Below are 110,032 nucleotides of genomic sequence, written 5' to 3' on the forward strand. Positions count from 1 at the left end.
CATCATCGCGATCAAGCTGCGCGAGGAGGACGAACTCGTCTCCGCGCTGCTGGTGGAAGAGGACTCGGACCTGCTGCTCGTCTCCCGCAAGGGCATGTCGATCAGGTTCACCGCGTCCGACGAGGCGCTGCGCCCGATGGGCCGCTCCACCTCCGGCGTGATCGGGATGCACTTCCGCGACGACGACAAGCTGCTCGACGCATCCGTGGTCTCTGACGACGGTTACGTGTTCGTCGTGACAGAGGGCGGGTACGCCAAGCGCACCGCTGCCGACCAGTATCGCCTGCAGAACCGCGGTGGCCTGGGCATCAAGGTGGCGAAACTGAGCGACGACCGGGGTGACCTGGTGGGCGCGCTGATCGTGGACGACGACGACGAGGTCCTTGTGGTTCTTGCCAGCGGCAAGGTGGTACGCTCCTCCGTGGCCGAGGTACCCGCCAAGGGCCGAGACACCATGGGTGTCGTCTTTGCACGTTTCGCCGAGTCCGACAAGATCATCGCTCTGGCCAAGAACACCGAACGCAACCTTGATTCTCAGGAAGATGACGAAGAATCTGGGGACGTCGGGAAGGAAGAAACCGTAGATGAGCAGTAGTGTCGCCGAAAAGCTCGCCAAGAAATCGTCCCGGAGACCTGTGTCCGCCAAGCAGGTACGTCTCAAACTGGTGTACATCGACTTCTGGTCGACCGTGAAGCTGTCGTTCCTCGCCGGGATCTGCCTGGCGATCATCGCGATCGTCGGAACGTTCCTGGTGTGGACCGTGCTGGACCGCACGGGCATCTTCGACCAGGTCAACAGCCTGTTCAAGGACATCTCCGGCGCGGGGGGAAGCGACCTCAAGTCGATTCTCGGCCTCGGTCAGGTGATGGGCTTCTCGCTCGTCGTCGGCATCCTCGACATCATCGTGATCACTGCGCTCGGCGCCGTCTTCGCCCTCCTGTACAACCTTTCCGTGAAGATCACCGGCGGCCTGCTCGTCGGCTTCACCAACAACTAGAACGACCATCCCGTGCGGTTCGGCACCCCGCCGATTTCGCATTGGACGGGCAGATCAGGTAGTCTCTAATCTGCCCAATCGGGGATATAGCTCAGGCGGTTAGAGCGCTTCGCTGATAACGAAGAGGTCCGAGGTTCAAGTCCTCGTATCCCCACCACTGTGTTTTGAGAGTCAGGTTTCTTCTCGGATCACAGCCCCTCCGGGGCCTTAGCTCAGTTGGTAGAGCGCCTGCTTTGCAAGCAGGATGTCAGGAGTTCGAATCTCCTAGGCTCCACAGTTCTTCTCACGTCGGCATTCTTCGAGCCGGCACCTCTCACGCGGCTACCTCTCCGGCGGCACGATCGCCCTCGTCGGGAACGGGCTCGAATACGACACGCTCGTCGTGACGCTGCCCAGGGTTCCGATCGTGCCACTGACCTGCTCCAGGTGACGCATCGACGTCGCCACCACCTTCAGGATGAAGCAGTCGTCTCCGGTGACGTGGTGCGCCTCCACCACCTCCGGCGTCTCCGCCAGCAGCTCGTGCAGCGGCGTGTAGACACTGCTCGGGTAGCGCAGGCGCAGGAACGCGAGGATCCCGTAGCCGAGGCGCTCAGGGTCCACCACGGCCCGGTAGCCGCCGATCACGCCCGCCTCTTCCAGACGGCGCACGCGCTCGGCGACCGCGGAGTTCGACATGTGGACGCGTCTGGCGAGTTCGGCGATCGACTGGCGGCCGTCCCGCTGCAGCTCGGCGAGCAGGGCGTCGTCGACCGAATCGGTCATGTATGGCGGATTTGCGGTCATGCGCCGATTCTGCCATCGGATCGACGGCGTTTGGTGTCGAATGCCGGTGAACGTCTCTTCAAACCGACCGCGCGCATCCCTAATCTGTGGTCATGACCATCACAGCCGCAGAAGCAGCCCGCCACTTCGCCAGCAAGCTCGAGTTCGAGACCGACCCTTCCGACGTCCGGGCGGCTCGGGAGGCGGGGGAGCCGTTCGTGCTGGTGGACTCGCGCGGGGATGCGGCCTGGGCTCAGGCGCGTATCCCCGGTGCCATCCACCTGCCCACCGCGCAGATCGGAGAGCGGGCCGCAGCGCTCATCCCGGAGGGGATGCCCGTGGTCGTCTACTGCTGGGGTCCCGGCTGCAACGGCTCCACGCGGGCGGCGCTGCAGTTCAGCCTGCTCGGTTACCCGGTCAAGGAGATGATCGGCGGCTTCGAGTACTGGGCACGCGAGGGCCTCGGCATCGAGAACGACAACGGGCCTGTCGAACGCGGCACGGACGAGCTGACCGCGCCCGTGCACGTGGATGCGATCACCTGCGACTGCTGACTGCCCGCGCTACTTGAGCAGCCGAGACAGCACGCGGTCGGCGAGCGGCTTGCCTCCGGTCTGGCAGGTGGGGCAGTACTGCAGCGTCGAGTCGGCGAAGATCACCTGACGCACGGTGTCGCCGCAGACCGGGCACGGCTGCCCCGTGCGGCCGTGCACCTGCATCCCGAGCTTCTTTTCGCCCTTGAGCTCGGAGGCGGCCAGTCCGTCGGCGCGGGCGAGCGCGTCCCGGAGCGTCGATTGCATGGCCGCGTAGAGTCTGGCGACCTCCTCCGGCGTCATCGACGCCGGCTTGAACGGAGACATCTTGGCCGTGTGCAGGATCTCGTCCGAGTACGCGTTGCCGATGCCGGCGATGATCGACTGGTTGCGCAGCACGCCCTTGATCTGCGCGCGGCCCGCGTCACCGAGGATGCGGGCGAACGCCTCCTCGGTGAAAGCGGGGGAGAGAGGGTCCGGCCCGAGTCTGGCGACGCCGGGGACATCCGATGCGGCGTGCACCACGGAGATGGACAGGCTCTTCTTCGTCCCTGCCTCCGTGATGTCGAGCCCGGAGCCGTCGTCGAGGACGAGGCGCGCGGCGAGGGGCCCCTTGCCGGGCCGTCCGGTGGGCGGAGGGGGAGGAGCGTCGCGCCAGCGGATCCACCCGGCCCGCGCCAGGTGGATGACGATGTGCAGGTCGCCTGCTGCGATGTCGAGGAATTTGCCGTGCCGCGTCACCCCGGCGATGGTCGTGCCGGAGACCGCGGACACTGGGGGATCGAAGGTCTTGAGCGCGGCGAAGGCGACGATGCTGAGCGTGTCGATGACCCGGCCGCGCAGGCGCGCGTCGAGGTCGGCCGCAAGAGCCGTGACTTCCGGAAGTTCAGGCACCCCTCCAGTCTGCCGCGTGCGACCGACAACCGCAGTATGGTGGCGGCATGGACATTCGGGTCGCCGCCTACGGGGTCATCGTCGACAATGACCGGATACTGCTCGCGCACTGGAACGAGGGCGGCCGCTCCGGATGGACGCTGCCAGGCGGCGGCATCGACCCAGGCGAAGATCCTGTGGATGCGGTGATCCGCGAGATCGCGGAGGAGACCGGCTACGAGGCGGTCGCCGGAGACCTGCTCGGCATCGACTCGCACATCGTGCCGGCCGAGGCGCGCTTCGTCGAGGACGCCGGGCCGCTGCACGCGCTCCGGATCGTGTACCGCGCATCCGTGGTGGGCGGCACGCTCACGAACGAGCTCGACGGAACGACGGACGAGGCGCGCTGGTTCCCGCTGCACAGCATCCCGTCGCGCAGGGTCGAGCTGGTCAACGTGGCGCTCGGGATGGCCGGGCTGGCGTAATCAGGCGCGCCGCGGCTCCTCGGACGGAACGATGATCCACATCGCGACGTACGCGATGAACTGAGGGCCTGGCAGCAGGCAGGACAGCAGGAACAGGACCCGCACGGTCGTCGCGCTCCAGCCGAACCGCTGGGCGAGACCCGCGCAGACTCCGCCGAGCACGCGGCCGGAGGTGGGACGGTAGAGAGTGTTCATGCTTCGAGTCTGGTCGTGTGGTCGTGCGCCCGGTATCGGGGAATCCCCCCAATCGACCCTGAGGCAGGCACGAGGGGTGCGGGCGAGCGGGGCACCTGGGCACGCGAAAGGGGTGGTGCCCTCCGGCACCACCCCTTTCGAAGTCGCTGCTACTCGGCGGCGGGAGCCGTCGGCTCCTCGTCTGCCACCCAGAGCTCGTCGTCTGCGCGGAAGGTCTGCCAGACCGCGTAGAGCAGTCCGACGGCCGCGATGGCTCCGAGCACGACCGCGATCACCGTTCCCGCACCGGGGCCGGACGAGTCCGTTGCGGCCTTGGCCTTCTTCGACACGTCCTTGCCCGCCTTCTTGACCTCGCCGATGAAGGCGCGCGCACGCGCATCCCGAGCGTGGTCGACGACGGACATCGCCGTGCCGACGGCGGTGCCGACCGCGGGGATGACATCGCTCACCAGCCGCTCGCGCGCCGCACCGGCCACACGGCCAGCGGTCTGCGTGGCGGGGCGCACGTAGTGCTCGTACCCGTCGCGCACTTTCGGAGCGATCTCTTCGCGCGTGTAGTAGGCAGCCTGCTTGCGAGCCTCCGCCGCGATGGCGTTGGCATTCGCCAGCACATCCTGCTGCTGACCCCAAAGCTCTTCGGCGCTACTGCGCAGGCGCTTGAGTTCCTTCTTCCGCTTCCGTGTCAGGTTCATCTGGACCTCCATTGCGTCGTGTAGCGAACTCACTCCATCTTGCCACCTAAAGGCCTGTGGATGGCCCGAGAGCCCAGAACCCCTGTGCAAGAATTGGTGCCATGTCTAAGCACACCGCTGTCGCCACCCTCCACACTAACTACGGGGACATCAAGGTCAACCTCTTCGGCAATCACGCACCGAAGACGGTCAGGAACTTCGTCGGCCTGGCGACCGGTGAGATCGAGTGGACGCACCCCTCGACGGGCGCCAAGAGCACCGACCCGCTGTACGACGGCGTGGTCTTCCACCGCATCATCCCCGGCTTCATGATCCAGGGCGGAGACCCGCTCGGTCAGGGCATCGGCGGACCGGGCTACCAGTTCGACGACGAGATCAACCCGGAGCTCGACTTCACCGAGCCGTACATCCTCGCGATGGCCAACGCAGGCATCCAGGGCGGTCACGGCACCAACGGTTCGCAGTTCTTCATCACGGTCGCACCCACCACGTGGCTGCAGGGCAAGCACTCCATCTTCGGCGCTGTCGAAGACGAGGCGTCCCGCAAGGTCGTCGACAAGCTCGCCGAGCTGCCGACGGATGCGCGCGACCGGCCGCTCGACGACGTGGTCATCGAGTCGGTCACCGTCGAGCAGGTCTAGCAGCGGCGGGGGCGGGTCGAACGATGTCTCAGCCCGTCGACGCGAGGGCGACCTATTGCTACCGTCACCCGGACAGGCAGAGCTACGTGCTCTGCCAGCGGTGCGGGCGCACGATCTGCCCTGAGTGCCAGACCCCGGCCGCCGTCGGCGTGATCTGCCCTGAGTGCATGGCGCAGCAGCGCGCAGAGGCTCCCCGCACCAAGCCGGCCTGGGTAACCAGGGCGACGGGCCGCGGCTCGCCTGTGGTGACCTATGCGATCATCGCGCTGTGCGTGTTCGTCTTCGTGCTGCAGCAGCTCCCTGGGATCGGCCTCGCGGTCACCCAGGCCATCCAGTACGCCGGGGTGTACTCGACCCCGGTGGCGTTCGAGCCGTGGCGGATGCTGACGACCGTGTTCGCGCACGCGAGCATCCTGCATATCGCGCTCAACATGTACACGCTGTGGATCTTCGGCATGATGCTGGAGCCGATGCTCGGCCGTGCCAGGTTCGCAGCACTCTTCCTGATCAGCGGGTTCGCCGGGTCGGTGGGCGTGCTGCTGATCGCCAATCCGCTTCAGCCGGTGGTGGGCGCATCCGGTGCCATCTTCGGGATGCTCGGGGCGTTCTTCATCATCCAGCGACGGCTGGGCGGCAACGCGACCCAGTTGCTCGTCCTCGTGGCGATCAACCTCGTGATCGGCTTCATCCCCGGCTTCGGGATCGCCTGGCAGGCCCACGTCGGCGGGCTCGTCGGCGGAGCGCTCGTCGGGCTGGTCTACGTCGAGACGCGGAGCCTCTCGCGTCGGCGCTGGCAGCTTCCGCTGTTGATCCTGCTCTCTGTGCTGCTCATCGCCCTGAGCCTCATCCGCTTCCTGTAATTCCTCCCCAGTTCGTGGATAAGTTATCCACAGGCTTATTAACAATGGGGATAATTACACCGGTGTAACTCTCCACAGGCTTATTAACACTGGGGAGAACCACATCCGTGTGATTGTCCTCACTGTGGAGGACACCTGTGAATAACTCTGCGGGCATGACCGGACGGGCATGAAAAAACCCGGGACCGGCCGTAGCCGATCCCGGGCGGAGTATATGAAGCCGGCTAGCGCCAGCGGGTGGTCATGAGGAAGCCGATGAAGGCGATGCCGAAGCCGACGAGGATGTTCCAGGCGCCGAGTGCAGGGATCGGGTACATGTTCTGGCTCACGTAGAAGACGATGATCCACACCAGCCCGAGAAGCATGAAGCCGAACATCACCGGCTTGAACCAGACAGGGTTGGGGGCGTCCTCGCCCGACTGGGCGACGGTGCGCTCGGGCTTGGTCTTCGACTTGGTGCGTGCCATAGCTCCATAGTGTAGCGGGACAGGCTGTGGGAGTCCGAGGGATGCCCGGGGCCATTACTCAGCCAACATCTCCTAGAATCACACATATGACAGCCCCGATCGACCCGCAGCAGCCCGCTGCGCCCACCGGCCGGGTCTGTCGACGCCACCGGGTCACCTTCTTCGGGCTTCTCGGGGAGCTCCTGATCACCGCGGGCGTCCTCGTCCTGCTGTTCCTCGGCTGGCAGATCTGGTGGAACAGTCTGGTCCTCGCCGGCTCGCAGACCAGCGCGGCGCAGGAGCAGAGCCAGAAGTGGCTGGACGAAGCGACCAAGTCGCCGTCTCCGACGCCGGCACCGGATGCGGACCCGACGCAGCCCGCGTCTCCTCCCGTGCTCTCCGAGCCAGCCGACTATCAGCCGTTCGCGGTCATCTACATCCCGCGGCTCGGCGCAGACTGGAAGCGGACGATCCGCGAGACGGTCGACACCGAGCGGGTGCTGAACAGCTACGACGCCGGCGTCGGCCACTACAAGGGCACGGCGATGCCGGGCCAGGTCGGCAACTTCGCCGTGGCGGGCCACGACAGCGGATGGGGGAACACCTTCATCGACCTGTCCAAGCTGCACATCGGCGACCGCATCTACGTTCAGACCAAAGACGGCTGGTACACGTACACGTTCCGCAACTTCGAGTACGTCCAGCCGAGCGCCGTCGGGGTGATCCTCCCTGTTCCGCGGCAGCCGGACGCGACGCCGATCGACAAACTCATGACGATCACCACCTGCAACCCGCCGTTCCACGCGGGAGAGCGGCTGATCGCATACAACGTGTTCCAGAGCTACGCACCGACCAGCGAGGTGCCGAGCGAGATCGCGGCCGCCGTAGCGGCCAACGGAGGGTGACGATGTACGGCGCACTGTGGCGCATCCTGCCCGGACCGTGGTGGGTGCGCGTCCTGATCCTGATCGTCCTCGTGGTGGCGGTGCTCGCCGCCCTGGTAACCTGGGTCTTCCCGTGGGTGGATTCGCTCTTGGGGCCGCAGGAAGGTACCGTGGGGCCGTGACCCGCGTACTCGTCATCGACAACTACGACAGCTTCGTCTACACCCTGAACGGCTACCTCCAGGAACTGGGTGCGGAGACCGACGTCGTGCGCAACGACGACATCGCCGAGGCCGACCTGGGCGCGCGCCTCGCGGAGTACGACGCCGTGCTGGTGTCGCCAGGGCCGGGCAAGCCGGCCGATGCCGGGGTGTCGATCCCCACGGTGAAGCTGGCGCTGCAGACAGGGATGCCGTTGCTCGGCGTCTGCCTGGGACACCAGGCCATCGCCGAGGCGTTCGGTGGCGTCGTCACCAACGCCGAAGAGCTGATGCACGGCAAGACGTCCGAGGTCACCCACGACGACAGCCCGTTCTTCGACGGAGTCGGTCAGCCGTTCACGGCCACGCGCTACCACTCGCTCGCCGTCGTCGACGGCACGGTGCCGGACGAGCTCGTGATCACGGCTCGCACGCCAGGCGGCGTCATCATGGCGCTGCGCCACAGGGATGCGCCGATCTACGGCGTGCAGTTCCACCCGGAGTCCGTGCTCACCGAGGGCGGATACCGGATGCTCGGCAACTGGCTCGAAGTGGCGGGACTGCACGGCGCCGCCGCGGCAGCGCGCGAGCTGAACCCGCTGGTCAAGCTGGTCTAAGCTGCTCGCCGGCGCTAGCCCGAGCAGTACGTCAGGTCGACCGTCGAGCCCTGCGGGACGTCGCCCACCTGCGACTGCGTGTGCACCAGCGGCGCGCCCTTGTCCTGCGGGCAGGTCGCATCCGGTTTGGGGTTCACGACGAGGCCGAGGTCGGAGAGGATGCCGGTGGCCGCCTGCAGCGACTGGCCGGTCAGGTCGGTGACCGTGACCTTGCCGCTGGAGACGGTGAGCGCGATGGCGTCGCCCTCGTGGGCGTTGGCGTTCGGCGCTGGATCGGTGGTGATCACCACATTGGCAGGAACCGTCGATGAGTTCGTCGTCGTCACGGGGCCGACGGAGAGGCCGGCAGCGGCCAGGGCCGCTTTCGCCGCGTCCGTCGTCATGTTGTGCACGTCGGGGACGCTGACCGTCTTCTTGCCCGTCGACACGTAGACCGTGATCGTGTCGCCGGTGGCGACCACGATTCCCGCGCCGGGGTCGGTGCGGGTCACCTGGCCCTCCGGATACGTGGAGCTCGCCTCGGACACCTGGGTCCACTTGAGCTTCATGTCCTGCAACTCGGCCGTTGCCTTGTCGAGCGTCTGTCCCGACAGGTTCGGCACCTCGCGCGAGGTCTCCGGCAGCGTGGTGCTCGGTGCGAGGCGGAGCACCCACGCGAGCACGGCGACGATGACCACAGCCATGATCGCGACACCCGCCCAGATCCAGATGACGGGTGGGCGCCGCTGCGTGCGGACCATCGTCTGGTCCTCCGCGAGCTGGCGGAACGCGGCCTCCGGGCCGGACACGACGCTGGGCGGGGCTCCGAAGAGCGTCTCGCCCACCGCATCCGGTGCCTTGTGGATGGGGACCTTGCCAGAGGCGGCCAGCTCGAGGTCGTCACGGAACTCGGTGACCGTCTGGTAGCGCTCGAAACGATCCTTGGTGAGCGCCCGCGCGACGACGATGTCCATCGCCGGGGAGATCTTGTGGTTGATGGAGCTCGGTTTGACCGGCGCTTCGCTGACGTGCTGGTACGCGACGGCGACCGGAGTGTCTCCGCGGAACGGGGGACGGCCGGTGAGCATCTCGAAGAGCACGACGCCGGTGGAGTACAGGTCGGTGCGCGCATCCACCGACTCGCCCTTGGCCTGCTCCGGCGAGAAGTAGCTCGCCGTGCCCAGGATCGCCGTGGTCTGCGCCACGGTGGCCGAGGAGTCGCTGATCGCCCTGGCGATGCCGAAGTCCATGACCTTGACCTGGCCGGACTTGGTGATCATCACGTTGCCGGGCTTGATGTCGCGGTGGACGACGCCGGCGCGGTGCGAGTATTCGAGCGCGGTGAGGATCCCCTCGGTGATGCGCACGGCCTCCGTGACCTCGAGCGGCCCCTTCTTGATGAGGTCTTTGAGGAGCACGCCGTCGACGTACTCCATGACGATGAAGGGGAGCTGCGCCTCGTGGCCGCTCGGCTCGCGGACGGTCTCCTCGCCGGCGTCGAACACGCGAACGATGGTGGGATGCGCCATGCGGGCCGCCGCCTGCGCCTCCTGACGGAAACGCGTGCGGAAGGCGGGATCGGTCGCGAGCGACGGCTTGAGCAGCTTGATCGCCACGGTGCGGCCGAGACGCGTGTCCTTGCCGCGGTGAACGTCCGACATGCCACCACGTCCGATGAGTTCGCCCACCTGATATCGGCCTGCGAGCAGGCGGCTATCTGGGCTCAATGCGGACTCCTTCCGGGTGGTGGCTCCGGCTAGTGTAGCGGTCTCTGTCTGGGTAACTCCCCCTGAAGCGGGGGCCAGAACATCAGCCGTTCGTCCCTGTTCCCGTTCCTCCATTGTTGTTCCCCCCCGTGGTCGTGCTGCTCTTCACCACATACGGGACAGCAGGCGACTGTGCCGACTCGATCGACTCCCCACAGAAGATCGTGTAAGACAGCTGGTATGTGCCGACCGCGTTCGGCGACCAGGTCGTCGTGGTGGCGTTCACCGGTGTCTGCTGCGTCCCGTTCACATACAGTGCGCGGCCCTTCAGGTCCTGTCCGGCCGGGCAGGTGGCCGAGCCGAACGTGACCGTGATCTTGGGCATGTTGTTCGGGTCGAAGTTGTCGACCTCGCTCGGGTTGGCCGTGACCGTGTCCGTCGGCGTCGGGATGGGCGTCACCGGTCCGAAGACCTTGACCGTGATCGTCGCGCCCTTCTGCACGGGGCCGGTGGGGTTCACCGAGTAGACGGTGTTCACCTGGGCCTGCGCGGTGGCGGCGTTCCCGGTCTGGACGTCGGCGACCATCCCGAGCCCCTGCAGCTTGGCGCGGGCGGCGTCGGCGGTCAGTCCGTCGAAGTCGGCCTCGGTGATCTGCACGGTGTTGCTCGTGGGCGTCGGGCTGGGTGTCGACGGCTTGGTCGTCGGCGTCTGGCTCGCGGTGGTGCTCGGCGTCGTGGGCGGCGGCGTGTTCGGCTGCGCGACGAGCGCGATGATCGTGCCGATCAGCACCAGGGCCAGCAGGGCGATCAGAGCGATCAGCGGCCAGGTCCACGGGCTGCGCTTCTTGGTCGTGGTGGACGGCTCGGCGTCCTGCAGCTCGGTCTGCGTCGTCTGCGCGGACGCAGAGGGCAGGATCGTGGTCGCCTCGGTGGCGCCCGCGTTGGCGGACGGCATCAGCATCGTGGTCGCTCCGCCGAGCACCGCTCCGCCGAGAACGGCGGGCACGGACGCCGCGGCGGCCTGCACATCCCCGCGGCGCAGCGCCTGGGCGGCACGCGCGAGATGCGCGGCGGATGCCGGACGGTCGGCCGGGTTCTTGGCGATGCAGGCGAAGACCAGGTTGCGCACCGGCTCTGCGACGGTCGCGGGGAGCTCTGGCGGCGCCTCGTTGATCTGCGCCATCGCGATGGCGACCTGCGACTCGCCCGTGAACGGGCGGCGGCCGGCGAGGCACTCGTACGCGACGATGCCGAGCGAGTAGATGTCGGTGGTCGGCGAAGCGGGGTGGCCGGAGGCCTGCTCAGGCGACAGGTACTGGACGGTGCCCATGACCTGGCCGGTGGCGGTCAGCGGAACCTGGTCGGCGATGCGCGCGATGCCGAAGTCGGTGATCTTGACGCGGCCGTCCGGCGTGATGAGCAGGTTGCCCGGCTTGATGTCACGGTGCACGAGACCTGCTGCGTGGGCGGCGTGCAGCGCGGCGGCGGTCTGCGCGACGATGTCGAGGGTCTTGTCCGTGCTGAGCACGTGCTCGCGCTCGAGGATGGTCGACAGGGCCTCGCCGGGGACGAGCTCCATCACGAGGAAGGCGCTGCCCTCCTCCTCGCCGTAGTCGAAGACGTTCGCGATGCCCTCGTGGTTCACCAGGGCGGCGTGGCGGGCCTCGGCGCGGAAGCGCTCGAGGAAACCGGGGTCGCCAAGGTATTCGTCCTTGAGGATCTTGATGGCGACGGTGCGTCCGATCACGAGGTCTGTCGCTTGCCAGACCTCGCCCATGCCGCCGATCGCGATCCGCGACTGCAGCTCGTAACGTCCCCCGAAGGTGAGCCCTGCTGTGGGTCTCATTTATTCAGCACCGCCTCTAGTACTTTCTTCGCGATCGGAGCGGCGATGGAGTTACCCGTGCCGTTCTGACCTTGTCCACCGCCATTTTCAACAACAACCGCCACAGCGAACTGAGGATCGTTCGCCGGCGCGAAACCCGTGAACCAGAGCGTGTAGGGGTCGTTGTCCCCGTTCTGCGCCGTTCCGGTCTTACCGCCGACCTCGACCCCGTCTATTCTTGCATTGCTCGCCACGCCGTGATCGACGCCGTCGACCATCATCTGCTTGATCGTGTCGGCGTTCTCCTGGCTGAGCGCCTGGCTGAACTCTTTCGCCTGGAAGCTTTCGAGCGTCTGAAGGTCCGCCGAGCGGATCGAGTCGACCAGGTTCGGGTACATCAGCTTGCCGCCGTTCGCGATCGCGGCCGAGACCATCGCCATCTGCAACGGGGTCGCCTTGTCGTTGTACTGGCCGAACGAGCCGAGCGCGCGCTCCGCGTCGTCGGTGTAGAGCGGGTACACGCTCTTCTCCACCGGGATCGGGATGCTGAGCGACTGGTTGAACCCGAACTTCTCGGCCTGCGAGTGGATCGTCTGCGGGTCCAGCTGCATCCCGAGCTCGGCGAACGGGATGTTGCAGCTCAGGATCTGCGCGGTCGCGATCGACACGGTGGCGCCAGGGCCGCAGGTGGTGAGGCTGTCGTTCTTGACCACGGTGGGCGAGCCGGGCAGCGGGAGGGACGCGACGTTGGGGAGCTGGCTGTCCTTGGTGTACTTGCCTGAGCCGAACGCCGCAGCGCTCATCACCGGCTTGAAGGTGGAGCCTGGCGGGTTGAGGTTGCCGCCGATGGTGCGGTTCGTCAGAGGGCTGCCCTGTGCATCCAGGAGGGCCTGGTAGTTGGCGTTGACCGTTTTGCCGTCGTGACCGGCGAGCGTGTTCGGGTCGAAGTCCGGCTTCGAGACCATCGCCAGGATGCGGCCGGTCTTCGGCTCCATCAGGACGACGGCGCCCTGGTAGCTGCCGAGCGCGTCGTACGCTGCCTGCTGCGCGACGGGGTCGATCGTGGTCTCGACCGAGGCCCCCTGCGGGTTCTTACCGGTGAGGATCGCGTTGACGCGGTCGAAGAACTGCGAGTTCGACGAGCCGCTGAGCTTGTCGTCGAGCGCACCCTCGAGGCCGGTCGGCTCCCCGTTGACGGGGAAGAACCCGGTGACGGACGAGTAGAGCGGGCCGTTGCTGTACACCCGCTGGAACTTGTAGACGTCGTTCGACGGCACGGACTGGGCGATCGGCTGACCGGCGACCAGGATCGCGCCGCGCTGCTGCGAGTAGCTGTCGTTCCTGGCACGGCTGTTGCGCGCATCCGCCGTCAGCGCATCCGCCTGGAACACCGTGAGGATCGAGGTGGACACCAGCAGCGCCACGAACATCAGCAGCACGATCGTGCTGATCCGCTTGATCTCGCGATTCACTCAGCTCACCACCAGACGGGGTTGGTTGCGGACGGTGTCCGACAATCGCAGCAGCAGAGCGACGATGATCCAGTTGGCGACGAGCGACGAACCGCCCGCCGCGAGGAACGGCGTCGTCAGGCCGGTCAGCGGGATGACCCTGGTGACGCCGCCGATCACGATGAAGCACTGCAACGCAACCGTGAACGACAGGCCGACAGCGAGCAGCTTGCCGAAATCGTCCTGACCGGCGAAGCCGATGCGGAGGCCGCGAGCGACGAACAGCAGGTACAGGGCGAAGATCGCGAACAGGCCGGCAAGGCCGAGCTCTTCGCCGATGCTCGCGATGATGTAGTCGCTCTGCGACACGGGGGTGACCCACGGCTGCCCCTGGCCGAGGCCGGTGCCGATCAAGCCGCCGTGCGCGAGGCCGAACAGACCCTGCACGAGCTGGAAGCTGCCGCCGTCCGCGTCGTACACCTTCTGCGCGAAAGGGTTCAGCCAGTTCTCGAAGCGGTCGTGCACGTACACGAGCACCTGGCTGGCGACGACGGCGCCCCCGACGATCAGCAGCAGGCCGAGGAGCACCCAGCTGATGCGGGCGGTGGCGACGTACAGCATCACCAGGAAGAGTCCGAAGATGAGGAGACCGGTGCCGAGGTCGCGCTGGAACACGATGACGGCCATCGACATCAGCCAGACGATCAGGATGGGGCCGAGATCGCGGGCGCGGGGGAACCGTATCCCGAGGAACTTCTTGCCCACCATCGAGAGCGAGTCGCGGTGCTGCACGAGATATCCGGCGAAGAACACGGCCAGGCACAGCTTCGCGATCTCACCGGGCTGGAAGCTGAACGGCCCGATGCCGATCCAGACCCGCGCACCGGAGATCTCCCTGCCGATGCCCGGCAGCATCGGCAGAAGCAGGAGAACCAGGGCGGCGAACCCGAAGATGTACGTGTAGCGCTGCAGCATGCGGTGGTTGCGGAGCACGATGATGACGGCCAGCGCGCAGATGATCGCGATGGCGCTCCACACGATCTGGCGCACGCCGGCGCTGTCCCAGCCGAAGTCCTGGAAGTGGATGTCGATGCGGTAGATCTCTGCGATGCCGATGCCGTTCAGCACGGTCGCGATCGGCAGAAGGAACGGGTCGGCCTGGGGCGCGACGTAGCGGAGGGCGATGTGCATCCCGAACACCAGGACCGACAGGCCGACGCCGAGATACAGCAGGGTGAGGTCCACGTGACCGAGCGCGCCGAGCTGCACGAGCACGACGGCGACGGCATTGATGGCGCAGGCGACGATGAGGAGCGCCAGCTCCAGGTTGCGGAGCTTGGCGGGAAGGCGCAGACGTTTGACCCTGCCGGTGGCCGGCGCGGCCTGGTCGAGCGTCGCAGCGTTACTGTTTGACGGCATCGGCCAACTGATCCACGATCGCTTGCGCCGAAGACAGGCTGTCGGCGTTGATGGTCTGCTGCACGAGCTGTTTGTCGTAGGCGGGGAGCTCATCCACGCTCACGCTCGACTCCTCGTACACGTGGGACAGCGTGATGGGCCCCAGGTTCTGCTGGACACCCTGGAAGATGGCGACATTGCCGGACGGGGATGCGCCGACGAAATACCGGGACTGCGTCCACTGATAGCCGAACAGTGCGGCGAGGGCGATCGCCAGCACGAGGACGATGACGCCGACGAGCCAGGTGATGCGTCTGCGGCGGACGCGGCGCTGATCCTCCTCGATGAGCTCGTCGAGATAGTCCTCCGACTGCGGCTCGAAGTGCGTCGGGCCCGTCGCCGGCCGGATGGGGTGCAGGCGCAGCGACGGGAGGCGGGTGGTGCGCGTGGTCGGCTTGGCCTCGGTGTCGAACGACAGCGGTGCAGCGGCCGAACCGACCGTGACAGGGTCCTTCATCGTCTCGCCGCGGGCGGTGTCCGCGATATCGAGGATGACGACCGTGACGTTGTCGGGGGCTCCGGCGTCGAGGCTCTGCCTGACGAGCTTCTCGGCGACCTGCTTCGGCGCATCCCTGGACGACAGCGCGGCGACCATGTCGTCGTGCTTGACGACGCCGCTGAGGCCGTCGGAGCAGATCAGCCAGCGGTCGCCGGGCTGGGTGTCGAGGGTCCAGGTGTCGATCTCGGGGGACGCATCCACATCGCCGAGCACGCGCATCAGCACGGAGCGGCGGGGGTGGACCATCGCCTCCTCCTCGGTGATGCGTCCGCTGTCGACGAGGCGCTGCACGAAGGTGTGGTCGATCGAGACCTGCTTGAGCTCGCCGTCGCGGAACAGATAGATGCGCGAGTCGCCGATGTGGGCGAGTGCGAGCTGGTCGCCGACGCGCACGATGGCGCTCACGGTGGTGCCCATGCCGGTGAGCTCCGGATGCTCGAACACCGTCTCCGCGAGCAGCGAATTCGCGGCGATCAGCGCAGACTGCAGGGCGAACTCGGCCTCGGAGGCCGTCGCGTACTCCTTGTCGGCCTCGCGGATGCGGTTCACGGCGATGGCGGAGGCGACGTCGCCTCCCGCGTGGCCGCCCATCCCGTCGGCGACGACGAACAGGTCGTGGCCCGCATAGCCGGAGTCCTGGTTGTTGGAGCGGATCTTCCCGACGTGTGAGACGGCCGCTGCCCGGTTCGGTGCCACGTCTACCGTCGCAGCTCGAACGTCGTCGTGCCGATCTTGATCGGGGTGTCGAGCGGGATCTGGGTCGGGACGGTGACGCGTCGGCCGTCGAGGAAGGTGCCGTTGGTGGAGTCGAGGTCCTGGACCATCCACTCGTCGTTCCACAGCAGCAGCCTGGCGTGATGCGTGGAGGTGTAGTCGTCGCGGATCACCAGACCGGACTCGCTCGACCTGCCGATGGTGATCGGGTCGCGGCCGAGCGGCAGCTCCGTGCCCTGGCGGGGGCCGGAGGTGATCACGAGGCGGGTGGCGGACTGGGTGGTGGCCTTGGGCCGGCCGGTTGCGGTGTTCGCGCCGGACGGGAGGTTGGAGACGGGAGCGCTCTGCATGGGCCTCCCCGCTGCCGCGCCGGTCGCGGCCTGGCCCGCCCCACCAGGGGCGGCGACGAACGGGGATGCGGCGGCCGGCGCCGCCTGCGCATCCGGAAGTTTTCGCACGCGCTGACCGAACAGGTCGGTGCGCAGCGCGTAGACGATGCCGAAGACGAACAGCCAGAGCAGCAGGAGGAACCCGAACCGGAGCACGAGGAGCGTCAGCTCACTGGGGTTCACGATTCGCTCCAGAAATTTCCGATGTCGTTGCGCCGCGTCACGTCCTCGGCGAAGCCCTGACCGGCGGACGGGGCGGGCGCCGCCTGCGGCAGCACTCGGAACACGATACGGGTTCGACCGATGGTGATGACGGATTCGGGCTCGAGGATCGCCTTCCGAACGGGCTGGCCGTTGAGCTGCGAGCCGTTCGTGGAGCCGAGATCCTGCACCTGCGCGCGCTGCCCGTCCCAGATGATCTGCACGTGCTTGCGGGAGATGCCGGTGTCGTCGACGGTGATGTCGGCGTCGCTGCCGCGCCCGATGACGGTGGTGGAGTGGGTGATCGGGTAACGCTTGCCGCCGATGTCGAGCACGGGCGTCCACGCGACCGCGCCCTTCACGTTCTCGGAGTCGACCTGCAGCATCCCCTCGGTGATGGACGAGTCCTCCACGAGGTCGATGGAGATGCCGCCGGCGAACTGGTAGTGCTGGGTGGTGGCGTGCTGCTGCACGAACGAGACCAGCTCGTCGGTGAGGGCGGCGCCCATCCCGCGCATCCGCTTGTAGTCGGCGGGCGACATGCGCAGCGCGAACCGGTTGGGCGCCAGGATGCGATCCCGCGTGACGACGGCCGCTTTGGTGTCCAGCTCCCGCCTCAGCGCGCTGGTGAGCTCGACCGGTTGCAGCCCCGACCGAAAGGTCTTCGCGAACGCGCCATTGACAGCACGTTCGAGACCTCTCTCGAAGTTGTCCAGTATGCCCACAGGTCTCCCGCTCCCGGCTCGCCGACTATGAGCATGTTAGTCGGAACGGGTGGGAAGGCACCGAAGGTGGCTGATTCGAAATGAATGCGACGGTCGTGTTAGTCTCTCCTAGTTCGCGCGAGTGGCGGAATTGGCAGACGCGCTGGCTTCAGGTGCCAGTGCTCGAAAGGGCGTGGGGGTTCAAGTCCCCCCTCGCGCACGACGGGTCGATTTCAGAATCCTGCAGAAGGCTTCTCAGAATCGGTCCGAGCGAACGAAGAAGGGCCGGATCGACGGACATGTCGATCCGGCCCTTCGTGTTTTGCCGTTTGCTGTCCACAGCGGACCCTAGCTCTAGGCGGCTCGCGCGCTGCGCGGTAGCTTGTGGCCAGAGACCGCCACTGCGGTGTGGCGGTTCCGGCGAGGGGAATCGGCCATGTTCGATGAGTCTGCGTATGTGATCACGGGTGGCTTCCCGAATGGGGACACGGCGGCGCTCGCGTTCGACGAGGCCGATCTGGTGCGGGCGTTGCACGCGTACCGGTTCTTCTATCCGACCGTCTCGTTCGAAGCGACCTGGCGGGGCAACCTGGATGGCGGCGTCGTGCCGAATCAGGTCTTCCCCGCCTTGAAGGGAACACCGAAGCAGTTCGTCTTCACGCCGAACTCGGACACCCCGTACGGTGCCGTCGCCCTCGACCTGTCGGACGGCCCGATCGTCCTCGAAGTCCCGCCTGGGCCGATCATGGGAACCTTCAACGACCTCAATCAGCTCTGGGTGATGGACTACGGCCTCCCCGGACCCGCGAAGGCCGCGGGAGGCACGCACGTGGTGCTGCCGCCCGGCTGGACCGGCGAGGTCCCGGACGGGATGTATGCCGGGCGGTCGACGACCAACCGGGTTCTCGGGCTCATCCGCGCGATGCCGATCGGTGGAGACATGGAGGCCGCGGACCGGCTGATGCAGTCGGTGAAGGTGTACCCGCTGGAGCCGCGAGACGATTGGCCCGAGACCACCTGGGTCGATCTCTCCCTACTGGACGGCGCCGACTTCACCCCCGTGCGCTGGGAGACCGGGCTGGACTATTGGCGCGTACTGCACGACACCCTGCAGGAGGAGCCGCCCAACCCCGCATACCGGTATGAATACGGAGAGCTGGCGCAGCTCGGCATCGCGCGCGGCGTGCCGTTCGAGCCGGATGCACGGCTGACCGCGATCCTCGAGAAGGCCGCCGCGATCGGCCACGCTCACCTGCTCGCGCAGTCGTTCGCCGACCGCAGCCCGGCCAAGCAGGTCTGGCCGGGCACCCAGTGGGAATGGGCCGTCCTGCGGTCGGACAACGGGACCTTCGACACGCCGGACTATACCGACCTCTACGCCCGCGAGAAGTGGTTCTACCAGGCGCAGGTCGAGTCGCCGGCGATGTTCGCTCGCGCACCGGGAGCAGGCTCCCTGTACTGGCTCGGGCTCCGGTACGCCGACGGGGACTATCTGTACGGAGAGAACTCGTACGTCCTCGATGTTCCCCTCCCCGTGCCGGCGACGCTGTTCTGGTCGATCACCGTCTACGACGCCGAAACGCGGAGCGAGATCCTCACCGACCAGAACTCCGCCGCTCTCCGCTCCATGTACGAGCTCCAGGACCTCACCGGAGACACGGTGCGTCTGCACTTCGCACCGGAGGCGCCGACCGACCCGAGCGACGCGACCAGGTGGATCAAGACCAAGCCAGGCGTCGGATGGTTCGTCTACTTCCGCATCTACGGCCCGGAACCCGCGGCGTTCGACGGATCGTGGCGGCTCCCGGACTTCACGCGGGGTCGCGCGGAAAGACGATGAGCGCCTGCAGCCGGCGCACCACATCCAGGTAGTCGGCGGTCCAGACGAGGCGAACGACGGTGGCCGCCCCGATGGATGCGTCCTCGCCGTCGCGCGAGACCGCATCCGTCAGGCGCTGGTCGAGTCCCGGGTCAGCGTCGAGCGGTGCCGGTGGGTCCGCGCGGGTGAGGAGGTCGCGGCCGAGGTCGTCGTACCAGCGGGTGAGGCGGTCCGCCTGTCGTTGCAGGGACTCGCGGGCACCGTCGAGGTCGCCATGCGCGGGATGCTGCCCGCGCCAGACGTCGATCAGCGAGTCGCCGGCGAGGCGGACACCTGCCACGCCGGTGACCAGTGCCGTCACCTGGGCGAGGGGATGGCGCTTGGTGCCGCGCTCGGACAGGTAGGTGCGGAAGGTGTCGTCGAGGCGCCGGGAGGAGGCGGCGGCGCGGAGGGACTGCGCGGTGGGGCGGGGGACCTCGGACGCCGCGGATTCGCACCTGGTCAAGCCGTAGGAGACCGCAGCGGTGAGGTAGCGCAGGCCGTCTGCGTACGCCTCCGCCAGCGCCTGGCGCAGGGCGGCCGAGGCGCCGCGTGGCCAGAAGAGCACGCCGACGAGCAGGCTGACGCCGCAGCCGATGGCGATGTCCTCGATGCGGAGGAGGCCGACCGTCCAGCCGGTCGGCACGATGATGTTGAACAGAAGCACCAGCGTGATCGTGAACGCCGCCTGGCCGGCGGCGAACGAGATCGCGGCAGGGGCGATGCCCGCCAGCAGGATCGCGAACGGCAGAAGGATCCACAGGGCCACCGTGTTCGTACCGATCGCGAAGACCAACAGGGCGCCGACGATCACGCCGAGCGACGTGCCGAGCACTCCGCGCAGCGCCGTCTGACCCGTGCTGAGGGCGTTGGAGCGGAGCACCGACAGTGTGCCGAGCACCACCCAGAACGAGTGCTGGACGCCCGTGACATCCGCCAGCAGCACCGCGATCCCGAGGGCGGCAGCACCCCGGATGCTGTTCCTCAGCCACACCGAATGCCAGGTGAAGTAGCCGCTCGCCCTCTCCTCGGCGGCCGAGAGCGGGCCCGGAACATCCCCCGGCTGCCTTCCGAGGACGCGCTGCCACCAGGTGCGGCGCTCCCCCCTCGCGGTCAGGGCGATGTTCCTCGCGGCCTGATCGACGGCGCGGCTGAGCTCCTGCGCGCGGAAACCGGGGTCGAGCGCGGAGACCAGTCGGTCGCTTCCGTCGGCGCTCCCCGGCAGCGTCGGCACGGACATCGCCGCCGCGTACACCGCAGCGCGTGCCTGCGCGAGGCGCTGCAGAGCAGCTTCGAGCGGCCCGGGGTCTCCGCCGGTCTGCCGCAGGAGCTCGGCGCCCGCATCCAGTGCTTCGGCAGCGGCGAGCTTCGTCTGCAGAGCAGCCTCGCGAATCGGCGACGGCCGCGACGATCCGATTGGAGGGGACAGCACCGACTGGGAGATCTGCAGGTTCAGCCAGGTGAGCTCGTCGACCAGCCTGACCACCGTGCGTGCCGGTGTGCTCAAGCCGGTCGGGCGGTATGGGGAGGCGAGGAAGACGGACTGCAGTCCGGCGATTGCCGCGTCCGCGACCGCCGTCGCCTGCGTGCGCGCCGTCGCCGGCGCGGGGTCGCCGTCGCCGTGCAGGTAGGCGACATCGGCGCGCAGACGAGTCGCGAGCGCGCGGGCAGCGGCGGCAGCAGGCGCTCGCAGCGGCTCGCGCGCAGGGGCCGGCCACAACACCGCGATGGCGACGAACCCGACGACGGCCGCCAGGCCCCATCCCAGCAGCCGCGGCGGGATGGAGTCGACCGTGCCGGGCAGGGTCACCGGCAGGATGAACGCCAGCAGCAGGGACGTGCTCGCCGACGCCAGCACCGAGCTGACGGTCCCGGCGAACAGCACGGCGAACGCGACCACGGCCATCCCAGCCACGGCCAGCCACACCGGGCGGGATGCGAGCGTCCCGAGGCATACGAACACGGCGCCGGTGACCGCCAATCCGAGCTGCGCCTGGAGCCGTTCGCGCATCGGCCCGGCGAAGTCCACCAGCATCAGCATGGCGAACGACCCGAACGCGGCGAACGTCGCCACCTGCGGGTCGCGGAGGACGATGCTGCAGAACGCGAACAGCAGCGGCATGACGATCGCCGTGCGCGTCGCCCGGCGGAGGGCGGCGTAGCCGGGGTCGTGGCGGGCGAACCAGGCGGAGACGCGCGCGCGCGAGCCCTGTCCGGCCGTCACGCGTGCATCCGATCGTGGTCGGCGGGGCGCCCGGCCGGGTCGACCAGAAGCCCCGGGGTGTCCCTGTCGTCCGCGAACACCTCGGCGCGCACGATCCTGCCGCCGGCCGCGTCCGTCACCTCGTCGAGCAGGCGGGACTTGCCGATCCCCGCCTCGCCACCGAACAGCAGCATCCCCCCTGTGCCGCTCGCCGCTTCGTCGCGTCGGTGCAGGGCGAACGCCATCGCGTCTTCCCGCCCGACGAACAGCGGACAGACTCTGGCCGTGCCGCCGGGAGGCGGCGACCCACCGCGCATGGCGGCAGTGTATCCCCGAACCGTACCGGAGCGGACCGGGATCGGCAGAATGACCGATGCCGTGGCTGCGGCGGGCGGCGAGACTCGCTGCATGGCGCGCGTCCACCCAGGTCTACGAGGTGAGTGTGGAGGTGTGAACGTCGGTCCAGCCTCGGCCCGGCCCCTCGCTCCGGTTCGCTAGATCGGCTAGCTTTGTCAGGTTGGAGCCGCCGTGGCTCCGCGCGGTCGAGAGCGGGGACATGACGAACGAGCAGGCGAGCACATCCAGATGGCGGGCGTTCTGGGAACGCGGCGGCTGGCGGAAGGCCGTGCTCGTCGCCGCCGTCTACATGGCTCTCTATCTCGGCGTCGGCTGGCTGATCGGAAAGCTGTGGGGCGGCGCGATCACCGAGGGCGGCCCGCTGGGAAGCGCGATCAACGTGCTGCTGTACCTGGTGCTGCCGATCGGGATCGGGGCCGTGATCATCGTGGTGTTCCTCCTGCTCTCCGGGCTGGCGCGCCGCGTGTTCGCCGTCCAGCCTGTGCGCGGCCGCTGGTGGATGTGGATCGCCGTCGCGGTCGTCGCATACCCGATCGTGCTCAGGCTGATCGGAATCGACTACGCGTCGTTCGCTCCCGGTGTCGTGCCGCTGACGCTGCTCGCCGGAGTGTTCATCGGTGTTGCGGAGGAACTGGTGACCCGCGGCGCCGCCGTGACGCTGCTGCGCAACGCCGGTCACAGTGAGCTGGTCGTCGCCGTGCTGTCATCGACGATCTTCGCCCTCATGCACACCGCGAACGCGATCGGCGCCGGGTTCACCCTCACCGTGCTCATCACCATCCCGTACACCTTCTGCTTCGGCATCTGCATGTACCTCGTGATGCGCGCGACAGGCAGCATCGTCTGGGCGATCGTCGCGCACGCACTCACCGACCCGACGCTCTTCCTCTCCACGGGCGGCATCGACACAGCGGCGGCCGGGCAGCAGAACGGCTTCCTCATCATCGCGTCGACGGGCAACTGGACCGTGATCCTGATGGGGATCGTCGCCCTGTTCTTCATCCGCGGCCGCGCAGACTACGGAGTCACGGCGACCAGGTCGTCCACCGCCATGACCACGGGAGCGTTTGCGACGCCGCCGGACAAGTAGCCGGTGATCGCTAGCCCGCCTGGCGCCTGCATCCCGGAAGTCGTATCGGTGATCGAGCGCTGCCAGGTGGTCGGCTCCGTCGTGCCGTCCGGCCACGCTCTGGCCTGGATGAGGGTGGGGCTGGTGCCCGTCACGCGCAGGCGCACCGCCAGTTTCGTTCCTGCCACGTAGGTTCCGGTCAGCGCGACGGACGACTGCAGCACCACTTCCGCCCCGCCGTTCGGGTCGACGCGGACAAGCTGCATGGTCACCTTCCCGACCGAGGACACGATGACCTTCGCTTGATACGAGCCGGTGGTGACGACGCGCCTGCCCGACAGGGAGATGTAGACGTTGCCGGAGGACGGCAGCTTGTCGACCGAGATATTGAGGCGGAGATCGGTGTTGGCCGAGTTCACCCCGGCGAGCCTGGTCGTGCCTCCCGAACCGGCCGGCAACTGGATGAAGCCTGCACTGGATCCGACGGAGTAGAGGGATGCGCTCCCCGCGACCGTCCACGGGCCGCCTGTCGGAGCCGTCCCCCAGCCGTTCGCGATGACACGGTCGAAGCCGTCCGTTGCGAGCGAGCCCGCTGGAGGCGGGGGAGCTGTCACGGCGAACGTCTTCGTCGTCGTCCCGCTCGCTCCGCCGTTGTCTGTCACGGTGAGTCTCGCGGTGTACGTTCCGGCTGCCGGGTACGTGTGGCTGGCCGTGCCGCCTGTGCCGGTGGCGCCATCGCCGAAGTCCCAGGCGAACGTGCTGATCGTGCCGTCCGGATCGCTCGACGCGGCACCGTTGAACGAGCACGCCAGGTCGGTGCACGTGTTCGTGAAGCTCGCGGTCGGCGGCTGGTTGCCCCCGCCGCCGCTCGGCGCGATGGTGAACGAGTCGGCGAAGTTCCCCCCGGCCGCCCTCACGAACGACGCACTGAGCTGGGTCGCCGTCGCTGTGACGTCGAGCGAGCCGTACGTCGGCGTGAGGTTCGCGCCGGACTCCGCGGCGAAGTAGTTGGCTTCCGGGTCTGCGGCGTTGATGTTGTAGAGCCCGTTGCCCCCTGTGCCCACCGTCGCGAAAACGGTGCCGGCTCCCTTGACCATCGACGCGTCGGAGTCGGAGACGCAGCTCGCGGAGTATGCGCCTGGCACGATGGCGCTGCACGCCCCTCCGATGGCGAGCTGGTTGGTGCGCTGGTACAGGTGCTCGTGGCCGGTGACGACCAGGTCGACGCGCTTGCCCACGAGGAGATTCATCAGGTCGGCGCCCGCCTCGCAGGCGTACTGGCCCATCGAGAGGCAGGGTTTGTGCATCCCGACCACCACCCACGGGATGTTCGCGGCGCGCGCGCCGTCGATGGCGGCCGCCGTCCAGGCGTAGTGGGAGGTGCCCGCGTTGTATGTCCAGGTGCCGTCGGCGAACGGCAGGCCGGGGGAGATCATCAGGAAGCGCACGAGCGGAGCGCCCTGCGGCACATCCACGTAGTACTGCCGACCGTAGGTGCCGACGGCGCCGGGGAGCTGGTTGGGCAGGCAGGCGCCGAAGTCGTTGATGTTGCCGTTCTGGCCACTGCTCTCGTGGTTGCCGGAGACGAGCTCGAACGGGAAGCCGGCACCGACGGCCTGTGTCACGCTGTCGCACCACGACTGCTCATCGCCGACGGCTCCGTACGACAGGTCGCCCACGGCGAGGTGGAGGTCGGGATGCAACGCGCCGATGCCGGCGAGCACGGCGGTCGCATTGGCCGAGGTGCCGTAGTCGCCGGACGCGGTGAAGTGCACACTCGTCGCGTTGGGGGCGATGCCGGCGGCGCCTCCCGGCGCGGCGAGGACGAGTGCGGCGAGAGTGAGGCCGACGATCGCGGCCGTGGTGGTTCGTCGAGCAGGCATTGGAGCGCTCCTTCGCAGCTCACGACTGTGCTCTGCTGCCACGGAGGCGCGTGCCCCCGTAGAGGCAGTGGCCCTGTGCGGGCCTGGCACTCAGGGTAGCCCCGCGCACGGGTAGAGCGGAAGGAAAACTGAGAAATGCTCGCGAGAATCGCCGCCTGGACTCGTGCTGCGCCAGGCTGGCCGAGAACCCCGGCCTCGGCGAAGGGCCCGGCCCGCTCGTGCTCACTGCGCCGGTCAGCGGCTGGGTGATCCTGCTGGGCGCGAGCGAGACCGTCGCAACACGGCTACGACCCGTTCTTCTACCCGCTGGCGATCCTCGCGGAGCAGGGCGTGACGCTGGAGGTGCTGGCAGAGGCGCTGCAGCGGCCGAGCGTGACGCTCGCGCTGGGGTGAGCCGCGCGCCGCGTGTCAGCTCGGCGTGACCCGGTAGTTCAGGAACACCGTCCCGTTCGCGAACCGGCGCTCGTCCTGCAGCTCCAGCCCGAGGTTGAGCCCGCGCGGCAGCGCCGGGGTTCCGCCGCCGACCGCGACAGGCACCAGGATCAGCCGCACCTCGTCCACGAGCCCGGCCCGCAGTGCGGCCGCCGCGATGGTCGGGCCGCCGATGCCCACGTCGCCGGGAGCTGCGGCGACGAGAGCGCGCACCGCATCCGGATCGAACGTGCGCTCGAGGCTGGTGCGCGGGGTCGACACGGCGTCGAGCGTGGCCGAGTACACGACCTTGTCCGCACCGCGCCAGATACCCGCGAAGTCGACGACCACCGGCGACTCGTCCGGATCGTCGCCGAAGGTCTGCCAGACCTGCATGGTCTCGTACATGCGTCTGCCGTAGAGATACGTGGAGGTGCTGCGCTCCATGTCGTTGACGAAGGCGTGCACCTCCTCGTCCGGAGCGGCCCAGTCGAAGTTGCCCGACGTATCGGCCGTGTAGCCGTCGACGGACGCGATGGCGGAATAGAGGAGACGTGGCATCGGTGGTACCTCCCGCACCGACTCTAAGCAGTCGGAGGAGGATGCGCCAGGCCTCGTGCCTCTCAGCCGACCTGCGGGAACAGCGCGCCCAGCGCGTGGAGCTCGCCTCCGAAGAACACCGGCACGACGAGGTCGAGCACGAATGCGATTCCGAAGGCGAGCGCCACCGCACCGGCCGCGATGACGACGAGCACGGAGAACAAACGCAGATAGGCGTTCTCCGCGATCGAAGCGAGCACCCCTCGAGCCCGCTTGACCTGTGGCACCGCGCCCGTGAACGGGAGATGGTGGTTCAGTGTCGTCATCGTGGTTCCCCCTTGTTGGCCGATGTATCCAGTCAATCGGGGAGCGAGAGAGACGGCATCAGCCGAGGGTCGTGGATGGGTCATCCGCCGGTATGATTCCCGGGCGGGGACGATCGGCCGGAACGGCGGCCAGGGGGAGAGGTTTCGGTGACCCAGGAGACGACGGCGCGGTCGCGCGGATCGCTGTGGATCGTGGTGGTGTCGATCGTGACGGCGCTCGCCCTCGGGGTGGGGATCACGGCGCTGGTGCTCGTGATCGGGGCGCGTGACGCATCCACCCCTCAGGCGTTGGTGTCCGCGTACCTCACCGACGTGAAGCGCGGAGACGTGGAGGCGGCGACGAAGCTCGAGGGGCGCACGCACCGCGCAGTGGATGTGCTGCTCACAAACAAGGCTTACAAGAACGCGACGGACAGGGTGACCGCGTTCCGCATCGTGACCGTCCGGCCGCACGGGCGTGATGCGACGGTCACGGCGGAGGTCACAGGCGGAGGCACGAAGAGCACGCGCGACTTCGCGGTCAGCAGGGGAGCGTGGTCACCGGCCTCGCTGGTCGGCGTCGACAGCTGGAAGCTGGCGCCCGTCACGCTCGGCACCGTCACCGTGACCATCGGTGCCCCTGGCCGGGTGGATGCGACGCTCGCCGGGGTGCCGCTCGGCTGGAAGGGAGCGCCCCTGCGCCTCAATGCGTTCCCCGGAACGTACACGCTGGCGGCGTCCACCGGAAACGACTGGTTCACCCTCGCGGGCGCCACCGCTTCCGTGGCCGGGTTCGCGGACGACGTGCAGCTGCAGGATGCGGCCGTCCTCACCCAGAAGGGTCTCGACTCGGCGCAGGCGTCGGCGCAGGCGTGGCTCGACACGTGCGCGGCGTCGCCGGAGGCCCAGCCCGCCGGATGCTCGTTCGGGCTCAGCAGCGGAGCGGAGCCAGGCGAGATCTGGACCAACGCCGCGTGGACGGTGCAGAGCCGCCCGACGGTCACCGTCGGGCCGTGGGACTTCGGCTGCCACCTGCCGGACCAGGCCGCGGTGAGCACGGGAGGCTGCTGGCCGGTGAAGACCACGACGCCTGGCACTGTGACCTTCCAGGCCGACTTCTCGATGCCGGCGACCGGCGACTCCGGCACGGTGACGTCGACCGCGCCGATCGAGGCCGACGTGGAAGGCTCCATCTCCTCCTTCGGAGACGCGGGGGCGGTGTTCCAGTCGGTGACGTGGGGACCGGGCACGCCGGCGGAGGGCAGCTAGGCGCCGGCGGTCAGCCGAGGTGCGGGGTCGCGCCGTCCCAGGTGAGCGGGCGCACGAGCATCCCGCGATAGGCGTACGAGTCGTCCCAGCTGTGGAAGACGAGCCAGTCCTTCCCGCGGAAGCTGACGACGTTCTGGCCGCCTGGACCGTGGAAGGTTCCAGCGTGCGACGCTGACGTGAGGAACGGCCTCTCCTGGGAGGTGAACGGCTGAGTCAGCGACGAGCCCGTCGCTGTGCCGATGGCGTAGTCGTCGCCGCCGTAGTCGTTCGCGGAGAAGAACAGTACGTAGACGCCGTCGCGCTTCACCAGGTCGGGCGCCTCGACCAGAGCACCCTCCCACGCCCTGTCCTGCTTGAGGAGCTTGACGGGCGCACCCGTGAGACGGAGACCGTCTGGCGCCAGCGGGGCGGTCTCGATCCAGGTGTCGAGGCCGCAGCAGTTCCCGTCCGTCTTCCAGAGCAGGTGCAGACTGCCGTCGTCGTCGCGGAAGGTGGCGGCGTCGATCGCACCGCCCGCATCCACCGGGCAGACGAGCGCGGTCTCGGACGCGGGGACGAACGGGCCGCCTGGCGTGGTCGACGTCGCCGTGCCGATGCACTGGCGGCCGGAAGCGGCATCCTGAGCGGTCAGGTACATGACGAAGGAGCCTGGGGACACCTCGGCCACGTCTGGCGCCCAGGTGCGGCCGGGCTGCGCCCAGCCGGGCAGCACGGTGAGCGCGTCCGTCTCCGACACCGTCCAGTGGCGCAGGTCGGTCGAGGTCGCCGAGCGCACCAGGAAACCGGGGGTGTTCGTGGCGAACGCGTACGCCGTTTCGTCGTGGACGATGACGTCGGGGTCGGCGAAGTCCTGATCGATCGCGAACGTCGGACCGGCAGCGGGGGAGGACGCGGAGCCGGACGTAGGCGCGGGTGCGCTGCCCGAGCAGCCGGTCAGCGCGGTCAGCGCGGCCAGCGCGACGGCCGCCGCTGCCGCGACGCCGGCCGCCGCCGACCTCATCCCTTCACGCCGGAGCTGGCGACGCTGTCCACGATGTGGCGCTGAGCGATCGAGAACAGGATCAGCACGGGAATCGAGGCGATCACCGCCCCGGCCATCACGATCGCGAAGTGCGTCGAGTACGCGCCCTGGAGCTGGGCGAGACCGGGCTGCAGCGTGAGGTTCTCCGGACTGAGCAGCACGTACACCGGCCAGAGGAAGTCGTTCCAGTTGGCGAGGAAGCTCAGCACGGCGAGCGTCGCGAGGGCGGGGCGGGCGAGCGGCACGACGATCTGCAAGAAGATCCTGATGTCGCCTGCGCCGTCGATCCTGGCCGCCTCCTCGATCTCCACCGGCAGGCCGATGAAGAACTGGCGGAGGAAGAACACGCCGAACGCGCTCGCGGCGCCGGGGATGGAGATGGCCCAGATGGTGTCGAGCCAGCCCAGGTTCTGCACGATCAGGTAGTTCGGGATGAGGAAGATGACCGGAGGGACGAGCAGCGTGGCGATGATGGCGCCGAACACGATCTTCTTGCCCCAGAACTCCAGCCTGGCGAGGGCGTATGCCGCAGCGGAGGCCGTCACCAGGATGATCGCCGTCTGCAGAGTGGCGGCGAGCAGGCTGTTGAGGAACCAGCGGAAGATCGGCTGCTGCCCGCTCGACAGCGTGATGTACGCGTCGACCGACCACGGAGTCGGGAAGACCGAGAACGGGTTCTGGATGGCGTCGCTGTCCGTCTTGAACGACGTGAGCACGATCCACAGCAGCGGCAGCACGATCAGCAGGGTGAGCAGGCAGAGCACGACGTAGAGGACGATCTGACCGGCCGTACGGCGCGGTGACCTGCGCCGCTCCTGCCGGACGGGGCGCTGCTCCTCTCCGCTCGCGACAGGCTGCTGGGAGGTGACGGCCGTCATCTGGGTGCCCTTTCCGTGCGCTCCCGCTGCAGGCGGAAGTTGACGATGCTGATGATCGCGAGGAACACGAACAGCACGTAGCTCATGGCCGACGCTGCTGCCATGTTGTTCTGCGAGAGCCCCTGGTCGGAGATGTACATGATCGCGGTCCTGGTCTGGTTGCCAGGGCCGCCCTTGGTCACGATGTACGACTGACCGAACATGTTGGCGGAGGCGAGGATGGTCACCGTCACGACGAACGTCATGACCTGGCGCAGGCCGGGGAGCGTGACGCTGAAGAACTTCCGGAAGGGACCTGCGCCGTCCAGCGCTGCCGCCTCGTACAGGTCGTTGTTGATGCCCTTGAGGCCGGCGAGGATGATGACGGTGTTGAACCCGAGGGTCCACCACACCGTGATGCCGACCAGGGAGACCCAGACCCATGGCACGTTGACGGTCCAGGGGATGTCGGAGGGGAGGCCGAACATCCCGAGCACGTGGTTGACGATGCCGGACTGGGTGTCGAGCAGGTACTTCCAGATCACGCCGATCACCGCGACGCCGAGGACGTAGGGCGCGAAGAACACGGCCCGGAAGACCGTGCCGCCGCGGATCTTGCGGTTGAGGAGCTGCGCGATCAGCAGCGGGATGACGAGAAGGAACGGCACGCTGGCGACGGTGAAGATGCCGGTGGCGCCCATCGACTGCCAGAAGTCGCCGGAGGTGGCCGAGTTCGGCGTGAAGAGGTCGAGGTAGTTCTTCAGCCCGATGAACTGCTGGGTGTCGCGGAACGGGCTCCAGTTGGTGAGGCTGATCCACAGGCCGAACACGGCCGGACCGGCCACGAAGACGAGGAACAGGACGAGGAACGGCGCCAGGAAGAGGTAGGCCGTCTTCGTACGGCGCGGCGCAGCCAGCGTGCTGCTGCGCCGGGCGCGCCGAGGCGGCACCCCGGCGCCAGGCCGGGATGCCGCCTCTACAGCGAGCTCATTCGCCATAGGTCTGCTTGTTCTGGGTGAGCAGGGTGTTCGCCTTCTCGACGGCGTCGTCGAGGGCCTGCTTCGGCGACTTCTTGCCGGTGACAGCCTCGTTGACGGCCGTGGTGACCGTGGCGGTGACGCTGGTGATGCCGGGAGCCGACGTCTCGTAGTGGGCGTACGGGAGTTCGTCGAGGAACGGCTTCAGGTTCGGGTACTTCTTCACCAGGGCCGGGTCGTTGCGCACGCTGTTGCTCGCGGGCAGCTCGCCGGTGTCGGGCCAGCTCGCCGAGTTGTCGTTCATCCACTTGACGAACGTGGCGGCGGCGGCCGTCTTGTTCTTGTCCTGGCCCTTGTTGTTCATGAACATCCAGTGGGTGGATGAGGACCAGACCGCCTTCTCGGTGCCGATCTGGGGCACGGCGACCGCCGTCCAGTCGAGCTTGTCGAACGCGGTGTTGGTGGTCTGCCACACGCCGTTCCAGTTGAATGCCGTCTTGCCTGCGATCAGGGCGTTGATGTTGCCGTCCTGAGCGACGTTGGCCGGGCTGTATCCCTGCTTGATGAGGTCGACCATGTGGGTCAGCGCCTGCACGCCTGCGTCCGAGTTGAAGGTGGCCTTCGTGACGTCGTCGTTGAACAGGTCGCCGCCGAACTGCCAGAGCAGCGACTGGAACTCGAACGTTCCGGTGAACACGTAGCCGTCGACCCATTCGCCCTGGACGCCCGCCGTCTTGAGCTTCGCCAGTGCATCCATGTACGAGGCCTTGTCGGCGGGGATCGTGGTCGGGTCGATGCCCGCCTGCTTGAGGACGTCCTTGTTCACGTAGAGACCGAGCGGCGTGACGCTCCACGGGATGCCGTACTGGGCGCCTTTGTACTCGCCCGCCTTCATGAGACCTTCCGGGAAGTCGTCGGCGCTGTAACCGAGGGACTTGACGATGGAATCGCTCTTGAGCAGCAGGCCCTGCGCGGCGTATGTGGCGACATCGTCGCCGTGCGCGACCGCGACGTCCGGACCCTTTCCGGCCTTGACGGCGAGCGGCATCTTCTTCGCCAGGTCCGCCCATTCCATCGGGACGTTCTTGACGACGATGTTCTTGTGCTCCGAGTTGAACTTGTCGACGAGCTTCGGAACCAGCACGGGTGCTGCGCCGCCCGTCCAGCCGTTCCAGAAGGTGACGGTGACCTTGGGTCCGGAGTAGTCGCCGGACGCCACCTCTCCACCAGAGCCGCCTGAGCTGCCGCAGGCTGTGAGTGCGAGGCCGAGGCCCACGGCCACCGCGGCGGCCAGGACCCGCACGGCAGATCGCTTCTTCATGTGATTTCTCTCCCTTGAGTGACAGGCACGAGTCGCGGGCGGAGCCGCGCTGCTCTCGAAATTACAGCGCTAGAAATTTGCTGTCAAGCGGTGGACAATTGGTGACTCGGGGTAATCGGCCCGCAAAGTAGAGTTCTCATGACGAGAGGAGACGCGCGTGGCGGGTGTGCGCTTGCAGGACGTGGCGGAGCTCGCCGGGGTGTCGATGAAGACAGTCTCGAACGTCGTCCACGAATACCCGCACGTCAGCGACAGGATGCGCGAACGGGTCCAGAAGGCGATCGACGAGCTCGGCTACCGGCCCAATCTCCTCGGCCGCAGGCTGGCGACCGGACGCACAGGCCTGTTGGCGCTGGCGTTCGCCGACGTGACCCTCCCGTACTTCGCCGAGTTGGCCCGCCGGGTGTCCGACGTGGCGGAGGAGCAGGGATACCGTGTGTTGCTCGAGCAGACGGACGCCACCCTGGACGGGGAGCGCGCAGCGGTCTCCGGCATCGAGGCCGGCATGGTCGACGGCATCGTCTTCCAGCCGAGCGTGATGAGCTCCGCCGAGCTCGCGCAGACCAGGAGCTCTCTGCCTATGGTCATCCTGGGCGAGGGGGCCGCGCCGCTCAGCATCGACCGCGTCATGATCGACAACGTCGCTGCCGCGCGGGAGGCGACAACGCACCTCCTCCGCCTCGGCCGCCGCAGGATCGCTTTCGCCGGCCACGAGCCGGACCGCCTCTCGCGCACGTCGGAGCTCCGCATCGCCGGATATCAGGCGGCGCTAGAAGACGCGGGCATCGTCCCCGACCCGGCCATGCTCATTCCGAGCAACGCCATCTCTCCTGTGGAGGGAGCCGTGGCGATCGGGGCGGCCCTGGACGGCGGCCTGCAGCTCGACGCGATCATGTGCCGAGACGACCTGGCCGCCATCGGCGCGCTGCGTGCGCTCCAGGAGCGCGGCCTCCGCGTTCCGGAAGATGTGGCGATCACGGGATGGGACAACACGCTCATGACCTCGGTGACCTTCCCCAGCATCACGACCATCGCACCCGACCTCACGGCGCTCGCGACCAGGGCGGTCGCGATGCTCTGCGAGCGGATCGACGGCCTGGCCACGATGGGCAGGCACGAGCTGGTCGGCTACGAGCTGGTGACGCGGGAGAGCGCCCCGCTGGTCTGAGTGGATTCGCACGGGTGCCCGGCCGCCCTGCGCAATTCCGGCGCGACAGCATCCACTGTTTTACAGCGCTGCATTTCTAGGGCACGATAGTGTCCATGACTTTCCCCGCTGCAAGCGCACTCGACGGAACATACCCACGCCCGCAACTCGTGCGTGAGCAGTGGTGCGACCTGGGCGGCGAGTGGGCGTTCGCATACGACGACGCGGACGACGGTGTCGCGCAGTCCTGGTTCGCCGACGGTGCCGCAGACCGCTTCGACCGCACGATCGTGGTCCCCTTCCCTCCCGAGTCTCCGATGTCCGGGATCGGCGACACCGGGTTCCATCCCGTTGTCTGGTACCGGCGGACGATCGGCGCGGCCGAGCTTGGGACGATCGGGACCGGTGACGGCGCACCGCGCGTGATCCTGCACTTCGGCGCCGTCGACTACCGCGCCAGCGTCTGGGTCGGCGGCCGGTTCGTCGGTGAGCACGAGGGCGGCGGATCGCCGTTCTCCTTCGACGTGACGGCAATGCTCGCCGCGGAAGGCGACCGCCAGGAAGACGTCTCCGTCGTGGTCCGCGCCGAGGATGACCCGGCCGACCTCTCCCAGCCGCGGGGAAAGCAGGACTGGCACCGCGAGCCGCACTCGATCTGGTACCACCGCACCACCGGCATCTGGCAGCCGGTGTGGCTCGAGGCCGTCGCCGAGGTGGCGATCGAGCGCATCCACTGGACCCCCGACCTCGTGGCAGGCACAGTGGATGCGCGCATCCGGCTGAACCGCCCTGCCGGCGACGCCGCGCAGCTCACGATCGCGCTGACCTTCGACGGCCGTCCGCTCGGGGCGGTGACCGTGCCGGCGGTCGGACGGACGATCGAGGCGACGGTCCCCCTGCCGCAGCAGCGCAACGGCCAGGCGTACGAGGAGTTGCTCTGGTCGCCGGAGCATCCACGGCTGGTCGATGCAGTGGTGTCCGTCGGCGCCGACAGTGTGCGCTCCTACCTCGGGCTGCGCTCTGCGGCGGTGGCCGGCGGGCGGTTCCTGCTCAACGACCGCCCGTACTACGTGCGGTCCGTGCTCAACCAGGGCTACTGGCCGCAGTCGCACCTCGCGGCCCCGTCGGTGGACGGCCTGCGCGCTGAGGCGCAACTCATCAAGGACCTCGGGTTCAATGCGGCGCGACTGCACCAGAAGTACGAGGACCCGCGCTTCCTGTTCTTCGCAGACACCCTCGGCCTGCTGATCTGGGGCGAGTCGCCCGCCGCGTACGAGTTCACGCCCACAGCTGTCACCCGCACCACGCGCGAGTGGGCGGACATCGTCGACCGCGACTACTCGCATCCCTCGATCGTCACCTGGGTGCCGACCAACGAGAGTTGGGGCGTGCAGCACCTCGCCCACGACCGCCGGATGCGCGACTACGCCGCCGCGCTCGTCTCACTGACCAAGGCGCTCGACCCCACCCGTCCCGTCATCTCGAACGACGGCTGGGAGCACGTCGGTTCGGACATCCTGTCCATCCACGACTACGAGGCGTCCGGCGAGGTCGTCGCCGCGCGCTACGGCTCGGCTTCCTCGGTCGAGCAGCTCTTCGACGGTCTCGGGCCTGCCGGTCGCCGGATGCTCGTCCGCGGCGAGCGGGACAGGAACGCGCCCGTGATGCTGACCGAGTTCGGCGGCGTCTCGTTCGTCGACCGCGCGCACGAGGTCGACGGCGCATGGGGGTACTCGGCCGCGTCGAGCCAGGAAGACTTCGCCGACCGCGTCGGCGCGCTGCTGGCGGCGACGCTGGCGAGCCCGGTGCTCGCCGGGTTCTGCTACACCCAGCTCGCGGACACGGGGCAGGAGACCAACGGCCTGGTGACCGACGATCGCCGCCCGAAGGTCGCGATCGAGCGCATCCGTGAAATGGTGCAGGGTCCGCACGCCTGACGGGCGGGGCAGGGCGGGGCGGGGCGCTGCAGCGTTGAGCCGGCGGCTCAGTCCTCCGGTGAGGTCGCGCGGGAGGCGCCGGTGTCGAGGCGGCGGGCGAGGGTCTCGCGGCGGCGGGTGAGCACGGCGATGGTCTGGTCGAGGTCGGCGATGCTGTCGCGGTATGCGGCGAGGGATGCGGAGCACTCGTCGCTGAACCGGTGGCCGGTGCCGAGGCATTCGATGAACGGCGTGGCCTTGCTGGGGGAGATGCCCGAGTTCGCCAGCTCGCGGATCTCGGTGACGGCGCGCACCTGCTCGTCGGTGTAGTCGCGGTAGCCGTTGGGGAGCCGGTCCGGCAGCACGAGGCCGAGACTCTCGTAGTAGCGCACAGCCTTCACCGTGACGCCTGCCCGTTGGGCGAGTTCGCTGATCTGCATGGCTTCCTCCGCCCACAGCGTAAACCCTGACCCGCGGGTCAAGGTCAATCGGGCGTACACTAGTTAGTGCACTAACGAATTGAGGAGATCATGTCCGGAAGCTTCATGCGCTGGTACACCCGGATGAACGAGAAGCTGATCAGCGTCGCCGGTCCCGCCCAGCTCGGCGCAGGCCACCCGGAAGGCCCGGACCACCGCTCCGCCGCATCCCCGTGCCCGATCTGTGGACGGCCGATGACGGAACACACCGTGCTCCGGCCGGAAGGCCAGCGCGACGCCACCCGTCTCGTGTGCCCGTGACGGAGCTGTGACCGGCTCGACGGAGCTGTAACCGGCTCAGGGGGTTCGCGACGCGGCCGCGATGATCGCGTGCAATCCCTCGCGCAGGTGCTCAAGCTCGCTGACCGGCAGCCCGAGCCTGGCGACGATCTGGCCGGGGATCTTCTCCGCCTCGCTCCGCAGCTCCCTGCCGCTCTGCGTGAGCGTGACCTCGAGCGTGCGCTCGTCACTCGTGCTCCGCTTCCGCTCGACGTACCCGGTGGCTTCGAGGCGCTTCAGCAGGGGGGACAGCGTCGCGGGCTCCAACTGCAGAGCTTCGCTGAGCTCCTTCACCGACCGCGGGTCGCGCTCCCACAGCGCGAGCATCACCAGATACTGCGGATGCGTCAGCGACAGCGGCTCCAGCACGGGGCGATACAGCGCGATCACGCTGCGAGCGGCGACGGCGAGGCCGAAGCAGACCTGGTTCTCCAGGGCGAGCAGGTCATCGGGCACCCCCCGATTCTACGTCCGACGCCGACGGGCAAGCCTGCCGACACTGATCGCAGCGCCAGCGACGAGCAGCGCGGCCCCCACGATCAGCGCCGGCGTCGCATCCACGACGGACCCGGTCGCTGCCAGTCCGCCTGTTCCCGACCCTGACCCTCCAGACCCAGCCGGCCCCGTCCCAGGGTCGGGGGTCGCCGGTGGCGTCACGGGCGGTGTGGTCGGCGGCACCACCACGGGCGCGACCACAGTGTAGTTCTCCGCCCCGAACGTCTCCCCGGCGGCCGTGATCGTCACGGTCTTCGTAAGCGGGTCCGTCGTCGTGTATCCGTCCGGCAGCGTGAGGTCGATCGTGTATGTCCCCGGCACAAGGCCTGTCGCCCCGTATGCGCCGCTCTGGTCCGTGGTCACGGTGGCGGTGCCCGCCGGCCCGTCGATCGTGACCGTCGCGCCTGCGACGCCCGCCCCTGTCGTGTCGAGCACCGTTCCTGCGATGTCTCCGGTCTTCGCCAGGGCGAAGTCCACGCCTGTGACGTCGACCGCCGCGACCGTGACGGGGAGGCTCGCCGCACCGTCGACCACCAGGCCGTCAGGCGGCGTGACGGTCACCGTGTACGGCCCCGCCGGAACGCGCGGGAAGCTGTAGCTGCCGTCCGCGGCGGTGACCGTGCTGACCGTTCCGCCAGGGCCTGTGGCGCTCACCGTCACCCCGCCGACCCCGTTGCCGGAGGCCGTCACCGTTCCGCTGATGGTCGGGTTGGCCGCCACGACGAAGTCCTGGCCGGTGATCGGCGTCGTCGAGCCGGACACGATGGTGAACGGCGCTGGTCCGCTGGTCTGCGTGTAGCCGTCCGGCTGCGTCAGCAGCGCCTGGTGCGTTCCGACCGGCACCGTGTCGAAGAGGTAGCTGCCGTCCGGGTTCGTGGTCACGGAGACGCCGCCGATGGAGACCGTCGCGCCGGCGATGGGGTGGCCGTTCGTGTCCTTCACCGTCCCGCTGACCGCGACAGGGATGATGTCGCGCACCGCGAAGTCGACCACAGCATCCGCTGTCGTCAGGTCGGCGGGTGCGGTGGACGCGGTCACCGCGATCTTGCCGAGCGGCGGCGTGATCGACACCGTGTATCCACTGGTCGCGAGGAAGCCGGGGAACGCGTAGTGGCCGCCTCCGCTGGTCGTCGCGGTCCCCACCACGGTGCCGTTCGCATCCGTGAGCGTCACGGGCACGCCGTCGAGGGCGCCGGTGTTGGCGTCGGTGACCGTTCCGGAGATGTCACGGGCGAGCGAGGCGAACCAGGTCTGGAAGACCGGGAAGCCGGTGACTCTGGTGTACACGAACGTCAGGGATGCGATGGGCGCGTTCGGCTCGAACCACGCCGATGCGCCTGCCGTGTCGAGGGACTTCGGGTTGACGACAGGGTCGCCGCTCAGGGTCCTGGTGGCCGGGTCCCAGGCGGGTACGTCGGCCGGGGTCTGCGTCGGCGTGCAGACGCCGGGAACGCAATAGTTGAAGCTGCTGCGGTAGCCGAGCTGCGCCGTCGTCAGCGGCACGCCGTCCGGGCCGACCGCGCGGATCTGCACCTTGTCCGCGTCGATGTCGCCGAGCACGAACGTCCAGCCGGAGGTCGGCGTCGGCGTGCGGAAGGTGTACGTCGTCGTCGACGGCGATGTCGCGTTGTCCGCTCGCGGACGCAGGTTGAGGTATGGCTTGCCCTGGCTCGACCCGTACTTCGCCCCGACCGGTGTGGCGGCGGCGAGCCAGGTGGATGCGCCGGAGATGACGCCGACGGAGCCCGAGCGCGAGTCGCTGGTCACGTCCGCGATCAGCGGCGGGTTGTTCGCCACAGTCACGGTGGTCGTGTAGTTGTTGCTCGTGCCGGTCAGTGGCGCCCACCCGGCCCACTGCGAGGTGGTCGCGGCCGATGCCGATGAGGTGAGGAAGAGCGGCGCGACAAGCGCTGCGAGGAGGACCGGGGCGGCAACGCGGAGCTTGAGGCGCATGTCCGCCAGGCTAACCCCGCACCGCCTCAAAGTGAATGGTCGGTTCCCGACGGCGCCAGAAGCCCTCGTCGACCCACACCGCCACATGCAACCCGGTGAAGAATCCGTTATATTTGTTGAAAGATTGCACCTATTACATTGAGTGCTTTATCGAAGACGGCATCCGCTGCGGACGGATTGGAACACTTCTCCCGAGGAAGGTCCGTGCGGCAGGCCGCTCCTGGTGTCACTACCCGTCTCGCCCATCGATTCACGAGGAACCATGCCCAACCACCCGGAACCTACGGATCCGACACCCGAAGAACCTCTCGAGAACGCTGACGCTTCCGACAGTGAGCTCGTCGCGCGATCGCGTGCCGGCGATGCATCCGCCTACGGCGAACTCTGGGTTCGCCACGCCAACGCGGGCAGAGCGGCAGCGCGCGCGATCACGTCGTCAATCGATCCAGACGAGCTCGTCAGTGAAGCGTTCACGAGGATCTTGCACACGATCAAACGCGGCGGCGGCCCCACGAGCGGGTTCAGGATGTACTTACTGGTCACCATCCGCAATCTGGCCGCTCGGATCGGCTCTCGCAACAGGGAGGTGCCGATCGACTGGGCCGACGACATTGTGGACGAATCCAGCACAGACCAGGAAACGCTGCGGGCTCTGGATCGCGGCATGACGGCGGAGGCGTTCGCGACACTTCCTCCACGATGGCAGGAGGCGCTCTGGTATTCGGAAGTCGAAGGTCACAGCCCAGCCGAGGTGGGCAAGTTTCTCGGGATCAGCCCAGCGGCCGCATCCATGCTCTCGTTCCGAGCGCGGGAGGGCCTGAGGCAGGCTTGGATCCAAGCACACATCACATCGGAGGGGGAGGACGACACTCACGCATGGGTGATCGAGCGGCTCGGCGCCTACAGCAGGAACGCGCTTCGCGCGCGCGATCGAGGTCGGATCGAGGGCCACCTTCGCGGTTGCCCGAAGTGCGCAACACTCGCCGGAGAGGCATCGAATGCGAGCTCGAGGCTGACGTTCGTACTGATTCCGCTAGCCGTGGGAGTGGCGGCCAGTATCGGCTATCGCGCCGCAGTCGACGAGGGCGCCACGCGGTTGGCGGCTCAGGGATTCGAACCGACCGTGGCCGATGTCGGCCCCTCTTCGCACCAGGCCTCCGTTCAGGGTCCGGCTGGGGAACATGATGCCGTACTCGGCGGCACCCGAGCCCAGCCGCCTCAACTTCATCTGCCGCCGGTCCGACCTCCACTTGCACTCCTGGCGAGCGCTGCCGCCGGCACGATACTCACCGCGACCCTCGCGAGTCTCTCCATCATCAATCCTCCTAACACTCAGCCGATGGATGAGGCCCGCCCCCCGTCCGCGGGCGCGTCAGGCGCGTCGGGTGCGTCGGGTGCGCCAGTCACCCCAAGCACTTCAGATCCGACGCTCCCGCCGGAGGACCCCCCGCGCGCGGAGCGCAGCACTCCGAGACCGACAGAGACTCCGGGAGCCGGAACACACCCGCTGTCCAACCCCAGTGCGATCCGAACCTCGCTCGGCGAGCTTGCGGTCGCTGTGGATCGGGGCCCGAATGACGTGTACTTCCCCGTGATGCGCGGAATCGCTCCGGCACACAGAGAGGTCGTGATCTACCACGACGCTGTGGAAGTCGGCAGGGCACGTGCCAGCGCCGAGGGCACGTGGCGAACTGAGCAGATCGAGGTTCTCTCAGACCACCTGATTGTTCAGCTCGAAGACGATCCCGACACTTCTCTTGCGGTCGAGATCTCGACCGAGTCGCCACAACTCACGGCCGACCGCTCCGAACAAGGCTGGAGGCTGGCGGTCCACGGCAGAGCAGGAGCTCACTTCGAACTTCAGACAGATGCCGGTTCAGCGCTCGTTGCAGCACGGCTTGACGCCGACGGCGCGTGGAGCGGGACCTATCCGCCACACGTTCTCGACTTCCGTCTGAGCGGCCGATATGCCGCAGGCGACCGATCCGGTCCGTGGATCTCCGTCAGCACCCGACTACGAACACTGTGAGGAACCAGTGACGACCATCAGAATCGGCCGATCCGCATTAGCCAAAATGGGGGGAGGCCTCCTCGCAATAGTCACGACTTTCGGAGCCGCACACCCGACGGTGCCACCGTGGGGACAAACCCCCGCCACGATCGCCCTCGAACTGACAACCGGCGCAAGAATCGCAAACGGATCCGACACTCACACGGCAACGGCCACAGTGAGAAACGCGCGAGGGGAGCCGTTGTCGGGTGTTGCGATCACCTTCGCGCTCGAGAACGCCCGACAGGATGTGCTGAGCACACGGACGAACGACATGGGAGTGGCGAGCGCACCACTCCGAACGACAAAGGCAGGAATCGTCGGCATCGTCGCGGCCGTATCAGGGTCAGACGTCAGGCAGCGAAGCGAGGCCCTCTTCGTCGCTGGCGTGCCAAGCCTCGAGCGGTCCATCGTGGAGTGCTCATCTGACGCTCGCGTGGCAGACGGAACAGATACGCACTGGTTACGGATGCAATTGCTCGATCGCTTCGACAATCCCGTTTCAGGGATCACGGTGCACATCTCAGCAGATCCGGCAGTGAGGCTCGTCGGCTCACAAACGACGGGAGACGATGGTGTCCTCCGCTCGGGCTTCACGTCCGTGCAGGCCGGTGCGCACCGCATCCACGTCACGTGGAAGGGCATCGAGCTCTGGGAAGAGGTGGCTCGCTTTCGGCCGGGCGTGCCAGACGGTTCGCGTTCCACGCTCACAATCTCTCCGGACGTGCTTCGATACGAAGAGCAGGGTTTCTATCTGGTACAGGCGAAGGTCACCGACGCGAACGGCAATCCGGTCGCCGGAGCGCACGTTCACTTCACACCCAGCCCCAGGTTCCTCCTGACGACTGGTCAGGCAATCACGGACGCGGACGGAAGCGCGACCACCACGGCGGTTGCCGCACTGTCACATACGCATGACGTGTCTGCAGTTGTCGACGAATCGACGATCGGGTCCGTGACCATTCAGGTCGTCGACCCTCATGACATGTAAGTCACTCCAGAAAATCACGTGCGTCACGAAATCTCATTCGAATCGTAAGTCAGGCTCCCGCAACCCGAATGTCTTCCTCAGCGCAACTTTAGCCGCGTTCCACCCACACAAGCCGTGGACCCCCGGGCCGGGCGATGTGGAGGAGGAGCACAAGTAGACGCCGTCGATCGGCGTGGTCCACGGCGAGCCCACGAGCCTCGGCCGGCCGGCGATCTGCCACATGGTGACGGCACCGGCGCCGATGTCACCACCGACATAGTTCGGATTGTGAGCGGCAAGGTCTGCAGCCGTGGCGCTGTTCGTTCCAATGATGAGATCGCGAAAACCGGGGGCGTAGCGCTCGACCGAGCGGGTGACGGTGTCCAGCTGGTCACGCGTCGATCCTGCTGGCACGTGCGCGTACGCATACAGCACGTGCCCTCCGCTGGGGGCTCGGGAAGGGTCGAAGCGCGTCGGCTGCGAAAGGAGGAGGTACGGATCTTCGGCGTGACGCCCGCGCGCGATCTCCCGCTCCGTACGTCCCACGTGAGTCGCCGTGCCGCCGACGTGTATCGTTCCTGCATCCGACAGTTCCGCGTTGGACCAGGGAACAGGACCGGCAAGCGCGAAGTCGACCTTTGCGACGCCTGGACCGTAGTGAAAGTTCGAAAGTCGGCGTTGATAGCCGGAGGGCAAGCGGTTGCGTGCCATGTTCAGGAATCCGCGGGCGCTCACATCCAGCATGACGCATCGTGCGGGTGGCAGGGCTTCAAGGGTGTCCACCTGATGGTCGAGCACAAGTTCCCCGCCGTGGCGCACAAGGTCGTCGATGAGGGCGTTGACGATCGACTTGCTCCCACCCACCGGGATGGGCCAGCCCCTCGCGTGCGCGTGTGCGCCGAGGACGAGCCCGACGGCTGCAGCTCCGAATGTCGGCATCGGCTGCACCGTGTGCGCGCCGAGTCCAGCGAGAAGTGCCGGGGCGATGTCCTCACGGAACCGCAATGTTCCCAGCGGTGAACCGTGTTCGACGACGGATGCGACGAGTCGCACGGCTGCGGAAAGCGAGGTAGGAAACCGAAGGGGTGCGCCAGAGGACAGGTCCACCAGGCCGCTGATCTGCCTGGTGAGGGGACCCATCACGGACTTCCATGCTCGACCGTCTGCGCCGAGACCGTCGGCCGTGCGATCGAGATCCCGGTAGGACAGTCCCACGAACGTGGGAGCAAGATGTGCATAGGAAAGGTCGGGCGTGAGGAACTCGACCCGCTTCGCGAGCTCGAATCGTTCGAAGAACGGTGAAGCCAAGGCCATCGGGTGCACAGCGGAGCACACGTCGTGCAGGTAGCCGGGGATCGTGAGCTCCTCCGTGCGAGCGCCACCACCAGCTTCAGAGGCCCGTTCGTATACCGTGACGCTCAGTCCCGCTCTGGCCATCGTCACTGCGGCGGCGAGTCCGTTCGGTCCGCTCCCCACGATCACGACGTCGGGAGCCGCACTCATGAGCCCGCCTGACTGGTCGACCGAACTGCGTTCTGCCGGGACGATGCGCTCTGACCGGACTCGCAGCGTGGCTTGGCGTGGCGCTTCGCTGGAGATTGGAGACGAGCCGTCACCCTGTACTTCCTTCCGGCTCCCGAGCTGCAGTCGGCCCGGATCGAGGCCCGCACGACCATGCGAGCTCAGGTAATCAGACACGCGGGTGGGCGGCAGATAACGCGGCAGAGGCGAGTCGAGACGAGCAGACTTCCGACATCCCGCGCGTGTGATCTCGCGCTATATTTTCGGTCGGCCAGGGGGGAGTGGTGCATCGTCTACCGGGTCATACGGGTCACCGCGGTTGTGGGCTCCCTCACGTCGCTCCACCTCCGCCAGGAGTGCCTTCTGCAACATCCCGGACCAGCTGGGGTCGCCTTCCAGACCACCTGTGGCTCGGTACGCGGCGCGAGCGCGTGCTCTCAACTCCGCGGACACGTAGAAGGCCAGAGTGATGCGCTTCGTGCTGTTCTCCATGTGCTCCCGCTACTCCGCGCCGACGGATAGGTCCGCGCACGCTCGAATCGTGTGGCATCTCACCTGTTTCAGAGCGCATCGAGTGCCGCTCATAACGGGGTGACCGCTGTTTCCCCTGGACCTCGTCGCAACCAGCCCTGATCCACCGCGTGATCAAACGGCGAAGAGCGGGTCTCTCCATGTATGGAATTGAACGATGGAGGAAGAATTGAGCTTCACCGCGAAGGCGCCCAGGCGACGAAACGGCAGCGGCGGATTGCCGGGCAGATCGTAGCGGGCGCGGTCGCGCTGCTGCTGCTCGCGGGGTGCACCCCTGCTCCTGCGAAGTCGCCGTCTACGACGGCCGCCAGCGCCAGCGCGCTGGGTCTTCCCATCATCGACGGCAGCGTGACGGACGAGGGCACGACGGGCGACTCGAAAGGGCGCCGTGTGATCGTGAAGTCGGATTCTTCCGGACTGCTCGAACGGGCCGCGAAGAAACTGGAATCTGCTGGCTTCAAGGTCTTTCCAGCCTCTGATGATGCGCTCGGTGCAACGAGCAAGAAGTATTTCGTGTCCGTCTCGGTTGCGGCAGGCAAGGTCACCTACGTCTTTACTCCGAGATAGGAGCGACCCTCCCGCGCGCGTTAGAAAGTGCGAAGTCGGGAGTCTAAGGAGTGGCGGGTTATTCGGGTTTCCCGCCCAGTAGCGTGCCGATGGGTTTACTCGGTGCGCTGCCGCCGGCCCGCTCGCGACCGCGGGCCGGCGGCCTTCCTTTGTTTGGCGCCGGTTCGGCTGACAACGTGGCCGTGTAGCCGATGGAACGCTCATCGCTGCCATCGTGCTGAGGCCGCAGTCAACACTCTATTGACGCGAACTCCTAGCTTGACCGGATGGCGTGGAGAAGCCAAAGGAACCATGCCGTTCGGCTAGGAGCCGTGGTCATCCGACCGGCCCGTCGGGGACGACCAGCCGGATGGGTGCGCTTTCTATGCATTGGGTCCGTAGGCGCGAACGGGTGAATGAGGCTCAGTCACTGCGCTGCAGCGTGCGCCTTCGGTGCTTGGTAACGGCGACGAACGAAACGTGAACGAGGCCGTACACCAGCAAGAGCCATCCGATCATCGAGATGATCGCACCCCCGACGATCGTGCTCCGGAAGGTGGATACCCAACCGAGATAGGGGATCGCGTACCAGACCCTCCCCTTGATCTGCTCCGCTCGCACAGGTTTTGCGTCGGCGACGGCGTTGTTGTCGCCCCGGGTGGTGAAGGCCCGCGAACCCGCTGAGTCGACGGACACCGCGGTGATCCGATGCGTCACGACCGCAGGCTTGCCGGAGACGAGCTGGTACGTGACGATGTCTCCCACGCGGAGGGCGTCTGCCGGTGTCGGTTGCACGACCACGAACGTTCCGGGGGGAAGGCTGGGCTTCATCGACGAAGTGAGGATGGCGTAGGAAAGCGATCCAGTGAACGCCGGAACGCACAGGGCGAAGAATCCGATGACCAGAACGACGACGAGCAGGCCGGACACCGCAGAAACGCCGATCGCCGCGAAGATCTTCCGGGGCCGCAGACGCGCCTTTGTCGCCTGATGCCGGGGGGAGACGGCGAGCTCAGGCATGCGGACCACGACCAGACGGGGACGTCGAGTGGCGCCGACGCCTCCACAGGGCAAGAGCACTGCCGAGAGCGAGCGCTGCTGCAGCGACCATGGTCACGGTCCCAGCGTGTGCGAGCCCTGTTGCTGCAAGTGCTCCGGGAGGTGCGGGGTGCGCATCGGCAATCGGTCCAGGGGATGGTCTGTCTCCCGGACACGTGTCGTCGTTCTGAGCCGGACTCTCAGAGAGGAGAACTTCCAAGCTGAATTCGATGGCACCGTTCTGGCCGTGAGTTCCCGAGAGATCGTTCAAGGCCAGCACCGACCTCACCTGCACGCTCTGCCCCGCTGGTAGCGATGCGCCTTCAAGCAGCGTGAGGCACGGCCTCGCAGTGGAGACAGGCAGCGGCCGCCCAGGCTGTTCTGTCGTGCCCGCCGATATCGTCAATGCGTCAAGGACGTCGAGATTCGGTATCTCGACGGAGGTGAGAACGATACGGAGGTACCCACGCGTTGTGCCGTTGTTCTTGACGAGAAACGAGTCGGTCGCCGTGCCGTGCGGCACAAGGATGTTCCCGTCGAAGAGGCCGCTGTATGAGCGGGTATACGTCATGCCATCCGGGGAGACTTCGGCGATGTGCGGAGCAGGCTCGGCACCGTTGTCAGCCAGAGCGGGACCGCCGGTGCCGATGAGCAGGCCCGTCGTCAGGACAAGCAGGCAGCCGTGGGCCACCGCGCGCATCACGTTCCGTCTCCCGTGTCCGTCGGCGCAGCGACCGGCAGCTGGGTGGCGCTGAACGACTGCAGCGCTGATCCATTGCATTCCTGTGTGGAGAGGGGCGACGACGAGACACCCGCCGTGAGACACAGTCCGGATGCGTCGTTCACAAATTGGAAGAGGCCAGGCGCAACAAGCTGGGGCTCCCAGCCTTGCGCGGGTTCGGCAGTGTCTCGAAGCTGCATCGCGACGCCGCCCGTCGTGTTCGGTTGAGCGAATCGATTGGCAGGGCCGGCTGAGCGAATGCCCACGATCGAGCCGCCGAACGGGGTGAGCGTGAACCATTGATTGGAGAAGCTCGGGTCCAGATCTCCGTGGCAGGGAAAGGTTCCTAGCAGTGCACCGGGAGCAGTGTTGACCCCGCCGGTCACGTCGAAGCACCCTGACTGGCCGGACGGATTGATGTTGTACCAGAAGTTGCCGAGCGTTGCGAAGGGGTAGATCTGCGACGTGCTGATCGCGGAAGCGGTCTCGGCTGTAGCAGCGAAGGCGTGGAGGGACAGCCGTGCTTCAACGCTGACGTCCGCTGTCCGTGCGCCGGAGACCGCGGCGGCGTCTTGGCGGGAGTCGATGCTGCTACGAATGCAGATGACCTGGGAGTCGCCAGGGGCGAGCGCGGCGGTGTTCACCGTGACGCCGCCCGCCCACGTGCCCTGAACCGCATCCCCGTTCGGGATGGCAGTGTTTGTGCACTCCGTCGCGGCCGACACGGGCCACGCGAGTGCACGGGTGGATGAGACGAGCTGGTCGGTGCTGGAAGTCGTGAACTCTGTTTCGACAGCGGCCGGAAAAGGGCTGACGCCTGTGGTCGTGTTCGAGACGGTGACCGCCGCGGTAGCGGTCATCGACGAGTTCGTGAATGCGATCGGCGGGAGCGCTCCCACCGAGACGGACACGCTGCCGGCACCGACAACACCGGTGGCGGTCAGTCGAGCACTCCACGATGCCTCCGCGACCATACCGCCGCCCAGTCCAGAGAGAACGAGTGCTAGAGAGAGGAGGGAGCACATGGCCACCGCTGTACGACGGCCGCGATCGACTCGTTTCATGGCGTCTCCTGATCTGCCGAGAGAAGCAACGTGAACGCGGCGATGCTCGAGCCTTGGGAACTCGCCGGAACGTCTGGCAGCAGCGTCACCGCCAGGCAATAGGTGAGAGCTTGTGATGCCGCTTGCACTGGGCCGATGCGAACCGCGGTTTCCGTGAGTGTTTCGAGGCCTGCGCCGTCATCCGGGCACGGGGCAGGGCCGGCGGCGAAACGTACGTCCCCGTTGCTCGCCGTGGCATCGTCGAGCGAGGCAGCGAGGGTGAATGGCGTGTTGCCGGTGTTCGCGACGGTGAAGTCGGCCAGCCGTGTCTCTCCGGGCAGCATGCCTGCCCAGGTCGCCGGCCCGAATTCCGCTGTCGTGCTCGTCGGCGAGGCCGTAGTGCCGACAGCGATGGTGGCGGTCAACGTGCCGGACACGATCGTTGTGGAGGCGATCGGGGCCGTCGCGTTCCAGAGCGCGTAGCTTCCGCGCGTGATCGTCAGCGCCGCCACGGCGAGGATCACGACGATGAAGGCCGTGGTCGAGAGTGATCCGCCGCGGGGCCGCGCAGACGTGACGTCTCCTCGGCCCCGCGGCCGGCACGGCCTTTCGTATCGTGCCACTGACCGGCCTCGTTAGGGAGCGACCTGTTGCAGAACGAAGTTCATTCCGCTGAGCTCTACGGTCTGCCCCTGGGCCACAGTGTCCGTGACGGAGTCGGCGGGGAAGGTGACGGTCACCGTCACGGGAGCTGTGATCGGAGTGGTCGATGTCGGATCGTCCGGCACGACGTCGAAGACGTTGTTTTCACCGGCGACGGGCGTGAAAGTTCCCCCGGTGGGTGTGCCGAAGGTGAGGGACACATCGAGTGCGTCGAGGAGCTCGGGATCGCCCGTGATAGATGCTGGGTCGATCGAGATCTGCGAGGTGAGGTTGTCGCCCTGCGCGACGACGGACACGTTCGCGGTGTATGTTTCGGAATCGCCCGGAACCCAGTGGTCGAGGTCATCCGACCAGGACCCTCCGGTCGCGGCGACCGTGAGCACACCGGACGAGACGCTGCCGGCGTCCACGTTCGCGGCGTCGTTCCACAAGGCGAGCGATCCGGAGGTGCCGAGGAGGAGAACGAGCCCTCCGCCCGCTGCCACGAGTCCTGTGGTCAACTTTTTCATGTGAATCTCCTGTCTACTTCGTTGTAATAACCGCGTGCGCGACCCCGTGCCTGCGTGAGCGGGCTCGTGTTCGCGTCGGGTCGACACTGATTCATGCTGAGATACAGCTGACCCACCCTTGAAGACCCGATGGGGAGCTGTCGATAACGCGGATTCTTCGCGTCCGCCCCCGGAAGGCGGCAACGGCGCCGAGTGGGCGATCCGAGTTTCCGTTCGAGGCACGATTCCGGGCTGTCGTGGGACAGCCGAAAGCTCCCGGTGGCGTGGCGTGGCGGTCCGGCCGGCTGGGTGGCCGGAGGTCGGTGCGCGACGGCGCTACCGAAGGCGTATGGGTGTCCCCATCCGCCGGCTCAGCGGGAGAGTTTTCCGATCTCGGTGCCGGAAGAGTTGAGGACGTGCATGGTGGTGCCGGAAACGGTCGCCGTGGCCAGGTCGGTCAGCCAGGTGTCCACCCCCGGGCACGCCATCCGCGTGGACGCCACTTCCCCGAACGTCACCGTTCTTCCCGATGTGCTCCAGGTTCCGCTGAGACGGTTGCATCCGTCTGTGCCGGACAGGGAGCCGTTCGCTTGCAGGACGAGCTGGGGCTCGCCCTCCGTGGATGAACCCCAGGTGCCGGCAGGAGGCGCCGCAGCGGGAGCGCATCCCGTCAGTATCAGTGTCGTGGCGAGTGCCGTGATCGAGAACAGCGCCATCCGGTGTGAACGCGTCATGCTGCGTCCTTCTTGGCGAACGTGCGGGCGGTCTCGAGCAGAATCCGTGCCCCGAATCCGGTCGCGCCGACGGTCCGCCAGGAGTCGTCCTGGTCCACGTGCATGGTGCCCGCGATATCGAGGTGCGCCCACGGGGTTCCGCCCACGAAGTGCTGGAGGAACAACGCGGCGGTGGTGGCACCGGCGTATGGGCCGCCGAGGTTGGCGATGTCGGCGATGGTGGAGTCCAACTGCCGGCGGTACTTCTGCTCCAGCGGCAGCTGCCACACCGGTTCGTCGGCGGCAGCGGATGCCGCGCGGACCAACTCGACCGTGCGAGAGTCATTGCCGAAGATCGGGGCGGTGGATGCGCCGAGCGATACCAGGGCCGCACCGGTCAGCGTCGCGATGTCGACGATGGCATCCACGGCTGCCTCGTTCGCGAGCACGAGTGCGTCCATCATCACCAAGCGCCCTTCGGCGTCGGTGTTCTTCACCTCGACAGTGGTTCCATCGCGCGCGGTGAGCACATCGCCGAGTTTGTACGCCGTGCCGGAGGGCATGTTGTCGGTGCACATCAGCCAGCCGGTCACTCTGGTGCGCACTCCGCTGTCGCGCAGCCCCGTGAACGCGCCGAGCACGGCAGCGGCGCCGCTCATGTCCATCTTCATGAGCAGATGCATCGGGTCGCTCGGCTTCAGGCTGATGCCGCCGGAATCGAACATGATGCCCTTGCCGACGAGACCCAGATGACCCGTCGCATCCTGGGGCGTGTACTCGAGCTTGATCATCCGAGGCTCCTCCGTCGAGCCCTGGTTCACGCCCAGAAGACCTCCGCAGCCGAGCTCGACGAGCGCCTGCTTGTCGAACAGCTCCACCCCGAACCCGAATCGCGTGCCGAGCTCGACGGCGATCTCGCCCAGCTTCGTCGCGGTCAGGTGACCGGGAGGGGTGTTCGCCAGATCGCGGGCGACGATGGTGGCGCGGGCCGATACGAAGGCGGCAGCGATGGCGAGGTCCGCGCCGTCCGTGTCCGGAACATCCAGCGTGAACGAGATCAACGGAACGTGCGTCGAGGTCTTCTTCAGCGCCGTGTAGCGGTAGCCGGCCAGGAGGGCGCCCTCGGTGGCTGCACGGATCGCGGAGAGCGGGTCGACGCCGGCCAGGTCGTCGACGCGAAGGCTCAGCCTGGCCCTGCGGGATGCGGTCCGGACGAGGGATGCGGCGGCGTCGCGGAAGCCCGCTGCGTCGACATCGGCCAGGGGTCCGAGACCGACCGCGACCAGATCCGGCCCTGATGCCTGCGGCAGCAGCAGGGCAGAGCCCGCCTTCCCCTCGAATCCCGCGTCCGCGAGGTCTGCACGATCGAACCCGAGGGACCGTGGCACGTCGGCGTCGGAGTACACGCCGATGCCGATCGCCTCGGCATCGGTCTGCGAGCCGACGATCACCGACACCGCATCCAGGGCGTCGAGCCCCGGAACGGCGGCGATATCGGCCTGGGTCACCGTGTTCTGCCTGCTGGTCATGTTCTGTGCTCCTCTGATGACGAATGGCGGGGTGACGAATGGCGGGGGCGACGATCGACTCCGGGCGGCCCTAGCCGCCGGTTTGCACCGGAGAGCCAGGGCCCCACGGGATCCCCAGCAGGAACCAGGCGATGAACAGCAGCGTCCAGCTCACCAGGATCGCGACCGTGTACGGAATCATCAGCGCGATGATGGTGCCGATACCGGCGTCCTTCTTGTACCGCTGCGCGACGGTGACCATGAACGGCAAGTACACCATCAGCGGGGTCAGGACATTGATGGGTGAGTCGCCGACTCGATAAGCGGCCAGCAGCGTCTGCGGGGCCACGTGGAGCGAGGCGAAGATCGGGATGAATACGGGCGCGAAGATCACCCACTTGGGCACCAGCCCGGGGAGGATGAAGTCCAGAATCACGATCACCAGGATGAACGCGACCAGCAGCACGATCGCCGGAACGCTCGCCGACTTCAGAAATTCGGCCGCCGAGATCGCGGCGACCGTCGGCAGGTTCGACCAGTTGAAGAGCGCGATGAACTGCGCGATCATCAGGAACATCAAGAGCAGGCCGCCGAGGCTCCCGAAAGTCTTGGCGATCGCCGCTACGGCGGCGTTCCCGCCGACGAGCGTCTTCGCCCCCGCTCCGTATGCGACGCCGCAGACCAGGAACGCGAGCGTGATGATGAAGACGAGGCTGGCCATGAATGGCGTGGTGCCGATGATCGCGCCGGTCTCCGGGTCGCGCAGCGGCGCGCCTGGGGGAGCGGTGAGGAGCACGATGACCGCGATGAAGCCGATCAGCGCCCAGAACGAGAACCTCAGCCCTCGCGCTTCCGCCTTCTCGTCGACCTTCTCGTCCGCGCCGTCGCCCGCCGTGTAGTCCGCCGGATTGAACGGGCCGAGTCGTTTCTCGGTGATGAAGACCGTCACGAGCAGCACCACCACTGCCATCAGAATCGACGAGGCGACGGAGAAGTAGTAGTTCTGGGTGACCTCGAGGGTCTTCATCCCTGCGGCCGAGAGTACCTCATTTGTGACCTCGGTGAGCATGCTGTCGCTCGGAGTAATCAGCAGGTTCACCCCGAACACGGCGCCGACGGCGGCGAACGCCGCTGCAAGCCCTGCGAGTGGATGTCTGCCGACGGTGAAGAACGCGGCGGCGGCGAGCGGCACCAGGATGAGGTAACCGGCGTCCGTCGCCACCGAAGAGAGCACGCCGACGAAGATGAGAATGAACGCCAGCCACCGCTTGGGAGCGACCTTCACCGTTCGCCGGATGAGCGCCCCCATGAGGCCGGCGTGCTCAGCGACGCCGACACCGGCCATCGCGATCAGGACGACGGCGACGACCCCGAAGCCGGCGAAGTTGTTGACGAACGACGAGAAGAAGAAGCGGATGCCTTCGATGGAGATCAGGTTCTGCACTTCGACGGTGCGCGTCTCGACCGTGTAGTCGGGCACATCCGCCGGCTGACCGGTCGTGGTGTCGAAGATCTGCCAGTTCCCGCCGAACTGTTCGTTGACCTGCGCGAACTGATCGTGCGGAAGAGGGGTGACGACCTCGTCGGTGACGGACACTCCCACCCAGGACAGGATTGCGGAGAGCACCGCGATGAAGGCGATCAGGTAGAGGAACATGATCGTCGGGTTCGGCACCTTGTTGCCGGCCTTCTCGATCCAGTTCAGAAAGCCCTTGTTCGGGGCTTTCGTCAGCGCGGCCGCGTCACTGCTCACGATGCACGCGCCGGTCGCCGGACGGACTGCGGACGACTTCGGTGCAAGGCCACGGATGACGCCCTTTCAGTACGGTGCACGGATCGGTGGCGAGGACATCCGCCGCCGTTTCCATGATTCCGAGTGGCGCGTCCGACCTGCAAGATAACCCCCCAGACATGGGGGTGGGACAGGGGTGACGGCCGCCCTAGTGTCAGGGCAATGGATCCGATCGTCACCACCCTCGTCATCCTTTCCGTCGCGGTGGTGGCCTTCGTCTCGAACCGGATTCCACTCGGCGCGGTCGCGATCGGCGTCTCGCTCGCGCTCTATCTCACCGGCATCCTGGACCTTCAGCAGGCGCTGGCCGGGTTCGGCGATCCCACGGTGCTGTTCATCGCTTCCCTGTTCGTGGTGAGCGAAGCGCTCGAATCGACCGGGATCGTGGCCTGGGCGGGGCAGGAGGTGATCAGCCGCGCCGGCGTGCGACGCGTGCCACTGCTCCTGACGATCGGCATCCTCGTCGCGGTGGTGACCGCGGTGATCAGCGTGAACGGCTCCGTCGCCGCCCTGCTGCCCCTCGTGGTCGTCGTGGCGGCACGAGCGAAGATCGCCCCCTCTCAGATGCTGATCCCTCTCGCGTTCTCTGCGCACGCGGGATCCATGCTCGCCCTCACCGGCACTCCGGTGAACATCATCGTGTCCGATCTCTCCGCCGACTCCGGCGGACGGCAGTTCGGTTTCTTCGAATTCGCACTGGCCGGCCTGCCGCTGCTGGTCGGCACGTTGGCGATCATCCTCCTGTTCGGATCGCGCCTCCTGCCGCACCGCACAGCCGCTTCCGCGCCGATCGACGTGGAACAGCTCGCCGCGACCCTGCGGGCAGACTACGAGGTCGCATCCGATCGCGCGATGATGACGGCAGGACGGGGGATCGCCGAAGTCGTCGTGCCGCCGCGGTCCAGCCTGATCGGCCTGCACGTTTTCGCCGGAATGTGCACCCCGAGCGGAGACCTGATGATCCTCGGCGTGAACCGCGCGGGGGAGCCGCTCGCCGAGAGGGGAGCGGTCCTGCGAGCCGGCGACGCACTGTTGCTCGACGGAAGCTGGGACGACCTCCACAAGCACACCAGCGGGAGCGGCGAAGTGCTCGTCGTCGACGATCCCGCCACGCTCCGCCGCGCGGTGCCGCTCGGCGCGGGGGCCAAGCGAGCCGCCGTGATCCTGTTCGTGATGATCGTGCTCCTCGCCACGGGGATCGTCCCCGCCGCCGTCGCGGGAATGCTGGCCGCCGTGGCGCTCGTGCTCACCAAGGTGGTGTCCGTCACGCGCGCGTACCGGTCGATCTCGTGGACGACGGTCATTCTGGTGGCAGGGATGATCCCGATGGCCACGGCATTCCAGACGACCGGTGCGGCGACGGCGATCGCGGATGCGCTGAGCTCGCTGCTCGGCGACGCCGGCCCATATGCTGCTCTGGCGGTCATCGTGCTGATCACTCTGGTTCTCGGCCAATTGATCAGCAACACGGCGACGGTGCTGATCGTCGCGCCGGTCGCTGTCGCCCTGGCCGATGCCACACACCAATCCGTGTTGCCGTTCCTGATGGGGCTCACCGTCGCGGGTGCCGCAGCGTTCCTCACCCCTGTCGCGACACCGGCGAATCTGATGGTGATGGAGCCGGGAGCCTATCGGTTCGGCGACTACGCCAGACTCGGCCTGCCGATGATGGCGCTGTACTTCCTGGTGGCGGTGTTCTACGTGCCGCTCGTCTGGCCGTTCACGGGTTGACCTTCCGCGTCGAGGAGCACCCGCACGGCCGGGCCTCCCTCCGGACGCATGAGTACAGAGACGACACCCCTTCCTCGTGCCTGGATGGTGATGTCGACCGTCTGTGCCACCAGCTCGGCGAGGGCCCCGGCGAGGGTGTCGGAGATCACCGCTCCCGACGGGTCCTCTCCGCCGAGCATCAGGACGCGTGCGCCGCCGCGCCGCGCCGCGTCCACAGCCTCCGCCAGCGCTGGATGCGCGAGCCCCGCAGCCCGGATGCGGTCCCGAATCCCACCCTCGGCGACAGTGAGCTGCCGGAGGAACCCGTCGTCGATCGTCCGACCTGCGGCGAGATCGTTCAGTGATGGTCGGGCGATCCGCAGGATCTCTGCGAGCTCTGCGCGGGATGCTCGCGTCGCGTCTTCCGCGGCACGGGCTTCGGCATCGGCCAGTGCCGCTCGTTCGCGGGCGGAATGCTCGCGACGGACCACCGCGGCGAGGACGAAGCGCCAGGTCGCGCCCACGATTGCAGCGCTGACGGCGGGGAGGACCAGCTCGGCGAGATCCACGCCCAGACGCCCGCTGTACACCCCCCACGCCAGTGCGAACGCGACGACGGCGACGGTTCCGATGCCGCCGATCACGACATTGCCGCGCATGATCAGGAGCGCCGCCAGATACGAGTTCACGTTGAACAGCCAGACCTCGCCGGCGCTGGGGTCTGCCAGCTCGAGGAACAGGAGCACGGACACCGCCACCACGAGCAGACCGGCGAGCACGATCAGCGCCCGCCGCCGCGGCAGCGGCCCGGGCGCGGGCGAGGTGACCAGCACCGCTCCGGCTAAGGGCAGCAGGAAGCCGACGACCCCGATCGCGCCACCCGAGTCGCGGAACCACCCACCGAGCACAGCCTGCGCGACGCCCGTCAGCCAGACCACGATCAGTGCCACCCTGGCGCCCGTGGTCGCGAGCCCGGCGCTGGCCGTCCTCGCGGGTGCTGGGCTCATCGGAGCCACTCCAGCTCGACGCGGGTGCCGGACACATCAGAGCGGATCGTCGCAGACCCACCTGGCAGCTTTCGCATCCGCCCGAGAATGCTGCCCCTCACGCCCACCCGTTCCGCGGGCACGGTATCGACATCGAAGCCGGGGCCATCGTCGGTGACGACCAAGCGGAGCGCGTCCGGGCCGATCACTCCGGTCACCCGGCGAGTCGTCGCTCCATCGGCGTGCAGAGCAGAGTTGCGCAGCGCCTCCGCCATCGCTCGTCCCGCCTCGGACACCACAAGCGTGGGGAGGCGCCCGATCGCGGCGTCGATGCGGGCGTCAGCCGGCTGAATCCACCGCGACGCGATCGTGACGAGCCGCTGACGGGCTTTGCACACGTCCTCCTCTGCTCCGTCCTCGGCGTCCGGCGCAGCAGCGGCACCCAGCACACGCAACGCGACCTCCGCGGCCGCCCGCAACTCGGGGATGGGTTTCCCCGGCAGCCGTGTGGCCGCGACCAGTGTCGAGAGGACCTCGTCGTGCACCAGGCGGGAGAGCTCTTCCTGCCGCTCGGCTCGCGCCTGAGACAGTGCCCCGCGCTCGACGCTGCGACGGTCCTCCTGCTCGATCCGTTCCCTGTCGCGAAGCCGGGACCGGATTCCGATCAGGATCGCGACGAAGGCTGCATTGCCCAGATGGATCGGAGTCTGCAGCAGCACCTCGTGCGGCACGCGTCCGAGGAAGAGGAGTCCGGAAAGCGCCGGAGCGAGCGTACTGAGGACGACGTATCCGATCGTGATCGGCAACGGGGTGATCAGCGCCACAAAACACATCATGATCGGCTCCAGCGCCCAGATCCACGGCCGGAGCAGGTCGGGATGCGCGCCGTTGTACCCGAGGAAAACGGTCGCCTGGGCGAGGATCGTGACGACGATGGCCGAGACGCCGAGCGCGTGCACGATCCGCAGAGGAAGCACGCGACCCCCCGCGGCGATCGCTGCGATGAGGCCGACTGCCGCGAACGCGAGCGCCGACCACCACAGCACGAACTCGTCCGTCGTCCGGAGGACGCGGTCGCCGGCGGCGAGCGTCAGCACCAGCCCGCCGAGCGCAAGTACCCACCCGAGCATGCGCTCGATCGCCCACGGGGCGGCGGGTCGCGGACTGTTCACAGCGAGTCGACCAAGCCGTCCTCGACTGCGCGGCGGAACAGGTCGACCTTGGTCGGTGCTGACCGGTCCACCGCCAGGTACTTCTTGCGGATGTTGCTGATGTGCTCTGTCACGGTGTCGCGGGACAGGTACAGCAGCTCCGCAACATGGTCCGCCGTTGCGCCTGAGGCATACAGCGCCAATACCTCGGACTCGCGGGGGGTGAGCCTGGCATCGGTGAGAAGGCGATCGCCCTCCAGCGCCGCCGCCCAATCCGCGCCGGCGACCACCCCGCCCCGAGCCGCCGTCCTGACAGCGTCGACGATGGCGCTGGTCTGCTCCGTCTTGCGGATCATCCCCACTGCCCCGGCTCGCGCGGCATCGCGGACCAGCTCGGGACGGTCACCCGACGTGTACGCCAGCACGCGCGCGCCGCCCGCGGCCAAAAGCTGTGTGTTCGCGAACGGGCTCGAGTCGTCGCTCAGCGAGAGGTCGAGCAGCACCACGTCGGGGAACTCTCGCAGCGCCAGCACCTGACGGATGCTGTTCGCCGCCGCAACGACGCGCAAGTCTGGCTGGGCGTTCACGATCGCTATCGTCCCGAGCATCATGGCGGGATGATCCTCCACGATTCCAACCCGAATGGTCATCGTTGCTAACTCGCCGTCTGTCGTTCCTCCCGCGCGTGAGGTCAGCATATCGGGCACCCAGAGGCCCGGTCGACGACGCCGGTAGGTGGCGGATTCGGCGCTGGCGTGATGGATTCGGCGGTGGTGTGTCTTACTCAGTGGAGGCGCATCTTCTCTGTGCTTGCCTCCCGTTTCGCGTCTGAAGGCGCGGAACCGGCGCCGCCAGCTCTATCCCCCCCATACTGGAGCTGGCGGCGTCCTCGATCCGAGGAATCCGACCTGGGTGCCGGCGGGCCAGCCGACGACCCCCGCCCCACCACGGGGCGATGCGTGTGTCCTGTCTTTGGTGGCTCCGGCGTCTCGTGTGCGAAGCTAGCAACGTTGTAAATCCGTCGAAGGAGGCGCCGCGTGGTCGCGACACTGAAGGATGTGGCCGCTGCGGCCGGGGTCTCCGTGAAGACCGCCTCCAACGTCGTGAACGGCTACGAATTCGTCAAGGCGTCGACGCGGGAGAGGGTGCTGTCCGCCATCCAAGAGCTCGGCTATCAGCCGAATCTCGCCGCGCGGAACCTGCGCGCGGGACGCACGGGCGTGATCGGGCTCGCCGTCCCATCGTTGAGCTTCAGCTATTTCGCCGAGCTGGCGGACGCTGTGCTCGAGGCATCGAGGAAGCTCGGCTTCGTCACGCTGATCGAGCAGACCGGCGGTGATCGGGACGTCGAGCTCGAGCTCCTGCGCGGCTCGCGGCTGTCCATGCTCGACGGTCTGCTGTTCTCCCCGCTCGGCATGTCGAACGACGACGCGGAGTACCTGAACGTGGACTATCCGCTGGTGCTGCTCGGTGAGCGCATCTTCGAAGGACCGACCGATCACGTCCTCATGCAGAACGTGAACGGCGGGTACGCGGCCACCGCGCACCTGCTGAACTCGGGACGACGCCGGATCGCCGTGTTGGGTGCGCATCGGGGGGAGCTGGTGGGGTCGGCGTCTCTGCGGCTGGAGGGCTATCGGCGCGCCCTCACAGACTTCGGGGTGGACACCGGCGACGAGCTCGTCGTCTTCCGCGAGGGCTGGCACCGGGCGGACGGTGCCGCCGCCACACAGGAACTGCTGTCCTCGGGCACGTCATTCGACGCGATCTTCGCCCTGAACGACGAACTCGCTCTCGGCGCTCTGCGCATCCTGCATCAGGAGAACATCCGCGTGCCGGAGGATGTCGCGGTGATCGGCTTCGACAACCTCGTCGACGGGCAGTTCGCCATGCCGAGCCTGAGCACCATCGATCCGGGTCGCGCCGACATCGCCGACCGTGCGGTCACGGCGCTCATCGAGCGCATCGGGGACCGCGCCGCGACCAAGCGACCCCCGCGGGTCATCGAGGTGCCGTTCACCACGGTCGCCCGCGAGTCGACCGTGTCGATGGCGTCGTCGGTGCGTCTGAGCTGATGGCGGTGACGATCCCATCGTCCCTCTGGGCACTCGGCGTCGGTCGAGAGCGCCGTCATGTTCTTCAATGACGGCTGGTGGTACCTCGACCCGGAGGGCGACGTGAGGGGCGGAACCGTCCTCGACAATCTCGCTGCGTCCGGTGGACTCCCTCCACTGGTCGGCGTAACGGCGGTGTGCTCTTGCCCGACGCTCTTCGCTGGCTCTGGAGCGACGCCGCACACTCGACGCCATGAGATCCATCGCCGGGCCTGACGTGCGTGCGAGGATGTTCGCGTGAGCGCAGGTGAGCTGGACATCGTGAGCGGACCGGAGTTGAGCTTCCGCCCGGCGGTCGCGACCCTCGGCATCCGCGAGACCGTCCCTTTCCGGACGATGCTCTCCAATCGAGACCGTTTACTCGCAGAACTGATCGGCTGGCTCGATGAACACGGTGTCGAACCGGCGGGGCCCTTCTTCCTTCGTCTCCACGTGGTGAACATGGCCGATCTGATGCAGATCGAGGTCGGCGTGGCGGGAGAGTCCGACGCCACGGACGAGCGGGTCCAGGCCGGCGTCATCCCCTCCGGCAACTACGCCGTGCTGGCCTATCGCGCGAAATCAATGGCGGCGAACAAACTCCTGCACGGTTGGATCCGCGAGCACGACCTCCAACTGGATACACAGCCACGCCCGGATGGCGAAGCCTTCGCGTCGCGCTGCGAGATCTACCTGACGGACCCTCGGACGGAGCCGAAGAAGACCCGCTGGATCGTCGAACTCGCGTTCCTCACCAGAGCGTGACGCGACCGTGGCGATCGGACTGGACCCGCTTCGGGAGGCTGCCAACAGTTCGCATGTCGTGGTGCGGGAATCGGCCTAGACCATCCGCGCCACAAAGAGAATGGTCGGATTCGGACGGCGTCAGAAGTCGTCGGAGCGCGTGCGCTTCTCCTGGACGCGCTCACCGGTCGCCGGGTCGATGCCGCCGCGGCTCACGGTCGTCGTCCTGCGCCTGCGCAGCATGAAGATCAACGACAGCACGAACACCACCACGCCGGCGCCCATCAGGATGTAGCCCACGAGCGCCACGTCGATCCACGACACCTGCACGTTCAGCGCGAACGCGAGGATCGCGCCGACCACCACCAAGAAGATCCCACTGCCGACGCCCATCTGGTTTCCCTTCGGTCACGTGCGGCACACGTTACTCCGGTCGTGCCGTCCAGGCGACGTTCATTCGGCGCGGGAGAACTCCGATGCCCGCGCCACCTGGTCGGCGGTGAGCGCGACGCCCGTGTACCGCTCGAACTGGCGAGCAGCCTGCAGGGCGATCACCTCGGCGCCGGTGATGACGGCGGCTCCTGCCGCGCGGCCCGCCACGATCAGCGGCGTCTCCGACGGGAACGCCACCACATCGAACACCGTGGATGCCGCGGCGATGTGCTCCTCGGCGAACGCCGTCACGTGCTCGCTCTCCCCGCGCATCCCGAGCGGGGTGACGTTGACGATCACGTCGAAGCCGGGCTCCGGGTCGGCGGCCACCCAGGTGTATCCGTATTTCTCCGCGAGCGAAGCGCCGGCCGTCTCGTTGCGGGCGACGATGGTGAGGTCGTCGAACCCGGCGCCGCGGAAGGCGGCGACGACCGCCTTCGCCATGCCCCCGGAGCCGCGCAGCAGGACGCGCTGCGCAGGGTCCACCCTGTGTTCGGCGAGCAACGCGGCCACGGCCTCGTAGTCGGTGTTTGATGCGGTCAGCACGCCGTCGTCGTTGACCACCGTGTTCACCGACTCGATCGCGAGAGCAGACGGTTCCATCACGTCGACCAGCGGGATGATCGCCTCCTTGAACGGCATCGACACCGAGCAGCCGCGGATGCCGAGAGCCCGGATGCCGCGCACAGCACCCTCGAGGTCGGTCGTGGTGAACGCCTTATAGATGAAGTTCAGGCCGAGTTCGTCGTAGAGGTAGTTGTGGAACCGGGTGCCGATGTTGCTCGGCCGGGCGGCGAGCGACATGCAGACCTGCATGTCCTTGTTCAGGATGGGCATGCGCCCATTCTCGCATCGCTCAGCGCACCAGCATCCGCTCGAACTCCTTGGTGCGGTGCCCCACAGCGAACCACGCGATGGTGCCGCCGAGCGGCAGCATCAGGATGGTGACCAGCCAGATCGCCTGCGCCTGCCAGGCCAACGAGCGGTCGCGGACGATCTGCACGAAGGCGACCACCACGAACGTCAGATTTGCGATCGCCGCTGCTGCCCCCAGCACGACGAGGATGAGCCCCCCGAAATCCATGGGGCTCAGCTTAGGTGGTACGCCCTGTCTGCCGCACGTCCGAAAACGTCGGCTCTCTCGTCGGCGCTCAGACCCGCGACGAGTTCGCGGGAGACGCGCAACGTCTCCGCGTACGGTCCGGCGAGGGTGGAGACCGGCCAGTCGCCGCCGAACAGCACCCTGCCGGGACCGAACGCGTCGAGCACGTGCTCGACGTACGGCCGCAGGTCGTCGGCGGTCCCCCGCCCGGCGGCGCCGAGCGTGGTGAGCCCGGAGAGTTTGACGAAGACACTTGGATGCGCGGCGAGCCGGGTGATCAGGGACGCCCACGGCTCGGCTCCCTGGTCGCCTGCTCCGACGGGCGGTGTGCCCAGGTGGTCGATCACGAGCCGGAGCCCGGGCAGCGATTCGGCGAGCGAGAGCGCGTGCTCCAGGTGGCGGGGAAGCACGCCGATCACGTCGAACGCGAGATCCCTGTCGGCGAGGAGCGCGAGAGAGTGCTGGACCGCATCCCGTGCCAGCCAGTCGGCGTCCGGCTCGTCGTGGATGAGGTGGCGCACCCCCACGAATCCGGGATGTGCCGACCATGCGTCGAGCTGGGTGGCCGCCGTGGCCGGGTCGAGCAGGTCGACCCAGGCCACGACGCCGGCGATGAGAGAGGACGAGGCCGCGACGGCGAACATCGCCTCCGAGTCCTCCAGCGAGTTCGCCGCCTGGACGAGCACGGCGCCGTCGACGCCCTCCTGACGCAGCTGCGGTTCGATCTCCGGGAGGGCGAACGTGCGGTTGATCGGTGCGAGCGCATCGGTCAGCCAGGGGTACGCGACCCGATCCAGATCCCAGAGGTGCAGGTGGGCGTCGACGGTCATGCTCAGGCCGCCAGGGCGAAGCGGATGAGGGTGGGGCCGGCGACGGCGGGCTCGGGCAGAGACACCGTGATGGTGTCTCCGTCGCGCGTCACGGCGATCGGCGTTCCGTCAGCGAGGCGCGCAGACGCCGCGTCGACCGCGGAGGAGACGCCGGAGAGCGAGACAGCTCCCGTCGCGTCCACGAACGCGTTCGCGACGTCCCCGCTGCGCGTCCAGCGCACCCACGGCTCTGCGCCCTGATCCCCTGCGGACGGCCCGGCGATCGCCGCATCCAGGGTCGAGGACCCGAACACCGCCTCTCCGTTGACCGCGTTCCACGCCGCCAGGTGCTCCAGCGTCCTGCGCTGCAGCTCAGGCACGGTGCCGCTGGCGGTGAGGCCGACGTTGAGCAGCAGGTTGCCGCCGCGCGACACGATGTCGACGAACGTCTTCACCGCATCCGGCCCGCTCAGCAGGTGTGTCTCGTCTTCGAGGGTGTTGTGGCCGAAGGAGTATCCGATGCCGCGGCAGTTCTCCCAGCCGCCTTCTCCCTCCACGCTGAGGCCCTGCTGGTACTCGCTGGTGCGGAAGTCCCAGTGCGTCGTGCCCCAGCGGTCGTTGGCGACGCCGTCCGGGGTCGCAGCGTAGAACTTCTCGAACAGGTTCTCCATCGAGAACGGGCCGGACGGCTTGCCAGCGTCCGGCCACTCGATGTCGCCCCAGAGCACGTCGGGCGAGTATCGCTCGATCAGGTCCTCGACGTGCTTGTATGCGTACTCCGCGTAGGCGGCGTCGACGGGACGGCCGAACTCCTGGCCATCGTCGGTGATCGGGGGGAGCCGGGAGAAGTGCCAGTCGAGTCCGCCGGAGTAGTACACGCCGAAGCGGAGGCCGGCATCCCTGGTGGCCTTCTCGAATGCGCCGATCAGGTCGCGCTTCGGGCCGCGGGCCACCGTGTTGCGCCCGTCGGTGCCAGGAGCGTCCCAGAGCGTGACGCCGTCGTGGTGCTTGGTGGTCGGCACGAAATAGCCGGCACCCGTGCTCTTCACCAGGGCGATGAACGCATCGGGATCGAACTCGTCCGGGTGCCAGGCGTCGATGAAGTCGTCGTACGGGGCGCCCCCGTACGCGTCGCGCTGGTGCTGGGCCGCCGGGCTGTCCTCGATGCGGATGGTGTTGTAGTACCACTCTGCGTAAGGATTGTGTGCGAACCAGTACTGCTTCTCGATAGTGCCGAGCTCGCCGATCGGCTCTGCCCAGGCAGGAACGGAGTACGGACCCCAGTGCACGAAGATGCCGAGCTTCGCGTCGCTGAACCAGGACGGGAGATCGCGCTCGAACCGCTGGTAGTTCTCGGGGCGGACGGGGTCGTCAGTGAACATTGCCACGCTGAGATTCTCCTTCTTCGCTGAATGGATTGTGGGACGCATCCCGATTCCATATCCTATAGGCAATAGCATCCCTACTCAAAGGAGAGTTCTCCCCGTGGATTCGACCCTCACCGCTCTACCCGACTCCTTCGTGCGTCCGAACGACTTCCAGCTCCCGGGAGGGGAGTGGTTCATCGGCGCAGGATTCGGTCTGTTCGTGCACTGGGATCACGCCAGCCAGCAAGGCATCGAGATCTCCTGGCCGCTCGTCGGCCGGTCCATCATCCCCGGCTCAGACGCGGTGGAGGACACCGTCAGCGTCGAGCAGTACCAGTCGACGGCGCCCACCTTCAATCCCGTCGAATGGGATGCGGTCGCCCTCGCACGCCTCGCCAAGCGCGCAGGTGCGCGCTATGTCGTGTTCACCGCCCGGCACCACGCCGGGTACTCGATGTTCCACACCGAGCACTCCGACTTCGGCATCGAGCACTCGCCGTTCGGCCGCGACATCACCCGCGAGTTCGTCGACGCGATCCGCGCCGAGGGCATCCGGGTGGGCATCTACTACAGCCTCCCGGACTGGAACCACCCGGACTACCCCGCCTTCCAGGACAGCGACCGGCCGTACCCGCTCGAGCACTGGCCGGCGGCGGGAGACCCGGCGAACGCGGGCACACCGGTCGCCGATGACAAGCACCGCCGCCCGTCCCCGGAGGCCTGGGCGCGCTACCAGGACTACCTGCGCGGCCAGCTCACCGAGCTGCTGACGAACTACGGCACCATCGACCTGCTCTGGTTCGACGGTGAGTGGGAGCGCTCAGAGCCCGAGTGGGACAGCGCGGGCCTGCGCGCGCTCATCAAATCCCTGCAGCCGGATGTGGTCATCAACGACCGCCTGCTCGGCCAGGGCGACTACAAGACGCCGGAGCAGGGCTTCCCCGTCACGGCGCCGACCGGGCCGTGGGAGCTCTGCCTCACGATCGGTCAGATGTGGGCCTGGCGCCCTGGCGACACCAAGAGCAAGTCGACCACGTCGCTGGTGACCACTCTGATCGAGGTGGCGAGCCGCGGAGGCAACCTGCTTCTCAACATCGGCCCGAAGGGCGACGGCAGCCTCAATGAGTCGCAGGTGCAGACGCTGGACGAGATCCGCGGCTGGATGGATGCTCACGCCGAGAGCGTCGTCGGCGTCTCGCCGACCGTCGGGGTCGACTACTACGGTCCGTCGACCGCGCGTCCAGGCACGATCTATCTGCACCTGGTGATGCGGCCGATCGAGCAGGTGATCGTGCGCGGCATCCCTGTCGGCAGGGTGACGGGCATCCGGTTGCTGGCGACGGGCGAGCAGCTGCCGTACGAGGTCAATTACGAGGTGCACGAGCAGGCGTCGCGGGATGTGGAGCCGCTCGGCGAGCTCCTGATCCCGGCGCCGAGCGCATCCGGGGCCGTCGTCGATGTGATCGCGATCGACTTCGCCTGAAGGCAGACCCGGTCGACTACTTGACCTGCCGGGGCGCATCCGCTTATGCTCCCCATAACCTATATCAAAGACCCTATAGGATCGTGGATCTGGAGCCCGGGAGGGCACCTCCGCGAAACAGCAGGCTCAGTAGGCGATCACATTTTGATGAATCCAATGGAGGAGGCACAGCAAGTGACACCACGAAGCAAGCGCGCGGCGAGCAGGATCGGAACCGCAATCGTACTGGCAGGAGCGCTCACCGCACTCGCGGGATGCGCGGGCGGCGGAGGCGGGAACGCATCCGGTGGCCCCATCTCGATGTACACCTGGGTGAGCAGTCAGAGCGACCGCGACCAGTGGCAGGGCTTCATCGACCTCGGCAAGAAGGTCGACCCGAAGCTCGACGTGACCATCGACGGACCGAGCTTCAACGACTACTGGACGAAGGTCAAGACCCGTCTCAGCGGCTCCAACCCGCCCTGCCTGCTCACCACGCAGGCCGCGCGTGCACAAGAACTCGGCGGGCTGCTCATGCCGCTGAACGACCTGATCAAGAAGTACAAGCTCGACACCTCGGCGTTCGACTCGTCCATGCTCAAGGGCATGACGGTCGACGGCACCATCCGCGCCATCCCGTACGACGCAGAACCGATCGTCCTCTACTACAACGTGGATGCGTTCAAGAAGGCCGGTCTGGAGCTCCCGAGCACCACGTACACGCGTGAGCAGTTCCTCTCCGACGCGAAGAAGCTCACCACGGCCGACCACAAGGCGCTCGCCATCGAGCCCGGCTTCTTCATCCCGAACGCCTGGGCCATCGCCGACGGCGCTGAGGCGGTCAAGAACGGCAAGCTCGACCTGACCAACTCCAAGCTGGTCGACCAGGTGCAGTCGTACTTCGACCTGGTCAACAAGGAGGGCATCGCAGCGGCGCCGAACGCGGCGGACGGCTCCGACGTCGCCCAGGCGGCGTTCACCGGCGGCACGGCCGACATGCTGATCGAGGGGCCGTGGATGTACGGCACCTTCGCCAGCGCCGCCAAGTTCCAGATGGGCGTGACGATCGTCCCGTCCACCTCCGGCAAGGCGCACGGTATGACGGCGGGCTCCGGCTTCGGCATCGCGAAGAACTGCAAGGACCCGGACGGCGCGTTCAAGGCCATCCAGGCGATGACGGACACCAGCGTGCTCAAGGGCCAGGCGGAGAAGCGCGGCATCGTGCCCTCCCGTGCAGACGCCCAGTCGGCGTGGGCGGAGGGCAAGACGCCTGAGGCGGCCGCGGCCGTGCAGGCACTGCTCGGCAACGCAACGGCGCAGCTCACCACCCCCACCTGGAATCAGGTGGAGACCCTGTTCACCCAGTACGGCGTCGAAGGGTACCGCGGTGACAAGACGGCAAAGGACGTGATGAACACGATCCAGAACTCGGTGGGGCAGTAGCCGCATGGCTTCCCCGCTGATCACGGGCGCCGTCGTCTCGAAGGAGACGGCGGCGTCCGCCGCGCCCGAAACGAGGCCCTTCGGGGTCCCGCACCCCACCCCGCCTCGCGCGAACAAGAAGCGCAAGGGCGACGGTCTCGTCGCGCTCGCCTACCTGTGGCCGGGGCTTGCCGGATTCACCTTCTTCATCCTGGTCCCGCTGCTCGGCTCGCTGGTCATCAGCCTGTTCGAGTGGCCGCTGTTCGGCACCCCGACCTTCGTCGGCTTCGCCAACTACCAGAAACTGTTCTCCGACCCGACGTTCTACACGGTCCTGATCAACACGGTGATCTTCGCGTTCGTCTACACAGCGCTCAACCTGGTGCTCGCGCTGGCTGTCTCGCTGTGGCTGAACACGAGGATCAAGTTCTCCGGCTTCTGGAGGGTGATCTTCTTCCTCCCGGCCATCACGCCGATGGTCGCAAACGCTCTGGTGTGGCGACTGCTGCTCAGCGACAACGGCCTGGTGAACTCGGCTCTCGCGTCCGTCGGCATCCAGGGCCCCAGCTGGCTGTCCGATGCGTCGTTCGCCCTGTTCTCGGTGATCGCGATGTCGGTGTGGCAGTCGTTCGGCTACAACGTGATCGTGCTCTCCGCCGGTCTCGGCAGCATCCCCAAGGAGATCCTCGAGGCGTCCAGGATGGACGGCACCAGCGCCTGGCAGCGGTTGCGGTCGATCATCCTTCCGATGATCTCGCCCTCGCTGTTCTTCACCATGACGATGACCATGATCGGCGCGTTCCAGGTGTTCGTGCAGCCGCAGATCCTGACCCAGGGCGGCCCTGGCGAGTCGACGAACACGTTCGTGCTCTACCTGTACCGCAACGGCTTCGTGTTCGACAGGCTCGGCTACGCATCGGCGCTCGCCTGGATCCTGTTCATCGTCGTGATGCTCATCACCGCCCTGCAGTTCGCCGGGCAGAAGAAGTGGGTGAACTATGACAAGTGAGACGCTCGCACGCGACACCGTGACCCGGCGCAAGCCCAGGATGCGCCGCGCCCAGAAGGTCACAGCCACCAAGACCTGGCTCAACACCCTGGTGATGGCGATCGTGGCACTGGTGTTCACCTTCCCGTTCATCTGGATGTTCTTCTCGGCTCTCAAGCCTGAGTCCGAGGTGTTCTCGGCGAAGCCGTCGTTCATCGGCTCCGAGGTCAAGTGGTCGAACTTCGTGGACGCGTGGACCTTGGTGCCGTTCGGGCGCTTCATCTTCAACGGCTTCTTCGTCGCGATCATGGGCGCGCTGCTGTCGGTGATCGTCGCCGTGCTGTCCGCGTACGCGTTCTCCCGGCTTCGGTTCAAGTACCGCGACCGCATCTTCCTGCTCTACGTGCTGACGCTCGTTCTCCCGCAGGAAGTGCTGGTCGTGCCGCTGTTCATCATGATGAACCAGCTCGGTCTGGTCGACACGTACACGGCGCTGATCATCCCGTTCGCCTTCACAGCGTTCGGCACGTTCCTGCTGCGGCAGTTCTTCCTGACCATCCCGATCGAGTTTGAGGAGGCGGCGCTGATCGACGGCGCATCCCGGTTCAGGACCCTGTGGTCGGTGCTGCTCCCGCAGCTCACGGCCCCGCTGTCCGTGCTCGGGGTGTTCTCTTTCGTCGGCTACTACAACTCGTATCTCTGGCCGCTGATCATCATCAACAGCCAGGAGCTCGCGACCGTCCCGCTCGGCCTCTCGATGTTCACCGGGGAGCACGGCACCCAGTGGAGTCTGATGATGGCCGCGTCGACTCTCGCGATCATCCCGTCGCTCGTCATCGTGGCCGTGCTGCAGCGCCAGCTCATCAAGGGCGTCGCCCTCGGCGGCTTCGGCGGCCGGTGACCCGCGCGGAAACGCCAACGCGCAGCCGACCCGACCCACAATCCAGGAAAGCAGATCAGATGACCCTCGCACCGCCCATCGACCGCATCGCCGTGGACGGCACCATCGTCTTCGCCGAGGCGTGGCTGAGCGACCTCGAAGTGGAGACCGTCCGCACGGATGCTGTGCAGTCGTTCGTGAAGCAGGAGACGATCTTCGTGCGCATCCGGACCGCGGGGGGCGTGGAGGGCGTCGGCTACAGCTACACGATCGGCACCGGTGGCGGCGCGGTGCTCAGCCTGCTGCGCACCGGCCTGCTGGATGTGCTGCTCGGGATGGACGCGAACCGTCCGGAGGCCGTGTGGCGTGCGCTCTTCTCGTCGACCCGCGCCACCACGGTCGGGCTCATCACGTCGCTCGCGCTCGCGGCGGTGGACACGGCGGTGTGGGACGCGCGCTGCAAGGCCGCCGGTCTGCCGCTGTGGGTGGCGGCAGGCGGTGCGCGGCCGAGCATCCCGTTGTACGACACGGAGGGCGGCTGGCTGCACTTCACGACGGAAGAGCTGGTCGCGCAGGCCACGGAGTCGAAGGCGCTGGGGATGAACGGCGTGAAGATCAAGGTCGGCAAGCCGCGCGGGCACGAGGACTTCGACAGGCTCGCCGCCGTTCGGGATGCTGTCGGGCCTGGCATGGACATCATGGTCGACGCCAACCAGTCCATGACGGCGGCGGAGGCGATCCGGCGCGCCGCCCTGTTCGAGAAGCTGGACATCTTCTGGTTCGAGGAGCCGCTGCCGGCAGAGGATGTCGCAGGGCATCGCCGGCTCGCGGAGGCCACCAGCCTGCCGGTCGCGGTGGGGGAGTCGATCTACTCCGTCGGGCACTTCCGCGAGTATCTGCAGGCAGGCGCAGCCTCGATCGTGCAGGTGGATGTGGCGCGGGTCGGCGGCATCACGCCGTGGCTGAAGGTGGCGCACCTGGCGGAGGCGTTCAACGTGTCCGTGGCGCCTCACTTCCTGATGGAGCTGCACGTCTCGCTGTGCTGCGCCATCCCGAACGCGCTCTACCTGGAGCACATCCCGCAGCTCCGCGCCGTGACGCGCAGCGAGATGATCGTGAGCGACGGCGCCGGCGTCGCCCCGACCACGCCCGGCCTCGGCATCGAATGGGACTTCGACGCCATCGACGACCTGAGGGTCGGCTGAGCAGAATGGACATCGTGAACACCCTCACCGCATCCCGTGCATACGGCCGCAGCGGACTGACAGTCGGACCGATCGGCTACGGCGTCGCCGCCCTCGGCAACCTCTACCGCCCGCTCGCCGACGACGTCTGGCCCGGAATCGTGCCCGCGGCGTGGGAGGCGGGCATCCGGTACTTCGACACGGCCCCGCACTACGGTCTCGGCCTGGCGGAGCAGCGCCTCGGCCTCGGGCTGCAGCAGTACGACCGGGATGCGTTCGTGCTGTCGACCAAGGTCGGCCGCGTGCTCGAACCCAACCCCGACTACCGCGACGGGGACACCGACATCGGCAACCTGTTCGCCGTGCCGTCGACCACGCGGCGGCGGATGGACTACTCGCGCGACGGCGTCCTCCGCTCGATCGAGGACTCGCTGACCAGGCTCGGCCTCGACCGCATCGACGTGGTGTTCGTCCACGATCCAGACGAGCACGAACGTGAGGCGCTCGATGGGGCGTTCCCCGCGCTCGACGAGCTGCGGTCGCAGGGTGTCATCCGGTCGTACGGCGCGGGAATGAACCAGTCGGCGATGCTCACCAGGTTCGTGCGGGAGACCGACCTCGACATCGTGATGTGCGCCGGCAGGTACACGCTGCTCGACCAGGCGGCCGAGCACGACCTGCTTCCCGCCGCCGCAGAGCGCGGCGTGTCCGTGGCGGTCGCAGCGGTGTTCAACTCGGGCATCCTCGCGACCGACCGGCCGATCCAGGGAGCGACGTACAACTACGGCACGGCACCGGATGCGCTGGTCGAGCGCGCCTCGAGGATCGCGGACATCGCGGCTCCGTACGGCGTGACCGTGCCCCAGCTGGCCGTGCAGTTCCCGCTGCGTCACCCGGCCGTCGCCACCGTCGTGCTCGGTGCTGACTCGGCCGACCAGATCACCCGCAACGCCGGGCTCGCGGCCGTTCCCGTGCCGGACGCGCTCTGGGCGGAACTCGCGGAGGCGGGGCTGCTGCCGTGAGAATCCTGCATCCTCTATCCTCTCTTTCGCTCCGACGAACCCCTACGATGTCTGCATGACCACCGAACCAGCACCTGGCGCGCACTTCCTCCCCGCGAGGAGGGCGCTCGCCGACGACGTGTACGACGCGGTTCTCGGACTGCTCATGGACCAGGTCATCGAGCCGGGCAGCCGGGCCAGCATCGACGGCATCGCCCGTCAGCTCAACGTCTCGCCTACTCCGGTGCGTGAGGCGCTCGCCAGGCTCGAGTCGGAGGGCCTGGTGGTCAAGCAGGCGCTCAAGGGCTACACCGCCGCACCGCTGCTCGACAGCGAGGGCCTGCGCCAGCTCTTCGAGATGCGCCGCCTGATGGAGCCGTACGCCACCCGCAACGCGGTCGGCGAGCTCACGCCGGAGACGCTGGTCGAGCTCGAAGAGCTCTGCGATGCGATGCACGCCAGCGGCCAGGCGGCGCAGAGCGGCGACGACCGGTTCCGCGACTACAAGGACTTCGCCGACCAGGATGCGGCCTTCCACCGCATCATCGCCGAGCACTCCGGCAACGCGCTGCTCTCCGACGCCATCGCGCGGTTGCGCTCGCACATGCACCAGTACCGCATCTACTTCAAGCACGGCGTGGTCGACGAGACCTCCGGCGAGCACGAAGCTGTGCTCGAGGCGCTGCGCGCCGGGGACGCCGTCGCCGCAGAGAACGCGATGCTCGACCACATCACCAAGTCCTACCTGCGCATCTCGACGAGCCTGGAGCAGGCGGAGAAGGCGAGCTAGCTCAGAAGGGCTCGGAACGGATCGGGCTCGGGATCGGGCTCGGAACAGCCCTGGCTCAGAACAGCCCGGCCAACGCGTCGGCGAACCGGTCGATCGCGGCAGGGTCGCCAGCGGCACGGGTGGGGTTGAGCTCTCCGACCGAGAGGGCGCGGAAGCGGGGGTCGTGCGTGGCGACGCGGAGCGCATCCATTGCCTCGGCGAGGGTCGGGCCGGTGTTGCGGCCGCCGGTGTCCTCGGCGATAGGCGCGTCGGTGAAGTCGAGCAGGTCCACGTCGAGGTGCACGGCGAGCGGGCCGTCTGGGAGTGTCGAGACGGCGGCGCGTGCGGCCGCCGCTGGATCGTCGCGGAGCTGATCGGCGGTGGTCATCGTCAGCCCGAGCCCATCCCGGATGCGGCGCTCGCCGGGGGTCGCTGCGTCCGGGTCGATGCCGAAGAGGTGCAGCGAGGACGGCGCGAGGAACGGAGATCGGCCGAGCGCATCCAGCAGTTCCGACGTCGCGCCTTCGACGCCGAGCAGGTGCGCGACGCCCATCCAGTCGAGCGCGCCGTCCGTGGTGGTGGCCGGGGTGTTGAGGTCGGAGTGGCGGTCGGCGTAGAGCAGGCCGGGTGCAGGGTCGTGCTCCGTGAGTGCCCGCATCACGCCGAGGGTGACCAGGCAGTTCCCGCCGAGCACGAGCACCGCGTCCGTCTGGGCGAGCGCGCGCTTCGTCGCCTCCGAGACGGCGAGGACCGACTCCGCCACCTGCCCGACATTCTGGGCCAGTGGATGCGCGCGGTCGGGCGCCCACACCTGCAGCGGGCCGTCCCCGCTGTCCAGTACGGCGATGCCGCGCGCGCGCAACCGCTCAAGGAGCCCGTGCTCGCGCAGCACGCGCGGCGCCTGCTCCTGGCCGGCCGCGTAGCTTCCGGCGCTCGAGGGAGCCCCGATGACGGTGAGTGTCTTCGCTGTCATGCGCTCCATCCTGCTCTCGCCGCGGCGTGGCTCGCCGACGGATTTGGGCAACGACTGGCGCACGTCTACCTATATCCAATAGGATGTTGGTTGGAAGCCCGACGTGATGGTGCGCTCGGCGACGGATGGGAAGGGATGCGCGTGAGCATCGTCACTGGATTCGAAACTCGAGACGTCCGGTTCGAGACGTCGGCCATGCTGGACGGCTCGGACGCGATGAATCCGGACCCGGACTATTCGGCTGCGTATCTCCGGATCACGACGGATGCTGTGGATGGCCATGACGGTCACGCGTTCGTGTTCACGATCGGCCGCGGCAACGATGTGCAGGTCGCCGCGATCGATGCTGTGGCGCACCGCGTGCTCGGTCGCGATGTCGAGGAGATCCTGGACGACCTCGGCGGGTTCTGGCGCGAGTTCGTCTACGACTCGCAGCTGCGCTGGCTCGGCCCGGAGAAGGGCGTGATGCACATGGCCATCGGTGCCGTGGTCAACGCGTTCTGGGACCTCAAGGCCAAGCGCGCAGGACTCCCGCTCTGGCAGCTGCTGGCCAGGATGACTCCGGAGCAGCTCGTCGACCTGGTCGACTTCCGTTACCTCAGCGATGCGCTCACCCGCGAGGAAGCGCTGGAGCTGCTCCGTGCCGCCGTCCCCGGTCGGGAAGAGCGGGAGGCGACGCTGCTCGCGCTCGGCTACCCGGGATACACGACCACGCCCGGCTGGCTCGGCTACTCCGACGACAAGCTGCGCAGGCTCGCCCGCGAGGCCGTGGAGGAGGGCTTCCAGCAGATCAAGCTCAAGGTCGGCGACAACCTTGCCGACGACGTGCGCCGGCTCGGCATCGCCAGGGAGACCGTCGGTCCGGACATCCGGATCGCGATCGACGCGAACCAGCGCTGGGACCGTGACCAGGCCATCGACTGGATCCGCGCTCTTGAGCCGTTCGACCTGGCCTGGGTGGAGGAGCCGACCAGCCCGGACGACATCCTCGCCCACGCGGCGATCGCCCGCGCTGTCGCCCCTGTCCCGATCGCGACGGGGGAGCACGGGATGAGCAGGGTGCTGTTCAAGCAGCTCCTGCAGGCGCAGGCGGCCGCGATCGTGCAGATCGACTCCACCCGCGTCGCCGGGGTCAACGAGAACATCGCGATCCTGCTGCTGGCAGCGAAGTTCGGGGTTCCCGTCTGCCCGCACGCGGGAGGTGTCGGCCTGTGCGAGGCGGTGCAGCACTTCTCGATGTTCGACTTCGTCGCCGTCTCCGGCAGCCAGGAGAACCGGATGATCGAGTACACGAAGCACCTCCACGAGCACTTCGTCGCCCCGGTCGAGGTCACCGGAGGCCGCTACCGCGCCCCGCTCACCCCCGGCACCGGCATGCAGATGCTCGACGCCTCCCTCGCCGTCCACACCTTCGCCGTCCCCGCCCCCCTCTGACCCCCCTCAGCCCCGTCCCAAGCAATCGAGCCGGGACTTATGCATACGCTCGACCGGCGTGTCGTGTGCATAAGTCCCGGCTCGATGCTTCGGGGCGGGGGGGTCAGCGACGGGGGCGCAGGGAGTACATGCCGCCGTCGACGGCGAGGATGACGCCGTTGGTGGATGCGGAGCCCGGCGCGGCGAGGTAGGCGACCGCCTCCGCAACCTCCTGCGGCTGCACCAGGCGCCCGCTCGGCTGGCGTGCTGCGAGGGCGGCGCGCTCCGCATCCGGGTCGGTGGCCGAGTCGAGCAGACGCCCCACCCACGGGGTGTCGGCCGTGCCGGGCGCGACCGCGTTCACGCGGATGCCGAGCGGCAGGCAGTCAGCGGCGATCGCCAGGGTCATCGCCGAAACGGCGCCCTTGGACGCCGAGTACAGGACGCGCTGGGGGAGGCCGGCCCACGCCGCGATCGAGCTCGTCAGCACCACGGCGGGCGACGGAGACTCCTGCAGGTGCGGGAGGGCGTGGCGGATGGTGCGGGCGGAGCCGATCACGTTCACGTTGAGCACGCGCATCCACTCGGCGTCGTCGTTGGCGAGCACGTCGCCCTGCGCGCCGATGCCAGCATTGGCGACCACCACATCCAGTCGGCCGGCGTCGGCGATCACAGCCGCGATCGCGTCGCGCACGGAGTCGTCGTCGCCGATGTCGCACCGGATGCCGGTGAGCGGCGCGGAGACCGCTGCGGCGTCGAGGTCGAGGGCGAACACCCTGGCGCCCCTGGAGGCGAGCTCGTCCGCGATGGCCCTGCCGAGCCCGGATGCGCCGCCCGTTACGGCCGCCACGAGTCCTTCGAAGTTCTGCGACACCGTTGTCTCTCCTTGTCTCAGTCGGCGGAGCGCACGGTGGTGCGCTGCTCGCCGAGTCCGTCGATGCCGAGTTCGACCACGTCGCCCGGCGCGAGGTACGGGAACCGGCCGGACAGGCCGACGCCCTCCGGGGTTCCCGTGTTGATCAGGTCGCCTGGTTCGAGCACCGTGAACCGGCTGAGCCGGTAGACGATCTCTGCGACGCCGAAGATGAGGTCGGAGGTGCTGGACCGTTGGCGCTGCTCGCCGTTGACCGTCGACCAGATGCCGAGGCCGGAGCCGTCGCCCACCGCGGCGGTCGGCACCAGCCACGGACCGAGCGGGTTGAAGGTCTCGAAGCTCTTGCCCTTGCTCCACTGGCCGAGCGAGCGCCCCAGTTGGTATTCGCGCTCCGACACGTCGTTCGCGACGGCGAACCCGGCGATGCACTCCAGTGCTTCCTCCGGCGACGACAGGTAGCGCGCGCGCTTCCCGATCACCGCGGCGAGCTCCACCTCCCAGTCGGTGGTGGTCGATCCGGGAGGGACGAGCACGGTGTCGTACGGCCCGACCACGGTGTTCGGATGCTTGTAGAAGACGACGATGTCGGTGGGCGGCTCCGCGCCGGACTCTCGTGCGTGTGCTGCGTAGTTCATCCCGATGCAGATGACGGCGGTCGGCCTGGAGATCGGAGCGCCGACGCGCATCCCGGCCGGGTCGATCGTCGGCAGTTCGCCCGCGAGCGCTGCGGCGGATGCGCGCACCAGCCCGTCGGAGGCGAGGAACGCGCCGTCGATGTCGGCGGTGATCGGCCGCAGGTCCCAGCTCGTCGTGCCGTCGCTGACGACGGGGATCTCCGCTCCTGGCTGGCCGAGTCGCTGGAATCGGGTCGGCTGGGTCGGCAGAGTGGGCATCGAGAGTCCTTTCGCTCGTCCCATGAACCCTATTACTATTTCCTATAGCATTCCAACCCCAGGGAGAATCCGATGCGCGTCGCACTGCATTCCATCGTCCGCGAAGGCCACGAGGCCGGGTACGAGGAGGCCCACGCCACCATCCCGGACGACCTCGTCGAGTCGTTCGCGCGCGTCGGCATCCACGACTGGACCATCTGGCGCAGCGGCCGCGATCTGTTCCACCTGGTCGACTGCGACGACTTCGCCTCGGCGATGGATGCACTCGACAGCGACGAGGCGAACGCCCGCTGGCAGGCCTTCATCGGCCCGTACGTCGACCACTTCGTGACCACAGGGGAGGGGCCGGCCGACATGGTCGTCGGCGAGGTCTGGAGCCTGTCCCAGCAACGGGATGCGCGGGGTTCCTCCACCCGCTGAGTCGGCCGCGTGCCGCTGCGTGAGAAACCTGAAGCGACCTTGTGCCCCAACCGTGGGGTTACGTTCACAACTTGACTACAAGGGTTCGCTCCTGCACCCTTATCGCATGACCGCCACTTCGGGCTCTCTCGTACGTGGCGCACGCAACCCCGGGTCGCAAGGCGCACTGAGGCACTTGAACCAGGAGCGGCTCTTCGAGTTCCTCCTCGCCAACGGCCCTGCCACCCAGGCGGAGCTTGCGCGCGGAACGGGACTGTCGACCGCCACCGTCTCGAACATCGTGCGAGACATGGCGGCGAAGGGCGTGGTCGCGACCAGCCCCGTCAACAGCGGAGGCCGCCGCGCCCTGCTCGTCCAGCTCACCGACACCGGCGATATCGCCGTCGGCGTCGACTTCGGGCGCCGCCACGTCCGCGTGGTGCTCGCGACCCTCGGATACGAGGTGCTGGCGGAGGAGGGCATCGCCCTGCCCCTCGGCTACGACGTGGATGCGAGCCTGCTCGCCGCCTCCGAGCTCATCGACCGGCTGCTGGTCGCCAACGGCTCCGCGCGCGAATCCGTCCTCTCCGTCGGCGTCGGAATCCCCGGCCCCATCGACCGCAGGACGGGAACCGTGCTGCAGGGCGCGATCCTCCCCGAGTGGGTCGGCGTCAACCTGCGCGACCTCGAGAACGCCTTCCGATTCCCCGTCGTGGTCGACAACGACGCCAACCTCGGCGCGCTCGCGGAGGTGACCTGGGGCGCCAACCGCGGGGTCCGCAACCTCATCTTCGTGAAGATCGGCTCCGGCATCGGCGCCGGGCTCATCCTCAACGGCCAGCCGTACTACGGCTACCTCGGGATCACGGGCGAACTCGGGCACACGCCGGTCACCGAGCACGGCGTGATCTGTCGCTGCGGCAACCGCGGCTGCCTGGAGACGGTCGCATCGACGACCGTGATGATCGAGTCCCTCGGCCGCGGCTCTGAAACGCAGGTGACCACGGAGGACATCCTCCGCAAGGGCATCGAGCGCGATCCCGCGACGCTCCGCGTCGTCGGGGACGCCGGGCAGGCGATCGGCCAGGCCATCGCCAACATCGCCAACGTGATCAACCCGGAGCTGGTCCTGATCGGCGGCCCGCTGGCCGGGCTCGGGGATGCGCTCCTCGACCCGATCCGGCACGGAATCCTGCAGAACGCGATCCCGGTGATCGGCGAGACGACCACCGTCCGGATGTCGTCGCTCGGCGACCGGGCGGAGTCCCTGGGGGCCGCCGCGCTGGTGATCCAAGCGTCTCTCGCCGGCCGCGAATAGCGCGGAACCCTGCCCACCGGATCAAGACCGTTATTTACTTGTTGTGTTCACTGTTTGACGCCAAGCCTGACTTTAGCGTTTACTACTTAGGCAGATGGTTCGCAGTTGAGCAACAAACCCGAAGGAGCGACGATGCCGTCGAACGCAGTCATCCTGGAGATGCGCGCGATCACCAAGGAGTTCCCTGGTGTGAAGGCACTCGAGGATGTCTCCCTCACCGTCAAAGCCGATGAGATCCACGCGATCTGCGGCGAGAACGGTGCAGGAAAGTCCACGCTGATGAAGGTCCTCTCCGGCGTGTACCCGTATGGGACGTACACGGGGGACATCGTCTACAACGGCCAGGAGATGCGCTTCAAGGACATCCGGTCCAGCGAGCACGAGGGCATCGTCATCATCCACCAGGAGCTGGCGCTCATCCCCGAGCTGTCGATCACCGAGAACATCTTCCTCGGCAACGAGCCGGGCCGCGGCGGCGTCATCAACTGGCGGGAGGCCAAGTCCCGCGCCACCGAGCTGCTCGCCCGCGTCGGCCTCAGCGACGACCCTGACACCCCCATCAAGAACATCGGCGTCGGCAAGCAGCAGCTCGTCGAGATCGCCAAGGCGCTCAACAAGTCGGTCAAGCTCCTCATCCTCGACGAGCCGACCGCTGCGCTCAACGAGGCGGAGTCGCAGCACCTGCTCGACCTCATCCTTGGCCTCAAGAGCAAGGGCATCAGCTCGATCATGATCTCCCACAAGCTCAACGAGATCGAGCGCGTGGCCGACGAGATCACGATCATCCGCGACGGCCGCACCATCGAGACCCTGAGCGTCAAGGCGGACGGCGTGGACGAGGACCGCATCATCCGCGGGATGGTCGGACGCACGCTCGAGAGCCGCTTCCCCGACCGCACCCCCAACATCGGCGAGACGTTCTTCGAAGTGAAGAACTGGGTCGTGCAGCACCCGCAGGTCGCCGACCGCCTCGTGGTCAAGGACTCCTCGTTCCACGTGCGCCGCGGCGAGATCGTCGGCTTCGCCGGCCTGATGGGCGCAGGGCGCACCGAGCTCGCGATGAGCGTCTTCGGCCGCTCGTACGGAAACTTCATCTCCGGCGAGATCTACAAGGACGGCAAGGAGATCCAGGTCCGCAACGTGAGCGACGCCATCGCGAACGGCATGGCGTACGTGAGCGAGGACCGCAAGGTGCTCGGGCTCAACCTCCTCGACGACATCAAGGAGTCGATCGTCTCCGCCAAGCTCCAGAAGATCTCGCGCTTCAACGTGGTCGACGACCAGCAGGAGTTCGCGATCGCGGAGGAGTACCGCAAGAGCCTGCGCATCAAGACCCCGGATGTGGAGCGCGGCGTCAGCACGCTCTCCGGCGGCAACCAGCAGAAGGTCGTCCTGGCCAAGTGGATGTTCACCGACCCGGACCTGCTCATCCTGGACGAGCCCACCCGCGGCATCGACGTCGGCGCCAAATTCGAGATCTACGGCATCATCCAGCAGCTCGCAGCGCAGGGGAAGGGCGTCGTCGTCATCTCCTCCGAGCTCCCAGAACTCCTCGGCATCTCGGATCGCATCTACACGATCTTCGAGGGCCAGATCACCAATGAGCTTCCGATCGCGGAGGCCACCCCTGAAACGCTCCTGAAAAGCATGACATCCGCCAAGAAGAGGGTTGCCCGATAATGACCACACAGATTCCCGAAAAGAAGAAGTCCGGGGGTATCCGCGACCTCGCCAAGATGTTCGGCAGCGGTCAGTCCGCAGGTCGCCAGTTCGGCATCCTCGGCGCACTCGTCGTCATCGTCGTGTTCTTCGAGATCGCGACGGGCGGCAAGACGCTCGAGTCCGTGAACCTGATCAACCTGGTCAACCAGAACGCATACGTGCTCATCCTGGCGATCGGCATGGTCATGGTGATCATCGCGGGTCACATCGACCTGTCGGTCGGCTCTGTGGCGGCGGTGGTCGGCATCGTGGTCGCCAAGTCGATGACGGAGTGGCATGTCCCGTGGCCGCTCGCGATCATCCTCGGCCTCCTGATCGGTGTCGTGATCGGCGCCTGGCAGGGCTGGTGGGTCGCATACGTCGGCGTCCCCGCGTTCATCGTCACCCTGGCGGGCATGCTCATCTTCCGCGGCCTGAACCAGTTCATCGGAAACGCCAACACCATCCCGGTTCCCGACGGGTTCACCTTCATCGGCGGCGGCTTCCTGCCCGACTGGGGACCTGACTTCGGCTACAACAACTCCACCCTGCTCCTCGGTCTCATCATCGCGATCGTCGTCGCCGTGATGGAGTGGCGCACCCGTCGCAGCCAGACCAAGATGGGCTCCGAGAAGGCGCCGCTGTGGGTCAGCGTGTTCAAGGTCGTCGTGGTCGATGCCGTCGTCATCTACTTCGCGTTCGTGTTCGCCGGCGGTCGCATCGGCACCAGCTTCCCCGTATCCGGCATCATCCTCGGCGTCCTCGTGATCCTCTACTCGTTCATCACGCGCAGCACGATCTTCGGTCGCCACATCTACGCGGTCGGCGGCAACTGGCACGCCGCCGAGTTGTCCGGTGTGAAGATCAAGCGGATCAACTTCTACGTGATGATGAACATGTCCGTGCTCGCTGCTCTCGCCGGCATGATCGCGGTGGCCCGCTCGGTCTCCTCCGGACCGCAGGACGGTCTCGGCTGGGAGCTCGACGCCATCGCCGCCGTGTTCATCGGTGGCGCAGCGGTCTCCGGCGGTATCGGAACCGTCGCGGGCTCCATCGTCGGTGGTCTCGTCATCGCCGTCCTCAACAACGGCCTGCAGCTGCTCGGCGTCACCTCCGACAAGGTCCAGATCATCAAGGGCCTCGTGCTGCTGATCGCCGTCGGCATCGACGTCTACTCCAAGCGCCGCGGAGGTCCGTCGTTGATCGGCAGGATGTTCGGCGGCGGCAAGAAGCAGGCCGCGGACGCCATCGGCGCCGACCAGCCCGTGGTCATGCCGGACGCCGACTCCGCCGAGGCGAGCTCGCGCTCCCTGACCAAATAGCCAACCCCCCCCAAGACTTACCCGTCTGTTCCATCCCTGCACCACCTTCAACAAGAGAAAGTGAATCCACACATGCGCAAAATCGCACTCGCGACAGTGGCCGTCGCTGCTGCCGCCGCGCTGGCCCTCTCGGGCTGCTCGAGCCGTGGCTCGTCAGGCGACTCGACCGGAGCCGCCGGCTTCGACAAGGGCGCCACGATCGGCGTCGCCCTCCCGACTAAGACGTCGGAGAACTGGGTGCTCGCTGGTGACCTGTTCACCAACGGCCTCAAGGACGCCGGCTTCAAGGGCGACGTCCAGTACGCCGGTGGCTCTGGCGTCTCCGACCAGCAGTCGCAGATCCAGTCGATGATCACCAACGGCGCCAAGGTCGTCATCATCGGCGCCGTCGACGGTGGCCAGCTCGCCGCGCAGGCCAAGGCAGCGCACGACGCCGGCGCGACCGTCATCGCGTACGACCGCCTCATCCTCAACACGCCGAACGTCGACTACTACGTCGCGTACGACAACGAGAAGGTCGGCGAGCTCCAGGGCCAGGCCCTGCTCGACGGCATGAAGGCCAAGTACCCGGACAAGACCAAGTACAACATCGAGCTGTTCTCCGGTTCGCCGGACGACGCGAACTCGAAGGTCTTCTTCGACGGCGCCATGAAGATCCTGCAGCCGAAGATCGACGACGGAACGCTGACGGTCGTCTCCAAGCAGACCGACATCAAGCAGACCTCCACCCAGGGCTGGCTCCCGGCGAACGCGCAGACCCGTATGGACACCCTGCTCGCCGCGAACTACGGCTCGACGGAGCTCGACGGCGTCCTGTCGCCGAACGACACCCTGGCCCGCGCCATCATCACCTCGGTGCAGGGCGCTGGCAAGCCGGTCCCGATCGTCACCGGTCAGGACTCCGAGGCCGAGTCGGTCAAGTCGATCATGGCCGGCGTGCAGTACTCGACCATCAACAAGGACACCCGCGCGCTGGTCAAGCAGGCCATCGCGATGGTCTCCGACCTGCAGCAGGGCAAGAAGCCTGAGACGAACGACGACAAGTCGTACAACAACGGCGTCAAGGTCGTCCCGGCCTACCTGCTCACCCCGGTCGTCGTGACCAAGGAGAACGCGGCGGAGGCGTACGCCAACGACCCGACCCTTGAGCCGCTGACCAAGTAGTCACCAGCAGCGACACACGAAGCCGGACCCCTTTCGGGGTCCGGCTTTCGTGCTGTTCGGCCCGCGCGGTGCGTGCGAGGATGGGGAGCGTAGAAGGGGGAGGACGTGCTCGCGACCACCGCATCCCGTCGGGTCATCGCAGCGTGCAGCGCTGCCGTGGCCGTCGCCGTGCTGCTGACCGGATGCGTCTCGGGGCTCGGCGCCCGCCCGTCGGCACTGACGTTCGCAGACGGCGCGGCCCTCACCCAGGCGGACGCAGGAGCGATCTCGTTCTACACGGACCTCGACCGTGTCTCCGGCTGGACGGTCGAGCCGGGCGGGGACGCTTCGTACATCGAGTACCGCCAGCGCGGCACGGGATGCATCGTCAGCCTCGACCGCTTCGACGTCACGGACGAGGACTACGTCGTCGACGACGACGACGCCCGCTCCAGCGCCGCCCTCGTCGACGCGACGAGCGATCTCCACGAGAACCGCGCACTGCGCGCCGGCTCCGTCCTCGCCTTGAACGACACCGCGGCTTCCGGAGCAGGCAGCACCATGGATGTGCTGCGCATCGTCTACTCGCCCGTCGACTCCGGGGTCACCCTGCACGACGCTGCGCTGCTTCGCGTGTTCGCCGGCCCAGGGGTCGGGATGGTCGCGCAAGCGAGCTGCGCCACCGACAAGGCGCTCCGGGATGCGATGACGGTCCTCCGCCGACACGTCGCCTTCGTGGTCGAGCGGTAGGCATTCAGCGCGTGCCGACGTCGGCGAGCACCAGGACACAAGAATCGAGGCCGGTGCGTTTCGCCGCTCCGGCCTCGATCTGTGTTTCCCCCCGGTAGTTCGTCCCCCCGGTCGAACGCCTGAGACCAGGTTATGAGGGGCTCAGGGGCGGGGCATCCGGGCCCGCACGGATCTTCCTGACCGTGCAGCCCCCGGAAGCAGTGGTCAGTTCTGCAGGGCGTCGAGTGCATCGCCGATGCGCGCGATGTACGCGCCGATCCGGGTGGCAGCGGCTTCACCGTCTCCGTTCCTCGTCGCTTCCGCGAGAGGGATGGCGAAGGCGCGCACGGCGTCCGCATCCACCCGGCCGGAGAGCTTGCGGGCGATGCGACGCACTTGCGGCATCACGTTGGCCATGGTGCGCAGCCGGACTGCGTTGCCTTCGACGCGCACGTAGAGGGTGGCCAGGTGCTCGACAGCTTCGACGTAGAGGCCGGTGTCGTTCTGCTGGGCGGCATCCACCAGGGCGGCGCAGCTGTCGTCGAGCAGACGGAGCTCGTCCTCCGACCACCGCTCGCGGTTGCGGAGGGCGGCCCCTGCCCAGAGGTCGCCCGTCACCTCGATCGCCTGGCGCACACCAGCGATGTCGAAACCGGCGACCCTGGTGTAGCGGTTGCGCTCCATCTCGACGAGCCCCTGGTCGAGGAGACGGTCGAGGGCGTGACGGATCGGTGTGCGGGAGATTCCCAACCACTGCACGAGATCGGGGTCGCGGAGGCGCTCACCCGGTTCGAGGGTGCCGTTCATGATCGCCGCCTCGATGCGCGTGTACGCCTCGTCGGAGAGCGAAACGCGGGCCACGTGGTCTGTCGGCATCGGCATAGCCGGCTCCTTCGGGTAAATGAAAGGTTGTCAAGCTTAGATGCTCAATGATATACCTGGAAATATACATAGAAATATAACACCCGTTCCCTGGGCCACATCCGCTCTCCCGCAAATCCGTGAACAGGAAGAACAGACCAACCCATGACCATTGACGATTCTTCGAGCTTTCCGACCGGTATGCCTGCGCTGACCGCCGATCGTCGGCTCCTGCGCAACGACGTCTTCGAGGTGCTGCTCACCCGCATCCTGAATGGAGGCTTCGTGCCGGGCGAGCGGCTGAAGGATGCCGAGCTCACGGCCTGGCTGCGCGTGTCCCGCACGCCCATCCGCGAGGCGCTGAGCCGGCTCGTCCCGCTTGGCCTGGTCACGACCGCGCCCAACAGATTCACCCGCGTCGCGCCCATGATCGACGAAGAGATCGCCGGGGCCGTCCTGGTGCTGCAGAAGCTCTACCCTGATGCGCTCGCCGAGGCTCTGAGGCTGCGCACGGAGGGCGACGAGCTGGAGCTGCGACTGGTCGCCGGCCGCCTGGAGCGTGATGGAGGCGTGTCGCCCATCGAGATCTTCCAGCGGGTGCTGCTCATAGCGTTGGCGTCCATCGACAACCAGGTGCTGGCCGAGGCCATCGAGACGGTCCACCTGCGCGTGCTGCGCTACCTCTACCTCACCCCGTCGGCCGCGAGCATCCTCGACAGGGAAAGAGTGCTCGACTTCGCGGAGGCGGTCGCGTCCGGTGACAGTGTTGCCATCGGGATGCTCGAGTCCGTGCTCGCCGACGTGGCGGCGATCCTCGACCGCACGGCGGCCGTCATCGACTGACGCGCCCGAGCGTCGCACGGGGGAACACGTAGAGCAGCACCACGAGCATGGCCAGGACGACCCCTCCCACGATGGCTCCCACCACCGGGCCGAGGAGCACGTCGAACACGAAGAACACCACGCCGCTCGTCAGCAGCGCCACCAGCGCCAGCGTCGCGCGCAGGAGCCGGTTCGCGATGGCGACGGTCTCCACCTTCTCGTGATGGCGGAAGAGCTGCCTGTGCAGTGCGACCGGCGCGAGGCCGAGCGCCGTGCACGCGGCGGCGAGCACCACGAGCACGAGATAGAAGCCGACCTGGAAGCCGTCGAGCTCCCCGAACCGTTGCTGGAACAGAATCGTCAGCAGGAAGCCGCTGATGATCTGCGTGCCGGTCTGCGTCACACGCAGCTCTTGCAGGATGTCCGCCCAGTTCCGATCCGCCCGCTGAGAGGCGCTCTCGCTGCGGCCATCCGCGGGATCGACGTCGACAGGTTCGCTCATGTTCGCCTTCCAGAGGGTGTCCGCTCCATCGTGCTCCGGGTCGGACGACGCCGCAATGCCGCGCGATAGAACCGCACGAGCTCGGAGGCGGGAGGGCGCTGGTCCGCCATCGCGGCCGCATCCACTCGTTTGGCCGCGAGGTGGTGGCGCCACGACTCCTCCGCGCACCGGTAGTCCCAGCCGGCGGCCGCGGCGGCCTCCAGGGAGCGGCACCAGCCGATCAGCTCACGACCAGTGGATGCGGGCGCCCAGGTGACCACTCGGAACCACACGTCCGGACGGTTCGGGTCGCCGAACGCGAACCGGCGGACCACGGCGTACGGTGCGCCGAGCGTCCCCTGACGCAGGACCCACTCGTTCGCCTGCGCGTTCGTCACCGGGTGCCACGCGCCCACTGCTCTCCTTCTGGTCCGCAGCCCGGCCCGCTGCGTCCTGAGCATACGAAGCGCCTCCGACACCCTGCCGGCTCGCTGGCGCCGGTCAGGTGAGGAGGCGGATGAGGGCGGCGACGACGGCTGCGGCGGGGACGACCACGATGAAGGGGACGCGGAGGGCGTAGAGGCCGGCGGCGATCGCGACGGCGGGGAGCCGCGCATCCAGTTGCAGCGCCTGACCGACGCCCAGCGTCTGCACACAGATGAGAGCGGCGAGCAGCGCTGCGGTGAGGAGGTCGCTGACCCGCGCGACCGTCGGGTGGTCGAGCGCCTTCGGCGGCACCAGCCAGCCGACCGCCTTGAGGGCGAGCACGGCGATCGAGGCGAGCAGGATGATGTTCCAGGTCGTCACGGCTCCACCTCGCGTTCCATCGGGATCGCCTCAGGGCGCGGGGGATCGCTGCGGCGACCGAACAGGTTCAGCACGCCGACGACGATCGCGACCGCCGCTGCGGCGAGCACCGGCAGGCCAGGCATCAGGAACGGGGTGAGCATGGTGGCGACGAACCCGGCCGCGACCGCTACCGCCTGGGTCTGTCGTGCTTTGAGCCGCGGCCAGAGCAGGCCGAGGAATGCCGCGGCGGCAGCGGCATCCAGGCCGTACGCTTTGACGTCGCCGATCAGGTTGCCGAGCAGGGCGCCGGCCAGCGTGGTGATGTTCCAGCCGATGTAGACGACCAGGCCCGTCGTCCAGAAGCCGATGCGCTGCGCCCGCGGTTCCTGCTGGGCGGTCGCCACGGCTGTCGACTCGTCGATGGTGAGCTGGGTCGCGGCCGTGCGCCGCCAGAAGCCTGGTCCGATGATGCGGGAGAGGCGGAGTGCGTAGAACGAGTTGCGCACGCCGAGCAGGGCCGCCCCCGCGATCGCAGACCCTCCGGCGGCGACGCCGCCGGAGGCGAGCACGCCGATCAGCGCGAACTGGGAGCCGCCGCTGAACATGACCAGGCTCAGCACGCACGTCTGCCAGACGTCCAGCCCGGATGCGGTGGCGAGCGCTCCGAAGGAGATGCCGTACGCGGCCGTGGCGATGCCGACGGCCCAGCCGGAGCGTGCTGCGGCGCGTTCCGCGGCGGTCCGCCTCGCTCCGCCCCGCTCCTCCTGGCCAGGTTCCCGACTCACGTTCCCGACCCTAGCGGCTGGGACGCCACCTGCGGAGGCCGCGGGCGACCGCATCCAGGTCGAGTCAGTCGGCGAGGCGGAAGAGTCGCGTGACCAGCTCGTCGGCGGTGTCGTCGGTGAGCCGCCACGGCTGGAAGATCGTGCGGTGCACGATCGGGGCGACGACGGTGTCGACGATGTCGTCGACCGTGAGCCCGACGTCGGCGGCACGCTCCACGAACATCGTGGCTTCTTCGCGCCGGTTGCGCAGGCAGTCGGAGGTCGACTCTCCCGCGGCTCCCGCCCCACCGCGGAGGAGTGCGGCATTGACCGGCTTGCGGTAGTGGTTGACCAGCTCGCGGGCCCAGACCGTGAGGTCTTCCCTGAGGCTGCCGCTCGCCGGAAGCGGACGCTCCGGGTCGAGCCGGTAGGTGGCGATGTCGTTGATGAGGGTGGGGAGGTCGCCCCAGCGGCGGTAGATGCTCGTGGGGTTGACGCCGGCGCGCTCGGCGATCATCGGCACGGTGACGCGATCCTGCCCGCGTTCTTTGATGAGTTGTTCGACGGCGGTCCGGACACTGTGGATGACCGCAGCGCTGCGTCCCCCCGTGCGCTTCGGGGTGGTTGTCTCCATACGGAATAGCTTAAAGCAAATCTTGTTGCTTTTGAAGGGCGCGGGGGTTTAGCATCCTTAAAGCAATCAGATTTGCTTTTGGAGGGAATCATGACGACAGCAGAAGAGACCAGCACCGCCTCCGTCGCGCGCATCCGCCGTGCAGTGGACCCGGCGGGCTCTGCCGGCCGCGCCGACGCCGGCCGCACCGACACCGGCCGCGCGCGCCGCAGGCTGCGCCCGATGCCGGCGTTCGTCGGCACCTCGCTGGCGTTCGTGGCCGTCGCCCTCGCCGTCGGGGCTCCGAGTCCGCTCTTCGTGCTCTACCAGCATGAGTGGGGCTTCGCGCCGTGGCTGCTCACCGTCGCGTTCGCCATCTACGCCATCACCCTCCTGGTCACGCTGCTGGTCGCCGGCTCGCTCTCCGACCACATCGGCCGCCGACCCGTGCTGATCGGCGCTCTCGCCCTGCAGGTGGTCGCGATGCTGATGTTCCTCTTCGCGAGGGACATCGGCTGGATCATCGCCGCCCGCGCGGTGCAGGGAGTGGCGACAGGCGCGGCCATGAGCACCTTCACGGCCGCGATCGTGGAACTCGCGCCAGAACGGCACAAGAAGCTGGGCGCGACCATCGGCAGCACGGCACCGGTCGGCGGCATCGCGCTCGGCGCATTCTTCACCGGCCTCGCCGTGCAGTTCGTGCCGCAGCCGACCACCATCGTCTTCGTCTCGCTGGTGGTCCTGTTCGTGGCGGGCCTGCTCGTGGTGCTCGGTGTGAGGGAGACCGTCACGCGACGGCCGGGAGCGCTCGGCTCGCTCATCCCGCGTCTGGTCATCCCGCGCGCGGCGCGGGCCGAGTTCGTCGGCGCGATCCCGCTCTTCGCATCCACCTGGATGCTCGCCGGCCTGTTCATCGGCCTCTCCCCGTCCATCCTGAGCGGGGTCTTCCACCTGGACAGCGGGCTGCTCAACGGCGCCATCGTGGCCGTGCCGCCCGCGGTCGGCGCGACGGCCGGACTGCTGCTCACCCGTGCGCCAGCACGCAGGACCGCCATCGTCTCGATGGTCGCCATCGTGATCGGCATCGCCGTCGCAGCCGCCGGTATGGCCTTCGCGGTGCTCTGGCTGTTGTTCGCCGGGGCCGTCATCGCGGGCGCAGGCTTCGGCGCCGGGTTCTCCTCGATGCTCCGGATGCTCGCACCGCTCGCGCCGAACAACCAGCGCGCAGAGCTGTTCGCCGGCATCTTCCTGGTCAGCTACATCGCGTACGGCGTTCCCGCCCTGATCGCCGGCGAGCTGATCGGCGTCGTCGGTCTCCTGCCGACCGCGCTCGGATACGCGGCGGCGATCGCGCTCGCTGCCGCCGTGGCGTTGGTGGTCCAGGCGGGGCGGGCCCGTGTGCGCAGCTCGTCGCCCGCCTCCATTATTAAGGCTTGACTTATATAAGAAGCAACGCAACAATTGGGTCCATGCACGCGTTCGACGTTCTCGGAGACCCGGTCAGGCGGCGAATCCTCGAACTCCTCCTGGAGGGAGAGGAGTCGGCAGGACGCCTCTCCTCCGTCATCGTGGAGGAGTTCGGCATCAGCCAGCCGGGGGTGTCGCAGCACCTGCGGATACTCAGGGAGCATGGCTTCGCGACCGTCCGTCCGGAGGGCACCCGCAGGCTGTACGCGGTCGACCCGCACGGACTTCAGCAGGCGAACGACTGGCTGAGTCCGTTCGAGCGCTTCTGGCGCGGCCCGCTCGCGGCTCTCGGCACCGAACTGGCGAGGGGCGGACGTGAGCGCCGCCTGGCCGCCGAGCGCGCGCATTCCGATGATCCAGCACACCTCGAGGAGGAGCAATCATGGTCGACGTGACCCCGCAGATCGACGCCGTCACCCGGAGTCTGCGCACCGAGGAGGTCGATGGCGCTCCCACGCGCATCCAGACCATCGGCCAGGAGTATCCGGCCGGCATCGACGATGTCTGGGAGGCGACGACGACCGCAGAGCGGATCGCCCGCTGGTTCCTCCCCGTCTCCGGCGACCTCCGCCTCGGCGGCCGATACCAGCTCACCGGCAACGCCGGAGGCGAGGTGCTGTCCTGCACGCCGCCGGCGGACGGCAGCGCCGAGTACCGCGTGACCTGGGAGTTCGGCGGAGGGGTCACCTGGGTCACCGTGCGGCTCACGGCCGTGACGGAGGACAGCACGCGGTTCGAGCTGGAGCACTCCGCCCTGGTCGCCGATGTTCCCGCCGGGATGTGGGAGACGTTCGGTCCAGGGGCCACAGGCGTCGGCTGGGATCAGGCCCTCGTCGGCCTCGCTCTCAACCTCGGCGGTCTCGACGGCGCGATCTCACCCAAGGAGGGCGAGGCCTGGGCGCTCTCCGACGACGGCAAGGCGTTCACTCGTGCCGTGGCCGACCGCTGGGCGGCCGCGCACGTCGCCGCCGGAGCGGACAGGGAGCAGGCGGCGAGGAACGCCGACGCGACCTACGGCTTCTACACCGGCCAGGCGCCGGAAGCCTGACCGGATCGGCCCTGATCGGCGACGGGGCCGTCACGCCACGTCGATGAGCACCTTCCCGACGATGCCGCCCTCGACGGCGTCGTGCGCCGCTGCCGTCTCGCTGAGCGGGAACCGCGTCACCGGCAGACCGTGCTCCGCGCCGATCGGCAGCGCGCCGTCCGCGATGGCGGCCGCCACTGCGTGCACCGCGGCGTCCTTCGACGCGGGGGTCGTCGTGTAGGTGAGCACGAACTGGTAGCGCAGGTTCTTGCCCATGCTCGGCCGCACCGGGATGGCGACGGTCGCCTCGCCGGGGGAGTCCGCGTAGACGGCGATGGATGCGTTCGGGGCGGCGATCCGCGCGTCCAGCTCCGCGTTGGCGGCCGGGTTGACCTCGACCACGATGTCCACGCCGCGCGGGGCGAGAGCGCCGATCGCCTGGGCCGTGTCGCCGTCGCGGTAGTTGACCACGTGGTGGGCGCCGGCCGCTCTGGCGAGCTCGGCCTTCTCGTGGCTGCTGACCGTGGCGATCACGGTCGCGTCCGCCCACACCGCGAGCTGGATGGCTGCGTGGCCGACCGCGCCCGCTCCACCGGCGACCAGGACGGTGCGCCCGTGGAGCGCGCCGGGCGACAGCTCTGCCGGCCCTCCCTCGTGCACGGTGAGCGCGCGGTGGGCGGTGAGCGCTGGGATGCCGACGGACGCGCCGAGGTCGAACGACGCATCCTGTGGCAGCGGCACGACCTGGCGCTCCGGCAGCACGACGAGCTCCTGCGCTGTCCCGTCGGCGCGCTGGTATGCAGCATCCCACACCCAGACCCTGTCGCCGACGCTGAGGCCGTTCACGCCGTCGCCGACCTCGTCCACCACGCCTGCGCCGTCCTGGTTGGGAACCTGCGCGCGGGCGAGCTCACCGGCGCCGCTGCCGCTGCGCGACTTCCAGTCGGTGGGGTTCACGCCGGACACGTGGATGCGCACCCGCACCTCGCCCTGTCCGGCGTGCGGTTCGTCGCGCTCGCCGTACTGCAGCACATCCGATGATCCGGTCGAGGTGTAAGTGACAGCCTTCATGTCACCAGCCAACCACCTCGCGCCCGAAAGTGTTCCGCGCGGCATCGCGCCATCAACCCGTGGAGCAGGCGCCGGAGCTGATCGGCGCGGAGCTCACCGACGACAGCACCGGCCGCAGCTCGGCGAGCGTGAGCGCGTATCCCGTGTCGGGGTCGACGGTCGAGCGGGCGAACACCACGCCGACCACGTCGCCGGACGAGTTGAGCAGCGGACCGCCAGAGTTGCCGGGACGCACGCTGCCGCGCAGCGAGTAGATGTCGCGGTCGACCGACCCGGACTGGTAGATGTCGGTGCCGCGGGCCATGATGCGGTCGCGCACGCGCTCCGGGCTGATCGTGAACGGGCCGTTGCCCGGATAGCCCGCCGCGTACGTCTGGGCGCCGGCGGTCACATCCGGCCCGATGTCGAGCGGCGGCGCCATGAGGTCGGTGACATCGAGGACGGCGAGGTCGCGCTCAGGGTCGAACGCGACGAGCGTCGCCCGCTCCACCCTGTCGGTGGCCGGTTCCCGCACGACGATGGTGGATGCGCCGGCGACCACGTGCGCGTTCGTCACGACCCTGCCGCTCTGCACCACCCAGCCGCTGCCCTCCGAGTCGACGCCGCACGCGGGCTTCGACGCGAGCACGGTGACGACGGAGGACTCCGTCGCCGCCACGGCGCTCGGCACGGACGGGTCCGGCGCCTGGATCGTCTTGATCGACTCGCCGCTCTCGAACACCTGGGGAAGACCGGCCCCCGCGAGGGCGTCGTCGACCGCTCCGAGCACCGTGCTGGCCGGGAACGGCGCGATGCTGTCGAGGGTCGCGACGACGCGTGACGAACTGGCGGCCTGCACGACCGTCGCCAGGCTGGTGGCCATGGCGAAACCGGCGACGAGCCACACCACGACGGCCCAGGTGAGCAGTCCGAGCACGGCGCCGACGAGCGAGTCGAGCCAGCGGATCGGTCCGTGGCGCAGCAGCTTTCCGATCAGCGACGCCAGTCCGGCGGCGATGGCGTACGCGACGGCGGCGCAGACCAGGATGACGATGGCGGCGACGACCGAGCGCTCCGTGACGCTTCCCCAGCCGGCCTCGGCGAGCCAGGCGACGACGAGCGGAGCGAGGCTCAGCCCGGCCCAGAGCCCGAGTCCCAGTCCGACGAGGGAACCGGCGGCACGGATGGCTCCGTTGCTCCACCCCGCGGCGATGGCGACGACGGCGAGCACCACGAGCACCACGTCGACAACGATCTCCACCCGCCCACCTTGCCTCACGAGGCTGTGCGCGGGCTCAACCGGACGTGTGTGTCCTCTGGCGCCGGCGAAACTGCCACCTGTTGCCGTCCACACCCCCTTCCGTCCGGCGGATGCGGGGGCTACCGTCCGGAGCCTACGGGGCGCACCGGCGCCCCCGCGACGGAAGGATCACCGGATGAGCGACCAGAACCGCCCCGACCTCGACGACGGAGAGAAGGAGATGACGAGCGCCGACTTCACGGCAGCCATCCACGACCACGGTCAGGACTCCGAACCGTCGAAGCAGGAGCACCACAACGCCGAGACCGAAGAGGACACGGCATCAGGCGGCGCCCCCGACTGACCAGGACCACCGCGCCATCGCCGTGCTCAGAGGCGCCCGTCCTCCTCGTCTCCGTCGTCGACGGCGGCGGGGTCGGGGAGCGGGGCCGGAACGATGTCCGGGTCCATCTGCTCGGTGGGTACCGCTGTCGGCTGGTTCTGGGCGTCCTTGTCCATGCGGAGACGTTACGCCCGCGCCCTGCCCGGCGTAAACCCCCTGCGACGCGCGTGCGGCCCGGCGTACCGTCCGCCTCATGACCGACCAACTGACCTTTCAGAATCCCGTCGACCGTTTCGACTCCGTCGACGCCCCCAAGCAGCACCAGGATGCGCCTGGCCTGGATGCGGACCTCGCGCCCAAGGCGGACCACGGTGAGGCGACCTACCGCGGCACGAGCAGGCTGACCGGGCGGAAGGCGCTGGTCACCGGAGGCGATTCCGGGATCGGCGCTGCCGTCGCGATCGCGTTCGCCAGGGAGGGCGCAGACGTCGCCATCGCCTACCTGCCCGACGAGCAGGAGGACGCCCGCCGCATCGCGGCCGTCGTAGAGGGCAGCGGCGCGACCGTCGCCATGCTGCCGTACGACATCACGACGGCCGAGGCCTGCCGCGGGCTCGTCGCCGACGCCGTCGAAGCGCTCGGGGGTATCGACATCCTGGTCAACAACGCGGGCAAGCAGCAGTTCTGCGAACGGCTGGAGGACCTGAGCGACGAGCAGTTCGACGAGACGTTCCGCACCAACGTGTACGCGATGTTCTGGATCACGAAGGCGGCGCTCCCGCACCTCGAGCCTGGTTCGAGCATCATCAACACGACCTCGGTGCAGGCATACCTGCCGAGCGAGATCCTGGTCGACTACGCCACCACGAAGGCGGCGATCAACACGTTCACCAAGGCGCTCGCCGGGCAGCTGGCGCCGCGCGGCATCCGGGTGAACGCCGTCGCGCCAGGGCCGATCTGGACACCGCTGCAGGTCGCTGGCGGTCAGCCGAAGGACAAGCTCCCCGACTTCGGCGAGCAGACGCCGCTCGGCCGCGCCGGTCAGCCGACCGAGCTGGCGCCGGCGTACGTCTTCCTCGCCTCCGCGGAGTCCAGCTACGTCACCGGCGAGACCCTCAACGTCAACGGCGGCATGCCGACCCCCTGACGGCCCCGGCCCCCCGCGCATCCATCGAGTCCGGACTTGTTCAGGCGACACACCGTCGCGAGGTGTGAACAAGTCCGGACTCGATTGCTTGTTACTCGTCGGGCGTGGGACCGGAGCCGGGACCGGGACCGGGCTTGGGCTTGCGGCGGGCGGTGAGGAGGACGATGACCACCGCGATGATCGCGAGCACCACGATGGCGACCGCGATCCCGATCACGAGGCCGATATCCGTGGATGAGGCTGCGGTCGGCTGGGGGGACCCTGCGGTCTCCGTCGGCTCGGCGGCGGCGGGTTGCGTCGCCGAGGTGGTCGGCTCGGCGCTCGGCGTGGACGTACCGGCGCCGCACGCCGTCTTCTCCGTGCCTGCCGCCTCCGCCGTTCCTGACGGCGGCTGGTAGCTGAACTCGTACGAGTTCGACACCTGGTGGCCGTCCGCCGACACGATCTGGTAGGTGATCGTGTACTTCCCTGCGGCGCCGAGCGCCACCGGTGCGCTGACGACCGTGTCCGCGATGGTCGCGCATCCGGTCTCGAAGTGGCGGGTCGCCGCATCCGGACCCGTCACGGTCACCAGCGCGCTGTTGCCGCCGATGTCGATCACGCGGTCGTTGAATGTGAGCTTCACCGCGTCGAGCGGCGAACTCACGACGGCGTCGGCCGCCGGGTCGCTGCCGACCAGGTAGTCGTGCGCCGACGCGCTCGCCACGGGAAGCACCGCGACAGCGACGGCCGCGATGGCGGCGGTCAACGCCCCGATGGATGCGGTGCGGATGCGGTGCGTCATGCCCCCACCTTCCCACGCCCGCGCCTGGTGGCCGCGAACACGGCGACGACGAGCGCGATGGCGCCGAGCGCGAGTCCGCCGATACCCAGGCCGATCGCGAGGGCGTCGGCCGCCAGCCCGGACGACGCGGCGACCGGCGCCGGCGTCGAGCTCGCGACGAGGTTCTCGCCGTCGGCGGCCGGCACAGGGTCGGTCACGTAGATCGTCGGCGCAGGGTGCTCGGGCTCTGCCCCGGACGCCGGGGTCTTCTCGCTCCAGTCGACCACGCTGCCGTCGCTGTAGTACTGGTGCGTCGGCAGGACGAGCTGGCCGGTCTTGGGCACGGCGCCCGCCGAGATCGTGAACTCCTGGAACTGCCCTGGTGCGATCTGCACGCCGGAGTCCGCGGTCCAGGTCACGCGCACGGGAGCCTGCGTGATGGTTCCGTCGTCGGTCTTCACCGGCTTGGCGAGGGTCTCGGTGTCCACGGTCGTGGTCCAGCCGGCGAGCGGGAGGTAGGTGACCGAGGTGAACGGGTCGGCTGTCGGCAGGTCGACGACGAGCTTCACCGTGCCCGCCGTCGCCGACTCCGTCGGCACTTTGAAGGTGAGCGTCGCGTAGCTGCCAGGCTCTGCCTGGTCGGGGGTGACGTGCACGTGCGCGCTGGCCGCGAGCGGAGCGGAGAGCAGGAGGAGGCCGGTGGTGGCCGCGGCGATGGACGCGGCGATGGTGCGTTTCTTCATGGGAGTTCTGTCCTTGTTCGGAAGCGTTCGATGAGTGCGGGTGCGCGCCGGCAGACGGGCGCCACGCACGATCGTGGAACGCTCCGTCAGGACGCGACGGCCAGGGGTGGCCCGCGGTGGCGCAGCCGGAGGAGGGGGACGCCGAGGTCGCGCAGAAGCGCCGGCTCGCGGGAGACGGCGCCGGCGACGGCGGAGGAGGCGTGCTCGAGCATGGCCGGCGCGATGGCGAGCCTGTCCAGGATGCGGCGGTCGGCGAACCTGGCCACGTGCATCCTGGTGGTCTCGAGGAGCCCCCAGAACGCCTGCTCGCCGAAGCGCAGCGCGATCACGGTGACGAGGACGGCGGTGAGGTGGGCTCCCCACATCCCCAGGCTGAGGTCGTCGTGGGAGGGCATTGCGCCGGGCATCGTGCCCGGAGTGACGCCGGGCATCGTCATCGTCAGGTGCGAGCCGGCGTGCAGGTGCGTCGCGCCGGCGGGAGCGCTGAACGTGGCCGTGCCCGTGCCGAGACCGAACAGCAGGTGGAACAGGAACTGGCTGAACCCGACCGCGATCGTCAGCCGCCACAGCGACAGCGACCGCGCCGTGAGGGCGATGGATGCGACGGTCGAGAACGCGAGGCTGAGCGCGAGCGGGAGCACCCCAGGCGCGGCCCCGCCGCCTGCGACGTGGAACAGGGCGGCGACGAAGATCGCGACACAGGATGCGAGCAACCCGCGCGCGACGCGAGCCCACCTCGATCCCATGCTGTCTCCGTCCGTCGTTCCAGGTTCGGAGCAAGTCTACGGAACGGATGGGCGTCGGCCGCCCTGGGCGTCGGCGACCGACTGCGGCTCGGTATGTATCCTACGAAGGCGACCCGACGCACACTGAAGGAGGCGTATGCCCAGAGGAGCGAACCTCCCCGCGATCGCCGCGTTCAACGACACGGTCGTGCTCGACGCCGTGCGCCGCTCCGAGGGAGGCCTCAGCAGAGTCGAGCTGGTCGGCTCGACCGGCCTGTCGGCGCAGACGGTGTCGAACGTGAGCAGGAGGCTGATCGACCAGGGCCTCATCCGCGAGGCAGGCAAGCGCATCGACGGTCCTGGCAAGCCGCGCACCATCCTGCAGCTGGAGCCGACGGGCTCGTACGCGGTCGGGGTGCACCTGGACCCCACGGTCATCACCTGCGTGCTGCTCGACCTGGAGGGCGAGGTGGTCGCTGAGGCACGCCGCCACTCTCCGGTGTCCGGCGACGCGATGCAGACCCTCGCCATCGTGGTGGAGGCGATCGGCACGGTGCTGGCGGAGTCGGGCGTCGACCGGGCGAAGGTCAGCGGTGTCGGCGTCGCGGCACCCGGCCCGATCGACACAGAGACGGGCGTGGTGGTGCGGCCGCCGCTCATCCCCGGCTGGAACGACTTCCACCTGCGCGACGAACTGCGGGCCGCGACGGGCCTGTCCGCTCTGGTGGCGAAGGACGTGACGGCAGCCGCGGTCGCCGAGCGCTGGCGCGACTCGGCGGATGCCAGCCACGACTACGTGTTCGTGTACTACGGCACGGGCGTCGGGGTCGGGATGGTGCTCGGCGGCGACGTCTACACGGGCGCCACCCACAACGCCGGCGACGTCGGCCACGCGATCGTCGACCCAGGCGGCGCCCTCTGCGCCTGCGGGCGTCGCGGCTGCTACGGCGAATCCGTCCGTCCGTACCGCCTGGTGATGCAGGCGATCTGGGCCGGTGTCCTCTCCGCGCCGGGCGGAGAACCCGTCCCGGACGGCGTGGAGCTCGACCTCGACGTCGAGACGGTCGACGCCCTCTTCACGGAGCTGACACAGGCGGCGACGGCGGGCGACGACGTGGCCACGAGCATCCTCGACAGGTCCATCCGGAACACCGCGTACTATCTCTCGAACCTCTCCGCGCTGCTCGACATCGACCGCGTGGTCTTCGGCGGCCCGTCCTGGGACCGGCTCGAACCGTTCTACGCCGCCCGCCTCCCCGGCTGGATGCACGAGTTCGACATGGACATCCTCACCCACCCCGTCATCACGGAGTCGAGCGCTGTGGGCGCCGACGTCGCCGCGGTGGGCGCGGCGTGCCTGGTGCTCGACGCGACCTTCTCGCCGCGCGGCCGGGTGTAGGGCGCGGCTCGACTCCCATCCCGTCGACCCCCATCCGGGTCTCATCAGGCATTTTCCCCGCACCCATTGCCAAATAAATCAAATTGATTTATAAATTACAACCAAGGTCCGGCACCGCAGGGCAGGGAAGGCGCCCACCGGACATCGAAGCAAGGGAGCATCGATGAAACGCAGCAGAGTTCTGGTCGCCGTGGTGGCCGCATCCGCACTCGTCGCACTGGCCGGATGTTCGTCGTCCGGGTCCAACGACGGCAAGACCATCAAGGTGGCTTACCAGGATTTCGGCACCGACCTCATGGCCAAGTTCATGGCCAAGGCGAAGGCCGGGTTCGAGAAGGCCAACCCGGGGGAGAAGGTCACCCTCGTTCCGATCAAGGCCGCTGAGAACGACTACTACACCAAGCTCTCGCTGATGAACCGCAGCGCCAGCACCGCACCTGACGTGCTCTACGAGGACACCTTCCTCATCCGCTCCGACGCGCAGGCCGGGTACCTCGAACCGCTCGACTCCTACGTGAACAAGTGGGACGAGTGGTCGCAGTTCTACGACAACGCCAAGGACGCAGGCAAGGGCGACGACGGCAAGATCTACGGCGTCTCGATGGGCACGGACACCCGCGCCCTCTGGTACAACAAGGACATCTTCGCCAAGGCAGGGCTGCCGGCCGACTGGAAGCCGAAGGACTGGAACGACGTGCTGGATGCGGCCAAGACCATCAAGGACAAGGTCCCCGGCGTCACCCCCATCAACATCTTCTCCGGCAAGGCCGGCGGCGAGGCCAGCTCGATGCAGGGCTTCGAGATGCTGCTCTACGGAGCGAGCAAGGACGGCCTGTACGACGCGTCGTCCGGCAAGTGGATCACCGGCTCGAAGGCGTTCACCGACTCTCTGGATGTGCTGAAGGAGGTCTACCAGGGCGGCCTCGGCCCGTCGCAGGAGATCACCAGCGACACCAACTACCAGAACATCGTGACCAGCCAGCTCATCCCGCAGGGCAAGCTCGCCATCAACCTCGACGGCTCGTGGGTCGCAGGCACCTGGCAGTCCACCGGCGACACCAACTGGCCGGAGTGGGAGAAGACGATGGGCGTCGCTCCGATGCCGACGCAGACCGGCCAGGAGCCGGGCAGCATCAGCATGTCGGGCGGCTGGACGCTGTCGATGGGGTCGAAGAGCAAGGTCAAGGACGAAGCCTGGAAGTTCATCTCCTACGCCCTCAACAAGGCCAACTCGCTCGACTTCGACATCTCGCTCAGCCAGATCCCGGTGCGCAAGGACGTCGCGGCCGACCCGGCGTACGCCAAGTCGAACCCCACATCCACGTTCTTCGCCTCGCTGGTGGATGTGACCAAGTTCCGTCCTGCGACCCCGGACTACTCGAAGATCTCCAACGGGATCCAGGTGGCCATGGAGTCGGTGATGACCGGCCAGCAGTCACCAGCCGAAGCCGCCAAGGCGTACGACGACACGGTCGTCGGCATCGTCGGCAAGGATAAGACGAAGTCGGAGTAACCAGACAGTGACGTCGACAATCGACGCCGTCGCCGAGGGCGCGAGCGGCCGGGGAACTTCCCGGCCGCCCCGCCCGGAGCGGACGGCACGTTCGCGCAGAGTCCGGCGATCGGTCGCGAGGACCGTCCCGCTCATCCCGGCCATCGGCCTCCTGGTCGTGTTCCTGGTCGGGCCGATCCTCTCCTCCTTCTACGGATCGTTCACCAACTCGTCGCTCACCGGGGCCGCGGCCGCGTCGAGCGAGTGGGTGGGCCTGAAGAACTACATCGACCTGTTCAACAGCCCGGACTTCCCTGTCGCGGTGGTCCTCACCCTGGTCTTCCTCATCGGCTCCGCCGTCATCGGGCAGAACATCGTCGGGATGGTCCTGGCCCTGCTGATGCGGGCGGGCGGCCGGGTGGTCGGCGCCATCGTGTCGACGTTCGTCGTCGGCGCGTGGGTGCTGCCGGAGATCGTCGCCGCGTTCGCGTCGTACGCGTTCTTCAGCCAGAAGGGCACGCTCAACGCCATCCTCGCGATGGTGGGCATCACCGGGCCGTCGTGGTTGTTCGCGTTCCCGATGCTCGCCGTGATCCTCGCCAACACCTGGCGAGGCGCCGCCTTCTCGATGCTCGTATACTCGGCGGCGCTGCAGGAGGTGCCGCCGGAGATCACCGAGGCGGCGGAGGTCGACGGCGCGAACGGCATCAAGCGGTTCTTCCTGGTGACACTGCCGATGATCCGCCGCAGCATCTCCACCAACCTGATGCTGATCACCCTGCAGACCCTCTCGGTCTTCACCCTCATCTACGTGATGACGGGAGGCGGTCCTGGCAACAAGTCCATGACGCTCCCCGTGCTCGCCTACCAGGAGGCCTTCAAGTTCTCCGAGCTGGGCTACGGCACCGCCATCGCGACCATCCTGCTGCTCGTGGGCGCCGTGTTCGCCATCGTCTACGTGCGCGCTCTCAAGACGGAGGTGGACTGATGCGCCTGTCATCGCCGAGCGGTCTCGCTCTCAAGTGGACCGCCAACATCCTGCTGCTGCTGATCGGGCTCGTCTTCGTGCTTCCGATGGTGTGGGTGGTGTTCGCGTCGTTCGACGGCTCGGCCACCCTGGCCGTCGGCTGGCCGAAGCAGTGGACTCTGGAGAACTTCCAGAAGGTGCTCACACCGGACCTGGCGTTCGTGCCGCTCTGGAACAGCCTGCTGCTGTCTGCGGGATGCGCGTTCATCACGGTGATCGTCGCCATCCTGGCCGCGTACCCGCTGTCCCGCTACCGCAACAGGTTCAACAAGCCGTTCCTCTACGCGATCCTGTTCGGCACCTGCCTGCCGATCACCGCGATGATGGTTCCGGTCTACAGCCTGTTCGTGTCGTTGAACCTGATCGACTCGATCGGTGGGACGATCCTGTTCATGGCAGCATCGTCGCTTCCGATGGCGATCTGGATGACGAAGAACTTCGTCGACTCCGTGCCGCTCTCCCTCGAGGAGGCAGCGTGGGTCGACGGTGCGTCGAGCATGAAAACGCTGTGGACCGTTGTCGTCCCGCTCGTCCGCCCCGGGATCGCCGTGGTGTTCATCTTCGTGTTCGTGCAGGCGTGGGGCAACTTCTTCGTGCCGTTCGTGCTGCTGCTCAGCCCGGAGAACCAGCCGGCCGCCGTCAGCATCTTCACCTTCTTCGGGCAGTACGGAGCCGTCGCGTACGGCCAGCTCGCGGCGTACTCGCTCATCTACTCCGTGCCCGTGATCGCCCTCTACGTCCTCGTCTCCCGCGTGCTCGGTGGTTCGTCCGCGCTCGCCGGAGCCGTCAAGGGCTAGACCCCGTACCTCTTATATAAGGAGTCTCGTTGTATCAACAGAACCAGCTCGTCGAGATGCGCGTCGACCGTTTCGTGCGCGAGCGTCTCGCACCCGCACTGGAGCGCGCGTCCGCGCCCGTGACGATCGAGGCGTGGGAGGTGCCGGACGAGCCGGTGCCGTTCGCGCAGGCCGTCGCGAACACGTTCACGCCGTTCGAGCTCGGGCAGGCGTGGGGCCGGCCGTGGGGGACGGTCTGGTTCCACGTCACCGGCACCGTTCCCGCTGAGTGGGACGCGGACCCGGACGACGTCGAGCTGGTCGTCGACCTCGGCTTCACAGCAGGACAGGTCGGCTTCCAGGCCGAGGGCCTGGTCTGGGCGACCGACGGCACCATCATCAAGGCGATCGAACCGCTCAACGGCTACGTCCGCCTGCGCCTCGCTCCCGGCCAGCCGTTCGAGGTCTACGTCGAGGCGGCGGCCAATCCGGATGTGGGCAGCGAGTTCGTGGACTTCATCCCCACCAAGCTTGGCCGCAAATCCACCGCACCGCAGCATCCCATCTACGCGCTGCGGCGGATGGCCGTCGTGCACCGCGACCGCGAGGTGTGGGAGCTGGTGCAGGACGTGTGGACGGCGCGCGGCCTCGCCGCCGTGCTGCCGGAGCAGTCGCCGCGCCGCGCATCCCTCTTCGCCGCACTGGACGCGGTGGTGGATGCGGTCGACCCGACCGATGTGCACGGCACGGCAGCGGCCGGCCGGGCCGCGCTCGCCGGGGTGCTCGCCTCCCCGGCGGCCGCGACGGCCCACTCGATCTTCGCGGTCGGGCACGCGCACATCGACTCGGCGTGGCTGTGGCCTGTGCGGGAGACGATCCGCAAGTGCGCCCGCACGTTCTCCAACGTCCTCGACCTGATGGATCAGGATGCGGACTTCGTGTTCGCCTGCTCGTCTGCACAGCAGTTCGCCTGGATGAAGCAGTTCTATCCCGAGATGTTCGAGCGCATCCGGGTGCGGGTGGCCGAGGGCAGGTTCGTACCGGTCGGCGGCATGTGGGTGGAGTCGGACACGAACATGCCGGGTTCGGAGGCGATGGCCCGCCAGTTCGTGGAGGGCAAGCGGTTCTTCCTGGAGGAGTTCGGCTTCGAGCCGAAAGAGGTCTGGCTGCCCGACTCGTTCGGATACTCCGGGGCCCTCCCGCAGATCGCCCGCGCGGCAGGGGCCGACTACTTCCTCACCCAGAAGATCTCCTGGAACGAGACCAATAAGTTCCCGCACCACTCGTTCGACTGGGAGGGCATCGACGGCACCAGGATCTTCACGCACTTCCCGCCGGTCGACACATACAACTCGGTGCTCTCCGGCGCCGAGCTCGCGCACGCGGAGCAGAACTTCGCCGACAAGGGAAGCGCGAACACCTCGCTCGTCCCGTTCGGCTTCGGCGACGGGGGAGGAGGGCCGACCAGGGAGATGGTCGCCGCAGCCAAGCGCACCGCGTCTCTGGAGGGTTCGCCGACCGTGCGCGTCGCGACGCCGGCCGAGTTCTTCGCGGCGGCGTCCGCCGAGTTCTCGCCCGCGCCGGTGTGGGCTGGGGAGCTCTACCTGGAGTTCCACCGCGGGACGTACACGTCGCAGGCTCGCACCAAGCACGGCAACCGCCGCAGCGAGCACCTGTTGCACGAGGCAGAGCTGTGGGCGACGACGGCCGCCGTGCGCGCCGGGGCCGCATACCCGGTGGAGGAGCTGCGCCAGGCGTGGCGGACCGTGCTGCTGCAGCAGTTCCACGACATCCTGCCTGGGTCGTCGATCGGCTGGGTGCACGACCAGGCGGTGGAGAACTACGGGATCGTTGCCGAGGCGCTGGAGGGCGTGATCGCCCGGTCGGTGGCGGCGCTGGGGGATGCCGCATCCACTGCTGTCGTCTTCAACGCGTCGCCGTTCGCGGTCGACGGGGTTCCCGCCTTCGGCGCTGGAACCGCATCTCGGCCAGGGGATGCCAGGATCGAGCGCTCAGGCGACGGCTTCGTCCTGGCCAACGCGCTCATCACGGTGACGGTCGACGGCGACGGTCTGGTGACCTCCATCGTCGAGGCGGCGTCCGGCCGGGAGGCGCTCCCGCCGGGAACCAGGGCCAACCTGCTGCAGCTCTTCCGTGACACCCCCACCCAGTGGGACGCGTGGGACGTGGACGTGGAGTACCGCCGGTTCGGCGACGACCTCACGGCGCTCGACAGCCTGGAGGTCGTGGCGGACGGCGCGGACAGCGTCGCCCTGCGGATCGTGCGCAGCTTCGGCTCGTCCGTAGTCACGCAGACGGTGTCGCTCGACGCCGGCTCTGCGGCGCTCGACATCCTCACGCACGTCGACTGGCACGAGAAGCAGCGGATGCTGAAGCTGGCGGTCCCCGTGGATGTGCACACCGCGTCCGCCAGGTCGGAGATCCAGTTCGGTCACATCGAGCGGCCGACGCACACCAACACGAGCTGGGACACCGCCCGGTTCGAGACGCCGGCACACCGCTGGGTGCACGTCGCCGAGGCCGGTTTCGGCGTCGGCGTCGCGAACGACTCGACCTACGGCCACGACATCACCCGCCACGCCCGCGACGGTGGAGGCACGTACTCGCTCGTGCGGCAAACCCTGCTGCGGGCGCCGATGTTCCCCGACCCGGATGCCGACCAGGGTGAGCACACGCTGCGCACCTCGATCGTCGTCGGCGGCCTGGATGCGGCGATCGAGGCGGGCTACCGGCTCAACCTCCCTGCGCGCACCGGCCAGGCGGCCGCCGTCGAGCCGCTGGTGTCGTCGGACACCCCGGCCGCGGTGATCGAGACGGTGAAGCTCGCCGAGGACGGCTCGGGCGACGTGATCGTGCGGCTCTACGAGGCGCACGGCTCGCGCACCACGGCGAGCATCGGCGTCCACTTCCCGCACACCGGCGTCACGCAGACCGACCTGCTGGAACGCGAGACGGCACAGGATGCGGTCACCGGCGCGACCGGCGACGGCGGCTCCGGCGACGGCGGCTCCGGCGACGGGTCCGGCCCTGGTGCGGTCGCCATCTCCCTCCGCCCGTTCCAGCTCGTCACCCTCCGCATCGCGCGGGGGTGACCACCGACTGCCCGCCCCGGGCCGCGCGAACCCCGGGGCGGGCATCCTTTCCTGGCTGGCGCACTGCGGAGCCCCGAACTGGGGTGCACCCACCGGTCCGGTGCCGCCCGCCCACGCCGATATTCTGTCGGGCATGGCGGTGGACGGGTGGAGACGCAGGGCGCTGGTGGTCGAGGACCACGCGCTGATGCGTTCGCTCGTCGCCGAAGCGCTCGAACGGCGGGGGTTCGACGTGACCCCGGCTGCGTCGTCCGCCGATGCACTGCGGCTGGCCGATCAGGCCGATCCCGACCTGCTGGTGACCGACATCGACCTGGGGGAACGGCCGAACGGCCTCGAGCTCGCGACGATCCTGCGCGAACGGGCGCCGTATCTCGCCATCGTCTTCCTCAGCAACCTGTCTCGCGAGGCGGCGTCCGCCCGTGCGCGGGAGACGGTCGCCGGAGCGTCGTTCGTGAACAAGGGCGCCATCGCCGACATCGACGAACTCGTGGTGGCCGCCGAGGCAGCGCTCGCCGAGCGCCCGGTGTCGCGGGAGGCTCCGAGCGGTGACGGCCGGGCGGCGCTGCTGCGGCTGAGCGAAGCGCAGCTCGAGACGACGCGGCTGCTGGCCGCCGGGTTCTCGAACGCCGAGATCGCGCGCCGTCGTGGGGTCACCGTGCGCGCCGTCGAGAAGAGCGTGGAGCGGATCTTCAACGCGCTCGGCGTCTCCGGCGACGACCGTCTGACGCCGCGCGTGGCCGCCGCGACCCTCTACACCGCCACCTTCGGCGACCCGCAGACCGGGCTCGGCTGAACTCGAATGGCCCGGTCGTGAACCTCGTCTCCACCCGCCGCCTCCTCGCGCGTGCGACGGGGAGCAACGCGATCACCTGGTGGACCTGGATCATCACGTTCCCGTTCGCCATGACCGTCATGTCCGGTGTGCAGTACGTGGACGGCGGCCGCTCGCTCGGCGAGGCGGAGGCCGTCGCCGGCGTCGAGCATCTCGCGGTCGGCCTCGCGATGCTGGCCGCATACGGCGTGCTGCGGGTGACGCCCGACCGGATGCGCGCGGTCGTCGTCCTGGTGCTCTTCGCGGCCGTCGGCGTGCTCAGGCCGTTCCTGTTCCTGTGGACGGGAGGCCTGCTCGGCATCCCTGTCGAGGTGGGTGAGCTCGGAGCCCGCATCGCTATCAACGTCGTCATCTGCCTCTCCGTGTTCCCGCTCATCGCGATCGGCGTCGATCTGGTGCGCGACCACCGCGGCGTGTACCGGCGGCTCAACGCCGTGCGGCAGGCGGCGGAAGCCGACGAGCGGGCGGGACGCGAGCGCATCCGGACCTTGCGGGCGACGTCTGTGGATGCGGTGCTCGCGCAGATCGAGGACGCCGCCGCCCCCGCGATGCTCGCCGGAATCGAGCCGGCCGACGCTTCCCGGTTGCTGCGCTCGCTCGCGAACGACATCGTCCGTCCGGCGAGCCACGAGCTCTACGCCGCGGACGCTACGCCGGGGCAGCGCGCCGCCGTCGAGTCGTCATCGTCCGGCAGGCTCGGCTGGCTCGGCTCCGTGATCGGCGGGATGCGGGCGGCGCCGCCACTGCCGACCGCCGTGCTGTTCGTCGGGATGGTCACGCCGTTCGCGCTCAGCTCATACGGGGTCGGCCTCGCCGTCATCCAGATTCCGGTGACCCTCGCCATCCTCCTTCTGGCGAACATCGGCGTCGCCAGGCTCTCCTCCCTGATGCGCCGGCCGGCAGCCCGGGTGGCAACCGTCTTGGCCGGTTACGTCGTGGCAGGGGTGGTGCTCACCGTCGAGAGCGACAGGATGCTGCGCGCGCTCGGCTTCGCCCCCGACCTGATCGTGTTCCAGGCCTTCATCTATCCGTGCATCGCAGCGGCGGTCGCGTTCGTGTCGTCGCTGTCGGTGCGCGTGCGCGCCGACCAGAGCGAGATCGAGGAGTCGATGCAGGCGGCCGTCGAGGCGGCGGCGCGCGTGCGCGTCGACTACGACCACGAGCGGGAGGGCATCGCCAGGCTGCTGCACTCCGGGGTGCAGTCCGAACTGATCGCCAGCGCCCTCGCTGTCGGGATGAGCGGAGCGACCCCCGCTGACGCAGCGACTGCAGTGCGAGATGCCGTCGACCGCATCAGGACCGGACTGCGGGGCGCGCGGCCCGCGACGGACGCGCGCACGCGCATCCGGATGCTGGCGGACAGCTGGAGACGGGCGATGACGCTCGACGTGCGCATCGACGACACCGTGTGGGACCGCCTGGACGACGACCGTCGCTGCGAGGCGGTCGTCGACGCGATGTCCGAGGGGCTGGCCAACGCGGTCAGGCACGGGGACGGGTCGCCTGTGACCCTCGACCTGACCCGCGGGCGGGACGGCGGCGTGCTGGTGCGCGTGACGTCGGGAGGCGAGCTCGCATCCCCCGGAGCGGGGATCGGCCTCAGGGACCTGGCCGGGCGCGCGGAGGTCGCCTTGCGCGAACGCTCCGGCGGGGTCGAACTGGCGGTCGCGATCCCCTGACGTTCGCGTCTGGCTGCCGTTTTGGAGCCGTCTCGGAGCCGCGTCCTGGCCGCGCCGGGCGGTTCGTGTCGTAACAGCCGTACCCCGTCGGTCCCCCAAAACGCGGACACCGTAGATTCGTTTTCATCAAAGCGGTGCAACCCGCGATGAAACCCCCGGTCAGGGGCCCATTCCTGCGTGACCCGAACGCGCGGGACGGGCCCCTGCGGCCGGGGAATCTATGCATGTTGATGGAACCTTCAGGCGATATCGGGTAAAACAGATCAGTACGCGTTTGCGCAAAGCCCCGCGCATTACCCCCCGCTCAGAAAGACCTAGCTTGCCCCAGTCCAGTGCCCCGTCGCGGTCTCGCCGCACCTATCGGGCTCCGGTCGTCGTCGACGTCCAGGAGCCGGCGGAGCTCTCGACCGACCCCGGACAGGTCTTCGTCAGCCGGCGCGAACGCGTCGAGGCTGAGCGTCAGCGTCCGGCGAAGCGCGAGCGCATCGTCGTCAAGCCGACCAGGCGCGAGCTGTCGGCACGGCGCACCACGCAGCAGCCAGGCGCCGTCGTCGCCGCACCGCGGCAGGGCATCTTCCGCAAGGTGCACGTCACGCATCGCAAGCGGTTCGGCTTCCACGCCGCTGTGCTCCTCGCGCTGACCGCGTTCTTCGGAACCGCGGCCCTTCCGGCATATGCGAGCTCGGCTGAGGCGTCGCCGATGGGCAACGCGCGCACGGCCCTGGCCGTCCAGACGCTCACCGGCGGCGGCACCACGGCCCAGGTCGTCTCCCGCGACGGGATGCAGATCGCCGAGTCGCCGCAGATGCTCGACTCCACCATGAACACCTCGGTGTCGCCGAGCGTCGAGGCGCTCGCGGTCCAGCTGATGGGCGCTGTCGCCTCCGGCCGCCTCGTCGGCTCGACCCCCAACCACATCCCGGAGATCGCGGACCTCGCCGAGGGCAACGCCGTCCCTGGCTGCGGCGTCGACTACCGGGTGCTGCAGTCGATCTCGGTCGCACTCGAGCACTTCTCCCAGGTGGGCGTCAGCGACATCAACCGCCGCTGCACCGGCCAGATCGAAGGCGCAGGCACCGAGTCGTCGCACTACGCGAACGGCGGAGGCCACGCCGTGGACTTCTACCTCCTCGACGGCGCCCCCCTCACGGGCGGCGACTCGCGCTCGCTCGAACTGATCAGCATCCTCGACCCGCTGGTCCCCAACGGCTCCGGCCTCGGCCAGATCAACTGCCGCTCCTCGATCAGCGTCGAGAACTTCAAGCCGTTCGACGACACCTGCAACCACCTGCACATCGACTTCGGCAACGCCACAGCGCCGACGCTCGCGCAGGGCTAGACAGCAGGCGCGTTCGGCGCCGCACCGGGCCGCGCCACCGAAGTGACGCGACCCGATCCCCCTGCGATCGTCTAGTTCCCCTTCACATTGACGATCTGCCGCAGCGTGTGGCGGATCTCCACGAGATCGACCGCATCCGCCATCACCTGGTCGATCGGCTTGTACGCCTGCGGAATCTCGTCCAGGAACGCATCCGTGTCCCGGAATTCGATCCCGGCCATCGCCTCACGAAGCTGCTCGATGGTGAACGTGCGCCTGGCGGCCGACCGCGAGAACTGGCGGCCGGCACCGTGCGGCGACGACTCGAGAGCGAGCGGGTTCCCGAGTCCGGAGACGACGTACGATGCCGTCCCCATCGAGCCCGGGATGAGCCCCGCCTGACCCTTCCGCGCTGAGATCGCCCCCTTGCGGGACACCCAGACATCCTTTCCGAAATGCCGCTCGCGCTCCGTGAAGTTGTGGTGGCAGTTGATCCGCTCCCGCTCTTGCACGTCCGCACCGAAGAACTCCGCCGTCTGCCGGATCACCCTGTCCATCATCTCCTCGCGGTTGAGCAGAGCGAAGTGCTGCGCCCACCGCAGTTCGGCGATGTACGCGTCGAACTCGTCCGTGCCCTCGACCAGGTAGGCGAGGTCCCGGTTCGGCAGGTCGATCCAGTACCGCTCCATGATCCGCTGCGCGACCGTGATGTGGTGACCCGCGATCCGGTTGCCGACGCCACGGCTTCCCGAGTGCAGGAACAGCCACACCGCATCCGTCTCGTCGAGGCTGACCTCGATGAAGTGGTTGCCGGAGCCGAGCGAGCCGAGCTGCAGCGCCCAGCCCTTCGCGTACGTTGCGGGAGACAGGCCGATGGCGTCGGCCATCGCGGTCAGCTCGGCGACGCGCGGCTCTGCTGTGGCGACGATCTTGTTGTTGCGGCCGCCGGCGGACAGCGGGATCGCGCGTTCGATCTGCTCCCTCAGCTCCGACAGCGGATGCACGCCGACAGCGCGCGCCACATCGTCGCTCGTGAACTGGGTGCGCACGGCGATCATGCCGCAGCCGATGTCGACGCCGACGGCAGCGGGCATGATCGCGCCCAGCGTGGGGATGACAGAGCCGACGGTGGCGCCGAGCCCGAGGTGCGCATCCGGCATCAGAGCCAGGTGCGGGTGGATGAACGGCATCTGCGAAGACGTGACGGCCTGCTCGCGCGTGTTGTCCTCGAGCAGGCTCGCCCAGCTCAGCAGGCGGTTCGAGATTCTTTCCATGATCCTTTCGTTTCTCGTGAAGGTGCGGCCGAGGCTGGCCTCGCACCCTGTCGCACGGTCGGCGGAAGGCAGAGAAAAAGCCCCGGTCCTCGAGATGGACGGGGCTGTGACGGTCGACGGGATGTCGGTGCTACAGGCCCCGGGCAGGCTCGAGCGAGCGGTAGTCGCGCTGTTCGCGTTTCAGGCTCTGCGTTGCTCGCATCTTCCTGACCTTCCACTCGGCGGGGCGTCCTGTGCCGGTCGGCACAGGATTTCCGAGAGTACACGGGCGAGGGCCGGTCTGTCTACGAACTCGCAGCATGGCCCGCCCGGAACAATGGCGCCACCACAACGCACAGGCCTACCGTGGCAGCATGACCACATCGCAGGCAGGGCAGCCGCACGAGTCGCATCACGAACACACCGGTCTCAGCGAGCAGAACCAGCTCAATCCGCTGTTCGCGCGAGCGGGCGAGGCGACCGACTTCCCGCTGAACACCCTGCCGTCGGGGGAGTCGCTGCCGGAGACCGCGTACCAGATCGTGCACGACGAGGCGATGCTCGACGGGAACTCGCGGCTCAATCTGGCGACGTTCGTCGGCACCTGGATGGATCCGCAGGCCGACAAGATCTACGCGGAATCCGCGGACAAGAACATGATCGACAAGGACGAGTATCCGCAGACCGCCGCCATCGAGGCGCGGTGCTGGAAGATGCTCGCCGGGCTGTGGAACGCACCCGATCAGGCGAAGGCGGTCGGCACATCCACCATCGGTTCGTCCGAGGCGTGCATGCTGGGCGGGCTCGCACTGAAACGGCGGTGGCAGCATGCGAGGAAGGCGGAGGGGAAGTCGGTCGAGAAGCCGAACCTCGTGCTGTCGAGCGCTGTGCAGGTGTGCTGGGAGAAGTTCTGCAACTACTGGGATGTGGAGCCGCGCTTCGTGCCGATCAGCGACGAGCACAGGGTGCTCGACGGGTTCGAGCTGGAGAAGTACGTCGACGAGAACACCATCGGGGTCGTGGCGATCATGGGGGTCACGTACACGGGCATGTACGAGCCGGTCGCCGCCATCGCCGAGGCGCTCGACCGCATCCAGGCGGAGACCGGGCTGGACATCCCCATCCACGTCGACGGCGCGTCCGGCGCCATGATCGCGCCGTTCCTGCAGCCCGACCTCGCCTGGGACTTCCGGGTGGAGCGGGTGGCGTCGATCAGCACGTCAGCGCACAAGTACGGGCTCGTGTACCCGGGCCTCGGCTGGGTGGTCTGGCGCTCGGTCGATGCGCTGCCGAAGGACCTGGTCTTCGACGTCACCTACCTTGGCGGCCACATGCCGACGTTCGCGCTCAACTTCTCCCGGCCTGGCGCGCAGGTGCTGCTGCAGTACTACCTGTTCCTCCGGCTGGGCTGGGACGGCTACTACCGGGTGCAGAAAGCCTGCCAGGACGTCGCGGTCTACCTGGCGGGCGAGATCGCAGCGATGGATGCGTTCACTCTCTGGAACGACGGCACCGACATCCCGGTGTTCGCCTGGCAGCTCACGCCGGGGCACACCGACAAATGGAACCTCTACCACCTGTCGGAACGCCTGCGGCTGAAAGGCTGGCTGATCCCTGCGTACCCGATGCCGGACGACCTCTCCGACCTTGTGGTGCAGCGCATCGTGGTGCGCAACGGGTTGAGCCGCAACCTGGCCGAGAGCCTGGTCGTCGACATCAGGGAGGCCGCCGACTACCTGGATGCGCTGGAGGCGCCCATGCCGACCGAGGGGCAGGTCACGAGCTTCGCCCACTGACCCCGTGGTCCTCAGGTCGCTCACAGGTGCGACCTAGCTCGCACTGAAAAACGCGCGGATAGTGGAGGGGTGACCCCTGAACGAACCGACAGGCAATCCGACGCGCCCGAACCAGCACCAGACCAGGCGCAGAAGCGGAAGACCACTGCTCTCTCGCGTCGCGCCCTCATCACCGGAGGGACCATGCTCGGGGTCGGCGTCGCTGCGGCGGCCATCGCCGCCACCCGGCCGGGCTCCGGCTCGTCCGCGGCGACCGGCCAGGCCACACCGTCCGCGTCTTCCACCGCCCAGCCGGTGCTGCGCTCGTTCGTCAGCTCCGACCTGACCGTTCCCGCCATCACCTCGTGGAAGACGGGGACGACGGCGCCTGGCTTCGTGTTCGTCACCCAGCAGGTGACGGGCTTCAACGGCGCCATCGTGCGTGAGAACGGCGAGCCCGTGTGGATTGAGCCGACCAAGGCGAACGTCACCGATCTGAAGGTCCAGACCTACCGCGGCGAACCCGTGCTCACGTACTGGACCGGAAAGAGCACGGGCGGGCACGGGGCTGGGCAGGGGAAGATCCTCGACCCCACGTACGCGACCATCGCGACCGTCTCAGCAGGGAACGGCCTCGACGCCGACCTGCACGAGTTCAATCTCACGGACCGCGGCACGGCACTCGTCACCGTCTACGCGACGAAGCCCGCCGACCTCAGCTCCATCGGCGGACCGAAGAACGGCTACCTCTACGACTGCCACGTGCAGGAGATCGACGTGGAGACGGGGAAGGTGCTGCTCGACTGGGATGCGCTCGACCACATCCCGGTCTCGGAGACGTATCTCGGGCTCACCCAGGATGCGGGTCACGACGGCACGACGGCGGGGCGCGCCTTCGACGCCTACCACCTGAACGCGGTCGAGGAGGACGGCGACCGCCTCCTCGTTTCGGCGAGGCACACGCACACGATCTATTCGATCGACCGCGCGACGGGCGACGTGAAGTGGCGGTTCGGCGGCAAGAAGAGCGACATCGCCGTGCAGAAGGACGCGGTGTTCGCCTGGCAGCACGACGTGCGCCGCCACGACGACGGCACGATCACGCTGTTCGACAACCACCTGTACTCGGGGACGGACGGGGCATCCCGCGGCCTGAAGTTCTCGCTCGACACGGGCGAGACCACGGCGACGCTCGAACAGGAGTACCGCTACGACAACCACCTCGGCACCGCGATGGGCAGCGTGCAGGTGCTGCAGAACGGCAACGTCCTCGTCGGCTGGGGCACCGACCCGGCCGTGACGGAGTTCACCGCGGCGGGCGACGCGGTCTACGAGGCGACCCTCGGCGCCATCTCCTACCGGGCGTCCAGGCACGCCTGGGTCGCGCACCCCACGACGGCCCCCTCGGTCGCCGTGCGTTCAGAGGGCGACGGGATGCGCGTGTTCGCGAGCTGGAACGGCGCGACGGAGGTGCGCTCCTGGCGGGTGCTCGCCTCCACGTCCGGCGAGCCGGCTCCGGTCGGCACGGTGAAGCGTTCCGGGTTCGAGACCTCGCTGCTGGTGAAGCAGGCGCAGCACGTCGCGGTGCAGGCGCTGGATGCGAACGGCGAGGTGCTGGCAGCGTCGAAGACGATCAGCGTGTGACGATCCGGCTGCGCCCGACGGACCCGCGCCAGACGATCAGCACACGAACAGGTTGAGCGCCGCCCACTGCAGCAGGATGACGGTCTTGCCGTCCACGATGGTGCCGTCGGCGATGCGGGCGAGAGCGTCGTCGTAGCCGATGGTCACCGGCTCGATCTCCTCGCCCTCCTCCTCGACCCCGCCTCCCCCTCGCACGTCCCTGGCCGCGTACGGCGCGGCGAAGAAGTGCACCCGTTCGGTGACGGAGCCGGGGCTCATGTAGAGATCGAACAGATGGCTCAGCTCGCCGACCGTCACGCCGAGCTCCTCCGCGGCCTCGCGCCGGATGGCCTCCTCGGCCGAGTCGTCGTCGAGCAGTCCGGCTGCAGCCTCCACGAGCATCCCGTCCGGGTGGCCGTTGACGTAGGCGGGGAAGCGGAACTGCCTGGTGAGCAGCAGCGTGCGCGCCTCCTGGTCGTAGAGCAGGATCGTGGCGCCGTTGCCGCGGTCGTACGTCTCGCGCGCCTGCGTCGTCCACGCGCCGTCACGGCCGCGGTAGTCGAACGTGGTGCGGCGCAGCACGTGCCAGCCGTCTGAGGTGACCTCCACATCCAGGATGCGCACGTCCGGATTCCCGTCGAGGTCGCGGCCGACCAGGTCCAGCCCCGTCCTGCCGCGAGAGTCCGGGACGGTCGTCGTACCCTGGCGGTCCTGTCCTGGCTGATCCGTGCTCATAGCGCGAGCCTAACGGTAGCGCTTGCGGATCTCCCTGGCGGCGAGGATGTCGGAGGACGCCGCATCCCGAGCCTTCACGATGGCCTTGTCGGACTTCAGCGGCAGGCGCAGCACAGAGTCCGCCTCGATGCCGCTGACGAGCTGCCTGGCGCGCTCGATCTCCGAGTCGAGCTCGGCGCCGAGCAGGAGGGCGACGTTCGCGATCCAGATCCACAGCAGGAACACGATGATGCCGGCGAGCGCGCCGTACGTCTTGTCGTAACTGCCG

The 110,032-nt window shown here is 68.0% G+C and carries 110 protein-coding genes and 3 tRNA genes (2 of these 113 running past the window's edge); 54 read left to right on the plus strand and 59 right to left on the minus strand.

All coding sequences use genetic code 11. The annotated features are described in order from the left end of the window. The 4 genes from gyrA to ACIRCZ_RS11640 all read left to right on the plus strand — a co-directional run. Nucleotides 1-595, plus strand: partial view of a DNA gyrase subunit A gene (gene gyrA / locus ACIRCZ_RS11625; protein WP_402853620.1) — the end only. The gene continues 1,943 nt to the left of window position 1, outside the view; 595 of the gene's 2,538 nt are visible here — the last part of the coding sequence; the start codon falls outside the window, past its left edge; the stop codon is at nt 593-595. Continuing rightward, nucleotides 585-998 (plus strand): DUF3566 domain-containing protein, encoded by a 414-nt coding sequence (locus tag ACIRCZ_RS11630; protein ID WP_402853152.1) that lies wholly within the window; start codon nt 585-587, stop codon nt 996-998. The genes gyrA and ACIRCZ_RS11630 overlap by 11 nt, the downstream gene beginning before the upstream one ends. Nucleotides 999-1,078: 80 nt before the next feature. Next, nucleotides 1,079-1,155 (plus strand) — tRNA-Ile (locus ACIRCZ_RS11635). 44 nt (nt 1,156-1,199) lie between these two features. Then, nucleotides 1,200-1,272, plus strand: a tRNA-Ala gene (locus ACIRCZ_RS11640). 47 nt (nt 1,273-1,319) lie between these two features. Here the strand turns inward: ACIRCZ_RS11640 and ACIRCZ_RS11645 are convergent. Continuing rightward, nucleotides 1,320-1,784, minus strand: coding sequence for an Lrp/AsnC family transcriptional regulator (locus tag ACIRCZ_RS11645; protein ID WP_402853155.1), 465 nt, complete (start codon nt 1,782-1,784; stop codon nt 1,320-1,322). 92 nt (nt 1,785-1,876) lie between these two features. Here ACIRCZ_RS11645 and ACIRCZ_RS11650 point away from each other — a divergent pair, with 92 nt between their 5' ends. Further along, on the plus strand, nt 1,877-2,317 hold the full coding sequence (locus ACIRCZ_RS11650; RefSeq protein ID WP_402853158.1) for a rhodanese-like domain-containing protein: 441 nt from the start codon (nt 1,877-1,879) through the stop codon (nt 2,315-2,317). A gap of 9 nt (nt 2,318-2,326) precedes the next feature. Here ACIRCZ_RS11650 and ACIRCZ_RS11655 read toward each other — a convergent pair whose 3' ends face one another. Continuing rightward, nucleotides 2,327-3,190, minus strand: a complete 864-nt coding sequence (locus ACIRCZ_RS11655) for an Fpg/Nei family DNA glycosylase (RefSeq protein ID WP_402853161.1) — start codon at nt 3,188-3,190, stop codon at nt 2,327-2,329. A 47-nt stretch (nt 3,191-3,237) separates the two neighbouring features. Here ACIRCZ_RS11655 and ACIRCZ_RS11660 point away from each other — a divergent pair, with 47 nt between their 5' ends. Beyond that, nucleotides 3,238-3,654 carry an NUDIX hydrolase gene (locus tag ACIRCZ_RS11660; RefSeq protein WP_402853164.1) on the plus strand — a complete coding sequence of 139 codons (417 nt, stop codon included), beginning with the start codon at nt 3,238-3,240 and terminating at the stop codon, nt 3,652-3,654. On the opposite strand, the gene ACIRCZ_RS11665 is transcribed toward ACIRCZ_RS11660, so the two are convergent. After that, nucleotides 3,655-3,849 carry a PspC domain-containing protein gene (locus tag ACIRCZ_RS11665; RefSeq protein WP_055897147.1) on the minus strand — a complete coding sequence of 65 codons (195 nt, stop codon included), beginning with the start codon at nt 3,847-3,849 and terminating at the stop codon, nt 3,655-3,657. Between the two features lie 149 nt (nt 3,850-3,998). Next, nucleotides 3,999-4,541, minus strand: coding sequence for a hypothetical protein (locus ACIRCZ_RS11670; protein ID WP_055898858.1), 543 nt, complete (start codon nt 4,539-4,541; stop codon nt 3,999-4,001). 101 nt (nt 4,542-4,642) lie between these two features. Here ACIRCZ_RS11670 and ACIRCZ_RS11675 point away from each other — a divergent pair, with 101 nt between their 5' ends. Beyond that, nucleotides 4,643-5,182 (plus strand): peptidylprolyl isomerase, encoded by a 540-nt coding sequence (locus ACIRCZ_RS11675; protein ID WP_055897143.1) that lies wholly within the window; start codon nt 4,643-4,645, stop codon nt 5,180-5,182. Nucleotides 5,183-5,205: 23 nt separating this feature from the next. After that, nucleotides 5,206-6,042: a rhomboid family intramembrane serine protease gene (locus ACIRCZ_RS11680; protein WP_055897139.1), complete on the plus strand. Its 837-nt coding sequence runs from the start codon at nt 5,206-5,208 to the stop codon at nt 6,040-6,042. 224 nt (nt 6,043-6,266) lie between these two features. On the opposite strand, the gene ACIRCZ_RS11685 is transcribed toward ACIRCZ_RS11680, so the two are convergent. Further along, complete coding sequence (locus ACIRCZ_RS11685; protein WP_055897136.1) at nt 6,267-6,509, minus strand: cell division protein CrgA; 243 nt, start codon at nt 6,507-6,509, stop codon at nt 6,267-6,269. Between the two features lie 86 nt (nt 6,510-6,595). On the opposite strand from ACIRCZ_RS11685, the gene ACIRCZ_RS11690 reads away from it, so the two are divergent. From ACIRCZ_RS11690 to ACIRCZ_RS11700, 3 genes are read left to right on the plus strand one after another with little or no spacing between them, the layout of a single operon-like run. Beyond that, on the plus strand, nt 6,596-7,393 hold the full coding sequence (locus tag ACIRCZ_RS11690) for a class E sortase (RefSeq protein ID WP_402853170.1): 798 nt from the start codon (nt 6,596-6,598) through the stop codon (nt 7,391-7,393). Between the two features lie 2 nt (nt 7,394-7,395). After that, nucleotides 7,396-7,554 (plus strand): hypothetical protein, encoded by a 159-nt coding sequence (locus ACIRCZ_RS11695; RefSeq protein ID WP_200949673.1) that lies wholly within the window; start codon nt 7,396-7,398, stop codon nt 7,552-7,554. After that, nucleotides 7,551-8,189, plus strand: a complete 639-nt coding sequence (locus ACIRCZ_RS11700) for an anthranilate synthase component II (RefSeq protein WP_402853173.1) — start codon at nt 7,551-7,553, stop codon at nt 8,187-8,189. Before ACIRCZ_RS11695 ends, ACIRCZ_RS11700 begins: the two co-directional genes overlap by 4 nt. Nucleotides 8,190-8,203: 14 nt before the next feature. Here ACIRCZ_RS11700 and pknB read toward each other — a convergent pair whose 3' ends face one another. The 7 genes from pknB to ACIRCZ_RS11735 form a co-directional block, all read right to left on the minus strand. Next, on the minus strand, nt 8,204-9,895 hold the full coding sequence (gene pknB / locus ACIRCZ_RS11705; protein ID WP_402853176.1) for a Stk1 family PASTA domain-containing Ser/Thr kinase: 1,692 nt from the start codon (nt 9,893-9,895) through the stop codon (nt 8,204-8,206). A gap of 82 nt (nt 9,896-9,977) precedes the next feature. Continuing rightward, nucleotides 9,978-11,720: a serine/threonine protein kinase gene (locus ACIRCZ_RS11710; RefSeq protein ID WP_402853179.1), complete on the minus strand. Its 1,743-nt coding sequence runs from the start codon at nt 11,718-11,720 to the stop codon at nt 9,978-9,980. Next, the gene (locus ACIRCZ_RS11715; RefSeq protein ID WP_055897122.1) at nt 11,717-13,171 is read right to left on the minus strand and encodes a penicillin-binding protein 2; all 1,455 of its coding nucleotides are present in this window, start codon (nt 13,169-13,171) and stop codon (nt 11,717-11,719) included. Before ACIRCZ_RS11715 ends, ACIRCZ_RS11710 begins: the two co-directional genes overlap by 4 nt. Then, nucleotides 13,172-14,569 carry an FtsW/RodA/SpoVE family cell cycle protein gene (locus ACIRCZ_RS11720; RefSeq protein ID WP_402853183.1) on the minus strand — a complete coding sequence of 466 codons (1,398 nt, stop codon included), beginning with the start codon at nt 14,567-14,569 and terminating at the stop codon, nt 13,172-13,174. After that, entirely contained in the window at nt 14,553-15,803 is a 1,251-nt protein-coding gene (locus tag ACIRCZ_RS11725; RefSeq protein ID WP_055897116.1) for a PP2C family serine/threonine-protein phosphatase, read from the minus strand. Before ACIRCZ_RS11725 ends, ACIRCZ_RS11720 begins: the two co-directional genes overlap by 17 nt. Nucleotides 15,804-15,805: 2 nt before the next feature. Further along, a complete protein-coding gene (locus tag ACIRCZ_RS11730) occupies nt 15,806-16,393 on the minus strand; it encodes an FHA domain-containing protein (protein ID WP_402853187.1) in 588 nt (195 codons plus the stop codon). Then, complete coding sequence (locus ACIRCZ_RS11735; protein WP_055897110.1) at nt 16,390-17,136, minus strand: DUF3662 and FHA domain-containing protein; 747 nt, start codon at nt 17,134-17,136, stop codon at nt 16,390-16,392. The genes ACIRCZ_RS11730 and ACIRCZ_RS11735 overlap by 4 nt, the downstream gene beginning before the upstream one ends. A gap of 115 nt (nt 17,137-17,251) precedes the next feature. Between ACIRCZ_RS11735 and ACIRCZ_RS11740 the strand changes: the two genes are divergently transcribed. Continuing rightward, nucleotides 17,252-17,335 (plus strand) — tRNA-Leu (locus ACIRCZ_RS11740). Between the two features lie 216 nt (nt 17,336-17,551). Next, entirely contained in the window at nt 17,552-18,955 is a 1,404-nt protein-coding gene (locus ACIRCZ_RS11745) for a DUF1254 domain-containing protein (protein WP_402853191.1), read from the plus strand. Here the strand turns inward: ACIRCZ_RS11745 and ACIRCZ_RS11750 are convergent. Both ACIRCZ_RS11750 and ACIRCZ_RS11755 read right to left on the minus strand, forming a co-directional pair. After that, entirely contained in the window at nt 18,927-21,197 is a 2,271-nt protein-coding gene (locus tag ACIRCZ_RS11750) for an FUSC family protein (RefSeq protein ID WP_402853194.1), read from the minus strand. The two genes, ACIRCZ_RS11745 and ACIRCZ_RS11750, sit on opposite strands and share 29 nt — an antisense overlap. Then, entirely contained in the window at nt 21,194-21,493 is a 300-nt protein-coding gene (locus tag ACIRCZ_RS11755; protein WP_402853197.1) for an ATP-binding protein, read from the minus strand. Before ACIRCZ_RS11755 ends, ACIRCZ_RS11750 begins: the two co-directional genes overlap by 4 nt. Nucleotides 21,494-21,732: 239 nt before the next feature. Here ACIRCZ_RS11755 and ACIRCZ_RS11760 point away from each other — a divergent pair, with 239 nt between their 5' ends. Then, nucleotides 21,733-22,623, plus strand: coding sequence for a CPBP family intramembrane glutamic endopeptidase (locus tag ACIRCZ_RS11760; protein ID WP_402853200.1), 891 nt, complete (start codon nt 21,733-21,735; stop codon nt 22,621-22,623). Here the strand turns inward: ACIRCZ_RS11760 and ACIRCZ_RS11765 are convergent. The 3 genes from ACIRCZ_RS11765 to ACIRCZ_RS11775 form a co-directional block, all read right to left on the minus strand. Further along, nucleotides 22,551-24,485: a PKD domain-containing protein gene (locus ACIRCZ_RS11765; protein ID WP_402853203.1), complete on the minus strand. Its 1,935-nt coding sequence runs from the start codon at nt 24,483-24,485 to the stop codon at nt 22,551-22,553. The genes ACIRCZ_RS11760 and ACIRCZ_RS11765 overlap by 73 nt on opposite strands. A 408-nt stretch (nt 24,486-24,893) precedes the next feature. After that, on the minus strand, nt 24,894-25,457 hold the full coding sequence (locus ACIRCZ_RS11770; RefSeq protein ID WP_402853205.1) for a dihydrofolate reductase family protein: 564 nt from the start codon (nt 25,455-25,457) through the stop codon (nt 24,894-24,896). A gap of 62 nt (nt 25,458-25,519) precedes the next feature. Further along, nucleotides 25,520-25,762 carry a hypothetical protein gene (locus ACIRCZ_RS11775; RefSeq protein ID WP_055897087.1) on the minus strand — a complete coding sequence of 81 codons (243 nt, stop codon included), beginning with the start codon at nt 25,760-25,762 and terminating at the stop codon, nt 25,520-25,522. A 147-nt stretch (nt 25,763-25,909) separates the two neighbouring features. Here ACIRCZ_RS11775 and ACIRCZ_RS11780 point away from each other — a divergent pair, with 147 nt between their 5' ends. Next, nucleotides 25,910-27,010 carry a hypothetical protein gene (locus tag ACIRCZ_RS11780; RefSeq protein ID WP_402853207.1) on the plus strand — a complete coding sequence of 367 codons (1,101 nt, stop codon included), beginning with the start codon at nt 25,910-25,912 and terminating at the stop codon, nt 27,008-27,010. A gap of 10 nt (nt 27,011-27,020) precedes the next feature. Here ACIRCZ_RS11780 and ACIRCZ_RS11785 read toward each other — a convergent pair whose 3' ends face one another. The 4 genes from ACIRCZ_RS11785 to ACIRCZ_RS11800 are packed head-to-tail and all read right to left on the minus strand — an operon-like array spanning nt 27,021 to nt 31,186. After that, the gene (locus ACIRCZ_RS11785) at nt 27,021-28,010 is read right to left on the minus strand and encodes a glycoside hydrolase family 43 protein (RefSeq protein WP_402853210.1); all 990 of its coding nucleotides are present in this window, start codon (nt 28,008-28,010) and stop codon (nt 27,021-27,023) included. Beyond that, nucleotides 28,007-28,909: a carbohydrate ABC transporter permease gene (locus ACIRCZ_RS11790; protein WP_402853213.1), complete on the minus strand. Its 903-nt coding sequence runs from the start codon at nt 28,907-28,909 to the stop codon at nt 28,007-28,009. The genes ACIRCZ_RS11785 and ACIRCZ_RS11790 overlap by 4 nt, the downstream gene beginning before the upstream one ends. After that, complete coding sequence (locus tag ACIRCZ_RS11795) at nt 28,906-29,886, minus strand: carbohydrate ABC transporter permease (protein ID WP_055897071.1); 981 nt, start codon at nt 29,884-29,886, stop codon at nt 28,906-28,908. Before ACIRCZ_RS11795 ends, ACIRCZ_RS11790 begins: the two co-directional genes overlap by 4 nt. Further along, nucleotides 29,876-31,186 carry an ABC transporter substrate-binding protein gene (locus tag ACIRCZ_RS11800; protein WP_055897066.1) on the minus strand — a complete coding sequence of 437 codons (1,311 nt, stop codon included), beginning with the start codon at nt 31,184-31,186 and terminating at the stop codon, nt 29,876-29,878. The genes ACIRCZ_RS11795 and ACIRCZ_RS11800 overlap by 11 nt, the downstream gene beginning before the upstream one ends. Nucleotides 31,187-31,343: 157 nt before the next feature. Here ACIRCZ_RS11800 and ACIRCZ_RS11805 point away from each other — a divergent pair, with 157 nt between their 5' ends. Further along, complete coding sequence (locus ACIRCZ_RS11805; protein ID WP_402853218.1) at nt 31,344-32,354, plus strand: LacI family DNA-binding transcriptional regulator; 1,011 nt, start codon at nt 31,344-31,346, stop codon at nt 32,352-32,354. Between the two features lie 95 nt (nt 32,355-32,449). Beyond that, the gene (locus ACIRCZ_RS11810) at nt 32,450-34,270 is read left to right on the plus strand and encodes a glycoside hydrolase family 2 protein (protein WP_402853221.1); all 1,821 of its coding nucleotides are present in this window, start codon (nt 32,450-32,452) and stop codon (nt 34,268-34,270) included. Between the two features lie 47 nt (nt 34,271-34,317). On the opposite strand, the gene ACIRCZ_RS11815 is transcribed toward ACIRCZ_RS11810, so the two are convergent. Continuing rightward, entirely contained in the window at nt 34,318-34,689 is a 372-nt protein-coding gene (locus tag ACIRCZ_RS11815; protein ID WP_055897056.1) for a MerR family transcriptional regulator, read from the minus strand. A 90-nt stretch (nt 34,690-34,779) separates the two neighbouring features. On the opposite strand from ACIRCZ_RS11815, the gene ACIRCZ_RS11820 reads away from it, so the two are divergent. Then, on the plus strand, nt 34,780-34,989 hold the full coding sequence (locus ACIRCZ_RS11820; protein ID WP_055897053.1) for a hypothetical protein: 210 nt from the start codon (nt 34,780-34,782) through the stop codon (nt 34,987-34,989). Nucleotides 34,990-35,025: 36 nt separating this feature from the next. Here the strand turns inward: ACIRCZ_RS11820 and ACIRCZ_RS11825 are convergent, their stop codons facing one another. Further along, nucleotides 35,026-35,463, minus strand: coding sequence for a MarR family winged helix-turn-helix transcriptional regulator (locus tag ACIRCZ_RS11825; RefSeq protein WP_055897048.1), 438 nt, complete (start codon nt 35,461-35,463; stop codon nt 35,026-35,028). Nucleotides 35,464-35,472: 9 nt separating this feature from the next. Then, nucleotides 35,473-37,455 carry a collagen binding domain-containing protein gene (locus ACIRCZ_RS11830; RefSeq protein ID WP_402853226.1) on the minus strand — a complete coding sequence of 661 codons (1,983 nt, stop codon included), beginning with the start codon at nt 37,453-37,455 and terminating at the stop codon, nt 35,473-35,475. A 262-nt stretch (nt 37,456-37,717) separates the two neighbouring features. Between ACIRCZ_RS11830 and ACIRCZ_RS11835 the strand changes: the two genes are divergently transcribed. Further along, nucleotides 37,718-39,484, plus strand: a complete 1,767-nt coding sequence (locus tag ACIRCZ_RS11835; RefSeq protein ID WP_402853228.1) for a sigma-70 family RNA polymerase sigma factor — start codon at nt 37,718-37,720, stop codon at nt 39,482-39,484. A gap of 7 nt (nt 39,485-39,491) precedes the next feature. Next, entirely contained in the window at nt 39,492-40,496 is a 1,005-nt protein-coding gene (locus ACIRCZ_RS11840; RefSeq protein ID WP_402853230.1) for an Ig-like domain-containing protein, read from the plus strand. Between the two features lie 33 nt (nt 40,497-40,529). On the opposite strand, the gene ACIRCZ_RS11845 is transcribed toward ACIRCZ_RS11840, so the two are convergent. After that, complete coding sequence (locus tag ACIRCZ_RS11845; protein ID WP_402853233.1) at nt 40,530-41,978, minus strand: phytoene desaturase family protein; 1,449 nt, start codon at nt 41,976-41,978, stop codon at nt 40,530-40,532. 273 nt (nt 41,979-42,251) lie between these two features. Then, the gene (locus ACIRCZ_RS11850; RefSeq protein ID WP_402853236.1) at nt 42,252-42,488 is read right to left on the minus strand and encodes a hypothetical protein; all 237 of its coding nucleotides are present in this window, start codon (nt 42,486-42,488) and stop codon (nt 42,252-42,254) included. Between the two features lie 183 nt (nt 42,489-42,671). Here ACIRCZ_RS11850 and ACIRCZ_RS11855 point away from each other — a divergent pair, with 183 nt between their 5' ends. Then, the gene (locus ACIRCZ_RS11855) at nt 42,672-43,094 is read left to right on the plus strand and encodes a hypothetical protein (RefSeq protein WP_402853239.1); all 423 of its coding nucleotides are present in this window, start codon (nt 42,672-42,674) and stop codon (nt 43,092-43,094) included. Nucleotides 43,095-43,496: 402 nt separating this feature from the next. On the opposite strand, the gene ACIRCZ_RS11860 is transcribed toward ACIRCZ_RS11855, so the two are convergent. From ACIRCZ_RS11860 to ACIRCZ_RS11890, 7 genes are all read right to left on the minus strand, one after another. Beyond that, on the minus strand, nt 43,497-44,093 hold the full coding sequence (locus ACIRCZ_RS11860) for a signal peptidase I (RefSeq protein WP_402853623.1): 597 nt from the start codon (nt 44,091-44,093) through the stop codon (nt 43,497-43,499). Between the two features lie 717 nt (nt 44,094-44,810). Beyond that, on the minus strand, nt 44,811-45,896 hold the full coding sequence (locus ACIRCZ_RS11865) for an RICIN domain-containing protein (protein WP_402853242.1): 1,086 nt from the start codon (nt 45,894-45,896) through the stop codon (nt 44,811-44,813). Then, nucleotides 45,893-46,399 (minus strand): hypothetical protein, encoded by a 507-nt coding sequence (locus ACIRCZ_RS11870; protein WP_402853245.1) that lies wholly within the window; start codon nt 46,397-46,399, stop codon nt 45,893-45,895. Before ACIRCZ_RS11870 ends, ACIRCZ_RS11865 begins: the two co-directional genes overlap by 4 nt. A gap of 111 nt (nt 46,400-46,510) precedes the next feature. Beyond that, the gene (locus ACIRCZ_RS11875) at nt 46,511-47,047 is read right to left on the minus strand and encodes an alternate-type signal peptide domain-containing protein (RefSeq protein ID WP_055897022.1); all 537 of its coding nucleotides are present in this window, start codon (nt 47,045-47,047) and stop codon (nt 46,511-46,513) included. Between the two features lie 350 nt (nt 47,048-47,397). Further along, on the minus strand, nt 47,398-47,760 hold the full coding sequence (locus ACIRCZ_RS11880) for an META domain-containing protein (RefSeq protein ID WP_235500533.1): 363 nt from the start codon (nt 47,758-47,760) through the stop codon (nt 47,398-47,400). Then, nucleotides 47,757-49,268 carry a leucyl aminopeptidase family protein gene (locus ACIRCZ_RS11885; RefSeq protein ID WP_402853250.1) on the minus strand — a complete coding sequence of 504 codons (1,512 nt, stop codon included), beginning with the start codon at nt 49,266-49,268 and terminating at the stop codon, nt 47,757-47,759. Before ACIRCZ_RS11885 ends, ACIRCZ_RS11880 begins: the two co-directional genes overlap by 4 nt. A 70-nt stretch (nt 49,269-49,338) precedes the next feature. Then, nucleotides 49,339-51,000 carry an AbgT family transporter gene (locus ACIRCZ_RS11890; RefSeq protein WP_402853252.1) on the minus strand — a complete coding sequence of 554 codons (1,662 nt, stop codon included), beginning with the start codon at nt 50,998-51,000 and terminating at the stop codon, nt 49,339-49,341. Between the two features lie 201 nt (nt 51,001-51,201). Here ACIRCZ_RS11890 and ACIRCZ_RS11895 point away from each other — a divergent pair, with 201 nt between their 5' ends. Then, nucleotides 51,202-52,770: an SLC13 family permease gene (locus ACIRCZ_RS11895; RefSeq protein WP_402853255.1), complete on the plus strand. Its 1,569-nt coding sequence runs from the start codon at nt 51,202-51,204 to the stop codon at nt 52,768-52,770. Here the strand turns inward: ACIRCZ_RS11895 and ACIRCZ_RS11900 are convergent. The 3 genes from ACIRCZ_RS11900 to ACIRCZ_RS11910 are packed head-to-tail and all read right to left on the minus strand — an operon-like array spanning nt 52,737 to nt 55,584. Beyond that, on the minus strand, nt 52,737-53,756 hold the full coding sequence (locus tag ACIRCZ_RS11900; protein ID WP_402853258.1) for a hypothetical protein: 1,020 nt from the start codon (nt 53,754-53,756) through the stop codon (nt 52,737-52,739). The two genes, ACIRCZ_RS11895 and ACIRCZ_RS11900, sit on opposite strands and share 34 nt — an antisense overlap. Next, complete coding sequence (locus tag ACIRCZ_RS11905; RefSeq protein WP_402853261.1) at nt 53,753-54,907, minus strand: sensor histidine kinase; 1,155 nt, start codon at nt 54,905-54,907, stop codon at nt 53,753-53,755. The genes ACIRCZ_RS11900 and ACIRCZ_RS11905 overlap by 4 nt, the downstream gene beginning before the upstream one ends. After that, nucleotides 54,904-55,584, minus strand: a complete 681-nt coding sequence (locus tag ACIRCZ_RS11910) for a response regulator transcription factor (RefSeq protein WP_055897006.1) — start codon at nt 55,582-55,584, stop codon at nt 54,904-54,906. The genes ACIRCZ_RS11905 and ACIRCZ_RS11910 overlap by 4 nt, the downstream gene beginning before the upstream one ends. A 339-nt stretch (nt 55,585-55,923) precedes the next feature. On the opposite strand from ACIRCZ_RS11910, the gene ACIRCZ_RS11915 reads away from it, so the two are divergent. Further along, the gene (locus ACIRCZ_RS11915) at nt 55,924-56,961 is read left to right on the plus strand and encodes a LacI family DNA-binding transcriptional regulator (RefSeq protein ID WP_055897004.1); all 1,038 of its coding nucleotides are present in this window, start codon (nt 55,924-55,926) and stop codon (nt 56,959-56,961) included. Between the two features lie 276 nt (nt 56,962-57,237). Then, on the plus strand, nt 57,238-57,744 hold the full coding sequence (locus tag ACIRCZ_RS11920) for a hypothetical protein (protein WP_402853266.1): 507 nt from the start codon (nt 57,238-57,240) through the stop codon (nt 57,742-57,744). 120 nt (nt 57,745-57,864) lie between these two features. Here the strand turns inward: ACIRCZ_RS11920 and ACIRCZ_RS11925 are convergent, their stop codons facing one another. From ACIRCZ_RS11925 to ACIRCZ_RS11945, 5 genes are read right to left on the minus strand one after another with little or no spacing between them, the layout of a single operon-like run. After that, nucleotides 57,865-58,116: a DUF6458 family protein gene (locus ACIRCZ_RS11925; protein ID WP_055896997.1), complete on the minus strand. Its 252-nt coding sequence runs from the start codon at nt 58,114-58,116 to the stop codon at nt 57,865-57,867. A 60-nt stretch (nt 58,117-58,176) separates the two neighbouring features. Next, nucleotides 58,177-58,992: a shikimate 5-dehydrogenase gene (locus tag ACIRCZ_RS11930; protein WP_402853270.1), complete on the minus strand. Its 816-nt coding sequence runs from the start codon at nt 58,990-58,992 to the stop codon at nt 58,177-58,179. Nucleotides 58,993-59,011: 19 nt separating this feature from the next. Continuing rightward, nucleotides 59,012-59,239: a PLDc N-terminal domain-containing protein gene (locus tag ACIRCZ_RS11935; protein WP_402853272.1), complete on the minus strand. Its 228-nt coding sequence runs from the start codon at nt 59,237-59,239 to the stop codon at nt 59,012-59,014. 5 nt (nt 59,240-59,244) lie between these two features. Next, complete coding sequence (locus ACIRCZ_RS11940) at nt 59,245-60,087, minus strand: amidohydrolase family protein (protein WP_402853275.1); 843 nt, start codon at nt 60,085-60,087, stop codon at nt 59,245-59,247. A 2-nt stretch (nt 60,088-60,089) separates the two neighbouring features. Then, on the minus strand, nt 60,090-61,448 hold the full coding sequence (locus ACIRCZ_RS11945; protein WP_402853626.1) for an alpha-L-fucosidase: 1,359 nt from the start codon (nt 61,446-61,448) through the stop codon (nt 60,090-60,092). A gap of 103 nt (nt 61,449-61,551) precedes the next feature. On the opposite strand from ACIRCZ_RS11945, the gene ACIRCZ_RS11950 reads away from it, so the two are divergent. The 7 genes from ACIRCZ_RS11950 to ACIRCZ_RS11980 all read left to right on the plus strand — a co-directional run bounded on the left by ACIRCZ_RS11950 (nt 61,552) and on the right by ACIRCZ_RS11980 (nt 69,160). Next, nucleotides 61,552-62,916, plus strand: coding sequence for an alpha-L-fucosidase (locus tag ACIRCZ_RS11950; protein ID WP_402853278.1), 1,365 nt, complete (start codon nt 61,552-61,554; stop codon nt 62,914-62,916). A gap of 174 nt (nt 62,917-63,090) precedes the next feature. Further along, the gene (locus ACIRCZ_RS11955) at nt 63,091-64,338 is read left to right on the plus strand and encodes an ABC transporter substrate-binding protein (RefSeq protein WP_235500532.1); all 1,248 of its coding nucleotides are present in this window, start codon (nt 63,091-63,093) and stop codon (nt 64,336-64,338) included. A 4-nt stretch (nt 64,339-64,342) separates the two neighbouring features. Next, complete coding sequence (locus tag ACIRCZ_RS11960; protein WP_055896977.1) at nt 64,343-65,326, plus strand: carbohydrate ABC transporter permease; 984 nt, start codon at nt 64,343-64,345, stop codon at nt 65,324-65,326. Further along, nucleotides 65,316-66,206, plus strand: coding sequence for a carbohydrate ABC transporter permease (locus ACIRCZ_RS11965; protein WP_055896976.1), 891 nt, complete (start codon nt 65,316-65,318; stop codon nt 66,204-66,206). Before ACIRCZ_RS11960 ends, ACIRCZ_RS11965 begins: the two co-directional genes overlap by 11 nt. 59 nt (nt 66,207-66,265) lie before the next feature. Continuing rightward, complete coding sequence (locus tag ACIRCZ_RS11970) at nt 66,266-67,390, plus strand: mandelate racemase/muconate lactonizing enzyme family protein (protein ID WP_402853283.1); 1,125 nt, start codon at nt 66,266-66,268, stop codon at nt 67,388-67,390. Between the two features lie 14 nt (nt 67,391-67,404). After that, nucleotides 67,405-68,391, plus strand: a complete 987-nt coding sequence (locus ACIRCZ_RS11975) for an aldo/keto reductase (RefSeq protein ID WP_402853286.1) — start codon at nt 67,405-67,407, stop codon at nt 68,389-68,391. A 55-nt stretch (nt 68,392-68,446) separates the two neighbouring features. Then, nucleotides 68,447-69,160: a GntR family transcriptional regulator gene (locus ACIRCZ_RS11980; RefSeq protein ID WP_055896970.1), complete on the plus strand. Its 714-nt coding sequence runs from the start codon at nt 68,447-68,449 to the stop codon at nt 69,158-69,160. A gap of 55 nt (nt 69,161-69,215) precedes the next feature. On the opposite strand, the gene ACIRCZ_RS11985 is transcribed toward ACIRCZ_RS11980, so the two are convergent. After that, nucleotides 69,216-70,112 carry an arginase family protein gene (locus tag ACIRCZ_RS11985; protein WP_402853290.1) on the minus strand — a complete coding sequence of 299 codons (897 nt, stop codon included), beginning with the start codon at nt 70,110-70,112 and terminating at the stop codon, nt 69,216-69,218. A 141-nt stretch (nt 70,113-70,253) separates the two neighbouring features. Here ACIRCZ_RS11985 and ACIRCZ_RS11990 point away from each other — a divergent pair, with 141 nt between their 5' ends. Continuing rightward, a complete protein-coding gene (locus ACIRCZ_RS11990) occupies nt 70,254-71,546 on the plus strand; it encodes an enolase C-terminal domain-like protein (protein ID WP_055898846.1) in 1,293 nt (430 codons plus the stop codon). A gap of 103 nt (nt 71,547-71,649) precedes the next feature. On the opposite strand, the gene ACIRCZ_RS11995 is transcribed toward ACIRCZ_RS11990, so the two are convergent. Both ACIRCZ_RS11995 and ACIRCZ_RS12000 read right to left on the minus strand, forming a co-directional pair. Next, nucleotides 71,650-72,399, minus strand: coding sequence for an SDR family NAD(P)-dependent oxidoreductase (locus ACIRCZ_RS11995; RefSeq protein ID WP_402853295.1), 750 nt, complete (start codon nt 72,397-72,399; stop codon nt 71,650-71,652). Nucleotides 72,400-72,416: 17 nt separating this feature from the next. After that, a complete protein-coding gene (locus ACIRCZ_RS12000) occupies nt 72,417-73,292 on the minus strand; it encodes a fumarylacetoacetate hydrolase family protein (protein ID WP_402853298.1) in 876 nt (291 codons plus the stop codon). A gap of 72 nt (nt 73,293-73,364) precedes the next feature. Here ACIRCZ_RS12000 and ACIRCZ_RS12005 point away from each other — a divergent pair, with 72 nt between their 5' ends. From ACIRCZ_RS12005 to ACIRCZ_RS12030, 6 genes are all read left to right on the plus strand, one after another. After that, nucleotides 73,365-73,712, plus strand: a complete 348-nt coding sequence (locus ACIRCZ_RS12005; protein WP_055896962.1) for an L-rhamnose mutarotase — start codon at nt 73,365-73,367, stop codon at nt 73,710-73,712. Between the two features lie 106 nt (nt 73,713-73,818). Then, nucleotides 73,819-75,009, plus strand: a complete 1,191-nt coding sequence (locus ACIRCZ_RS12010) for an ROK family transcriptional regulator (RefSeq protein ID WP_055896960.1) — start codon at nt 73,819-73,821, stop codon at nt 75,007-75,009. Between the two features lie 132 nt (nt 75,010-75,141). Continuing rightward, nucleotides 75,142-76,689 (plus strand): multiple monosaccharide ABC transporter ATP-binding protein, encoded by a 1,548-nt coding sequence (gene mmsA, locus ACIRCZ_RS12015; protein ID WP_055896958.1) that lies wholly within the window; start codon nt 75,142-75,144, stop codon nt 76,687-76,689. Further along, the gene (gene mmsB, locus ACIRCZ_RS12020) at nt 76,689-78,032 is read left to right on the plus strand and encodes a multiple monosaccharide ABC transporter permease (RefSeq protein ID WP_055896955.1); all 1,344 of its coding nucleotides are present in this window, start codon (nt 76,689-76,691) and stop codon (nt 78,030-78,032) included. Before mmsA ends, mmsB begins: the two co-directional genes overlap by 1 nt. A gap of 72 nt (nt 78,033-78,104) precedes the next feature. Beyond that, on the plus strand, nt 78,105-79,196 hold the full coding sequence (locus tag ACIRCZ_RS12025; protein ID WP_055896950.1) for a sugar-binding protein: 1,092 nt from the start codon (nt 78,105-78,107) through the stop codon (nt 79,194-79,196). Nucleotides 79,197-79,301: 105 nt separating this feature from the next. Then, the gene (locus ACIRCZ_RS12030; RefSeq protein WP_402853302.1) at nt 79,302-79,925 is read left to right on the plus strand and encodes a hypothetical protein; all 624 of its coding nucleotides are present in this window, start codon (nt 79,302-79,304) and stop codon (nt 79,923-79,925) included. A gap of 204 nt (nt 79,926-80,129) precedes the next feature. On the opposite strand, the gene ACIRCZ_RS12035 is transcribed toward ACIRCZ_RS12030, so the two are convergent. Then, nucleotides 80,130-80,786 (minus strand): GntR family transcriptional regulator, encoded by a 657-nt coding sequence (locus ACIRCZ_RS12035; RefSeq protein WP_402853305.1) that lies wholly within the window; start codon nt 80,784-80,786, stop codon nt 80,130-80,132. 144 nt (nt 80,787-80,930) lie between these two features. Between ACIRCZ_RS12035 and ACIRCZ_RS12040 the strand changes: the two genes are divergently transcribed. Further along, nucleotides 80,931-81,608 (plus strand): GntR family transcriptional regulator, encoded by a 678-nt coding sequence (locus tag ACIRCZ_RS12040; RefSeq protein WP_082581505.1) that lies wholly within the window; start codon nt 80,931-80,933, stop codon nt 81,606-81,608. Here the strand turns inward: ACIRCZ_RS12040 and ACIRCZ_RS12045 are convergent. The 5 genes from ACIRCZ_RS12045 to ACIRCZ_RS12065 form a co-directional block, all read right to left on the minus strand. After that, nucleotides 81,598-82,089, minus strand: coding sequence for a DUF6328 family protein (locus ACIRCZ_RS12045; protein ID WP_055896939.1), 492 nt, complete (start codon nt 82,087-82,089; stop codon nt 81,598-81,600). The two genes, ACIRCZ_RS12040 and ACIRCZ_RS12045, sit on opposite strands and share 11 nt — an antisense overlap. Then, entirely contained in the window at nt 82,086-82,484 is a 399-nt protein-coding gene (locus ACIRCZ_RS12050) for a hypothetical protein (RefSeq protein WP_402853308.1), read from the minus strand. Before ACIRCZ_RS12050 ends, ACIRCZ_RS12045 begins: the two co-directional genes overlap by 4 nt. Nucleotides 82,485-82,569: 85 nt before the next feature. Beyond that, on the minus strand, nt 82,570-82,875 hold the full coding sequence (locus ACIRCZ_RS12055; RefSeq protein ID WP_055896935.1) for an AzlD domain-containing protein: 306 nt from the start codon (nt 82,873-82,875) through the stop codon (nt 82,570-82,572). After that, a complete protein-coding gene (locus ACIRCZ_RS12060) occupies nt 82,872-83,642 on the minus strand; it encodes an AzlC family ABC transporter permease (protein WP_235500530.1) in 771 nt (256 codons plus the stop codon). The genes ACIRCZ_RS12055 and ACIRCZ_RS12060 overlap by 4 nt, the downstream gene beginning before the upstream one ends. Nucleotides 83,643-83,706: 64 nt before the next feature. After that, on the minus strand, nt 83,707-84,255 hold the full coding sequence (locus tag ACIRCZ_RS12065; RefSeq protein WP_055896933.1) for a TetR/AcrR family transcriptional regulator: 549 nt from the start codon (nt 84,253-84,255) through the stop codon (nt 83,707-83,709). Nucleotides 84,256-84,345: 90 nt separating this feature from the next. On the opposite strand from ACIRCZ_RS12065, the gene ACIRCZ_RS12070 reads away from it, so the two are divergent. From ACIRCZ_RS12070 to ACIRCZ_RS12080, 3 genes are read left to right on the plus strand one after another with little or no spacing between them, the layout of a single operon-like run. After that, a complete protein-coding gene (locus ACIRCZ_RS12070) occupies nt 84,346-85,671 on the plus strand; it encodes an MFS transporter (protein ID WP_402853314.1) in 1,326 nt (441 codons plus the stop codon). A 32-nt stretch (nt 85,672-85,703) separates the two neighbouring features. After that, nucleotides 85,704-86,096 carry a helix-turn-helix transcriptional regulator gene (locus ACIRCZ_RS12075; protein WP_055896928.1) on the plus strand — a complete coding sequence of 131 codons (393 nt, stop codon included), beginning with the start codon at nt 85,704-85,706 and terminating at the stop codon, nt 86,094-86,096. After that, nucleotides 86,084-86,749: an SRPBCC domain-containing protein gene (locus ACIRCZ_RS12080; protein WP_402853317.1), complete on the plus strand. Its 666-nt coding sequence runs from the start codon at nt 86,084-86,086 to the stop codon at nt 86,747-86,749. The genes ACIRCZ_RS12075 and ACIRCZ_RS12080 overlap by 13 nt, the downstream gene beginning before the upstream one ends. Nucleotides 86,750-86,779: 30 nt before the next feature. On the opposite strand, the gene ACIRCZ_RS12085 is transcribed toward ACIRCZ_RS12080, so the two are convergent. Both ACIRCZ_RS12085 and ACIRCZ_RS12090 read right to left on the minus strand, forming a co-directional pair. Beyond that, complete coding sequence (locus tag ACIRCZ_RS12085; protein ID WP_402853320.1) at nt 86,780-87,799, minus strand: NADPH:quinone reductase; 1,020 nt, start codon at nt 87,797-87,799, stop codon at nt 86,780-86,782. Between the two features lie 52 nt (nt 87,800-87,851). After that, a complete protein-coding gene (locus ACIRCZ_RS12090; protein WP_402853323.1) occupies nt 87,852-89,039 on the minus strand; it encodes a MarP family serine protease in 1,188 nt (395 codons plus the stop codon). 175 nt (nt 89,040-89,214) lie between these two features. Here ACIRCZ_RS12090 and ACIRCZ_RS12095 point away from each other — a divergent pair, with 175 nt between their 5' ends. Further along, nucleotides 89,215-89,382, plus strand: coding sequence for a hypothetical protein (locus tag ACIRCZ_RS12095; RefSeq protein WP_157480417.1), 168 nt, complete (start codon nt 89,215-89,217; stop codon nt 89,380-89,382). 26 nt (nt 89,383-89,408) lie between these two features. Here the strand turns inward: ACIRCZ_RS12095 and ACIRCZ_RS12100 are convergent, their stop codons facing one another. Then, nucleotides 89,409-89,537 carry a hypothetical protein gene (locus tag ACIRCZ_RS12100; protein WP_268765820.1) on the minus strand — a complete coding sequence of 43 codons (129 nt, stop codon included), beginning with the start codon at nt 89,535-89,537 and terminating at the stop codon, nt 89,409-89,411. Between the two features lie 77 nt (nt 89,538-89,614). On the opposite strand from ACIRCZ_RS12100, the gene ACIRCZ_RS12105 reads away from it, so the two are divergent. Next, on the plus strand, nt 89,615-90,508 hold the full coding sequence (locus ACIRCZ_RS12105; RefSeq protein ID WP_402853327.1) for a glucose 1-dehydrogenase: 894 nt from the start codon (nt 89,615-89,617) through the stop codon (nt 90,506-90,508). A gap of 91 nt (nt 90,509-90,599) precedes the next feature. On the opposite strand, the gene ACIRCZ_RS12110 is transcribed toward ACIRCZ_RS12105, so the two are convergent. The 3 genes from ACIRCZ_RS12110 to ACIRCZ_RS12120 all read right to left on the minus strand — a co-directional run bounded on the left by ACIRCZ_RS12110 (nt 90,600) and on the right by ACIRCZ_RS12120 (nt 92,760). Then, on the minus strand, nt 90,600-91,292 hold the full coding sequence (locus tag ACIRCZ_RS12110; RefSeq protein ID WP_402853330.1) for a copper resistance protein CopC: 693 nt from the start codon (nt 91,290-91,292) through the stop codon (nt 90,600-90,602). Further along, a complete protein-coding gene (locus ACIRCZ_RS12115; RefSeq protein WP_402853333.1) occupies nt 91,289-92,014 on the minus strand; it encodes a YcnI family protein in 726 nt (241 codons plus the stop codon). Before ACIRCZ_RS12115 ends, ACIRCZ_RS12110 begins: the two co-directional genes overlap by 4 nt. Nucleotides 92,015-92,100: 86 nt before the next feature. After that, nucleotides 92,101-92,760, minus strand: coding sequence for a hypothetical protein (locus tag ACIRCZ_RS12120; RefSeq protein WP_402853336.1), 660 nt, complete (start codon nt 92,758-92,760; stop codon nt 92,101-92,103). Nucleotides 92,761-92,896: 136 nt separating this feature from the next. Here ACIRCZ_RS12120 and ACIRCZ_RS12125 point away from each other — a divergent pair, with 136 nt between their 5' ends. The 8 genes from ACIRCZ_RS12125 (at nt 92,897) to ACIRCZ_RS12160 (ending at nt 104,399) form a co-directional block, all read left to right on the plus strand. Beyond that, complete coding sequence (locus ACIRCZ_RS12125; RefSeq protein WP_402853339.1) at nt 92,897-94,138, plus strand: ROK family protein; 1,242 nt, start codon at nt 92,897-92,899, stop codon at nt 94,136-94,138. Nucleotides 94,139-94,301: 163 nt separating this feature from the next. After that, on the plus strand, nt 94,302-95,651 hold the full coding sequence (locus tag ACIRCZ_RS12130; RefSeq protein ID WP_055896908.1) for an extracellular solute-binding protein: 1,350 nt from the start codon (nt 94,302-94,304) through the stop codon (nt 95,649-95,651). Between the two features lie 7 nt (nt 95,652-95,658). Beyond that, nucleotides 95,659-96,618, plus strand: a complete 960-nt coding sequence (locus tag ACIRCZ_RS12135; protein WP_055896905.1) for a carbohydrate ABC transporter permease — start codon at nt 95,659-95,661, stop codon at nt 96,616-96,618. Next, a complete protein-coding gene (locus ACIRCZ_RS12140; RefSeq protein ID WP_055896902.1) occupies nt 96,618-97,454 on the plus strand; it encodes a carbohydrate ABC transporter permease in 837 nt (278 codons plus the stop codon). The genes ACIRCZ_RS12135 and ACIRCZ_RS12140 overlap by 1 nt, the downstream gene beginning before the upstream one ends. 29 nt (nt 97,455-97,483) lie before the next feature. Then, nucleotides 97,484-100,546: an alpha-mannosidase gene (locus tag ACIRCZ_RS12145; protein ID WP_402853343.1), complete on the plus strand. Its 3,063-nt coding sequence runs from the start codon at nt 97,484-97,486 to the stop codon at nt 100,544-100,546. Nucleotides 100,547-100,679: 133 nt separating this feature from the next. Further along, on the plus strand, nt 100,680-101,342 hold the full coding sequence (locus ACIRCZ_RS12150; protein ID WP_402853346.1) for a response regulator: 663 nt from the start codon (nt 100,680-100,682) through the stop codon (nt 101,340-101,342). Between the two features lie 17 nt (nt 101,343-101,359). Beyond that, on the plus strand, nt 101,360-103,060 hold the full coding sequence (locus ACIRCZ_RS12155) for a hypothetical protein (RefSeq protein WP_402853348.1): 1,701 nt from the start codon (nt 101,360-101,362) through the stop codon (nt 103,058-103,060). Nucleotides 103,061-103,379: 319 nt separating this feature from the next. Next, entirely contained in the window at nt 103,380-104,399 is a 1,020-nt protein-coding gene (locus ACIRCZ_RS12160) for a hypothetical protein (protein WP_235500529.1), read from the plus strand. A 71-nt stretch (nt 104,400-104,470) separates the two neighbouring features. Here the strand turns inward: ACIRCZ_RS12160 and ACIRCZ_RS12165 are convergent, their stop codons facing one another. Continuing rightward, nucleotides 104,471-105,652, minus strand: a complete 1,182-nt coding sequence (locus ACIRCZ_RS12165) for an RtcB family protein (protein ID WP_402853352.1) — start codon at nt 105,650-105,652, stop codon at nt 104,471-104,473. 353 nt (nt 105,653-106,005) lie between these two features. Here ACIRCZ_RS12165 and ACIRCZ_RS12170 point away from each other — a divergent pair, with 353 nt between their 5' ends. Further along, complete coding sequence (locus tag ACIRCZ_RS12170; RefSeq protein WP_402853355.1) at nt 106,006-107,427, plus strand: glutamate decarboxylase; 1,422 nt, start codon at nt 106,006-106,008, stop codon at nt 107,425-107,427. 69 nt (nt 107,428-107,496) lie between these two features. Continuing rightward, the gene (locus ACIRCZ_RS12175; RefSeq protein ID WP_402853358.1) at nt 107,497-109,050 is read left to right on the plus strand and encodes an arylsulfotransferase family protein; all 1,554 of its coding nucleotides are present in this window, start codon (nt 107,497-107,499) and stop codon (nt 109,048-109,050) included. Between the two features lie 36 nt (nt 109,051-109,086). On the opposite strand, the gene ACIRCZ_RS12180 is transcribed toward ACIRCZ_RS12175, so the two are convergent. Beyond that, on the minus strand, nt 109,087-109,764 hold the full coding sequence (locus ACIRCZ_RS12180) for an NUDIX domain-containing protein (RefSeq protein ID WP_402853361.1): 678 nt from the start codon (nt 109,762-109,764) through the stop codon (nt 109,087-109,089). Between the two features lie 9 nt (nt 109,765-109,773). Beyond that, nucleotides 109,774-110,032, minus strand: the end of a protein-coding gene (locus ACIRCZ_RS12185) for a YihY/virulence factor BrkB family protein (RefSeq protein WP_055896881.1). It continues 782 nt past the right edge of the window; only the last 259 of its 1,041 coding nucleotides appear in the window; the start codon falls outside the window, past its right edge; its stop codon occupies nt 109,774-109,776.

The sequence above is a fragment of the Leifsonia sp. NPDC102414 genome (assembly GCF_044765685.1).
GTDB lineage: Bacteria > Actinomycetota > Actinomycetes > Actinomycetales > Microbacteriaceae > Leifsonia.

Bases quoted from the DNA above. Each gene is read 5' to 3' on its own strand.
- ACIRCZ_RS11665 (WP_055897147.1), bottom strand. From the start codon at position 3,849: ATGAACACTCTCTACCGTCCCACCTCCGGCCGCGTGCTCGGCGGAGTC.
- ACIRCZ_RS11710 (WP_402853179.1), bottom strand. From the start codon at position 11,720: ATGAGACCCACAGCAGGGCTCACCTTCGGGGGACGTTACGAGCTGCAG.
- mmsA (WP_055896958.1), top strand. From the start codon at position 75,142: ATGCCGTCGAACGCAGTCATCCTGGAGATGCGCGCGATCACCAAGGAG.
- ACIRCZ_RS11660 (WP_402853164.1), top strand. From the start codon at position 3,238: ATGGACATTCGGGTCGCCGCCTACGGGGTCATCGTCGACAATGACCGG.
- ACIRCZ_RS11790 (WP_402853213.1), bottom strand. From the start codon at position 28,909: ATGACGGCCGTCACCTCCCAGCAGCCTGTCGCGAGCGGAGAGGAGCAG.
- ACIRCZ_RS11980 (WP_055896970.1), top strand. From the start codon at position 68,447: ATGACCACCGAACCAGCACCTGGCGCGCACTTCCTCCCCGCGAGGAGG.
- ACIRCZ_RS12000 (WP_402853298.1), bottom strand. From the start codon at position 73,292: ATGCCCACTCTGCCGACCCAGCCGACCCGATTCCAGCGACTCGGCCAG.
- ACIRCZ_RS12180 (WP_402853361.1), bottom strand. From the start codon at position 109,764: ATGAGCACGGATCAGCCAGGACAGGACCGCCAGGGTACGACGACCGTC.
- ACIRCZ_RS12010 (WP_055896960.1), top strand. From the start codon at position 73,819: ATGACCGCCACTTCGGGCTCTCTCGTACGTGGCGCACGCAACCCCGGG.
- ACIRCZ_RS11765 (WP_402853203.1), bottom strand. From the start codon at position 24,485: ATGCCTGCTCGACGAACCACCACGGCCGCGATCGTCGGCCTCACTCTC.
- ACIRCZ_RS11775 (WP_055897087.1), bottom strand. From the start codon at position 25,762: ATGACGACACTGAACCACCATCTCCCGTTCACGGGCGCGGTGCCACAG.
- ACIRCZ_RS12165 (WP_402853352.1), bottom strand. From the start codon at position 105,652: ATGGAAAGAATCTCGAACCGCCTGCTGAGCTGGGCGAGCCTGCTCGAG.
- ACIRCZ_RS11685 (WP_055897136.1), bottom strand. From the start codon at position 6,509: ATGGCACGCACCAAGTCGAAGACCAAGCCCGAGCGCACCGTCGCCCAG.
- ACIRCZ_RS11895 (WP_402853255.1), top strand. From the start codon at position 51,202: ATGGATCCGATCGTCACCACCCTCGTCATCCTTTCCGTCGCGGTGGTG.
- ACIRCZ_RS12100 (WP_268765820.1), bottom strand. From the start codon at position 89,537: ATGGACAAGGACGCCCAGAACCAGCCGACAGCGGTACCCACCGAGCAG.
- ACIRCZ_RS11630 (WP_402853152.1), top strand. From the start codon at position 585: ATGAGCAGTAGTGTCGCCGAAAAGCTCGCCAAGAAATCGTCCCGGAGA.
- ACIRCZ_RS11645 (WP_402853155.1), bottom strand. From the start codon at position 1,784: ATGACCGCAAATCCGCCATACATGACCGATTCGGTCGACGACGCCCTG.
- ACIRCZ_RS11880 (WP_235500533.1), bottom strand. From the start codon at position 47,760: ATGACGCGTTCACACCGGATGGCGCTGTTCTCGATCACGGCACTCGCC.
- ACIRCZ_RS11820 (WP_055897053.1), top strand. From the start codon at position 34,780: ATGTCCGGAAGCTTCATGCGCTGGTACACCCGGATGAACGAGAAGCTG.
- ACIRCZ_RS12070 (WP_402853314.1), top strand. From the start codon at position 84,346: ATGACGACAGCAGAAGAGACCAGCACCGCCTCCGTCGCGCGCATCCGC.
- ACIRCZ_RS12085 (WP_402853320.1), bottom strand. From the start codon at position 87,799: ATGAAGGCTGTCACTTACACCTCGACCGGATCATCGGATGTGCTGCAG.
- ACIRCZ_RS11770 (WP_402853205.1), bottom strand. From the start codon at position 25,457: ATGCCACGTCTCCTCTATTCCGCCATCGCGTCCGTCGACGGCTACACG.
- ACIRCZ_RS12095 (WP_157480417.1), top strand. From the start codon at position 89,215: ATGAGCGACCAGAACCGCCCCGACCTCGACGACGGAGAGAAGGAGATG.
- ACIRCZ_RS11690 (WP_402853170.1), top strand. From the start codon at position 6,596: ATGACAGCCCCGATCGACCCGCAGCAGCCCGCTGCGCCCACCGGCCGG.
- ACIRCZ_RS11900 (WP_402853258.1), bottom strand. From the start codon at position 53,756: ATGAGCCCAGCACCCGCGAGGACGGCCAGCGCCGGGCTCGCGACCACG.
- ACIRCZ_RS12065 (WP_055896933.1), bottom strand. From the start codon at position 84,255: ATGGAGACAACCACCCCGAAGCGCACGGGGGGACGCAGCGCTGCGGTC.
- ACIRCZ_RS11860 (WP_402853623.1), bottom strand. From the start codon at position 44,093: ATGCCTGAGCTCGCCGTCTCCCCCCGGCATCAGGCGACAAAGGCGCGT.
- ACIRCZ_RS11835 (WP_402853228.1), top strand. From the start codon at position 37,718: ATGCCCAACCACCCGGAACCTACGGATCCGACACCCGAAGAACCTCTC.
- ACIRCZ_RS12140 (WP_055896902.1), top strand. From the start codon at position 96,618: ATGCGCCTGTCATCGCCGAGCGGTCTCGCTCTCAAGTGGACCGCCAAC.
- ACIRCZ_RS11935 (WP_402853272.1), bottom strand. From the start codon at position 59,239: ATGGATTTCGGGGGGCTCATCCTCGTCGTGCTGGGGGCAGCAGCGGCG.
- ACIRCZ_RS11760 (WP_402853200.1), top strand. From the start codon at position 21,733: ATGACGAACGAGCAGGCGAGCACATCCAGATGGCGGGCGTTCTGGGAA.
- ACIRCZ_RS11745 (WP_402853191.1), top strand. From the start codon at position 17,552: ATGTTCGATGAGTCTGCGTATGTGATCACGGGTGGCTTCCCGAATGGG.
- ACIRCZ_RS12075 (WP_055896928.1), top strand. From the start codon at position 85,704: ATGCACGCGTTCGACGTTCTCGGAGACCCGGTCAGGCGGCGAATCCTC.
- ACIRCZ_RS11755 (WP_402853197.1), bottom strand. From the start codon at position 21,493: ATGCGCGGTGGGTCGCCGCCTCCCGGCGGCACGGCCAGAGTCTGTCCG.
- ACIRCZ_RS11650 (WP_402853158.1), top strand. From the start codon at position 1,877: ATGACCATCACAGCCGCAGAAGCAGCCCGCCACTTCGCCAGCAAGCTC.
- ACIRCZ_RS11925 (WP_055896997.1), bottom strand. From the start codon at position 58,116: ATGGGCGTCGGCAGTGGGATCTTCTTGGTGGTGGTCGGCGCGATCCTC.
- ACIRCZ_RS12005 (WP_055896962.1), top strand. From the start codon at position 73,365: ATGCGCGTCGCACTGCATTCCATCGTCCGCGAAGGCCACGAGGCCGGG.
- ACIRCZ_RS11845 (WP_402853233.1), bottom strand. From the start codon at position 41,978: ATGAGTGCGGCTCCCGACGTCGTGATCGTGGGGAGCGGACCGAACGGA.
- ACIRCZ_RS12025 (WP_055896950.1), top strand. From the start codon at position 78,105: ATGCGCAAAATCGCACTCGCGACAGTGGCCGTCGCTGCTGCCGCCGCG.
- ACIRCZ_RS11930 (WP_402853270.1), bottom strand. From the start codon at position 58,992: ATGCCCATCCTGAACAAGGACATGCAGGTCTGCATGTCGCTCGCCGCC.
- mmsB (WP_055896955.1), top strand. From the start codon at position 76,689: ATGACCACACAGATTCCCGAAAAGAAGAAGTCCGGGGGTATCCGCGAC.
- ACIRCZ_RS12170 (WP_402853355.1), top strand. From the start codon at position 106,006: ATGACCACATCGCAGGCAGGGCAGCCGCACGAGTCGCATCACGAACAC.
- ACIRCZ_RS11800 (WP_055897066.1), bottom strand. From the start codon at position 31,186: ATGAAGAAGCGATCTGCCGTGCGGGTCCTGGCCGCCGCGGTGGCCGTG.
- ACIRCZ_RS11830 (WP_402853226.1), bottom strand. From the start codon at position 37,455: ATGCGCCTCAAGCTCCGCGTTGCCGCCCCGGTCCTCCTCGCAGCGCTT.
- ACIRCZ_RS11850 (WP_402853236.1), bottom strand. From the start codon at position 42,488: ATGGAGAACAGCACGAAGCGCATCACTCTGGCCTTCTACGTGTCCGCG.
- ACIRCZ_RS12115 (WP_402853333.1), bottom strand. From the start codon at position 92,014: ATGAAGAAACGCACCATCGCCGCGTCCATCGCCGCGGCCACCACCGGC.
- ACIRCZ_RS12045 (WP_055896939.1), bottom strand. From the start codon at position 82,089: ATGAGCGAACCTGTCGACGTCGATCCCGCGGATGGCCGCAGCGAGAGC.
- ACIRCZ_RS11810 (WP_402853221.1), top strand. From the start codon at position 32,450: ATGACTTTCCCCGCTGCAAGCGCACTCGACGGAACATACCCACGCCCG.
- ACIRCZ_RS11815 (WP_055897056.1), bottom strand. From the start codon at position 34,689: ATGCAGATCAGCGAACTCGCCCAACGGGCAGGCGTCACGGTGAAGGCT.
- ACIRCZ_RS11720 (WP_402853183.1), bottom strand. From the start codon at position 14,569: ATGCCGTCAAACAGTAACGCTGCGACGCTCGACCAGGCCGCGCCGGCC.
- ACIRCZ_RS12120 (WP_402853336.1), bottom strand. From the start codon at position 92,760: ATGGGATCGAGGTGGGCTCGCGTCGCGCGCGGGTTGCTCGCATCCTGT.
- ACIRCZ_RS12110 (WP_402853330.1), bottom strand. From the start codon at position 91,292: ATGACGCACCGCATCCGCACCGCATCCATCGGGGCGTTGACCGCCGCC.
- ACIRCZ_RS12105 (WP_402853327.1), top strand. From the start codon at position 89,615: ATGACCGACCAACTGACCTTTCAGAATCCCGTCGACCGTTTCGACTCC.
- ACIRCZ_RS11885 (WP_402853250.1), bottom strand. From the start codon at position 49,268: ATGACCAGCAGGCAGAACACGGTGACCCAGGCCGATATCGCCGCCGTT.
- ACIRCZ_RS12040 (WP_082581505.1), top strand. From the start codon at position 80,931: ATGACCATTGACGATTCTTCGAGCTTTCCGACCGGTATGCCTGCGCTG.
- ACIRCZ_RS11795 (WP_055897071.1), bottom strand. From the start codon at position 29,886: ATGGCGAATGAGCTCGCTGTAGAGGCGGCATCCCGGCCTGGCGCCGGG.
- ACIRCZ_RS12130 (WP_055896908.1), top strand. From the start codon at position 94,302: ATGAAACGCAGCAGAGTTCTGGTCGCCGTGGTGGCCGCATCCGCACTC.
- ACIRCZ_RS11875 (WP_055897022.1), bottom strand. From the start codon at position 47,047: ATGAAAAAGTTGACCACAGGACTCGTGGCAGCGGGCGGAGGGCTCGTT.
- ACIRCZ_RS11865 (WP_402853242.1), bottom strand. From the start codon at position 45,896: ATGAAACGAGTCGATCGCGGCCGTCGTACAGCGGTGGCCATGTGCTCC.
- ACIRCZ_RS12125 (WP_402853339.1), top strand. From the start codon at position 92,897: ATGCCCAGAGGAGCGAACCTCCCCGCGATCGCCGCGTTCAACGACACG.
- ACIRCZ_RS11670 (WP_055898858.1), bottom strand. From the start codon at position 4,541: ATGAACCTGACACGGAAGCGGAAGAAGGAACTCAAGCGCCTGCGCAGT.
- ACIRCZ_RS11855 (WP_402853239.1), top strand. From the start codon at position 42,672: ATGGAATTGAACGATGGAGGAAGAATTGAGCTTCACCGCGAAGGCGCC.
- ACIRCZ_RS11970 (WP_402853283.1), top strand. From the start codon at position 66,266: ATGACCCTCGCACCGCCCATCGACCGCATCGCCGTGGACGGCACCATC.
- ACIRCZ_RS11675 (WP_055897143.1), top strand. From the start codon at position 4,643: ATGTCTAAGCACACCGCTGTCGCCACCCTCCACACTAACTACGGGGAC.
- ACIRCZ_RS11945 (WP_402853626.1), bottom strand. From the start codon at position 61,448: ATGTTCACTGACGACCCCGTCCGCCCCGAGAACTACCAGCGGTTCGAG.
- ACIRCZ_RS11785 (WP_402853210.1), bottom strand. From the start codon at position 28,010: ATGAGGTCGGCGGCGGCCGGCGTCGCGGCAGCGGCGGCCGTCGCGCTG.
- ACIRCZ_RS12080 (WP_402853317.1), top strand. From the start codon at position 86,084: ATGGTCGACGTGACCCCGCAGATCGACGCCGTCACCCGGAGTCTGCGC.
- ACIRCZ_RS11680 (WP_055897139.1), top strand. From the start codon at position 5,206: ATGTCTCAGCCCGTCGACGCGAGGGCGACCTATTGCTACCGTCACCCG.
- ACIRCZ_RS11940 (WP_402853275.1), bottom strand. From the start codon at position 60,087: ATGACCGTCGACGCCCACCTGCACCTCTGGGATCTGGATCGGGTCGCG.
- ACIRCZ_RS11910 (WP_055897006.1), bottom strand. From the start codon at position 55,584: ATGCTGACCTCACGCGCGGGAGGAACGACAGACGGCGAGTTAGCAACG.
- ACIRCZ_RS11960 (WP_055896977.1), top strand. From the start codon at position 64,343: ATGGCTTCCCCGCTGATCACGGGCGCCGTCGTCTCGAAGGAGACGGCG.
- ACIRCZ_RS12150 (WP_402853346.1), top strand. From the start codon at position 100,680: ATGGCGGTGGACGGGTGGAGACGCAGGGCGCTGGTGGTCGAGGACCAC.
- ACIRCZ_RS11965 (WP_055896976.1), top strand. From the start codon at position 65,316: ATGACAAGTGAGACGCTCGCACGCGACACCGTGACCCGGCGCAAGCCC.
- ACIRCZ_RS12035 (WP_402853305.1), bottom strand. From the start codon at position 80,786: ATGCCGATGCCGACAGACCACGTGGCCCGCGTTTCGCTCTCCGACGAG.
- ACIRCZ_RS11695 (WP_200949673.1), top strand. From the start codon at position 7,396: ATGTACGGCGCACTGTGGCGCATCCTGCCCGGACCGTGGTGGGTGCGC.
- ACIRCZ_RS11985 (WP_402853290.1), bottom strand. From the start codon at position 70,112: ATGACAGCGAAGACACTCACCGTCATCGGGGCTCCCTCGAGCGCCGGA.